At 62.8% G+C, this 115,343-nt stretch carries 98 protein-coding genes, 1 tRNA gene and 2 pseudogenes (1 of these 101 cut by a window edge); 44 read left to right on the forward strand and 57 right to left on the reverse strand.

The window, feature by feature from the left end; translation table 11 throughout:
- Positions 1-46: 46 nt before the first annotated feature.
- The 6 genes from C3F42_RS07205 (at position 47) to C3F42_RS07230 (ending at position 6,875) form a co-directional block, all read left to right on the forward strand.
- Positions 47-940 carry a 2-hydroxy-3-oxopropionate reductase gene (locus tag C3F42_RS07205; RefSeq protein ID WP_023631172.1) on the forward strand — a complete coding sequence of 298 codons (894 nt, stop codon included), beginning with the start codon at positions 47-49 and terminating at the stop codon, positions 938-940.
- Positions 941-1,125: 185 nt separating this feature from the next.
- Positions 1,126-2,406: a glycerate kinase gene (locus C3F42_RS07210; protein ID WP_104444222.1), complete on the forward strand. Its 1,281-nt coding sequence runs from the start codon at positions 1,126-1,128 to the stop codon at positions 2,404-2,406.
- Positions 2,396-3,811: a pyruvate kinase gene (gene pyk, locus C3F42_RS07215; protein ID WP_104444223.1), complete on the forward strand. Its 1,416-nt coding sequence runs from the start codon at positions 2,396-2,398 to the stop codon at positions 3,809-3,811. Before C3F42_RS07210 ends, pyk begins: the two co-directional genes overlap by 11 nt.
- A 198-nt stretch (positions 3,812-4,009) precedes the next feature.
- Complete coding sequence (locus tag C3F42_RS07220) at positions 4,010-4,885, forward strand: urea transporter (protein ID WP_104444224.1); 876 nt, start codon at positions 4,010-4,012, stop codon at positions 4,883-4,885.
- 45 nt (positions 4,886-4,930) lie between these two features.
- Complete coding sequence (locus tag C3F42_RS07225) at positions 4,931-5,752, forward strand: ion transporter (protein WP_104444225.1); 822 nt, start codon at positions 4,931-4,933, stop codon at positions 5,750-5,752.
- Between the two features lie 124 nt (positions 5,753-5,876).
- Entirely contained in the window at positions 5,877-6,875 is a 999-nt protein-coding gene (locus tag C3F42_RS07230; protein WP_104444226.1) for a sulfate ABC transporter substrate-binding protein, read from the forward strand.
- Between the two features lie 50 nt (positions 6,876-6,925).
- On the opposite strand, the gene C3F42_RS07235 is transcribed toward C3F42_RS07230, so the two are convergent.
- Positions 6,926-7,855 (reverse strand): class I SAM-dependent methyltransferase, encoded by a 930-nt coding sequence (locus tag C3F42_RS07235; protein WP_094010757.1) that lies wholly within the window; start codon positions 7,853-7,855, stop codon positions 6,926-6,928.
- A 161-nt stretch (positions 7,856-8,016) separates the two neighbouring features.
- Here C3F42_RS07235 and C3F42_RS07240 point away from each other — a divergent pair, with 161 nt between their 5' ends.
- The 4 genes from C3F42_RS07240 to C3F42_RS07255 all read left to right on the forward strand — a co-directional run bounded on the left by C3F42_RS07240 (position 8,017) and on the right by C3F42_RS07255 (position 14,330).
- The gene (locus C3F42_RS07240) at positions 8,017-8,670 is read left to right on the forward strand and encodes a DsbA family protein (protein WP_052062185.1); all 654 of its coding nucleotides are present in this window, start codon (positions 8,017-8,019) and stop codon (positions 8,668-8,670) included.
- Entirely contained in the window at positions 8,667-9,770 is a 1,104-nt protein-coding gene (locus C3F42_RS07245; protein ID WP_052062184.1) for an efflux RND transporter periplasmic adaptor subunit, read from the forward strand. The genes C3F42_RS07240 and C3F42_RS07245 overlap by 4 nt, the downstream gene beginning before the upstream one ends.
- A 36-nt stretch (positions 9,771-9,806) precedes the next feature.
- A complete protein-coding gene (locus tag C3F42_RS07250; RefSeq protein ID WP_104444227.1) occupies positions 9,807-12,884 on the forward strand; it encodes a MexW/MexI family multidrug efflux RND transporter permease subunit in 3,078 nt (1,025 codons plus the stop codon).
- 78 nt (positions 12,885-12,962) lie between these two features.
- Positions 12,963-14,330, forward strand: a complete 1,368-nt coding sequence (locus tag C3F42_RS07255; protein WP_104444228.1) for a TolC family outer membrane protein — start codon at positions 12,963-12,965, stop codon at positions 14,328-14,330.
- A gap of 122 nt (positions 14,331-14,452) precedes the next feature.
- On the opposite strand, the gene C3F42_RS07260 is transcribed toward C3F42_RS07255, so the two are convergent.
- Entirely contained in the window at positions 14,453-15,349 is an 897-nt protein-coding gene (locus tag C3F42_RS07260; protein WP_158659540.1) for a LysR family transcriptional regulator, read from the reverse strand.
- 579 nt (positions 15,350-15,928) lie between these two features.
- Here C3F42_RS07260 and C3F42_RS07265 point away from each other — a divergent pair.
- The 8 genes from C3F42_RS07265 to C3F42_RS07300 all read left to right on the forward strand — a co-directional run bounded on the left by C3F42_RS07265 (position 15,929) and on the right by C3F42_RS07300 (position 24,316).
- Positions 15,929-17,116: a hydroxymethylglutaryl-CoA synthase gene (locus C3F42_RS07265; RefSeq protein ID WP_038705691.1), complete on the forward strand. Its 1,188-nt coding sequence runs from the start codon at positions 15,929-15,931 to the stop codon at positions 17,114-17,116.
- Between the two features lie 5 nt (positions 17,117-17,121).
- Positions 17,122-17,904, forward strand: coding sequence for an enoyl-CoA hydratase-related protein (locus C3F42_RS07270; RefSeq protein WP_081941215.1), 783 nt, complete (start codon positions 17,122-17,124; stop codon positions 17,902-17,904).
- A gap of 80 nt (positions 17,905-17,984) precedes the next feature.
- The gene (asnB, locus tag C3F42_RS07275; RefSeq protein ID WP_094010623.1) at positions 17,985-19,928 is read left to right on the forward strand and encodes an asparagine synthase (glutamine-hydrolyzing); all 1,944 of its coding nucleotides are present in this window, start codon (positions 17,985-17,987) and stop codon (positions 19,926-19,928) included.
- Entirely contained in the window at positions 19,925-21,049 is a 1,125-nt protein-coding gene (locus C3F42_RS07280) for an NAD(P)/FAD-dependent oxidoreductase (protein ID WP_038705689.1), read from the forward strand. The genes asnB and C3F42_RS07280 overlap by 4 nt, the downstream gene beginning before the upstream one ends.
- Before the next feature lie 10 nt (positions 21,050-21,059).
- The gene (locus C3F42_RS07285; RefSeq protein ID WP_104444229.1) at positions 21,060-22,136 is read left to right on the forward strand and encodes an acyl-CoA dehydrogenase family protein; all 1,077 of its coding nucleotides are present in this window, start codon (positions 21,060-21,062) and stop codon (positions 22,134-22,136) included.
- An 11-nt stretch (positions 22,137-22,147) separates the two neighbouring features.
- Positions 22,148-22,585 (forward strand): PaaI family thioesterase, encoded by a 438-nt coding sequence (locus C3F42_RS07290; RefSeq protein WP_104444230.1) that lies wholly within the window; start codon positions 22,148-22,150, stop codon positions 22,583-22,585.
- 221 nt (positions 22,586-22,806) lie between these two features.
- Complete coding sequence (locus C3F42_RS07295; protein WP_051555769.1) at positions 22,807-23,454, forward strand: FMN-dependent NADH-azoreductase; 648 nt, start codon at positions 22,807-22,809, stop codon at positions 23,452-23,454.
- A gap of 1 nt (position 23,455) precedes the next feature.
- Positions 23,456-24,316 (forward strand): glutathione S-transferase C-terminal domain-containing protein, encoded by an 861-nt coding sequence (locus C3F42_RS07300; protein ID WP_094010625.1) that lies wholly within the window; start codon positions 23,456-23,458, stop codon positions 24,314-24,316.
- A 9-nt stretch (positions 24,317-24,325) separates the two neighbouring features.
- Here C3F42_RS07300 and C3F42_RS07305 read toward each other — a convergent pair whose 3' ends face one another.
- Positions 24,326-25,231: a DMT family transporter gene (locus C3F42_RS07305; protein ID WP_094010626.1), complete on the reverse strand. Its 906-nt coding sequence runs from the start codon at positions 25,229-25,231 to the stop codon at positions 24,326-24,328.
- Between the two features lie 133 nt (positions 25,232-25,364).
- On the opposite strand from C3F42_RS07305, the gene C3F42_RS07310 reads away from it, so the two are divergent.
- Positions 25,365-25,802, forward strand: a complete 438-nt coding sequence (locus C3F42_RS07310) for an Lrp/AsnC family transcriptional regulator (RefSeq protein WP_094010627.1) — start codon at positions 25,365-25,367, stop codon at positions 25,800-25,802.
- A gap of 21 nt (positions 25,803-25,823) precedes the next feature.
- Here C3F42_RS07310 and C3F42_RS07315 read toward each other — a convergent pair whose 3' ends face one another.
- The 7 genes from C3F42_RS07315 to C3F42_RS07345 all read right to left on the reverse strand — a co-directional run bounded on the left by C3F42_RS07315 (position 25,824) and on the right by C3F42_RS07345 (position 34,302).
- Positions 25,824-26,969: a cupin-like domain-containing protein gene (locus tag C3F42_RS07315; RefSeq protein ID WP_104444231.1), complete on the reverse strand. Its 1,146-nt coding sequence runs from the start codon at positions 26,967-26,969 to the stop codon at positions 25,824-25,826.
- Between the two features lie 27 nt (positions 26,970-26,996).
- Complete coding sequence (locus C3F42_RS07320) at positions 26,997-27,311, reverse strand: SbmA/BacA-like family transporter (RefSeq protein ID WP_104444232.1); 315 nt, start codon at positions 27,309-27,311, stop codon at positions 26,997-26,999.
- Complete coding sequence (locus C3F42_RS07325; protein WP_158659541.1) at positions 27,290-28,108, reverse strand: SbmA/BacA-like family transporter; 819 nt, start codon at positions 28,106-28,108, stop codon at positions 27,290-27,292. The genes C3F42_RS07320 and C3F42_RS07325 overlap by 22 nt, the downstream gene beginning before the upstream one ends.
- A 204-nt stretch (positions 28,109-28,312) precedes the next feature.
- Complete coding sequence (locus C3F42_RS29315) at positions 28,313-28,483, reverse strand: hypothetical protein (protein ID WP_158659542.1); 171 nt, start codon at positions 28,481-28,483, stop codon at positions 28,313-28,315.
- Positions 28,484-29,475: 992 nt separating this feature from the next.
- Positions 29,476-30,888: a TolC family protein gene (locus C3F42_RS07335; protein ID WP_094010631.1), complete on the reverse strand. Its 1,413-nt coding sequence runs from the start codon at positions 30,886-30,888 to the stop codon at positions 29,476-29,478.
- Positions 30,885-33,038, reverse strand: a complete 2,154-nt coding sequence (locus tag C3F42_RS07340; protein ID WP_094010632.1) for a peptidase domain-containing ABC transporter — start codon at positions 33,036-33,038, stop codon at positions 30,885-30,887. The genes C3F42_RS07335 and C3F42_RS07340 overlap by 4 nt, the downstream gene beginning before the upstream one ends.
- 10 nt (positions 33,039-33,048) lie before the next feature.
- Positions 33,049-34,302, reverse strand: coding sequence for an HlyD family secretion protein (locus C3F42_RS07345; protein ID WP_177182891.1), 1,254 nt, complete (start codon positions 34,300-34,302; stop codon positions 33,049-33,051).
- A gap of 243 nt (positions 34,303-34,545) precedes the next feature.
- Here C3F42_RS07345 and C3F42_RS07350 point away from each other — a divergent pair, with 243 nt between their 5' ends.
- The 5 genes and pseudogenes from C3F42_RS07350 (at position 34,546) to C3F42_RS07370 (ending at position 39,841) form a co-directional block, all read left to right on the forward strand.
- On the forward strand, positions 34,546-34,749 hold the full coding sequence (locus C3F42_RS07350; protein WP_094010633.1) for a response regulator transcription factor: 204 nt from the start codon (positions 34,546-34,548) through the stop codon (positions 34,747-34,749).
- Positions 34,750-34,905: 156 nt separating this feature from the next.
- Positions 34,906-36,627, forward strand: coding sequence for a hypothetical protein (locus C3F42_RS07355; RefSeq protein ID WP_094010634.1), 1,722 nt, complete (start codon positions 34,906-34,908; stop codon positions 36,625-36,627).
- Between the two features lie 4 nt (positions 36,628-36,631).
- On the forward strand, positions 36,632-37,093 hold the full coding sequence (locus C3F42_RS07360) for a toxin-activating lysine-acyltransferase (RefSeq protein ID WP_094010635.1): 462 nt from the start codon (positions 36,632-36,634) through the stop codon (positions 37,091-37,093).
- 467 nt (positions 37,094-37,560) lie between these two features.
- Positions 37,561-39,095, forward strand: a pseudogene (locus C3F42_RS07365) (NCS1 family nucleobase:cation symporter-1).
- 17 nt (positions 39,096-39,112) lie between these two features.
- The gene (locus C3F42_RS07370) at positions 39,113-39,841 is read left to right on the forward strand and encodes an aspartate/glutamate racemase family protein (protein ID WP_104444234.1); all 729 of its coding nucleotides are present in this window, start codon (positions 39,113-39,115) and stop codon (positions 39,839-39,841) included.
- Positions 39,842-39,942: 101 nt separating this feature from the next.
- Here the strand turns inward: C3F42_RS07370 and C3F42_RS07375 are convergent, their stop codons facing one another.
- The 8 genes from C3F42_RS07375 to C3F42_RS07410 form a co-directional block, all read right to left on the reverse strand.
- A complete protein-coding gene (locus C3F42_RS07375; protein ID WP_094010637.1) occupies positions 39,943-41,133 on the reverse strand; it encodes a D-amino acid dehydrogenase in 1,191 nt (396 codons plus the stop codon).
- 45 nt (positions 41,134-41,178) lie between these two features.
- Entirely contained in the window at positions 41,179-41,841 is a 663-nt protein-coding gene (locus tag C3F42_RS07380; RefSeq protein ID WP_023629101.1) for a hypothetical protein, read from the reverse strand.
- 190 nt (positions 41,842-42,031) lie between these two features.
- Positions 42,032-42,370: an FKBP-type peptidyl-prolyl cis-trans isomerase gene (locus C3F42_RS07385; RefSeq protein ID WP_023629100.1), complete on the reverse strand. Its 339-nt coding sequence runs from the start codon at positions 42,368-42,370 to the stop codon at positions 42,032-42,034.
- Positions 42,371-42,444: 74 nt separating this feature from the next.
- Positions 42,445-42,858: a GFA family protein gene (locus tag C3F42_RS07390; RefSeq protein ID WP_094010639.1), complete on the reverse strand. Its 414-nt coding sequence runs from the start codon at positions 42,856-42,858 to the stop codon at positions 42,445-42,447.
- 106 nt (positions 42,859-42,964) lie between these two features.
- The gene (locus C3F42_RS07395; RefSeq protein ID WP_023629098.1) at positions 42,965-43,525 is read right to left on the reverse strand and encodes a DUF1285 domain-containing protein; all 561 of its coding nucleotides are present in this window, start codon (positions 43,523-43,525) and stop codon (positions 42,965-42,967) included.
- A gap of 11 nt (positions 43,526-43,536) precedes the next feature.
- On the reverse strand, positions 43,537-44,142 hold the full coding sequence (locus C3F42_RS07400; RefSeq protein ID WP_104444235.1) for a DUF4823 domain-containing protein: 606 nt from the start codon (positions 44,140-44,142) through the stop codon (positions 43,537-43,539).
- Positions 44,143-44,208: 66 nt separating this feature from the next.
- Positions 44,209-45,177: a GTP 3',8-cyclase MoaA gene (locus C3F42_RS07405; RefSeq protein WP_104444236.1), complete on the reverse strand. Its 969-nt coding sequence runs from the start codon at positions 45,175-45,177 to the stop codon at positions 44,209-44,211.
- 129 nt (positions 45,178-45,306) lie between these two features.
- A complete protein-coding gene (locus C3F42_RS07410) occupies positions 45,307-45,942 on the reverse strand; it encodes a TetR/AcrR family transcriptional regulator (RefSeq protein WP_023630645.1) in 636 nt (211 codons plus the stop codon).
- Positions 45,943-46,102: 160 nt separating this feature from the next.
- On the opposite strand from C3F42_RS07410, the pseudogene C3F42_RS07415 reads away from it, so the two are divergent.
- Positions 46,103-46,431 (forward strand): annotated as a pseudogene (locus C3F42_RS07415) (aminotransferase class V-fold PLP-dependent enzyme); the annotation flags it as partial.
- A 338-nt stretch (positions 46,432-46,769) separates the two neighbouring features.
- Here C3F42_RS07415 and C3F42_RS07420 read toward each other — a convergent pair.
- The 12 genes from C3F42_RS07420 to C3F42_RS07475 all read right to left on the reverse strand — a co-directional run bounded on the left by C3F42_RS07420 (position 46,770) and on the right by C3F42_RS07475 (position 56,686).
- On the reverse strand, positions 46,770-47,552 hold the full coding sequence (locus tag C3F42_RS07420) for a TatD family hydrolase (RefSeq protein WP_094010642.1): 783 nt from the start codon (positions 47,550-47,552) through the stop codon (positions 46,770-46,772).
- Positions 47,553-47,585: 33 nt separating this feature from the next.
- A complete protein-coding gene (locus C3F42_RS07425; protein ID WP_104444237.1) occupies positions 47,586-48,572 on the reverse strand; it encodes a DNA polymerase III subunit delta' in 987 nt (328 codons plus the stop codon).
- Entirely contained in the window at positions 48,565-49,197 is a 633-nt protein-coding gene (gene tmk / locus C3F42_RS07430) for a dTMP kinase (protein ID WP_094010644.1), read from the reverse strand. Before tmk ends, C3F42_RS07425 begins: the two co-directional genes overlap by 8 nt.
- Positions 49,194-50,369, reverse strand: a complete 1,176-nt coding sequence (gene mltG / locus C3F42_RS07435) for an endolytic transglycosylase MltG (RefSeq protein ID WP_104444238.1) — start codon at positions 50,367-50,369, stop codon at positions 49,194-49,196. Before mltG ends, tmk begins: the two co-directional genes overlap by 4 nt.
- A 3-nt stretch (positions 50,370-50,372) precedes the next feature.
- Positions 50,373-51,188, reverse strand: a complete 816-nt coding sequence (gene pabC / locus C3F42_RS07440) for an aminodeoxychorismate lyase (protein WP_094010646.1) — start codon at positions 51,186-51,188, stop codon at positions 50,373-50,375.
- The gene (fabF, locus tag C3F42_RS07445; protein WP_094010647.1) at positions 51,188-52,432 is read right to left on the reverse strand and encodes a beta-ketoacyl-ACP synthase II; all 1,245 of its coding nucleotides are present in this window, start codon (positions 52,430-52,432) and stop codon (positions 51,188-51,190) included. Before fabF ends, pabC begins: the two co-directional genes overlap by 1 nt.
- A gap of 154 nt (positions 52,433-52,586) precedes the next feature.
- Positions 52,587-52,823: an acyl carrier protein gene (gene acpP, locus C3F42_RS07450; RefSeq protein ID WP_023630495.1), complete on the reverse strand. Its 237-nt coding sequence runs from the start codon at positions 52,821-52,823 to the stop codon at positions 52,587-52,589.
- Between the two features lie 203 nt (positions 52,824-53,026).
- On the reverse strand, positions 53,027-53,767 hold the full coding sequence (gene fabG / locus C3F42_RS07455) for a 3-oxoacyl-ACP reductase FabG (RefSeq protein ID WP_023630496.1): 741 nt from the start codon (positions 53,765-53,767) through the stop codon (positions 53,027-53,029).
- 16 nt (positions 53,768-53,783) lie between these two features.
- Complete coding sequence (fabD, locus tag C3F42_RS07460; RefSeq protein WP_023630497.1) at positions 53,784-54,722, reverse strand: ACP S-malonyltransferase; 939 nt, start codon at positions 54,720-54,722, stop codon at positions 53,784-53,786.
- Between the two features lie 226 nt (positions 54,723-54,948).
- Positions 54,949-55,959, reverse strand: a complete 1,011-nt coding sequence (plsX, locus tag C3F42_RS07465; protein WP_094010648.1) for a phosphate acyltransferase PlsX — start codon at positions 55,957-55,959, stop codon at positions 54,949-54,951.
- Between the two features lie 3 nt (positions 55,960-55,962).
- Positions 55,963-56,145, reverse strand: a complete 183-nt coding sequence (gene rpmF / locus C3F42_RS07470; protein ID WP_008096416.1) for a 50S ribosomal protein L32 — start codon at positions 56,143-56,145, stop codon at positions 55,963-55,965.
- 13 nt (positions 56,146-56,158) lie between these two features.
- Complete coding sequence (locus C3F42_RS07475; protein ID WP_023630499.1) at positions 56,159-56,686, reverse strand: YceD family protein; 528 nt, start codon at positions 56,684-56,686, stop codon at positions 56,159-56,161.
- A 96-nt stretch (positions 56,687-56,782) separates the two neighbouring features.
- Between C3F42_RS07475 and C3F42_RS07480 the strand changes: the two genes are divergently transcribed.
- The gene (locus C3F42_RS07480) at positions 56,783-57,361 is read left to right on the forward strand and encodes a nucleoside triphosphate pyrophosphatase (protein WP_104444239.1); all 579 of its coding nucleotides are present in this window, start codon (positions 56,783-56,785) and stop codon (positions 57,359-57,361) included.
- Positions 57,362-57,455: 94 nt separating this feature from the next.
- On the opposite strand, the gene C3F42_RS07485 is transcribed toward C3F42_RS07480, so the two are convergent.
- Genes C3F42_RS07485 through rluC form a run of 3 tightly spaced genes read right to left on the reverse strand, consistent with a single transcriptional unit; the run spans position 57,456 to position 60,082 of the window.
- On the reverse strand, positions 57,456-58,442 hold the full coding sequence (locus C3F42_RS07485; protein WP_104444240.1) for a S49 family peptidase: 987 nt from the start codon (positions 58,440-58,442) through the stop codon (positions 57,456-57,458).
- Between the two features lie 2 nt (positions 58,443-58,444).
- Positions 58,445-59,125 (reverse strand): HAD family hydrolase, encoded by a 681-nt coding sequence (locus C3F42_RS07490; protein WP_094010651.1) that lies wholly within the window; start codon positions 59,123-59,125, stop codon positions 58,445-58,447.
- A gap of 3 nt (positions 59,126-59,128) precedes the next feature.
- Positions 59,129-60,082 carry a 23S rRNA pseudouridine(955/2504/2580) synthase RluC gene (gene rluC, locus C3F42_RS07495; protein WP_094010652.1) on the reverse strand — a complete coding sequence of 318 codons (954 nt, stop codon included), beginning with the start codon at positions 60,080-60,082 and terminating at the stop codon, positions 59,129-59,131.
- Positions 60,083-60,875: 793 nt separating this feature from the next.
- On the opposite strand from rluC, the gene rne reads away from it, so the two are divergent.
- Positions 60,876-64,037, forward strand: coding sequence for a ribonuclease E (gene rne, locus C3F42_RS07505; RefSeq protein ID WP_104444241.1), 3,162 nt, complete (start codon positions 60,876-60,878; stop codon positions 64,035-64,037).
- Between the two features lie 107 nt (positions 64,038-64,144).
- On the opposite strand, the gene murB is transcribed toward rne, so the two are convergent.
- The 8 genes from murB to C3F42_RS07545 form a co-directional block, all read right to left on the reverse strand.
- Complete coding sequence (gene murB, locus C3F42_RS07510; RefSeq protein WP_104444242.1) at positions 64,145-65,164, reverse strand: UDP-N-acetylmuramate dehydrogenase; 1,020 nt, start codon at positions 65,162-65,164, stop codon at positions 64,145-64,147.
- Positions 65,161-65,625 (reverse strand): low molecular weight protein-tyrosine-phosphatase, encoded by a 465-nt coding sequence (locus C3F42_RS07515; RefSeq protein WP_038705674.1) that lies wholly within the window; start codon positions 65,623-65,625, stop codon positions 65,161-65,163. The genes murB and C3F42_RS07515 overlap by 4 nt, the downstream gene beginning before the upstream one ends.
- Complete coding sequence (gene kdsB / locus C3F42_RS07520) at positions 65,625-66,389, reverse strand: 3-deoxy-manno-octulosonate cytidylyltransferase (protein WP_104444243.1); 765 nt, start codon at positions 66,387-66,389, stop codon at positions 65,625-65,627. The genes C3F42_RS07515 and kdsB overlap by 1 nt, the downstream gene beginning before the upstream one ends.
- Positions 66,386-66,571, reverse strand: a complete 186-nt coding sequence (locus C3F42_RS07525; RefSeq protein ID WP_003247142.1) for a Trm112 family protein — start codon at positions 66,569-66,571, stop codon at positions 66,386-66,388. The genes kdsB and C3F42_RS07525 overlap by 4 nt, the downstream gene beginning before the upstream one ends.
- 33 nt (positions 66,572-66,604) lie before the next feature.
- Positions 66,605-67,615: a tetraacyldisaccharide 4'-kinase gene (lpxK, locus tag C3F42_RS07530; protein WP_038705672.1), complete on the reverse strand. Its 1,011-nt coding sequence runs from the start codon at positions 67,613-67,615 to the stop codon at positions 66,605-66,607.
- Positions 67,615-68,049, reverse strand: a complete 435-nt coding sequence (locus C3F42_RS07535; protein ID WP_023632003.1) for a biopolymer transporter ExbD — start codon at positions 68,047-68,049, stop codon at positions 67,615-67,617. The genes lpxK and C3F42_RS07535 overlap by 1 nt, the downstream gene beginning before the upstream one ends.
- Entirely contained in the window at positions 68,046-68,681 is a 636-nt protein-coding gene (locus C3F42_RS07540; protein WP_031315993.1) for a MotA/TolQ/ExbB proton channel family protein, read from the reverse strand. Before C3F42_RS07540 ends, C3F42_RS07535 begins: the two co-directional genes overlap by 4 nt.
- Before the next feature lie 123 nt (positions 68,682-68,804).
- Positions 68,805-71,015: a DNA internalization-related competence protein ComEC/Rec2 gene (locus tag C3F42_RS07545; RefSeq protein ID WP_104444244.1), complete on the reverse strand. Its 2,211-nt coding sequence runs from the start codon at positions 71,013-71,015 to the stop codon at positions 68,805-68,807.
- 144 nt (positions 71,016-71,159) lie between these two features.
- Here C3F42_RS07545 and C3F42_RS07550 point away from each other — a divergent pair, with 144 nt between their 5' ends.
- Entirely contained in the window at positions 71,160-71,807 is a 648-nt protein-coding gene (locus tag C3F42_RS07550) for a DUF2062 domain-containing protein (protein WP_158659543.1), read from the forward strand.
- On the opposite strand, the gene C3F42_RS07555 is transcribed toward C3F42_RS07550, so the two are convergent.
- The 3 genes from C3F42_RS07555 to C3F42_RS07565 form a co-directional block, all read right to left on the reverse strand.
- Positions 71,691-72,470 carry an ABC transporter permease gene (locus C3F42_RS07555; protein WP_023631459.1) on the reverse strand — a complete coding sequence of 260 codons (780 nt, stop codon included), beginning with the start codon at positions 72,468-72,470 and terminating at the stop codon, positions 71,691-71,693. The two genes, C3F42_RS07550 and C3F42_RS07555, sit on opposite strands and share 117 nt — an antisense overlap.
- Complete coding sequence (locus tag C3F42_RS07560) at positions 72,467-73,399, reverse strand: ABC transporter ATP-binding protein (RefSeq protein WP_104444245.1); 933 nt, start codon at positions 73,397-73,399, stop codon at positions 72,467-72,469. The genes C3F42_RS07555 and C3F42_RS07560 overlap by 4 nt, the downstream gene beginning before the upstream one ends.
- Positions 73,400-73,532: 133 nt before the next feature.
- Positions 73,533-74,156, reverse strand: coding sequence for a glutathione S-transferase (locus tag C3F42_RS07565; RefSeq protein WP_104444246.1), 624 nt, complete (start codon positions 74,154-74,156; stop codon positions 73,533-73,535).
- Positions 74,157-74,556: 400 nt separating this feature from the next.
- On the opposite strand from C3F42_RS07565, the gene C3F42_RS07570 reads away from it, so the two are divergent.
- The 4 genes from C3F42_RS07570 to C3F42_RS07585 all read left to right on the forward strand — a co-directional run bounded on the left by C3F42_RS07570 (position 74,557) and on the right by C3F42_RS07585 (position 78,214).
- Entirely contained in the window at positions 74,557-74,796 is a 240-nt protein-coding gene (locus C3F42_RS07570; protein WP_023631456.1) for a hypothetical protein, read from the forward strand.
- The gene (locus C3F42_RS07575; protein WP_023631455.1) at positions 74,793-75,032 is read left to right on the forward strand and encodes a DUF3077 domain-containing protein; all 240 of its coding nucleotides are present in this window, start codon (positions 74,793-74,795) and stop codon (positions 75,030-75,032) included. The genes C3F42_RS07570 and C3F42_RS07575 overlap by 4 nt, the downstream gene beginning before the upstream one ends.
- A 205-nt stretch (positions 75,033-75,237) precedes the next feature.
- Entirely contained in the window at positions 75,238-77,685 is a 2,448-nt protein-coding gene (locus tag C3F42_RS07580; protein ID WP_104444247.1) for an acyl-CoA dehydrogenase, read from the forward strand.
- A gap of 118 nt (positions 77,686-77,803) precedes the next feature.
- Positions 77,804-78,214 (forward strand): PA2817 family protein, encoded by a 411-nt coding sequence (locus C3F42_RS07585; RefSeq protein WP_104444248.1) that lies wholly within the window; start codon positions 77,804-77,806, stop codon positions 78,212-78,214.
- Between the two features lie 172 nt (positions 78,215-78,386).
- Here C3F42_RS07585 and C3F42_RS29320 read toward each other — a convergent pair whose 3' ends face one another.
- The 5 genes from C3F42_RS29320 to C3F42_RS07605 all read right to left on the reverse strand — a co-directional run bounded on the left by C3F42_RS29320 (position 78,387) and on the right by C3F42_RS07605 (position 90,938).
- A complete protein-coding gene (locus C3F42_RS29320; RefSeq protein ID WP_158659544.1) occupies positions 78,387-78,908 on the reverse strand; it encodes a hypothetical protein in 522 nt (173 codons plus the stop codon).
- 84 nt (positions 78,909-78,992) lie between these two features.
- Entirely contained in the window at positions 78,993-83,129 is a 4,137-nt protein-coding gene (locus tag C3F42_RS07590) for an RHS repeat protein (protein ID WP_104444249.1), read from the reverse strand.
- Positions 83,130-83,237: 108 nt separating this feature from the next.
- Positions 83,238-86,975, reverse strand: coding sequence for a hypothetical protein (locus C3F42_RS07595; RefSeq protein ID WP_104444250.1), 3,738 nt, complete (start codon positions 86,973-86,975; stop codon positions 83,238-83,240).
- A gap of 55 nt (positions 86,976-87,030) precedes the next feature.
- The gene (locus C3F42_RS07600) at positions 87,031-89,415 is read right to left on the reverse strand and encodes a hypothetical protein (protein WP_104444251.1); all 2,385 of its coding nucleotides are present in this window, start codon (positions 89,413-89,415) and stop codon (positions 87,031-87,033) included.
- 8 nt (positions 89,416-89,423) lie between these two features.
- Positions 89,424-90,938: a hypothetical protein gene (locus tag C3F42_RS07605; RefSeq protein WP_158659545.1), complete on the reverse strand. Its 1,515-nt coding sequence runs from the start codon at positions 90,936-90,938 to the stop codon at positions 89,424-89,426.
- Positions 90,939-91,128: 190 nt separating this feature from the next.
- On the opposite strand from C3F42_RS07605, the gene C3F42_RS07610 reads away from it, so the two are divergent.
- Positions 91,129-95,997, forward strand: coding sequence for an RHS repeat-associated core domain-containing protein (locus C3F42_RS07610; RefSeq protein ID WP_158659546.1), 4,869 nt, complete (start codon positions 91,129-91,131; stop codon positions 95,995-95,997).
- A 74-nt stretch (positions 95,998-96,071) separates the two neighbouring features.
- Here C3F42_RS07610 and C3F42_RS07615 read toward each other — a convergent pair.
- From C3F42_RS07615 to C3F42_RS07635, 5 genes are all read right to left on the reverse strand, one after another.
- Positions 96,072-96,147, reverse strand: a tRNA-Gly gene (locus C3F42_RS07615).
- A 320-nt stretch (positions 96,148-96,467) separates the two neighbouring features.
- The gene (locus tag C3F42_RS07620) at positions 96,468-98,585 is read right to left on the reverse strand and encodes an AAA family ATPase (protein WP_104444254.1); all 2,118 of its coding nucleotides are present in this window, start codon (positions 98,583-98,585) and stop codon (positions 96,468-96,470) included.
- Between the two features lie 48 nt (positions 98,586-98,633).
- The gene (gene istB / locus C3F42_RS07625) at positions 98,634-99,374 is read right to left on the reverse strand and encodes an IS21-like element helper ATPase IstB (protein WP_064491510.1); all 741 of its coding nucleotides are present in this window, start codon (positions 99,372-99,374) and stop codon (positions 98,634-98,636) included.
- Entirely contained in the window at positions 99,371-100,891 is a 1,521-nt protein-coding gene (istA, locus tag C3F42_RS07630) for an IS21 family transposase (protein ID WP_081273177.1), read from the reverse strand. The genes istB and istA overlap by 4 nt, the downstream gene beginning before the upstream one ends.
- A gap of 126 nt (positions 100,892-101,017) precedes the next feature.
- Positions 101,018-101,602 (reverse strand): TetR/AcrR family transcriptional regulator, encoded by a 585-nt coding sequence (locus tag C3F42_RS07635; protein WP_256586279.1) that lies wholly within the window; start codon positions 101,600-101,602, stop codon positions 101,018-101,020.
- Positions 101,603-101,931: 329 nt separating this feature from the next.
- Between C3F42_RS07635 and C3F42_RS07640 the strand changes: the two genes are divergently transcribed.
- The 11 genes from C3F42_RS07640 to C3F42_RS07690 all read left to right on the forward strand — a co-directional run bounded on the left by C3F42_RS07640 (position 101,932) and on the right by C3F42_RS07690 (position 112,504).
- A complete protein-coding gene (locus tag C3F42_RS07640; protein WP_070414861.1) occupies positions 101,932-102,717 on the forward strand; it encodes a PFL_4669 family integrating conjugative element protein in 786 nt (261 codons plus the stop codon).
- Positions 102,714-103,259 (forward strand): DUF3158 family protein, encoded by a 546-nt coding sequence (locus C3F42_RS07645; protein WP_070414851.1) that lies wholly within the window; start codon positions 102,714-102,716, stop codon positions 103,257-103,259. The genes C3F42_RS07640 and C3F42_RS07645 overlap by 4 nt, the downstream gene beginning before the upstream one ends.
- Before the next feature lie 70 nt (positions 103,260-103,329).
- Positions 103,330-103,728 carry a single-stranded DNA-binding protein gene (locus C3F42_RS07650; RefSeq protein WP_070414852.1) on the forward strand — a complete coding sequence of 133 codons (399 nt, stop codon included), beginning with the start codon at positions 103,330-103,332 and terminating at the stop codon, positions 103,726-103,728.
- 251 nt (positions 103,729-103,979) lie between these two features.
- On the forward strand, positions 103,980-104,759 hold the full coding sequence (locus C3F42_RS07655; RefSeq protein ID WP_070414853.1) for a hypothetical protein: 780 nt from the start codon (positions 103,980-103,982) through the stop codon (positions 104,757-104,759).
- A gap of 160 nt (positions 104,760-104,919) precedes the next feature.
- A complete protein-coding gene (locus C3F42_RS07660) occupies positions 104,920-106,932 on the forward strand; it encodes a DNA topoisomerase III (protein WP_070414854.1) in 2,013 nt (670 codons plus the stop codon).
- Between the two features lie 856 nt (positions 106,933-107,788).
- Positions 107,789-109,351 (forward strand): ATP-binding protein, encoded by a 1,563-nt coding sequence (locus tag C3F42_RS07665; RefSeq protein WP_103272844.1) that lies wholly within the window; start codon positions 107,789-107,791, stop codon positions 109,349-109,351.
- A 359-nt stretch (positions 109,352-109,710) separates the two neighbouring features.
- Complete coding sequence (locus C3F42_RS07670) at positions 109,711-109,923, forward strand: hypothetical protein (RefSeq protein WP_066267468.1); 213 nt, start codon at positions 109,711-109,713, stop codon at positions 109,921-109,923.
- Between the two features lie 22 nt (positions 109,924-109,945).
- Entirely contained in the window at positions 109,946-110,338 is a 393-nt protein-coding gene (locus C3F42_RS07675) for a hypothetical protein (protein ID WP_070414199.1), read from the forward strand.
- Positions 110,339-110,433: 95 nt separating this feature from the next.
- Positions 110,434-110,895 carry a hypothetical protein gene (locus C3F42_RS07680; RefSeq protein WP_070414198.1) on the forward strand — a complete coding sequence of 154 codons (462 nt, stop codon included), beginning with the start codon at positions 110,434-110,436 and terminating at the stop codon, positions 110,893-110,895.
- Between the two features lie 100 nt (positions 110,896-110,995).
- Positions 110,996-111,655 (forward strand): hypothetical protein, encoded by a 660-nt coding sequence (locus C3F42_RS07685; RefSeq protein WP_070414197.1) that lies wholly within the window; start codon positions 110,996-110,998, stop codon positions 111,653-111,655.
- Positions 111,656-111,781: 126 nt separating this feature from the next.
- Positions 111,782-112,504 (forward strand): ABC transporter substrate-binding protein, encoded by a 723-nt coding sequence (locus tag C3F42_RS07690; protein ID WP_070414196.1) that lies wholly within the window; start codon positions 111,782-111,784, stop codon positions 112,502-112,504.
- Positions 112,505-112,603: 99 nt separating this feature from the next.
- Here the strand turns inward: C3F42_RS07690 and C3F42_RS07695 are convergent, their stop codons facing one another.
- The 3 genes from C3F42_RS07695 to C3F42_RS07705 all read right to left on the reverse strand — a co-directional run.
- Positions 112,604-113,356 carry an OST-HTH/LOTUS domain-containing protein gene (locus C3F42_RS07695; protein ID WP_070414204.1) on the reverse strand — a complete coding sequence of 251 codons (753 nt, stop codon included), beginning with the start codon at positions 113,354-113,356 and terminating at the stop codon, positions 112,604-112,606.
- A 104-nt stretch (positions 113,357-113,460) separates the two neighbouring features.
- Positions 113,461-114,774, reverse strand: a complete 1,314-nt coding sequence (locus C3F42_RS07700; RefSeq protein ID WP_104444255.1) for a diguanylate cyclase domain-containing protein — start codon at positions 114,772-114,774, stop codon at positions 113,461-113,463.
- A gap of 114 nt (positions 114,775-114,888) precedes the next feature.
- Positions 114,889-115,343, reverse strand: partial view of an IS30 family transposase gene (locus C3F42_RS07705; protein ID WP_057391188.1) — the 3' portion only. It continues 574 nt past the right edge of the window; the window shows 455 of its 1,029 coding nt (coding positions 575-1,029); its start codon lies beyond the right edge, outside the window; it ends in the stop codon at positions 114,889-114,891.

Here is a 115,343-nt window from a genome sequence, read left to right on the forward strand (position 1 = left end):
CCGCCTGCTCCATCGAGATTCAACAATTACAACGAGGTAATCTCTCATGGCTAAAATCGGTTTCATCGGCACCGGCATCATGGGCAACCCCATGGCCCAGAACCTGCAAAAAGCAGGTCACAGCATCTTCGTCTCGACCCACCACGACGCAGCTCCGGCCAACCTGATCGCCGCTGGCGGCGTGGCCCTGGCCAACCCGAAGGAAGTGGCCCAGGAAGCTGAGTTCATCATCGTCATGGTGCCCGACACCCCACAGGTCGAAAGCGTGCTGTTCGGTGAAAACGGCGTCGCCGAAGGCGTGGGCCCGAACAAGGTGGTGATCGACATGAGCTCGATCTCGCCTACCGCCACCAAAGCCTTCGCCGAGAAGATCAAGGCCACCGGCGCCGCCTACCTGGACGCCCCGGTGTCCGGCGGCGAAGTCGGTGCCAAGGCCGCGACCCTGAGCATCATGGTCGGCGGTTGCCCGAAAGCCTTCGAGCGCGCCCTGCCGCTGTTCGAAGCCATGGGCAAGAACATCACCCGCGTCGGTGGTAACGGCGACGGCCAGACCGCCAAGGTGGCCAACCAGATCATCGTCGCCCTGAACATCCAGGCCGTTGCCGAAGCCCTGCTGTTCGCCGCCAAGAACGGCGCCGACCCGGCCAAGGTGCGTGAAGCACTGATGGGCGGCTTCGCTTCCTCGAAGATCCTCGAAGTGCATGCCGAGCGCATGATCAAGGGCACCTTCGACCCAGGCTTCCGCATCAACCTGCACCAGAAGGACCTGAACCTGGCCCTGCAAGGCGCCAAGGAGCTGGGCATCAACCTGCCCAACACCTCCAATGCCCAGCAAGTGTTCAACACCTGCCAGGCCCTGGGCGGCGGCAACTGGGACCACTCGGCGCTGATCAAGGGCCTGGAGCACATGGCCAACTTCTCGATCCGCGACGACAAGTGATTTGAATCCGGGGGCTGCTGCGCAGCCCTTTTGCCGGCTTGCCGGCGATGAATCCAACACCGTTCTCCTGCAACCACAGGTCGAAAGGTGACCCCGAGCAACACCCGCCCCTGGTTCGGCCTGCACGGAGGCAGTTCCAGGGGCGTTTTCGATTTTGCAGAACAACAAGAATCTGGGAGCCTGCCATGTCGGTCGATCCACAAAAATTCCTGCGCGAGCTGTTCGACACAGCCATCGCTGCCGCCCACCCCCGTCAGGTCCTCGAACCCCACCTGCCCGCCGACCGTAGCGGCCGGGTCATCGTCATCGGCGCCGGCAAGGCCGCCGCCGCCATGGCCGAAGTGGTCGAAAAGAGCTGGCAGGGCGAGGTCTCGGGCCTGGTCGTGACCCGCTACGGCCACGGCGCCAGCTGCCAGAAGATCGAGGTGGTCGAAGCCGCCCACCCGGTCCCCGATGCCGCCGGCCTGGCCGTGGCCAAGCGCGTGCTCGCGCTGGTCAGCAACCTCAGCGAAGACGACCGCGTCATCTTCCTGCTCTCCGGCGGCGGTTCCGCCCTGCTGGCCCTGCCCGCCGAAGGTCTGACCCTGGCCGACAAGCAGCAGATCAACAAGGCACTGCTGAAGTCCGGCGCCACCATCGGCGAGATGAACTGCGTGCGCAAGCACCTCTCGGCGATCAAGGGCGGGCGCCTGGCCAAGGCCTGCTGGCCGGCCACCGTCTATACCTACGCGATTTCCGATGTACCCGGCGACCTGGCCACGGTCATCGCCTCCGGCCCCACCGTGGCCGACCCCAGCACCTCGGCCGACGCCCTGGCGATCCTCAAGCGCTACAACATCGAAGCGCCCAAGGCCGTCATCGACTGGCTCAACAATCCGGCATCGGAAACCGTCAAGGCCGACGACCCCGCCCTTTCGCGCAGCCACTTCCAGCTGATCGCCCGGCCCCAGCAATCGCTCGAGGCCGCCGCGGTGAAAGCCCGCCAGGCCGGCTTCAGCCCGCTGATCCTCGGTGACCTGGAAGGCGAGTCGCGCGAGGTGGCCAAGGTGCATGCCGGCATCGCCCGCCAGGTCGTCCTGCACGGCCAGCCGCTGAAGGCGCCCTGCGTGATCCTGTCCGGCGGCGAGACCACCGTCACCGTGCGCGGCAATGGCCGTGGCGGGCGCAACGCCGAGTTCCTGCTCAGCCTTACCGAAAGCCTCAAGGGCCTGCCGGGGGTGTACGCATTGGCCGGCGATACCGACGGCATCGACGGCTCCGAGGACAACGCCGGCGCCTTCATGACCCCGGACAGCCACGCCCTCGCCGAGGCCCTGGGCCTGTCGGCCAGCGATGAGCTGGACAACAACAACGGCTACGGCTACTTCGCCGCGCTCGACGCGCTGATCGTCACCGAGCCGACCCGCACCAACGTCAATGACTTCCGCGCCATCCTGATCCTCGAGACCGACCCTCATGACGCCTGATAAAAAAGTAAAAATCCTCGCCACCCTCGGGCCTGCGATCAAGGGCATCGATGACATCCGCCAGTTGGTCGAGGCCGGGGTGAACATCTTCCGCCTCAACTTCAGCCACGGCGAACACGCCGACCACGCCCTGCGCTACCAGTGGATCCGCGAAGTCGAGCAGCAGCTCAACTACCCGCTGGGCATCCTCATGGACCTGCAGGGTCCGAAGCTGCGCGTCGGTCGCTTCGCCGACGGCAAGGTGCAACTGCAACGCGGCCAGGCCCTGCGCCTGGACCTGGACAAGACCCCGGGCGACAACCGCCGCGTGAACCTGCCACACCCGGAGATCATCGCCGCGCTGGAGCCCGGCATGGACCTGCTGCTCGATGACGGCAAGCTGCGCCTGCGGGTGACCGCCAAGCACAGCGACGCCATCGACACCGAAGTGCTGGCCGGCGGCGAGCTGTCCGACCGCAAGGGCGTCAACGTGCCGCAAGCGGTGCTCGAGCTCTCCCCGCTCACCGAAAAGGACCGCCGCGACCTCACCTTCGGCCTCGAGCTGGGCGTGGACTGGGTGGCCCTGTCGTTCGTGCAGCGCCCGCAGGACATCCTCGAAGCACGCGAGCTGATCGGCGACCGCGCCTACCTGATGGCCAAGATCGAGAAGCCCTCGGCGGTCGAGCAACTGCAGGCCATCGCCGAGCTGTCCGACGCGATCATGGTCGCCCGTGGCGACCTGGGCGTGGAAGTGCCGGCCGAGAGCGTGCCGCAGATCCAGAAGGGCATCATCAATACCTGCCGCCAGCTGGGTAAACCTGTGGTGGTAGCCACGCAGATGCTCGAATCCATGCGTTTCTCCCCGGCACCGACCCGCGCCGAGGTCACTGATGTGGCCAACGCCGTGGCCGAAGGCGCCGACGCGGTGATGCTGTCGGCCGAGACCGCCTCGGGCGACTACCCGCTGGAGGCCGTGCAGATGATGAGCAAGATCATCCGCCAGGTGGAGAACGGCCCGGACTACCAGGCCCAGCTCGACGTTGGCCGGCCCAAGGCCGAAGCCACCGTGTCGGACGCCATCAGCTGCGCGATCCGCCGTATCAGCGGCATCCTGCCGGTGGCGGTGCTGGTCAACTACAGCGAGTCGGGGAACTCCACCCTGCGCGCCGCTCGCGAGCGGCCACGGGCGCCGATCCTCAACCTGACGCCGAACCTGAACACCGCCCGCCGCCTGAGCGTGGCCTGGGGCGTGCACTCGGTGGTCAACGACCGCCTGCGCCAGGTCGACGAGGTTGTCTCGACGGCGCTGGAAATCGCCCAGGCCCAAGGCATGGCCAGTCGTGGCGACACGCTGCTGATCACTGCCGGTGTGCCTTTCGGCAAGCCGGGTTCGACTAATACGCTGCGGATCGAGACCCTAGCCTGAGATCGCCGGGGGCGCTGTGCGCCCCTTTTCGCCGGCAAGCCGGCTCCCACAGGAATCATGCATGCCTTTGTGGGAGCCGGCTTGTCGTGGCGACGAACCGCGGCGAAAGGAGGGCAAAGCCCTCCCGACACACCGAACCTGCGGAAAACCGAGGCCCGAAGAGGTCCACCGCTCCCCCACTCACCTTACCGACTGCCCATGTACACCAAGAATTTCGTCAACCCGTGCCCCGACTGGGCCACGGCCTTGCTCAACGGCTTCAGCCAGGTGCTGCTGCTGCGCAACCCCCTGTGCGGCCTGTGCTGTCTGCTGGCCATCCTGCTGACCGCGCCGAACCTGGTCGGCGGCGCCCTGCTCGGCGCCCTGGCCGGCCTGCTCACCGCCCAACGCCGCGGCTACGACCGCGCCGACCGCCAGGCCGGGCTGTACTGCTACAACGGCGTGCTGATCGGCATCCTGATCAGCGCCGTATTGCCCTGGTCGGCGATCCTGCCGCCACTGATCATCGCCGCCGGCGGCCTGTCGAGCATGCTCACCCACCAATGGCGCAAGCGCGGCGGCGAGCTGCTGGTCGCCTATACCGCGCCCTTCGTGCTGCTGGGCTGGGCCGCGTTGCTGCTGACCGAGCCGTCGGCCAACGGCTATGTCGAAGCGGATCCTGTGTATGCCCTGCTGCGCGGCGTGGGGCAGATCTTTTTGCTCGACAAGCCCGTGGCCGGCCTGCTGATCGTCATCGGCATGTACTTCGCCAACCCCTATGCCGCCACCTGGGCGCTGATCGGCTCGGCCATCGGCGGTGGTGTCGCGCTGCTGGCTGGAGAAACGCAGGCCGCGTGGCTGGGGTTGCATGGCTTCAACGCAGCCCTCGCGGCCCTGGCCTTCAGTCGCCAGGGCGAGAAACCCTGGGTGACCTTGCTCGCCATCGCCTGCGCCCTGCTGCTGCAACCGCTGTTCAACCTGCTGCCGATCGCCGGGTTGACCGCGCCGTTCGTGACCGCGTGCTGGCTGATGCACCTGGGCAACCACCTGGTGCAGCTCAACCAGCGCCGCAACGCGCCTCGCTTGCACAGCTGATACCCAGCCCCTAGGCTCTGCCCATCCACACAATGGAACGAGCCCATGGACAACCCTTCGAGCCTGCGCGAGCGGCTCTACGTCATCGTCTTCCAGACCGACACCACGGCTGGCAGACGCTTCGACAAGATCCTCCTGCTGATCATCCTCGCCAGCCTGGTCACGGTGATCCTCGACAGCATCGACGACGTTCACCAGAACTACGCCGGGTTGCTGGCCGGCATAGAGTGGGGTTTCACGGCGATCTTCCTCGCCGAGTACATCACCCGCCTGTACTGTTCGCCCAAGCCACTGCGCTATGCATTCAGCTTCTACGGGCTGGTCGACCTGCTGGCGATCGTGCCGGGGATCATCGCCCTGTACTACAGCGACGCCCAGTACCTGCTGATCATCCGCGTGGTGCGCATGCTGCGGATCTTCCGCGTGCTCAAGCTCAGCCCGTACTTGAAGCAGGCCCATTACCTGTTGGCGGCGCTGCAGGGCAGCAAGCAGAAGATCATCGTGTTCCTGGTCAGCGTGTCGACCCTGGTGACCGTGTTCGGCACGTTGATGTACGTGATCGAAGGGCCGGAGCATGGCTTCACCAGCATCCCCAAGGGCATCTACTGGGCCATCGTCACCCTCACCACCGTGGGCTTCGGCGATATCGTGCCGACCACGCCGCTGGGGCAGGTACTGTCGTCGCTGGTGATGATCACCGGTTACTCGATCATCGCCGTGCCCACCGGCATCTTCACCGCCGAGCTGGCCAACGCCATGCGCGGCGAACAGTTGCAGCATGACTGCCCGACCTGCGCCAAGCACCACCACGAGCATGGCGCGGCGTTCTGTTCGCGCTGTGGCAATGCGTTGTTTCCCAAGCAATAGGCAGCGTCCCCAATGCAGGGCAAGCATAAGCAAAGAGCCATTTGGTCTTTAGCCACCCTAGCGCCAAACGCTATAGTCGCTGGCATATCGCCAACCCTTTGAATCAGAACAAGGAATGCCCCCAGTGAAAAAACTCTTCAGCGCCTCGCTGCTCGCCGCGGGCCTGGCCCTGGGCAACCTCGCCCAGGCCGGCCCTACCCTGCTCAACGTGTCCTACGACGTGATGCGCGACTTCTACAAGGACTACAACCCGGCGTTCCAGAAGCACTGGGAGAAGGAACACAACGAGAAGGTCAACCTGCAGATGTCCTTCGGCGGCTCGAGCAAGCAGGCGCGCGCGGTGATCGATGGCCTGCCGGCCGACGTGATCACCATGAACATGGCTACCGATATCAATGCCCTGGCCGACAACGGCAAGCTGGTGCCGGACAACTGGGTAACGCGCCTGCCGAACAACAGCGCGCCGTTCACCTCGGCCACCGTGTTCATCGTGCGCAAGGGCAACCCCAAGGCGCTGAAGGACTGGCCCGACCTGCTCAAGGACGGCGTGCAGGTGATCGTGCCCAACCCGAAAACCTCGGGTAACGGCCGCTACACCTACCTCTCGGCCTGGGGCTACGTGCTCAAGCAGGGCGGTGACGAAAGCAAGGCTCGCGACTTCGTCGGCAAGCTGTTCAAGCAGGCGCCGGTGCTCGATACCGGTGGCCGCGCCGCCACCACCACCTTCATGACCAACCAGATCGGCGACGTGCTGGTGACCTTCGAGAACGAGGCCGAGATGATTGCCCGCGAGTTCGGCCGCGACCAGTTCGAAGTGGTCTACCCGAGCGTGTCGGCCGAGGCCGAGCCGCCAGTGAGCGTGGTCGACAAGGTGGTGGCCAAGAAAGGTACCCAGGCCGTGGCCGAGGAATACCTGAAGTACCTGTGGTCGCCGGAGGCCCAGGAGATCGCCGCGAACAACTACCTGCGTCCACGTGACGCCACCGTGCTGGCCAAGTACACCGACCGTTTCCCGAAAGTCGACTTCCTGTCCGTTGAAAAAACCTTCGGCGACTGGCGCACCGTGCAGAAGACCCACTTCAATGACGGTGGTGTGTTCGACCAGATCTATACCAACAAGTAACCACACCCCCTGTAGGAGCGGGCTTGTCCCCTCCTACAGGAGCCCTGCTTTCAGGCCTGCTGACGAAACACCAGCGCCTTCAGCCCCCCCTCCGGATCCGCATCCGGAAACTCCGGCGGATTCTCCAGCCGCTCGACAAACACCAGCCCCGGCGCCTGCTCGGCCATCCCCTCGATGAGAAACTGCGGCCCGATCCCCGGATCGTTGACGCAGGCCAGTACCGTGCCGCCTTCAGTCAACAACTCCGGCAAACGCCGAAGGATCTTGGCGTAGTCCTGGGTCAGCACGAAGCTACCGCGCTGGAAGGTTGGCGGATCGATGATGATCAGGTCGTACGGCCCGTACTTGCGCACCTTGCCCCACGACTTGAACAGCTCATGCCCCAGGTACGCCACCCGCGAGGCGTCATGGCCATTGAGCCGGTGGTTGTCGCGGCCCCGGGACAGCGCCGACTTGGCCATGTCCAGGTTGACCACCTGCTCGGCGCCGCCGGCAATCGCCGCCACCGAGAAGCCGCAGGTGTAGGCGAACAGGTTGAGCACGCGCTTACCGCCCGCCTGCTCGCGCACCCAGCGCCGGCCGTAGCGCATGTCGAGGAACAGGCCGTTGTTCTGTCGCACGCCCAGGTCGAGCAGGTATTTCAGGCCATCCTCGACCACCTCGCGCTGCTGGCACGGTGCGCCCCACAGCCACTGGCCGGGGCTGTCAGGCAGGTAGCGGTGCTGCAGCAGGATGGCCTGGCCGCTCCACTGCGGGCGCTCGGCCAGTGCCATCAGCATCGCTTCAAGCTCGGCCAGCTGGCCCTCGGGCGGTTCGCGGAACAGCGCCACCAGCAACACGCCGTCGAGCCAGTCGACGGTGATCTGTTCAAGCCCCAGCCAGCAGCGGCCACGGCCATGGAACAGGCGGCGAGTCTCCTGGGGGGCGGGGTCGAGGGCGGCGAGCAGGTGCTGCTCGAGGGTGGCGATGGCTGGGCTCATGTCGGCTACGGTCAGGCAAAAGCGCCATTCTACCCGCTCGCGGCTGGGCTGGGCGGCCATCAATGAAGGGGATGAGAGGGTTTGCGGCACTTTTGTCGCTTTTTTCTTGCCGGGGCGCTGTGGATAGTGCGGCCATCCCTCCCTGAAACCGGATCACTGCCATGTCACCCCTGAAAGTCGAATTCTTCCACGATGTCGTCTGCGGCTGGTGCTTCGTCCTCGCCCCGCGCCTGAAGCAGCTGCAGGACGAACTGAACCTGGACGTGCAGCACCGCAGCTTCATCCTGCAGACCAGCCGCGAAGCTATGGTCGAGCGCTTCGGCTCGATGCCCAAGGCCAAGGAGACCATCCTCAGCCACTGGCTGTCGTGCTCGCGCGCCGAGGACGTCAAGCGCATCAACATCGAAGCCATGCGCCAGCAGGATTTCGAGTACCCCACCGGCCTGCTCGCAGGCCTCGCCTGCCAGACCGCCAAGGCACTGGGTGGCAACGAAGGCCACGAGCGCATGTTCGACCGCCTGCAGGAAGCCCACCTGGTGCAGGCCCGCAACATCGGTGACCGCGCCACCGTGCTGGCGGTGGCCGCCGAAGCCGATTTCGACCCGCTGGCCTTCGCCACGGCATTCGACCAGCAGGCCCCGCAGATGCTCGAGGAAGAGCTGGCCCAGGGCCGGCGACTGGGCATCAGTTCGGTGCCCAGCCTGGTGATCGACGGTCGCTACCTGGTCCCCGGCGCGCTGAGCCTTGAGCAACTGCGCCAGACCTTCATCCAGGTCCGTGCCAACCAGAAGCAGGCACAAGGAGCCACCCAATGAAAAGCCGTTACTGGATCGCCGCCGGCACTTCCCTGTCGCTGCTGGCCATGGCCCTGCTGCCCGCTCCGGCGGTAGTGGCCAACGACGCCCCCGCCGCCCAGGCCAACGCCACCCCGGTGGCAATCGCCCGCGTGCAGTCGGGCCCGATGCCGCAGGTGCTCAGCGCCGTCGGCACCCTGGAGGCGGTACACCAGGTCAATGTCTCGCCCGAGGTCGGCGGGCGCATCACCGCGCTGGAGTTCACCGCCGGCAAGGCCGTGGCCGCAGGCCAGGTGCTGGTCAAGCTCAACGACGCGCCCGAACGCGGCGAGCTGGCCAAGCTGCAGGCCCAGGCCAAGAACGCCAAGCTGGCCCTGGAGCGCACGCGCAAGGTGCTGCCGCTGGCCTCCACCCAGGCCCAGCTGGACCAGGCCCAGGCCAACTACGACCAACTGCTCGGCGAGATCGCCCAGGTCCAGGCGCAGATCGCGCAGAAGACCATCCGCGCCCCGTTCGCCGGTGTGCTGGGCATCCGCAAGGTCAACCTCGGCCAGTACGTCAGCCCCGGCGACAGCCTGGTGACCCTCACCGAGCTGTCGCGCCTGCACGTCAACTTCCCACTGCCCGAGCAGTCCGCCGCCGCCCTGCAGGCCGGCCAGGCCATCACCCTCAAGGTCGACGCCTGGCCGCAGCAGCGCTTTGTCGCCGCGGTCACCACCCTGGAGCCGCAGATCGACCCGGGCGCCCGCTCGATGCTGGTGCAGGCAACCCTCGACAACCCCGACCAGCAACTCAAGCCGGGCATGTTCGCCAACGTCAGCATCGAGCTGCCGAGCCACGCCGATGTGCTCAGCGTGCCAGAGACGGCGATCAGCTACAGCGCCTACGGCAACTCGCTGTACGTGCTGCGTGAGAAGGACGGCGCCCTGCGCGTGGAGCAGGTATTCGTCAAGCTCGGCGCGCGCCGCGACGACCGCGTGGTGGTGCTCGATGCGCTGACCCCGGGCGACCGCGTGGTGGTGTCCGGGCAGATCCGCCTGAGCAACGGCATGCCGGTGCGGGTCACCGACGACACCCTGGCCGCCAGCACCACGCGCAAGCCGGACCTGGCCCAGCAGTAATGGGTTTGCGTGCCACTGAAAAGGACCTGTAGCACCATGAAATTCACCGACCTGTTCATCCGCCGCCCGGTACTGACCCTGGTGGTCTGCGCGATGATCGTCATGCTTGGCCTGTTGGCGCTGCTGAACCTGCCGATCCGCCAGTACCCGCAGCTGGAAAGCGCGACCATCACCATCACCACCGAGTACCCCGGCGCCCGCTCGCAGCTGATGCAGGGCTTCGTCACCCAGCCCATTTCGCAGGCCGTGGCCTCGGTCGACGGCGTCGACTACCTGAGCTCGACCTCGACCCAGGGCAAGAGCGTCATCACCGTGCGCCTGAAGCTCAACGCCGACTCCAACAAGGCCCTCACCGAAATCATGGCCGCCGTCAACCAGGTCAAGTACCGCCTGCCCGAAGGCGCCTACGACTCGGTGGTGGCCAAGTCTTCCGGCGAAGGCACGGCGGTGATCTACGTCGGCTTCTCGAGCAAGGACATCGGCCTGCCGGCGATCACCGACTATATCTCCCGCGTGGTTCAGCCGCGCCTGGCGGCCATCGACGGCGTGGCCGAGGCGCAGATCCTCGGCGGCCAGAAACTGGCCATGCGCCTGTGGCTGGACCCGGCGCGCATGGCCGCGCGCAACCTGTCGGCCAGCGACGTGGCCGAGGCCATCCGCCAGAACAACTTCCAGGCCGCCCCCGGGCAGACCAAGGGCCAGTACGTCTCGGCCAACATCAACATCAACACCGACCTGACCAGCGTCGACCAGTTCCGCCAGATGGTGGTGCGTCGCGACGGCGACACGCTGATCCGCCTGAGCGACATCGGCACCGCCGAGCTCGGCGCCACCTCCTATGACACCAGCGGCATCATGGACGGCGAGCCGGCGGTGTTCATCGGCCTGCACGCCACCCCCGCCGGCAACCCGCTGACCATCGTCGGTTCAGTGCAGGAAATGATGCCGCAGATCCGCGAGACCATGCCGCCGGGCATGACCGCCAATATCGTGTTCGAAGTGGCGCGCTTCATCCAGGCGTCCATCGATGAAGTGGTCAAGACCCTGGTCGAGGCGGTGGTGATCGTCGCCGTGGTGATCTTCCTGTTCCTCGGCTCGCTGCGCAGCGTGCTGATCCCGCTGGTGACCATCCCGCTGTCGCTGATCGGCGCGGCGGCGATCATGAGCCTGTTCGGGTTCAGCATCAACCTGCTGACCCTGCTGTCGATGGTCCTGGCCATCGGCCTGGTGGTGGACGACGCCATCGTCGTGGTGGAGAACGTCCACCGGCATATCGAGGAAGGCAAGTCGCCTTTGCAGGCGGCCTTGGTCGGCGCCCGCGAGATCGCCGGCCCCGTGATCGCCATGACCCTGACCCTGGCCGCGGTGTACGCCCCCATCGGCCTGATGGGCGGGCTGACCGGCGCGCTGTTCAAGGAGTTCGCCTTCACCCTCGCCGGTGCCGTGGTGGTGTCCGGCGTGGTGGCGCTGACCCTGTCGCCGGTGATGAGCGCCTTCCTGCTCAACCGCCAGGCCAGCGAAGGCCCGATGGCCCGTGGCGCCGAGCGTTTCTTCCACTGGCTGGGCAACGGCTATGGCCGTTTGCTTGACGTGTCCCTGCACCACCGCTGGGTCACCCTGGCCATCGCCGTGGCGGTGTTCGTCAGCCTGCCAATCCTCTACCTCGGCGCCCAGCGCGAACTGGCGCCGGTCGAGGACCAGGCCCAGGTGCTGGCGGTGGCCAAGGCCCCGCAGTACGCCAACATCGATTACACCCAGATGTACGCGCACCGCATGGACCGCCTGTTCGCCACCTTCCCGGAAACCGACATCACCTGGGTGGTCAACGGCAACGACGGCCCGCGCACCGCGTTCGGCGGCGCCAACCTGAGCACCTGGGAAAAGCGCCAGCGCAGCGCCGACCAGCTGCAAGCCGAGATCCAGAAAGCCGTGGGCGAGATCGAGGGCGTGGCCATCTTCGCCTTCCAGCTGCCGCCGCTGCCCGGCTCCACCGGCGGCCTGCCGGTGCAGATGGTGATCCAGAGCTCCCAGGATCACCGCGTGGTGTTCGACGCCATGGACAAGATCAAGCAGGCGGCCATGGTCAGCGGCCTGTTCGCCGTGGTCGACTCCGACCTGGACTTCAACAGCCCGCTGGTCAACATCAACATCGACCGTAGCAAGGCCAACGACCTGGGCATCAGCATGCAGGCCATCGGCGACGCCCTGGCGGTGCTGGTGGGCGAGAACTACGTCAACCGCTTCGCCCTCGACGGCCGCTCCTACGACGTGATCCCGCAGGTGGCACGGGCCCAGCGCCTGTCGGCGGAAATGCTGGTCGGCCAGTACGTCAAGGCCGCCAACGGCGCCCAGGTGCCGCTGTCGACCCTGGTCAGCTTCGACATGTCGATCGAGCCCAACAAGCTGACCCAGTTCAACCAGCTCAACTCGGCCACCCTGCAGGCGGTGCCGGCGCCGGGCGTGAGCATTGGCGACGCGGTGCAGTTCCTTGCCGCCCAGGCCAATGCCCTGCCCACCGGCTTCAGCCATGACTGGCTGTCCGATGCCCGCCAGTTCGTCCAGGAAGGAAGTGCCCTGGTGGTGACGTTCATCTTCGCCATCCTGGTCATCTACCTGGTGCTGGCCGCGCAGTTCGAAAGCCTGCGCGACCCGCTGGTGATCCTGGTCAGCGTGCCGATGTCGGTGTGCGGCGCGCTGATCCCGCTGTACCTGGGCTACGCCACAGTGAACATCTACACGCAGATCGGCCTGGTGACCCTGGTCGGCCTGATCAGCAAGCACGGCATCCTCATGGTCGAGTTCGCCAACGAGCTGCAGCAGGCCGACCAGCTCGACCGCCGCACGGCCATCGAGCGCGCCGCGCAGATCCGCCTGCGGCCGATCCTGATGACCACCGCGGCCATGGTGGTGGGCCTGGTGCCATTGCTGCTGGCCAGCGGCGCCGGCGCCCACAGCCGCTTCAGCCTGGGCCTGGTGATCGTCATCGGCATGCTGGTCGGCACCCTGTTCACCCTGTTCATCCTGCCCACCGTGTACTCGCTGCTGGCCAAGGACCACCGTGCCAGCGAAGACCCACGCCTGCAGGAATTGGCCGCCTACACCCAGCCGGCCTGACCCCTTAGCCCGCCCTCCCCTGTGGCAGCCATGACCGGCTGCCCCTGGGAGCGGCCGGCCCGAATAAAGAGAAACGACATGCTACGTAAGACCCTTCTGCCCCTGCTGCTGCTGGCGCCCCTGGCCCAGGCCGTTGCCGCCGAGCGTGCGACGCTGATGTCGGTGTACGCCCAGGTGGTCGAGCACAACAGCGACATGGCCGCCGCCCGCGAGAACTACCTGGCCCGCCGCGAGGCCGTGCCCCTGGCCCGCGCCCGCCTGCTGCCGCAGGTGGCCCTGGATGCCGAGGCCGGCGACGTCCGCAGCGACCGCCGCCAGGTCGAGCAGCGCAGCGGCAGCCTGTACCGCCTGAGCCTCGACCAGCCGTTGTTCGACCTCAGCCGCTGGTTCGACTACAAGGCCGCGCAGTCCGAGAACGAACAGGCCGAACTGGACTTCTCGGCATTCCAGCAGCAGTTGATCCTCGACACCGCCAGCAGCTACTTCGACACCCTGCTGGCCGAGGACAACCTGGCCACCGCCAAGGCCGAGCTGCGCGCCTTCGACCGCCAGCTGCAGCAGACCCGGCTGAGCTACGACGCCGGCCTGTCCGACCAGAACGACATGCTCTCGGCCCAGGCCAGCTTCGACCGCGCCAGCGCCAACCTGATCGACAGCCAACGCCGCAGCGAGGACGCCTACCAGGCACTGATGCGCTTGGCTGGCCAGGCGCAGCCGGCATTGGCCGGGATCCGCCACAGCCTGCCGGTGCAGGCGCCGGTGCCCGAGCGCGCCGAGGCCTGGGTCGAACAGGCCATGGCGCAGAACCTGCGCCTGCGCGCCAGTCAGGCCGCCGTCAGCCAGGCCGGCCAGACCCTGCGCAGCAGCAAGGCCGATCACCTGCCGACGTTCAACCTGGCCGTGGGCTACGCCGAGGGCGACAGCGACCTGATGGATTCCAGCGCGCACTTCGGCCAGCGCTCCGGCAACCAGCGCGACAGCTCGGTGATGGTGCAGATGAAGCTGCCGCTGTTCAGCGGCGGCGGCACCAGCGCGCGGGTGCGCCAGGCCACCCATGAGCTGGCGCGCACCGAGCACGGCCGCACCAGCCTCGAACGCGAGGTGCTGGAAGGGTCGCGCAACGCCTTCCGCGCGGTGGTCAGCGATGTCGAGCAGGTGCGCGCGCGGCGCCAGAGCATCATCTCCAGCCAGGGCTCGTTGCGGGCCACCGAGGCGGGGTATGAGGTGGGCAGCCGCAACATCGTCGATATCCTCGATGCCCAGCGCGACCTGTACAACGCGGTGCGCGACTACAACGTCTCGCGCTATGCGTACATCGTCGACAGCCTGCGGCTCAAGCAGCAGGCTGGCAGCCTGAGCCCGGAGGACCTGCGCGAATTGGCGGGGTATCTGAAGCTGGATTACGAGCCGGAGCGGGATTTCCTGCCGAGTGATTTGCGCGGGTGAGTTTTTGAGTATGACGGGAGTGTTGTTGCGCCCTTGAGATCGAGCGCCGCGCAGGCGGCGCTCGGTCTCAAGGGCGCTGCACCACTACCGGCGAACACCTCGAATAGCGTGCGCGCAAGCCATCACCCCGGCCGATACTCCCGGCACCGCTCCCGCAGTATCTGCGCCAGCAAGCGCACCTCGGGACTGTGCCGGTACTCCTCGGGATACCCCATGTACATCGGCACCTCCCGCTCCCGCTGATGCTGCAGGTTGACCCGCACCAACCGCCCTTGCGCCAACCCCTGCTGCACCCGGTGCTCCGGCAGCCAGGCAAAGCCCATCCCCCGCTCGACGAAGCTCTCGGCCGCCGCCAGGCTGCTCACCGTCCAGCGCTGCGAGGTCCCCAGCCAGCCGCTGTTCTGCGAATTGCGCGTGCCGGAATCGCGGATCACCACCTGCCGGTGGTTCTTCATGTCGTCCAGGCTCAACTCCCCCTGCGCCGCGCTCAGCGGGTGGCTGGCTCCCACCACGCAGATCAACGAGACATTCAGCAAGAACTCCTGCAGATACCCCGAGGGCAGGCTGCTGGCGATGCCCAGCTCGACCTTGCCGTCTTCGAGCAGCTCGCGGGCCCCGGACAACGCCGTCTCGTACAGGCGGATACGGTGATCCTTGTACTCCAGGGCAAACTCCTGCAATGCCTGCTGCAGCAATTCGATGGGGAACAGCACATCCACCGCCAGCGCCTGTTCGGTGAACAACCCCGGCTGGTACTGGTTGGCCAGGTGCTCGAGCTTCTGCGCCGCGCCCAGCAGGTGCTTGGCCTGGGGCAGCAGCGCCTTGCCCAGCGAGGTGAGCACGGCCTTGCGCCCTTCGATGATGAACAGCTCCTGGCCCAGGAGCATTTCCATGCGGTTGACCGAATGGCTGATCGCCGACTGAGACTTGTACATGTGCTCGCCGGCCTGCTGGAAACCGCCGCACTCGACCGTGCAGACGAACGCGCGCCACTGATCGAGACTGATCTTGGAAAACACCATCACCTCCTTGTGTGCCCGAAAACCGGGCGACGAATCCGTTGTCCTGCGGCGTTGTACCACAGCTGCCGCCAACACATGAAGACCGTGCCGTGATGCACGCACTTTTTGTCACTATTCGCCCAGGCCGCTTCGTGCGACAACAACGTCCCGCACAGTGCCTGGCACTAATGGATGAATAATGGACAAGGAGCGTCCCCCATGCAGATATGCACAAGCGATACGGCATAAAACAATAGCCGGAACAACACGGCAAAATAAAAGGCGATAACGCCATAAAATTTTCATATTAAGATAATTGAAAATTTTAATTGCCATATTGTTCGACAATCCCTTCCCAAGCCTTTTATGAAAGCCGCGTGACAGCACGGGGCCTGCGCCTGCGCGCAAAAAAATGCATAACTTAATAGCCAAGAAAACCATGAACAGGCGTCATCAATCCCATCGGAATTATTCGCTTTTTTTGGCAAAAGCTTCAGCCGCAATAATTAAATGGCCAGCAGGGACTGGCACCGGAACAACAAGACCGGTTGTGTATTTTGGGATTTTTTCAACAGTGAAAAATAATTGGGCATACACATGAAAATCGGCATTGATGATATTGGGCTGTCTGTACCGCAACACTTTTTCGCACTGGAAGAACTTGCCGAACGGCACGGTATCGACCCGCAGAAATACCTGGTCGGCATCGGCCAGGAGTTCATGGCCGTACCGGCCCCGGACGAAGACATCGTGACCCTGGCGGCCAACGCCGCCCTGCCGCTGCTCGATGACGCCAGCCGCGCCTCGATCGCCACGGTGATCCTCGCCACCGAGAGCGGCATCGACCAGTCCAAGGCCGCCGGCCTGTTCGTCCACAGCCTGCTCGGCCTGCGCGCCGACTGCCGCGTGGTGGAGTTCAAGCAGGCCTGCTACGGCGCCACCGCCGGCTTGCAGATGGCCCGTGCGCTGGTCGCCCAGCGTCCGCACGAAAAGGTGCTGGTGATCGCCACCGACATCGCCCGCTACGAGCAGAACTCCGAGGGCGAATGCACCCAGGGCGCCGGCGCCGTGGCCATGATCGTGGCCGAGAACCCGCGCCTGCTGGAGCTGCACCCGCACCAGGGCCGCTACAGCCTGGACGTCTCGGACTTCTGGCGGCCGAACCTGCGCAGCACCGCGCTGGTCGACGGCAAGCTGTCGATCGAGGTCTACCTGGAGTCGCTGCGCAACGCCTGGCAGAGCTACCGCGCCGACGGCGGCCTGGGCCTGGAAGACATGAGCTTCCTGTGCTTCCACCAGCCGTTCACCAAGATGGCGAAGAAAGCCTTCTCGGTGTTCGAGGCTATCGAACCCGAAGCAGCCAAGGCCCTGGGCGAGAAGGCCTACTCCACCAGCCAGCTGTACGGCAAGGCCATCGGCAACTGCTACACCGCCTCGCTGTACATCGCCCTGCTGTCGCTGCTGGACAACAGCGACGAGGACCTGACCGGCCGCAACATCGGCCTGTTCAGCTACGGTTCGGGCAGCGTCGGCGAGTTCTTCAGCGCCACCGTGGTGCCGGGCTACCAGGCCCATTCGCGGCGCAAGGCGCATGCGCGCATGCTGGCCAGCCGCACCCGCCTGGGCCATGAGCAGTACAGCACCTGGTTCTACGGCGACAACCACCCGGCCGTGGCCGACTACAGCACGCCGTACGTCACCGGCGGCGCCTTCCGCTACGGCGGTTGCGAGGGCTATCGCCGTCAGTACGAGAGCACCGCCCTGTCCCTGAAGATGGCGAGCTGACGACCATGAGCGACGTGCTGCTGAGCTGGCCGCAACCTGCGGTCGCCTGCCTGACCCTGAACCGTCCGCATGCCGGCAACGCCCTCGACGAGGCCCTGCTCGGGGCCTTGCACGAGCAGTTGCAGGCCCTCGCCGAGCACCCCGGGCTGCGCGCCCTGGTGCTCGACGGCGCCGGCGAGCACCTGTGCACCGGGGCGGACCTGGAGTGGATGCGCCGCAGCCGTGAGTTCGACCATGCGCGCAACCTGGAGGACGCCAGCCTGCTGGCCAACGTCCTGCAGCGCCTGGACGACTTCCCGGTGCCGGTGCTGATGCTGGCCCGCGGCGCGGTGTTCGGCGGGGCCTTGGGCCTCTTGTGCTGCGCCGACCACGTGCTGGCCGCCGAGGATGCGCGCTTCTGCTTCAGCGAGGCGCGCCTGGGCCTGGCCCCGGCCTTGATCAGCCCCTACGTGGTGCGCGCCATGGGCGTGCGCCAGGCACGGCGCTACATGCTCTCGGCCGAGGTGTTCGGCGCCGAGGACGCGCTGCGCCTGCAGCTGGTCCACCGCCTGGTGCCCGCCGCCGAGCTGGAGCAGGCCCGCGACCGCTGGCTGGCCACCCTGCTGCAGACCGGCCCCCAGGCCAGTCGCGAGATCAAGCAGATGCTGGCGCGCCTGGCAGGCCGCGACCACCTGCTCGACGAGCAGGGTTGCAACCTGCAGCTGATCGCCCGCCTGCGCACCTCCAGCGAGGGCCAGCACGGTCTTGCCGCCTTTTTCGAACGCAGCCGCCCCGACTGGGCGCAATGAACCCTGGGTGCGCGGACCACGAAGCCCGCGCCGTTCCGGCGTCGCCGACGACGCCCGACCTATGAGAAAAGGATTTTGCCATGTGTGGTTTCATCGGTGTCTACCAGTCCAAACGCAACAGCATCAGCGACCAGTCGATCCTCGACGCCCTGGCCGCCATCAACCACCGCGGCCCGGACGAGCACAGCCTGTGGCGTGACCCGGGCGAGCGCGCCGTGCTCGGCCATACCCGCCTGAGCATCATCGGCCTGGACAACGGCATGCAGCCGATCGTCGCCGACGAAGGCGACCTGGCGGTGATCGTCAACGGCGAGTTCTACGACCACGAGCGCATCCGCGCCGAGCTGCAGGCCGAAGGCGCGATCTTCAAGACCGCCTCGGACAGCGAGATCGCCCTGCACCTGTACCGCCGCTCCGGCATGGCCGGGCTCAAGGAGCTGCGCGGCGAGTTCGCCATGGTCCTGTTCGACCGTCGTCGCCGCCTGATGCTGGCGGTGCGCGACCGCCTGGGCATCAAGCCGCTGTTCTACACCCAGCACGAAGGCAACTGGTACTTCGCCTCCGAGATCAAGGCCCTGCTGGCCGCCGGCGTCAACCCGACCTGGGACGAGAACGCCTATGCCAGCCGCGCCTTCTACCTGCGCGACCACACCTTGTTCGAAGGCGTGCGCAGCGTGCAGCCGGGCTGCTGGGTGATGGTCGACCACGGCGGCCTGCACAGCGGCCGCTACTGGGACATGGAATTCGCCCGCCGCGACACCCCGGCGCCGAGCGACGAGGCCGGCATGATCGAATCCGTGCGCGCCGCCATCGAAGAAGCCGTGCGCCTGCGCCTGCGCGCCGACGTGCCGATGGGCGTGTACCTGAGCGGCGGCATCGACTCCTCGGCGATGCTGGGCATGGCTACCGCCCTCAAGGGCGAGCCGCTGGATGCCTTCAACCTGTCGTTCACCGATATGGACGACTACGACGAGAACCGTTTCGCGCGCATGGCCGCCGAGCACAACGGCGCGCGCTTCCACACCATCGAGATCACCCAGGACGACCTGGCCGACAACTTCGAGCAGGCGGTGTGGCACAACGAGACGCCGTTCTTCAACGCCCACGGCGTGGCCAAGTACATCCTCAGCAAGGAAGTGCGCAAGGCCGGCCTGAAGGTGGTGCTGACCGGCGAAGGCGCCGACGAAGTGTTCGCCGGCTACCCGCACTTCCGCCGCGACATGCTGCTGTACAACAACGAACAACAAGACCCGAAAGTCATCGACCTGCTGCGCCAGCGCATCCAGGCCAACGAGCAGGGCTACACCAACGCGCACATGCCCCACGACATCCACTGGATGGTCGACCAGCTCAAGCACGGCGTGTCGTGGCTGGACAACCAGGCCGGCTGGTTCAAGGCCCTGGAGAGCCTGTACCGCGGCGACTTCCGCGACCACTTCACCGGCGTCGACCCGTACCGCCAGTTCTTCGACCGTCTCGACCACGGCAAGCTCGCCGACCGCGACCCGGTGCACAACTCCATGTACCTGTGGGCCAAGTCGTACCTGCCGAACTTCGTCCTCACCACCCTGGGCGACCGCATGGAGATGGCCAACAGCATCGAAGGCCGCGTGCCGCTGCTCGACCACCACGTGGTCGAACTGGCCTGCCAACTGCCGGTGTGGATGAAGGTGCGCGGCGCCACCGAGAAGTACGTGTTCCGCGAAGCCATGCGCCCTTACCTGCCCAAGGCCCTGTACGAGCGCAAGAAGCACTACTTCCGCGCGCCGCCGGCCACCCTGCAGCAGCAAGGCCGACTGTGGCAACTGGTGCAGGACACCCTGCACAGCCGTGACCTGGACGCGCTGCCGTTCTTCGATGCGGCCAAGGTACGCAGCCTGCTCAAGCAACTGCCGACCCTCAGCGCCCAGGAACAAGGCCTGCTCGACCCGATGCTGATGGAGCTGACCAGCCTGTGCCTGCTGCAGCGCCGCTACCGCATGAGCGGCCAGAGCTGGAACACCTTGAGCGAGGTGGCCGCATGAAGATCGCGATCATCGGCGCCGGCCTCAATGGCTTGGCCTGCGCCCTGATTCTCAAGCGCTTCGGCCTCGAGGCCACGGTGTACGAGCGGGCCCATGGCCCGCGCGACTCGGGCACCGGCATCTACGTCTGGCCCCAGGGCGTGCAGGTGCTGCGCTTCCTGTTCAACGACACCGGTTTCATCGGCCGCGGCAAGGCCATCGAGTTCCTCGACACCCATGGCCGCGACGGTCGCCTGATCCACAGCCAGCCGGTACGCCCGGACGGCCTGGGGATCCCGGCGCCGGCGGTGATGTTCCCGCGCCCCGAGCTGTTCGGCCTGCTGCGCGAACGCCTGGCGCCGGGGCAGATCCGCTACCAGATGGGTTGCGAGAAGGTGGAGAAGGTCGGCGAACAGGCGCGGGTCACCTTCAGCAACGGCGAGCAGGAAGACTTCGACCTGGTGATCGGCAGCGACGGCGTCGGCTCCACCGTGCGCCAGTGCCTGGAGCCAGGGCTGACGCCCTATGACACGGGCCTGGTGGCCAGCCGCGGCATGGTCGAGTTCGACTCGCCGCTGCTGCTGCCCGACCGTTGCCAGATCTTCGCCTCGGAGTTCTCGCGGGTGGTCACCTACCCGCTGGCGGCCGACCGTCCGTACCGCTACTGGTTTGCCGCCTACCAGCACCGCAACCAGCCGCTGCTCGACCGCGACGGCCTGGTGCGGCTGTTCGCCGACCTGCCGCCGGATGTGGTGCGGATGATGGAAGCCACCGAGCACGAGCAGATCCTCACCCACAAGATGATGGCGCTGACCGGAGCCGGCTGCTGGCAGAACGGCCGCGTGGTGATGCTCGGCGACAGCATCCACGCCATGCTGCCGACCCTCGGCTACGGCCTGACCCTGGGCCTGGAGAACGCCTTCATGCTCGCCCAGGCCCTGGTCGGCTGCTGCGACGAGCGCCTCGACAGCGCCCTGCAGCGCTACGAGATCCGCGCCGCCGAGCGTTCGCGGGTGATGCTGGAAGTGATGCGCGACATGACCGACCTGTACTACTTCGAGGAAGACAGCGCCATGACCTCGTCGCGGATCCGGCCAATCGTCGAACGCTTCCACGACCTGGCCCTGACCACGGTGTTCTGAGGAGGCCGCCATGACCGACGCATACCGCCAGCGCTTGCAGGCCTTCGTCAGCGAGCGCATCACGCCGAACGTGGCGGCCTGGGAGCAGCTCGGCGCCTACCCCGCCACGCTCAACCGCGAGGCCGGCGCCGCCGGCCTGCTCGGCCTGGGCCATGACCACCGCCAGTTGCCGGACGACCCGCGGGCCGTGGCGGTGCTGATCGAGGAGCTGACCCGCAGCGGCGCCCAGGGCATCACCATGGGCCTGGGCTCGCACTTCGTCAGCCTCAAGGCAGTGCAGGCCACCGGCCACCCGATCGTCCACGACCTGGTGCCGGCGGTGCTCGACGGCCGCCAGAGCATCGCCCTGGCGATCACCGAGCGCCAGGCCGGCTCCGACCTGCGCGCCCTGGAGTGCCGGGCCACGCGCCAGGCCGATGGCTACCGGCTGAACGGGCACAAGGCGTTCATCTGCAACGCCACCCGTGCCGACTGGCTGCTGATGGTCGGCCACTGCGAGGACGGCCTGGCGCTGTTCCTGGTCGAAGGCTCCGCCGCCGGCATCCGCCACACCCCGCGCCAGGCCTTGGGCTGGCGCTGCCTGCCGCTGGCCGACCTGGAGCTTGTCGACGTGCCAGCGCTGCGCCTGACCGGCAAGGGCGGCGTCGGCCGCCTGCTGCAGGCCAGCCTGCAGCAGGAGCGGCTGAACCTGGCGGTGATGGCCATCACCAGCGCCGACATGGCCCTGCAGGCCGCCATCGACTGGTGCAAGAGCCGCAAGGTCGGCGGCAAGGCACTGTTCGACAAGTCGGTGATCCGCCAGCGCCTGGCCGAGCACTACGCACAGCTGACGGTCAGCCGCCAGTTCGTCGACACCTGCGTGGCCCGCCAGGCCGAAGGCACCCTGGACGCGCACCAGGTCGCCATCGCCAAGAACAGCGCCGTGCAGACCCTGGAAACCCTGGCCCGCGACGCCGTGCAACTGCATGGCGCCCACGGCTGCGTCGAGCCCTCGCTGGTCGAACGCATCCACCGCGACGCCCGCCTGCTGGCCATCGGCGGCGGCACCCACGAAATCATGCTGGAAATCATTGCCCGGCACCTGTGAAGGATCACACCATGAGCACCATCAGCGACCACGCCGCCGCGCACTCGCGCGCGCTGCTCGAACACGCCTACCAGCGCTACTGCGGGCTGGAGATGCTGGAACAGTCCCCCGGCCAGTGCACCTGCCGGCTGACCGTCAACGCCGACATCGACAACCTGAGCCAGACCCTGCACGGCGGGGTGATCTACTCGATGCTCGACGTCACCAGCATGCTCGCCACCCTGCCCTTGCTGGGGCCCGACGAGTACGCCCTGACCAACAGTTTCAACACCCTGCTGCTGTCGGCCACGCCGCGCGACACCGAGGTGCTGTTCCACGCCAAGGTGATCCGCGACGGCCGCAACCTGATGTTCACCCAGGCCGAGGCCTGGCGGATCAATGCCGACGGCAGCCAGACCCGCATCGCCAGCGCGCAGCTGAGCAAGTTCAGGCTCAAGCGGGAGTGGTGAAGGCGTAATCGCACATCACCTTCATTCGCGGGGCAAGCCCGCTCTCACACCCTCTGTGAGAGCGGGCTTGCCCCGCGCTCGTTTCCATGCGCTCTTTTCAACGCAAAGCCCCTCCCGATACATGACAACCTTAAGGGTAAAACCCTGATTATCTGCGCTTTTCACTCCCGCCCGATTGCTCAAGACTGCATGCCACACACATCACAGAAAGGATTCGCGCAATGAATCACAAGGTCCTGGTCATCCGCTCCTCGATCAAGTCCGACGGCGGCTTCTCCGGCCAACTGGTGGACAACTTCCTCAAGCAGCTCAAAGAGGTCAACCCCGAAGCTTCGGTGGCGGTGCGCGACCTGCACGCCCAGCCCATCCCGCACCTCAATGCGGTGACCATGGACGCCCTGTTCGGCGGTGACGCCAGCAGCATCGAGGCGGCCGCGGCGCTGAAGCTGTCCAACGAGCTGATCGAAGAAATCCAGGAAGCCGACCGCGTGGTGATCGGCCTGCCGCGCTACAACTTCGGCGCACCGTCGATCCTGCACACCTGGGTCGACTACATCGTGCGTGGCGGCGTCACCTTCACCTATGTCGACGGCGCCCCGGTCGGGCTGCTCGACGACAAGCCGGTGCACGTGCTCAACGCCAGTGGCGGCATCTACAGCCAGGGCACCGACACCCTGGCCGGCTGGCTGTCGCAGACCCTGGGCTTCGTCGGCCTGAACAGCGTCGAGTTCATCTACGCCGAAGGCCTGGGCATGGGCGAAGAGAGCCTGGCCGCGGGCCTGGCCGCCGCCAACCTGAAGATCCAGCACAGCATCGCCGCCCTCGGCGAGCGCCCATGCCCAAGCCTGGCCACCGCAGTAGGGAGATAAGATGACCCGCAGCCAAGACAACCCGTCGGTCCAGGAGCTGTTCCTCAGCGAACTGGTGGCCGAGCCCAACCGCTACCACCTGTACATCTCCCACGCCTGCCCGTTCTCGCACCGGGTGCACCTGGTGCAGAGCCTGCTGGGCCTGGAAGACGCGCTGGACGTAACCTCGGTGGCGGCCCGCCGCCACGACCAGGGCTGGGAGTTCGACGAGCACGACCAGGACCCGCTGCACAAGGACGTCACCCTGCTGTCGAGCCTGTACGAGCGTTCGCGCCCCGGCTTTGCCGGCAACCAGTCAGTGCCGGTGCTCTGGGACCGCCAGCAGAACCGCATCGTGCACAACGATTCGGCCGAGCTGGCGCTGCAGATGGCCACCCGCCTGCTGCCCCTGGCCAAGACCCCGATCGACCTGGTGCCCGACCGCTCCAGCTGCGACATCGTCGAGCTCAACCAGTGGCTGCACACCAACATCAACCGCATGGTCTACCACATGGGCTTCGCCCCGGACCAGGCGAACTACGACGAGGCCTACAAGCAGTTCTTCGCGGCCATGGACACCCTCGAGCACCGGCTGCGCAAGCAGCCGTACCTAGTGGGCGGCAAGCTGAGCCTGTCGGACCTGTTCCTGCTGCCCACGCTGATCCGCTACGAGGCGGTGTACTACGTGCACTTCAAGGCCAACCACAAGACCCTGGCCGAGTACCCCGCGCTGTACCAGTACCTGGTGCGCCTGACGCAGATCCCGGCGATCTACCGCACCATCGACATGGCGCATATCAAGCTGCATTACTACTACTCGCACAACCACATCAATCCGACCCGGATCGTGCCGCAGGGGCCGGCGTTGAGCTGGTTGAACTGATCCACCGCCTCACTCCGGCCTGGCCACGCCACGCGCGCTGGCAGGCCGGAACCACCACCCCTGCTGCATGCCGGCAGCAGCGAGCAGAATCAGCCCCACCCCCAGCCACTGCAACGGCGCCAGGCGATGGTCGAAGGCCACCCAATCGACCAGGATCGCGGCGATCGGGTAGATGAACGACAACGCTCCGGTCAACGCCGTGGGCAGGCGCTGGATAGCGCTGTACAGCAACACATACATCAACCCCGTGTGCACGATGCCCAGCGTGACCAGGCTGCCGAGCGCCGGCAGTTCACCCGGCAGCCCACCCAGCTTCACCCAGGGCGCCAGCAGCAAGACGCCGGTACTCACCTGGATCAGGGCGATCAGGTGCGGCGGCGTGCCGGTCAGACGCTTGATGATCAGCGCCGCCACGGCATACAGAAACGCCGCACCCAGCGCCAAGGCGATGCCCTGCAGGTACTCGCCACCACTGGCCTGCCCCGCGCCATGAGCGCTGACGATGGCCAGCATGCCGAGGAACGCCACGCTCAGCCAGGTGAGTTTGGCCAAGGTGATCTTCTCGCCCAGGAACAGCGCCGCCAGCCCCACCAGCATGAACGGCTGGACGTTGTACACCGCGGTGCCGATGGCGATCGATGCCCGCGAATAAGAGGCGAACAGCAGTACCCAGTTACCGACGATCGCCACCCCGCTGACCACCGCCAGCAGGAAAGTCGCACGGGTCAGCACGCCCGGTTTGAGGAGGCCCATGGCCGCGCAGATAAGCAGCAAGGTGCCGGCACCGAACACGCAACGCCAGAACACCACCTCCAGCACCGGCTGCCCGGACACCAGCACGAACCAGCCGATGGTCCCGGAAATCAGCATGGCGGCGATCATTTCCAACGAACCACGGCGCAACGAATTGTCCATCTCACACCTCCAGTCGACGATGGGCACAGTATGCGGAGGGTTGAGGCTGACCTTCCAGCGGATAACCAAGGCAGATCAGTAACTGCACCTTTACTATCAAGGCAAATTTGGAAAATCACCTAACGAGGTAGCCATGACCGATGACATTGACCAGTTGCTGATCAACGCCCTGATGGAGGACTCGCGCCGCTCGCTCAAGGCACTGGCGCAGATCAGCGGCCTGTCGGCGCCCAGCGTCAGCGAGCGCCTGCGCCGCCTGGAGGAGCGCGGCGTGCTGCGCGGCTACACGGTAGAGGTGGACCCGCGCTGTTTCGGCTATCAGTTGCAGGCCATCGTGCGCATCCGCCCGCTGCCGGGGCAGTTGCAGGAGGTGGAACGGCAGATCGTCGCCATCCCCGAGTTCACCGAGTGCGACAAGGTGACCGGCGAGGACTGCTTCATCGCCCGCCTGCATGTGCGCTCGATGGAACAGTTGGACACGCTGCTCGACCGCCTGAATGTGCTGGCCGAGACCAATACCGCGATCATCAAGAAGACGCCGGTGAAGCGGCGGTTGCCGCCGATGGACTGAGAAGGTCCGGCAGTGCAGACGTCAGCCGACGCATGCTTCAGCCGGAACACGCACCGAACGTGTCCAGAAGTTGATCGACAGCGACGTACTCAACGAAGTGACTTGATGAAACCAGCCTTCAGGCAAGAACAGCAGGTCGCCAGGCCTCAGTCGAACGGGCAGGAATTCCACATTCCGGGCTGTCGGGAAATCCTCCCAGTTCGGCTTGTCCGGATTGAAATCACATCCTTCCAGGCCGCCATCCGGTGAAGTCGCCCAACTGCCCAAGGCCTCGCGATGATGCGGTGCGGCCAGCAGCATCGATTTCTCACCCCACACCTGGGCAAACAGATTGTCGCTGTCATCTCGGTGAAGTGGCGTCAGCGTGCCCTTCGGGCCCAGCCAGAACCTTGGCGCTATATACTGTGCCCGCTCGAACAACTCGGGAAACCGGATCAGTTGAAGCCATTGCTGCGGTACCTGATTGTTTCCCATGTACACAGCGGGTTCGTCACCGGTCGGCCCACTCGCCTCTTCCATCCCGGCGACGAAATCCACCACCCTGGTGGCCTTGAACTCACGCTCGGAAGAGAACGCATGGTCGGCGTAGTGCCCGTGCCGACTGATGCCCTGTACGTCGGCAAAATGCTCCAGGGCTTGCCCCATCGACATCTTCGCCAATGGCCAATCGTCGAGTGCCGAGCTAAGCACCAAGGGTTTGCCGGCTGCCCGGTAACGGGTTGTGAACTCGTGTACCGAAAGCTGTCGCGCGGTACGCCGCTCGATCCCGCCACGCATGTCCAGACGAGCCGATAATTGCTCGCTGAAGCGAGGGCGAGCCGGGTAGCGGCGGTCCATTTCCACCCGTTCCCCATCGCCGCCATGCAATGCTCGACTGACCAGGCGCGGAAGCAATGTCGCCAGCCCGAGGCGGCCGTCGATTTTCAGCTGCCCTTGGGCAAAGAGCGCTTCGATATCGGACTGCCCCTGCATGATTGCGAGAAACACTGACGTGTCCATGGCGATGGTCACATCTGCCTGTGAATGCATGCCCGCATGAACCTGGGTGCAAGCCGGCGCACGCACCCAGAAGTGTTGCTGCCCGGAAAACACGAACTGGAAGGTACCGGCAACCCCCACTTCATTGGCTCGCGCAAACAATGACGACAGCGCGGATTGCACTAACATGTCGACCTCCGATCAAGTCGCTTCAGGCTACTTTGCGAAGACAGTTCCGTGCCCACGCGTCACACCCTCCATTTCGGAGCGTTCGGCCAGTGCGCCATCGAACGAGATCAACCTGTCCGTCGTGGCTTTCCAGTCGGCCAGACGGTGATAGGCATTGATGAACCAGCTGAGATTCTCGCAAAGGTTGCCGAACGCCGAGTTGATCTGCATGACGTCACCAAACTGGATGGCACCGGAAAAGAAGCGCGGAACCGCCAGCAGGCTACTGAACACCAGCGAGAGCTGGCTGTAACTCTCGGTGAACAACGAAAGACGCATCTTCACGCGGATAGTGCGGCGCATGTTGGCCAGGCTGACATCGAGCTTTTCACTGATGCGGTCTTTTTCGCCATTGCGGCCTGACTGATCCCCCGCTCGCAGGAGTGGTCCCGGAAACGGATGAGGAAATATCGCAGATCCGCCTCGGAACGCTGTTGATTATTGCTCAAGGAGACCAGTTTGAAGCCGATTTTCTGGCTGATGAAGGTGCCCAGCAGCGCGTAGAAAATGGCAGCCCAGAACATGTAGGCGGGGATATTCAAGCCCCACAGTTGCGCACCGCCTGAAATACCGATCAACACCACGCTGAACGAGACCACGCTGGCCAGGGTGTAGAACAGGCCACAGGCCAGGTCGATGGTCTCGAACGTGAACTTATTGATGTCTTCGGCAATGCGCTGATCGGGATTGTCAACCTGCCGCTCGATCTGATCGGGACGATTCGATTCGACGACCCAGGCAGACAAGTAGTGATTGGTCAGCCAGCGACGCCATCTCAGCGCGAAGACGTCGACCCAATAGGTAATCAGCACCGAACGAAACACCGAGAACAGCACAATGGCAATGAACACCAGCACCAGTCGATAGAAGGAGTAGGCATCGAGTTCTTGAATGGCATTATAGAAGTGCTTGTACCATTCATTGATCGCCAGTGCGGTGGCCACCGCCAGAAGGGACAGCCCCCCCAATGCCAGCAGTGAGCACCAGGCGAAAAGCTTTTCTTCACTCTTCCAGTACAACGACACCAAACAAAAAGTTTTACGAAAAAATGACGACTTTTCGGAGGCGCCATTACCCCCACTGGAGAATTTCGAGTTCATTGACATCACGGAATATAAATTAATTATTAGCGGAGCCTGTATTGCCCCCAATAAAAACTCTGAACGGACTGTCTGACCGTCGCGCACAGGGTCATCACACTAAAAGTACATCTAACAAAATCCACCACGCTTTGCGATCACACCGATGACACCGGCAACCGCCAACTTCCCCTTGACGACGTATTCCACGATACGCCACAACCCTCAGGCGCGTTTAACTTTACCCTTTTCCCCGGCCAACACACGAAGCGTCAGCGTTATCGCCAATGCCATCAACGTGTACTTCATGTAAATATTAATCATCCAATAGTCGGCCGCTGTCCCCACCGCTATTCCGATCGATATCGTCACGACCATGACGACGAGAGAGTTCATGGGCACATTCCAGATCACCTATTTCTGATGCCACGTATTTACGTCGGCAGAATGGCTTAAAGCCACTACTGATGCTAAGTCTATCGCCAGCGTACCGCTCCCGACACCCTACAGGTGTAGGGATGGCGCGGGGCCGTTTGCCGCCCCAAATCGAAAGGAAGCTCAAACACCCAGCATTTCGCAGCTATTTCAGTCTCTCCCGACCCTGCGGGCGGGCAACCGTTCAAGATTGACCGGACTGCCTGCACTGATGGTGGGCCATTGAAAGCATTTCGCAGTCACCCTGTTTTTGCACACCTGCAAGGCACTTTAGCCTTACAGGTGAGCCGCATCACCCTCTAAAAAAATTTAGACAATGACGGGTGAACAAAATAATAAATCAACAGGTAGATTACCGGCACTGATATCAGCCCCAGCACGCCCTCAGTATTCCAGCCAAGCTTGATTTTCAGGAGACCGGCCATTTTTTTGAAAAGCACCGCCAACAGCAAGGCCAACACCAAGTCCAAAACATATATCACCCTTACCTCCGATCTGCGGGTATTGATTTAACTTGTCATCATGAAGAAAGAGGCGACCTCATTTCGAGGCCACCTCTGTCACAACAAACGCTTAAGCGCCAGTCGACGCGCTACCCCAAAGTCTTGACCCATTACCCGCAATCACTCCGCCACCAAAGCCCAGTGCCGTCCCCGTGGCAATACCGCCAATACCTACAGGTCCGGTGGCAGCTCCCACCAGCGCGCCAACCCCTGCCGCTATCGCCAGGTCAGCTGCATTGATACTTCCACCACCGGTTTGGTTACCCAGATAGGTAGCAACTCCAGCCACTGCCCCGCCTACAGCCCCAACCGGACCAAAAGCGCCAGCCACCATCTCGAGCTCTTCTGCTGTGATATCTCGCATTGTTACAACTCCCTATGATTTCATGGAAAAACGTTTGGCATTTACCCTTTGGTACACGCGCGAATCCACTTGTCGTACAGCAGCGATCAAAGCGCCCAGAACCCCAGGCGCCCCAAGCTCGCCGCCAGACGCAATCGCGCACGGTGCCAACCATTCAATGCAGCAATATGCTCCTGCTCCGCCATTGCATAGGCGGAAGAAGCATTGAGCAGCTCGATCATGCTGCCCACTCCAGAGCGATAACGGCCCTGGACCACGCTCAGGGCGAGCATTGCCTGCTCGACCCACTCGGCGGTTCTGTCCAGCGCCTGGGTCTCGATACCCAGGGCCTGGTAACTGGCCCACAGCTCCAGCGCCACTCGCTGCCGTGCATCGGCCAGTTCTGCTTCCTGGGCCTGCACCCTGGCCCGGGCACCCCGAACCTGATAGGTGCGCCCGAACCCTTCGAACAGCGGGATGCTGACCTGAAGACCAACGCTGTTGTCACGGATATGACTATCGCCGTTGTAATCCATGGCTTGATGGGTCTTCACATCCGACAGCGAGGCAATCAACGACAGCGATGGGCGGCCGGCAGCCTCGCGTTCGGCAACGGCTGCCTTTGCCGCCTCCAGTTTCGCCTTGGCGGCGATCAACGCAGGGTGGTCGTTGCCCGCCTGCTCGAGCAGTGCATCCAGGCCTTTGACGAAAGCGGTATCCGGCCGCCGTGTCAGCGTTTGCGCCAGCATCAGCCGCGCCTGCGGAGCCAGCCCCATGCGCAAGGCGATCTGGCCTTTGGCATCGCGCACCGCCCCCTGGCCGCGGACCAGATTCAGGCTGGCCTGCGAGTAAGCGGTCTGCGCCTGGAGGCGGTCGCTCAGCGCGGCGGCGCCGGCGTCGAACTTGGCGCTGGCATCCTTGAGGTTTTCCGCGGCCAGCGCAGCAACCTGCTCGGCGGCCCGCTGCCTGTCCTGAGCGGCCAAGGTGTCGTAGTACAGGCTGGCTGCCTGCACAAAAGCCTCCTGCAAACGCTCATCCTGATTGGCATTGGCCGCCACCAGCAACTGCCGCGCATTGCGCAGGTCGGCTTCACGCCGGCCGGAATCGAACAGCACCCAGCTCAGGCCCAGACGATGGTCGAGCCGACGTTGGCGCCCCTGAACCGAGGCGTCCACCGCTTCATAATGGCTGTCGTTGCGCCCACGGCTGTAGGTGGCTGTGGCATCCAGCCTGGGCAGGTACGCCGCCTGCGCAACCCCGACCTGCGCCGCCTGAGCCTTGGCCTGCGCCCAGGCCTGCCGGGCCTGGGGGTCGTGGCACAACACCCGCTCGACCATGACCTCCAGGCTGAGCACCTCCGGTAGCGCCCCATCCACGCAGGCCGCACCCAGGCCTGAGCCTTGGAGCACGGCGGCAGGCGCCACGGCGTCGGCGGTCGAGAACACGTCCAGTGCAGCGGCACAGGGCGCCCATATGCACACAAGCACCAGCAGGCAACGATTGAAAACTCCTGCACTCATGGCGTGACAGCTTCGTCCAGGTCCGACGACACGCTCGCCACCCGCTGATCAAGCACCACCCGCCCCGCCTCGAGACGCACTACCCGATCTGCGGAGGCGATCGTCTCGGCACGGTGGGCAACAATGATTCGCGTCACATCGAGTGCACGCACCGCCGCATTGACACACTGCTCGCTGGCCACATCGAGATGACTGGTGGCCTCGTCGAGAATGAGAATGTCCGGCCGCCGGTACAGTGCCCTGGCCAGCAGCACACGTTGTTTCTGCCCGCCCGACAGCACCGTGCCCATGTCGCCCACCAGTGTGTTGTAGCCCATCGGCATGGCCGCGATATCGGCATCGATGGCGGCCATGCGCGCGCATTCCATGGCCCATTCCAGGTCGGGGCTGGTTTCGAAGAACGTGATGTTGTCCGCGAGCGAGCCGGCGAACAGGCAGTCGTCCTGCATCACCGTGCCGATCCGCCCGCGCCAGGACTCCAGATCCAGCTGGCGCAGTTCATGCCCTGCCATGCGTATCTGCCCGCTGGTAGGCGGCAATACCCCCAGCAGCACGTTCACCAGGGTACTTTTGCCACATCCGGAGGCCCCGGTGATGGCCACGGACTCTCCGGGAGCAATGCGCAGGTCGATGCCATCGAGCACCAGCGGCTCATGCTCGGAGTAGCGGTAGCTGAGGTTGTGGACTTCGATGCTCATCCGCCCGGCTGGCCAGTTCACCGGCTGGGACGCATCGCGCTGCTCCTCGGGCGGTTGCAGGACGATGTCAGCCAGACGCTCGCCCTGCAAACACAGCATATGCAAGTCGAACAGGTGGTCTACCAGGCTCGCCACACGGCTGACGAACTGGCTCTTGTACGCCACGAACGCCATCAACACGCCAACGGTGAAGTGGTTGTCCATCACCAGCGCAGCGCCAAAGCCAATGGTGCAGAGGTTTTCCAGGCCGAAGATCAACGCATTGAGCTGGGTATAGAGCAACTGCAGTTTCTGCGTGCGCAACCCCGCGTTGATCTGCGCGACCAGCAGCCCCAGCCAGGTGGAACGCCTTTCGCCTTGCCGCTGGAACAGCTTGAGCGTGCGTATGCCGCGCAGGGTTTCCAGAAAGTGGCTCTGCTGGCGGGCCGCATGCACGATCTGCTCCTCGCTGGCACGGCGCAGCGGGCCATACCACGCCCAGCGCACGCCGATATAGGCCACCATGGCCAGTACCGCGATCATCGCCAGCAGCGGGCTGTAGAGGAACATCAGGGCCAGGGTCGCGATGGTCATCAGGCCATCGAGAATCGCCGAGAAGAACGCGGCGGTCAGCGTATGCTGGATTTGATCGACAGCCCCGAAGCGAGACACCACATCACCCAGGTGGCGTTTCTCGAAGTACTGGATCGGCAGGCGCAACAGGTGGCTGAAGACGTTCGCCCGCCATTGCACGCTCAGCAAGGTGCTCATGTGCATCATCACCCAGGCCCGCGTGGCGCTGACCAATTGCTGCATCAGCAGCAACAGGCCGAAGCCGATCATCAGCGTGCTCAGCAAGTCGCGGTCCTGGGTGACCAGCACATTGTCGAGGGTCCATTGCAACAGGAACGGGCTGACCAGCGAAAACACCTCCAGCGCCAGCGCCAACAGCAACACCTGGACCAGGCCGCGGTACAGCCCGCTGACGCGGCCGAGCATTCTCGTCAGGCCGAGCCGAGGCTTGGCAGCCTGCGCTTCGAAGCCCGGCTCGGGCCAGACCTCCAACGCAACGCCGGTGAAACATTCGCTGGCCTGGGCCAGGCTCAGTTGCCGCACCCCCTGCGCGGGATCATGCAGGGTCAGGCGCTGCCCGTTGACAGCCTTGAGCACCACGAAATGGTTGAAGTTCCAGTGCAGCACACAGGGCAGCTTGAGCTTGTTCAGCTCGCTGAGCTCCAGCCTTACCGCTCGGGTGCCCAGGTCGAGGCGCTGCGCAGTCTGCATCAGCTGCCTAAGGGTGATGCCTTTGAGCGAAACACTGAACTGCCGGCGCAGCTCCATCAGCGTCGTATGGTGGCCGTGCAGGCCAGCGATCATGGCCAGGCAGGCGAGCCCGCACTCGGTGGCCTCGGTCTGCAGGATCAACGGCAGGCGGCGCCCCAGCGTCGGGGTGATGGCGTCGATGTAGTTCATGCATGCATTCCTAGAGCTTGCCGGTCAGACTGTAGAGCGGTTCGAGTACCCACTCGTAGAGTCGCCGGGTCTCCTGCAGGACATCCGCCTCGACCAGCATGCCGGCCTGCAAGGGCCGGGATTCACCGTAAGCGAGCACCGACTGCTGCTCGATCCCCACGCGGATGCGATAGATCTGTTCGCCGTTGCCACCCAGGCCCGGCACGGTCCCGACCACATTGGCAAGCTCGGCGGCCGAAAGCGTCGTTCTGGACACGGAAATCACCTGGCCATGGTGCTGGCCGAACTTTTGGTAGGGGTAGGCCTGGTAACGCAGCAACACGGCATCACCCGCCCGGATAAAGCCTATGGCCTTGCTGGGGGCATACAACTCGGCTTGCAGGTTGGCATCCGCCGGCACCAGGCTCATCAACGATCGCGAACTGTCCACGACCTGCCCCGGCTCGGCCAGGATGGAAGTGGCCACGCCTTCCTGCGGCGCCGTGATGACCAGTGAGCGCTTGGCTTCGCTCTCGATCAGCGCCTGCTGCACCGACGACAGGGAGCGGCCGATGCTGGCCAGCTGATTGCCGTGTAACGCGGCCAGCCCGGCCCGTTCGTGCTGGCGCTCGACCAACTGCTGCTTGAGCACCGTGGACTCGCGCACCAACCCCTGCAGGCTCCGGCGCTGACCAAGAAGCTCGGCCTGCCGCTGCTGCAACTGGTCCATGGAGATGTAGCCCTTGTCCATGAGGCCCTGGTAACGCTCCACCGCATTGCTGGCCAGTTGCACAAGCCGCTGCTGGCTGGCGATTTGCTGGGCCAGCGTGTCCAGCTCCTGAGTCAGGCTTTGCAATTTGCTGTCCAGGCTCAGCCGCGCTTCGACTTGCAGTTGCTGCTGCTTGCGCAGCTCTTCCTCCAAGGAATGACGCTGGCGCTGGAGCTGATCGCTGACCTCTGCCTGGACAGGCCCCGAGTCGACCGAGCGCTCACTGGAAATCAGCAACAACCGAGCCCCTTGCTCTACCAGCTGACCCTCTTCGACGAAACGCTCCAGCACGACACCGTACTGCGGTGCGTGTATTTTCAACTGCCCGGATGACGGCACCAGTTGACCCGGGACTGTGCTGCGCCGGGTATAGCTGCCGTAGAAGAAAAAACTCACGACCATCGCCGCGAGCAACAACGCCACGAGTGTCATCACCGTGAACGAAACGGGCCGGACCAGCACGATGTCACCCAGCCAGTTGGTCTGTCGCGCGGCCAGCGCTTCGTGTCGAAACAAGGGGGCCTTACCTGTCACGCAGTCATCCTTTTTTGGCCGGGCGTCATGCTCCCGGCTCAACCCCACAGGGCCAATCGCGTCAAGAGGTCGCCCTCGGTGGCCGATAAGAAATGGGCCTGCGCACTAAATTTTTGACCTGACCGTTCGTCCCACCCCACCATGAGCAGGACAGCACATACAGCCACTCGATTTTTACCATCCGCCGCCTGACAGTCGGCAACTGCAACACTAAGGGAACATGCGTTGAACATCACGGAACGAGAACATGACGTCATTCATTGCTTATCAAAAGGATTGACCAACAAGGAAATCGGGCAACAATTGGGTATCAGCCAGCACACCGTCAGAGACCATTTGTCTTCGGTATTCAAGAAATTGAATATCAGCAGCCGTATTGAACTGGCGATTCTCATCAATGCGTCTAAAGTTCCTGCGCACAATGCTTGATTATCCACACTCTTGAAGTTCAGGCCATCCTACACCTGTAGGGTGGCACTTTGGCATGATCGTGAGGTATAAACAGTCACTGCCCCGCCAGTTCGATACGCTGACTGGCCACTTCGGCAGCCACCTGCCCACCACTGTCGAAACTACGCTTTCCCGATGAACGCCCCAGACAATAAAGCGGCTCAACTCAATGAGCTGCACGAAGTATTCGTCCCTTTCGACGCCGTACTTATCGAAGGCTGTGAAGTTGTTTATCTCAACGAGTCGCTGTGCCAACAACAGACTTCGGATGACGTACTCGCTTCTTACAGTTACTTGATCAAGCCCGAGGCCGTGCCGCGGTGCGACAGCGCACCGCGCAAGACCTTCATGGCTGAACGCTATGGCGGCGACGGTATTCTCAGCAACGGCGGTGGCGCGCGCTGCGGGTTCGATGGCACCTGGCAACTCAAGGGGCTGGGGGCCAATGCCCTGGTCGGTCATGATGTCGACGCGGGCCACGGGGATGGCAACCTGTCGCTGACCACCGCGCTCTATGAATCGATCTGGGCAGAGATCATCGAGTCGGTGCTGCCTTTCGGGGCGACGCGCACCGTGGCCATCCTCGACACCGGCCTGACCTATGACACGTGGAAAGGGGCGTTGAAACGCGGCCTTCTCGTGCGTCAGCCGGTTGTGCGCCCCGCGCATTTCATCAGGTCCGTTTATTTCAGACAGAAGCGCCTGGATGGTTTGGGCGAGGATGCGCTGCGGGTAAAACAGGCCATTCACCGACTTGTCGAATTCCTCCCCGCGGCACCAGGCTCGACCGCCCAGATGCCCGCACTCGAACGACGCCTGCAAAGTGGCCTTGTTGAACTGGCCGACCGCTATGCCGAGCAATTCGCGGCTGCGCGGGCAAAGCACATCATCCATTTCAATGTCAGCGCATCCAATGTTTCACTTACAGGCGGCTGGCTGGACCTCAGCGGTATTTGCCTTTTCACTGACGACGCTATACACGACCGCTCCAGCATCGACCGCTTCAATACCGAATACCTGCCCGCCGTGCAAAGCCTGCAAAGCCTGTGTTACTACCTGGGCAAATATGCGGTCGTGACAGGCGACGTTTCGCTATGCCTTTGGCAAACCACTGCGGAGCACTTTACCCAACGCTACAACCACTACCTGCACCTGTATCAGGTGGCTCAGGCCGGGTTCCCGCTCTGGTTGTTGCGCGCGGTGGAAAATGCCCCGGAGTTCACCGCCTTTGCCACGGCACTGCACCGTGCTCTGGAACTTGACCAGTTCACGGTCACCTGCATAGCCGACGCAGTAGGTTGGGACGGATATGAACGCTGGAGTGGAGCGCTCTTTCACGCCCTATTGACCAGCCTGGACCAGGACACTGCAGCAGCCGGCCCAGCCTGGCTGGCGAGCAATACCACCCTGGACGCTCAACTGCGCTCAAGTTACGGTCAGCTGTTTGACAGGGTTGCACAGGCGGCTGGCGATCACGGCATCGACCGCCGGCACTTGCACCTCGCCCTGCTGATCAATGCCACGCGGCTGAACCGCAGCCACCGCGTGCTGCATGAGCTGCAAAGCCAGATCGATGCCCTCGACGAGAAACCGGACGGTGACCGAAGAGCGGCCCTGCATGCCTTGCAAGACCACGCGCTGCTGGCGGCTCGCTTCAACCTCGGCCATGAACAGCCGGACGCCCTGCCGTTCTGGTCAACTACCACGCTGACCATCAGCTTCAACCCTGAAACCGGCCGCTTCACCTTAACCGGGCGCGCTACACAAGCGCTGACCCTGGAGGCGCTGCTGGCCGAGGCCGATGGCGATGAAGAAATCAGACAAGCATTGAACTTCTACCCTGGCCTCGCGAGGTGAAAAGATGACCAGACATTACAACCTGCAGACCAACTGCCGGGATACCAAGCTCAATGACAAGGCGGCGATGTTGGGCCATGCGGCCATGGTCATGGCCTGCTGCCGACGCTCTTCAAGCTTCCAGATACGCACGTTGTACTACTGGCTCGCACCCGCTATCGAGCACGCACAGATCATCATGCTCTTCGATTCGTCATCTACCCCCCGAGGTTTTCTCATCTGGGCGCACCTGGCGCCCGATACCGAACAACGCTTTGTGCAGGACCCGAATTTCCTGTTGCACCCCAGCGAGTGGAATGAGGGGGGACGGGCCTGGGTGATCGATTTCTGCTTCCCTGGCGGCGCTGTCAAGGAAGCGCTTGCCATGTTCCGGAAGCATTTGCGCGAAGCCGGCGTCAGCCAGATTTCCTGGGCACGCAGACGCGCTGACTATTCGATCCGGCGCGTTGGAAGCTGCAGGACATGAATGTCCTGGCCGGAAAAAGGATCCACTCGCATAAATAGTTGTACACACAAACGTCACCATTGGTGCCATTTTTGTGTGCACTTTCACAAGGTAACGCCCCAATAAGTTACACATCAATCGTTGTAAAATTTGACCAAATGATCAACTAATTCAACATCATAAAATTTAAACCTGTTCATTTGGTCAGTTTATAATCGACTACTTTCATTAACTTACCTACCAACTAGATCATTTCGAAATAAAAGCTACACCGCACTCCGATTCCCTCTGGCATGGAACTGGCTTTTGTGTGTTCGTGTTTTGTATACAAATTCCAACAAAACATAAATACACAAGAACCCGCAGCGTCGCCCCGTCGGCGACCGTTGCGCCCAGAACCCAGTGATGCCAACGCCTGCACCGACGAGATGGCGAGCCCGTGCGCCAGCGCCCGCTCATCGCAGTCACGCGCATCAGGAGCCGCCGGAATGAGTAGCAGCCTCCCCCTTGCCCCTGAACTTTCCGTTGCCAGCACCCAACCCTCGACCACCAGCCTCGAAGGCCACCCGGCCGACCTCGAACTGAGCCCACGCCTGCACAACCGCGACCTCGCCCCGACCAAACTTGAGGGCCGCCGCTGGGGCGGCTACAGCATCTTCGCGCTGTGGACCAACGATGTGCACAACATCGCCAACTACTCTTTCGCCATGGGGCTGTTCGCCCTGGGCCTGGGCGGCTGGCAGATCCTGCTGTCGCTGGCGATCGGCGCGGCGCTGGTGTACTTCTTCATGAACCTGTCCGGCTACATGGGGCAGAAGACCGGCGTGCCGTTCCCGGTAATCAGCCGTATCGCCTTTGGTATCCACGGCGCGCAGATCCCGGCGCTGATCCGCGCGGTGATCGCCATCGCCTGGTTCGGCATCCAGACCTACCTGGCCTCGGTGGTGCTGCGTGTGCTGCTGACGGCGGTGTGGCCGCAGGTTGCGGCCTTCGATCACGACAGCATCCTCGGCCTGTCGAGCCTGGGCTGGGTGTGCTTCGTGGCGATCTGGCTGGTGCAGCTGGTGATCCTCGCCTACGGCATGGAAATGGTGCGCCGCTACGAGGCGTTCGCCGGACCGGTGATCCTGCTCACCGTGGCCAGCCTTGCCGTGTTCATGTACTTCAAGGCCGATGCGCGCATCGCCTGGTCGGTGGCCGAGCCCCTGAGCGGCTACGAGATGTGGCGCAACATCTTTGCCGGCGGCGCGCTGTGGCTGGCGATCTACGGCACCCTGGTGCTCAACTTCTGCGACTTCGCCCGCAGCTCGCCATGCCGCAAGACCATCCGCGTCGGCAACTTCTGGGGCCTGCCGGTAAACATCCTGGTGTTCGCGGCGATCACCGTGGTGCTGTGCGGCGCACAGTTCCAGATCAACGGCCAGATCATCGACAGCCCGACGCAGATCGTCGCCAGCATCCCAACACCGCGTTCCTGGTGCTCGGTTGCCTGGCCTTCCTGATCGTCACCGTGGCGGTGAACATCATGGCCAACTTCGTTGCCCCGGCCTTCGTGCTCAGCAACCTGGCGCCGCGACACCTGAACTTCCGCCGCGCCGGGCTGATCAGCGCCACCCTGGCGGTGCTGATCCTGCCCTGGAACCTGTACAACAGCCCGCTGGTGATCGTGTACTTCCTCTCCGGCCTCGGCGCTCTGCTCGGCCCGCTGTACGGGGTGATCATGGCCGACTACTGGCTGCTGCGTAAGGGCCGTATCAACGTGCCCGAGCTGTACAGCGAGAATCCCGCCGGCGCCTACCACTACACCCGCGGCATCAACCTGCGCGCCGTGGCCGCGTTTATCCCGGCCGCGCTGCTGGCGATCATCCTGGCCCTGGTACCCAACTTCCACGGTATCGCGCCGTTCTCCTGGCTGATCGGTGCCGGTATCGCCGCCGCCGTCTACCTGCTGATTGCGCCACGCCACCGCCAATACCTCGATGTCAGCGGCGAATGCATCGCCGTCGACCACAGCAGCCACTGAATTCAGGGAGATCCGTCATGCGTATTCTGATCGCCAACGTCAACACCACCGCCGCCATCACCGAAGCCATTGCCGAACAGGCGCGCAGCGTGGCCGCGCCCGGCACCAAGATCGTCGGCCTGACCCCGTGGTTTGGCGCCGAGTCGGTGGAAGGCAATTTCGAAAGCTATCTGGCCGCCATCGCGGTGATGGACCGGGTGCTGGCCTACGACCAGCCCTTCGATGCCGTGATCCAGGCCGGCTATGGCGAGCATGGCCGCGAAGGCCTGCAGGAGCTGCTGGATGTGCCGGTGGTGGACATCACCGATGCCGCCGCCAGCACGGCCATGTACCTGGGCCACGCCTATTCGGTGGTGACCACGCTGGACCGCACCGTGCCGTTGATCGAGGACCGCCTGAAACTGTCCGGGCTGTACGAACGATGCGCCTCGGTGCGCGCCAGCGGCCTCGCGGTGCTGGAGCTGGAAGCCGATCCACGGCGTGCGGTGGAAGCCATCGTCGAGCAGGCCGAACGCGCCGTGCGCGAGGACAAGGCCGAGGTGATCTGCCTGGGATGCGGCGGCATGGCCGGGCTCGACGAGCAGATTCGCCAGCGCACCGGGGTGCCGGTGGTGGACGGCGTGAGCGCGGCGGTGACCATTGCCGAGTCACTGGTGAGGTTGGGGTTGAGCACCTCCAAGGTGCGTACCTATGCCACGCCGAGGGCGAAGAAGGTGGTGGGCTGGCCGATGCGCTTCGGGCGCTGAAAGACTCGGCGCCTGCTTAGGCCCTATCGCCGGCAAGCCGGCTCCCACAAGACACTGCAGCCCTTGTGGGAGCCGGCTTGCCGGCGATAGGGTCAGCTTCGTCAGCGCAACAGCCTCGCCAGCCGCTCGCCACTGCCAGACGCCAAGGTGAACCCCAGCGCGCCATGCCCCAGGTTCAGCCACAGGTTGCGATACCGCGTGGCCTCGATGATCGGCACCCCGGTCGGCGTCGCCGGCCGCATCCCCGCCCACTCCACCGCCTGCCCATAATCAGCGGCCCGCGGCAGGGTCTCGCGCGCCAGCCGGCGCATGCTCGCGAGCCTGCCGGCGTCCACCGCCTCGTCATAACCGACGATGTCCACCATCGCCGCCACCCGCAGTTGATCGTCCAATCGGGCATAGACAATCTTGCGTTCGTAGTCGGTGATGCTCACCTCGGGCGCGCGGTGCGTGGCACCGACCGGCGCGGTCAGGCTGTAGCCCTTCAGTGGGTAGACCGGCAGTTGCAAGCCGGGCAAGGCCAATCCGGCGCTACGGTGCCCGGCGCTGAGCACCAGGCGCTGCACCTCCAGCTGCTCACCGCCCAACTCCAGCGCGGCCACGCGATCATCGCGCGCTATCAGCCGGGTCACCGGCCGCCCCAACAGCAACCGGCACTGCCCTGAGGCCTGCAGGCGCTCGGCCAGGCGCAGGCAGAAGCGGTGACAGTCGGCGACCTCCTCGTCTGCCGTGAACACGCCGCCCACGAAAGGGGCTTCGCCAAGCGCCGGGTCGAGCCCGCGCAGATCGGCGGCATTGAGGACCCGTTGCGTGTCGGGGTCCAGCAGGTGTTGGCGACCGTGCTCGAATGCGCGCTGGGTTCGAAACGCGACCAGCTTGCCATTGCGTCGCCAGGCGAAGCCATCGAGGCCGTCCTCTTCACGCCAGCGGGCGAGTACGGCCTGGCTTTGCAAGGCCAGATCCAGCAACTGGGCGGCATTGCGCCGATTGACCCGGGTACGGCAGGCCATGACGAAGGCCGCCAGCCAGCGCCACTGCGCGGTATCCAAACGTAGCCGAAGACGTAGCGGCGAATCGCCGCGCAACAGCCAGCCCAGCGCTTGCCATGGCACCCCGGCATCAGCCAGCGGCGCCACGTAGCGATATGACAACTGCCCACCATTGGCGAAGCTAGTCGCGCTGGCCAGAGTATCGCGGGCTTCGACCAGGTCGACCTGCCAGCCTTCGCGCACCAGTGCATAGGCCGTGGCCAGCCCGACCACGCCGCCACCGATCACCGTTACCCGCTCCATCGGCACATCCCTGCCCAGCCCAGAAAGCCAGACAGTAACAGCAGGTCAGGTCGGGCAGCCAGGCTCGCCGTTATCCAGGCCCTGACGCACGTTACGGCTGAGCAGGGTCGCCTTGCCATCGCGCCAGGTCAGCGTCAGCACGTACAGGGAGTCGAAATCGTCGCGATGCCAGTCCTCGGTGAGCACCCGGTCTTCGCCCAGGGCCTTGCCGGCCACGGTGTTGATCAGCTCGGGCAGATACCCCCGGGACCAGGCCGTGTAGACCGTCGCATTGCGATACTTGTCACTGAGCAGTTCGTCGGCCAGCGCGGCTGTATCATTGGCGCCGTAGTCGATATTGACCGGTAAACCGAGGCGGATGGCGGCGGGGCTGATGGTCATCAGCGGTCGGATGTAGCTGTAGCGCTCGTCCTGGCTGCCCTCCTCGACACCTCGTGAAGGGTTGGCGGCGAAGACGTAGTCGGCATCGCCGAAACGCTCGGGCAACAGGGTGGCCAGGTCCAGGGCGCGGTTCAGACCCTGGCAGTTCAACTGCCCGAGGCCCTCGCCGGGTTTCTCGGCGTGGCGCAGGAATACCAGGGTCTGGGTCCCGTCGACCGGCTGCGCCCGGCTCTCGACCACATCCAGGGCCAGCGGCACGGCGGCGGCAACAAGCGTCAGGCTCAACAACAGGTGGCGGCGACGGCGAAGGAAGGCTGGCAGCTTCATAACAGGGCGGACTCTATGCGGCACTGGATATCGGGTTGCCCCGCCACATGTCCCTGTCGTGATCGCCATCCTTGGCAGCGAGTGAGGCTCAGAGTGCCTACAGCCCGTTTGGTTCCTCCCTGACTGCACATACCTTCCCTGGACAATCAGTACCTTAGCGCATCGGTATTGCTGAATTATTGCGCGCGGTTCAGTCGTCGCGGGTCAGCACTTCCAGCAATTCGATCTCGAAGGTAAGGTCCGAATTCGGCGGAATCGCACCGACCGAGCGTTCGCCATAACCCAGGTGCGCCGGTACCTGCAGCTTGCGCTTGCCACCCACGCGCATGCCCATCAGGCCCTGGTCCCAGCCCTTGATCACCCGCCCGGTACCGATGACGCACTGGAACGGCTTGCCACGCGCCCATGAGGAATCGAACTCGCTGCCGTCGGCCAGGGTGCCGCGGTACTGGGTGGTGATCAGCGCACCCTTGACCACGGCCTTGCCGTCGCCTTCCTGTAGATCGATGACTTGCAGTTCACTGCTCATGGCAGGTTCCTCGAAACGATTTTTCGTGGCCGCCGTTTTCTCAGGAATGCGCAGGTTTGGCAAGACGAGCCGTGTCAGGTGGGGGCGAACTGATCGAAGACCTGTTGACCGGTGAGGTTGCTGGTCTCGTTCTTGAAGCAATACCAGGCGGGCTGTTCGTCGACGAATATCTGCTCGGTAAAGCGCCAGTCACCCTCGCCATCAAGCAGGCCGACCGGTACGACGTACATGTCGCTCTCTTTAAGGCGGTAGAACAAATGCGTGCCGCAATGGCCGCAGAAGCCGCGCTGGGCCCAGGGAGAAGAGTCATAGGCGATGGGGGTCGGGCCTTCGATGGCTGGGGGCTCGGTGCATTGCACTGCCAGCAGCGGGCCGCCGGTCCATTTGCGGCACATGCTGCAATGGCAAGCGCTGACATGGTTATCCTCGAGTTTGACACTCAGTCGGGTTTTGCCGCAAAGGCAACTGCCTTGCTTTTCCAGTGACATGGCCCAGGCTCCTTGCTGTTGTTCTCGGGGACTTGGAGTATAGGGTCCGGCCGGTCAAGAGCAAGAACGCGTATCGGTGGGGCTGGGCGGCCCCGACAAGCCATCGTCAGGCAGCACGCCCAATCGGATAGAACGTGCCCCGGCTCCAAACCCCAAGCCACTCCTCCCCGTCGATCTCGCGCGGCACCGCCAGTTCGACCAGCTGGTAGAACACGTTGCGATGGACCAGCGCCTCGAGATTGCCGCGCATCAGCACATAGGGCGAAGGCTCTTGGGTGACCGGATCGAGCTCGACCCGCAGCGGATGCTCCGGCCCGGCCTCGACCTGGTCCTCGACGTTGCTGGTGAAGCGCAAGACCTGCTGCTCGCCACTGCCCTGCACGTCGAGCAACACAGCCACAAACGGCGCATCATCCACCGTGATACCGACCTTCTCCACCGGCGTGACCAGGAAGTAGTCGTCGCCATCGCGGCGAATGATGCTGGAGAACAGCCGCACCATCGGCTTGCGGCCGATCGGTGTGCCCAGGTAGTACCAGGTACCGTCACGCGCGATACGCATGTCGATGTCGCCGCAGAAATCCGGGTTCCACAGGTGCACCGGGGGTAGCCCCTTGTGCGCGGGGATCTGCGCCAGCAGATCGCTGGCCTTGCCGGAATCGCTCATGACTCGCTCGCTCAGTTGCTCATGCCCAGGAGGCTACGAGCGTACTCGCGCATTGGCGCGGCAAGCAAATCCTGTGGCGTATTATCGTGGAACGTCAACAAACCGCCGCGACTCTTGATCCTGGCCGTGTCGATCAGATAACGGGTGCTGGTCTCGATCAGCATCATCTGTACCACGCCACGGTCCCAGCCCAGGCGGTCGACGGCCTGCTCGTCATACCATTCGTCACCGTTGCCGATACGGTCGTCGGTGCGGGCGAAACGGGTGTACAGCACGTAATCGGCGCCGACCGAACGGGCTGCGGCGATCGCGTCTTCAAGCCCCAGGGGGCCTTGGGCACGGCGCACCAGCGGGAAGTACTCGACGAAACTCTTGAAGGCCTCCTCGGCCACTGCGTTCTGCCGTGGTACCGGCCCCTTGCCCGGTGGCACGAAGGCGCCCTGGCCGATGAAGATGAACGAATCGGGCTGCAAGCGGATCGACAGGGTACGGGTGGTGTCGCTGTGATCCAGCAGGCCCGCATCACTCATGTGGTAACGGACGCCCTCGCCCATATCGCTGACATTCATGCAGCCGCCCAACGCCATCAGCGCCAGCAGCAAGACCAGGCTACGCATCTTTCCTCCAGAAACCGGTGACGAAAAACCGGCGAATAGCCGCAGGATGCAGCTTTTGCGCCAGAGTCAGCCGCCGATCACTTTCATCACCATCACATCGCCGGAAAATGCCACCTCCTGCTTGTCTGCCAGGGCCTTCACCAGTAGCCGCTGCAATGCAGGAAGCGCTTGATGACGGGGCTTGTCGAGCAGGTCACCGACAAAATGACGGTTACTCGACGACAGGCAACCATGCAGCCAGCCGGTGGACGACAGGCGCAGGCGCGAACAACTGCGGCAGAATGGCACGCTCTCGTTGGCGATCACCCCGAAATGACCTTTGCCGGGAATGCTATAGCGCAAGGCCGTGGCATCCAACGGGCGTGGCGCCTGTTCATAGGCATGGGACTGCCCGATCAGCGCCAGCAGTTGTTCCAGGCCTACGAATTGCTGCAAGAAGGCGTTGCCATCACGCGCCAGGTGGCCCATGCGCATCAGCTCGATGAAACGCAGCTCGTAGCCGCGCGCGAGGCAGTAGTCGAGCAGCGGCAGCACCTGGTCGAGATTCTGCCCACGCATGGGCACCATGTTGACCTTGATCGCCATCCCCGCGTCACTGGCCTGGGCCATGCCCGCCAGCACGCTGGCCAGGTCGCCGCCGCGGGCGATGCGGCGAAAGGCCGTGGCATCGAGGGTGTCGAGCGAGACGTTGAGCCGGCGGATACCTGCGTCGCGCAGCAGCGGGAGCTTGCGGGCGAGCAACTGGCCGTTGGTGGTCAGGCTGATGTCTTCGAGCCCCAACCCGGCCACCGCGCCGAGGAAGGCCTCCAGGCGCGGGCTCACCAGCGGCTCGCCACCAGTAATGCGCAGCCGCTCCACCCCGGCCGCCTCGACCAGGTACGCCACGCCGCGGGCCAGGGCATCCGCCGTAAGCTCGTCCTGCGCCGCCACCAGGCGCTTGCCGTCAGGCACGCAGTAGGTGCAGGCATAGTTGCAGGCAGCAGTCAGGCTGACGCGCAGGTTGCGAAAGCGCCTGCCTTGACGATCGACGATCATGGATGACTCCGGCATGGATGAATCGGGCCGGCAAAACCCGACTCAAAAATCAGGTTTTTGCAAGCCTTCCTGTCGAAGCCATGAAGCGAGGATGCCTGGCGAAGGTCGACAGGCATCGGGGGAACACCTTTAGTTCGCGCCTTCCGGATCGCGCTTGCGCTTGTTGCCCATGCGCACGCCGATGTCCATGAGGAACTGGAAGAAGCCCTCCTGGTCCTCGAGCACGTTGCTCCAGAACGGCGAGTGATACAGCGCCACGGCGCCATGGACCAGGGCCCAGGCCGCGCAATAATGGAAGTAAGGCGGCACGTCCTCGAGCTTGCCCTCGCTGATGCGCCCCTTGATCAATTGCGTGAGGCGGTCGAAGTTGGAGGCACGGATGCTGTGCAACTGCTCGACCATTTCCGGCACCTGGTTGCCCTTGACCACCTTTTCTTCCAGGCGGTCGAACAGCCGGTAACGCTGCGGGTCACGCATGCGGAACTCGAAGTAGGCGCGCGACAGGGCTTCCTTGTCGCGGTCGACGTCAGCCGAGTGCAGCAGCGCGTTCAGGTCGCGCTCATAGTCGAGCATCAGGCGCAGGTAGATCTCCGCCTTGGACTTGAAGTGCTTGTAGATCGTGCCTTTGCCGATGCCCACGGCGTCGGCGATCATCTCGACGGTGACGCTGTCTTCACCTTGTTCGAGAAACAGCTTGAGCGCCGTGTCGAGGATCTCTTGTTCGCGACGGCGAAACTCACGGACCTTGCGAGGTTCTTTCTGCATAAGAAGGACTGGGATGACAATCGAAGCGGATTATTATGCCTAACTGGCGGCAAAATGCACGGATCTTCCAACCATGTCTGTGTTTCTTGATGAGTTCGAGTAGGCGCCGGGCCTGTGTTACCTGAACTACGCGGCAATCGGCCCCTGGCCACGGCGGGCCGCCTGCCGCCAGCGCGGCGTTCTACTGTGCATACACGCGGTCCAGCAGGCGGGCACCCTGCCCTTCAATGTAGCGCGTTATCAGTGCGACTTCGCCATGGCCGACGGCCACAAGTGGATGCTCGGCCCAGAGGGGGCTGGGCGTGTTCCTTTGCCGTGGCGAACTGCGCAGGCAGTTGAAACTGCACGCCTACGGCTGGCATATGCTGGACCACCTCGGCAACTTCGAGCGCCGCGAGTGGCTACCGGCACGCAGCGCGCGACGCTTGGCATGCGACATGCCCGAACATGCTCGGCGCCTGCACGCTGGAGGCGAGCCTGTCGCTGCTGGTCCTAGCGTGCGGTTTTCCCCACATTTCTATACCAGCCAGCGCCTGATCGACGAAGTACTGCGCCAGGTTCGCCAATTGTCAATGCATTGATCGCGCAAGGGGCTGCGAACGTATTCCAAATCTGTTTAAAAAACGATCAACAGCCGCTGGCAGCGCGCCAATCCTGGCCAATACTTGAAGTGTTGGCGCGGCACATCCCCCCCAAGTGGCGCGCCGATAAAGGTGCCCAGGGACCGTGTACCTTTGTTTTACTCCTAATGGTCTTAACCCGGATTCCCCCCCCAGAACCCGGGTTTTTTTTATCCGGGCCTCAAGCTTTTTTGGGGGGTGAAATCTTCAGGCCACCCGCGCCAGTGGGAACAAGCGCTTGAAGTTCTCGGTGGTCTGCTCGGCCAACTGCTCATAGCTCACCCCACGCAACGACGCCACGTACTCGGCCACTTCCCGCACGTACTGCGGCAGGTTCGGCTTGCCGCGATGCGGAATCGGCGCCAGGTACGGCGAGTCGGTCTCCACCAGCAGGCGATCCACCGGCACCTGCCGGGCCACCTCGCGCAGGGCATCGGCATTGCGGAACGTGACAATGCCGGACAACGAGATGTAGTAACCCAGGTCCAGCGCGGCCTTGGCCATCGGCCAGTCCTCGGTGAAGCAATGCAGCACGCCGGCCTGGGGCAGGCCGGCCTCGCGCAGCAGCGCCAGGGTGTCCTCGCGGGCCGCACGGGTGTGCACGATGACCGGCTTGCCGGTCTGCCGGGAGGCTTCCAGGTGCAGGCGGAACGAAGCCTGCTGCAACTCGGCGGCTTCCGGCTCATAGTGGTAGTCCAGGCCCGTTTCGCCAATGGCCACCACATGCGGATGGGCCAGTTCACGCAACAGCCACTCCAGGGCCGGGGTCTCACCGGGCGCCAGGTCGAGCGGGTGCACGCCCACCGAGCAGTCGACATCGGCGTAACGCTCGCTCAACGCCTTGACCGCACCGGCATTCTCGGCACTGACGCCGATGCACAGGAAATGCCCTACCCCACGCTCGCGGGCCGCCTGCAGGGCGGTGTCGAGGGAACCCTGGTGGGCACTGAGATCGAGACGGTCGAGGTGGCAATGGGAATCTACGAGCATGGGAACACGACACACATTAGGAAACGGTGGAAATCAACGCATGCCTGGCAGCTGCACCCAGTGGGCGAGCAACGCTTCGAGCAGCAGTACACGATTGAGGTTGGCCTTGCCCAGCACCTTCTGGCGCTGCTCGAGAATCCACGCCTGGACCTCGAGCACCTTGGCCTGCAGGCTCTTCTGCGCCAGGTACTGCAACACCTTGCGCATGTCAGGCAAACCTAAACCCTCTTCGTCCTGGGTCAACTGATAACGCAGGATCAAGTGCGACCAGTCGCAGAACCAGTCGAACAGCAGCAACAGGGGCACCGTGTTCCAGGCTTCGGCCAGCTGGGTAGGCGACTGCTGCTGCTTGAGCAACTTCTTCACCCCTTCGGTAACCAGCGCCCGCTGCTCAAGCACGCCCTGGGCCTGCAAGCTGACCGCCATCAGTGGCGAACCCGCGGCCAGGGTCAGCAACTCTTCGCGCTCCTGCTCATCGCTGCCTTCGAGCGCCCCAGCCAGCCAGGCACGACTCTGCGCCAGGCTTGGCTGCGGGCAGGCGACCTGCTGGCAGCGACTCTTGATGGTCGGCAGCAGGCGGCTGGGCTGATGGCTGACCAGCAACAGCACGGTATCGCCGGAGGGCTCCTCCAGGCTTTTGAGCAAGGCGTTGGAGGCATTGATGTTCATCGCCTCCACCGGCTCGATCAGCACCACCTTGCGCCCACCCTGCTGGGCGGTCTGCACCACGAACGACACCAGTTCGCGGACCTGGTCGATCTTGATCGGCTTGTCGGCCTCCTCCGGCTCCAGCACGAAGTTGTCCGGGTGGCTGCCGGCCTTGAGCAACAGGCACGACTTGCACTGGCCGCAGGCTTCCAGGCCCTGTGGCTGCTGGCACAACAGCCGCGCCATCAGGCGCTCGGCCAGGGCCCGCTTGCCGATGCCCTGGGGGCCGTGCAGCAGGTAGGCGTGGGCGTGCTGGGCACGCCCGGCCAGTTGCTGCCAGAGAGCCTGCTGCCAAGGGTAGGCCTCAGCCACGGCAACGCTCCAGGATGCCCGGCACCAGGGCGTCGATGGCCTGTTGCACCGCGCTCAAGGGCTGCGCGGCGTCCAGCAGGCGATAGCGCTGTGGCTGCTGGCCTGCGCGCTGCAGGTAGGCCTGGCGCACCGCCTCGAAGAAGGCCTGGCCCTCCTGCTCGAAGCGATCCAGCCGGCCACGGGCTGCCGCGCGGGCCAGGCCGACCTCCACGGGCAGGTCGAAGACCAGGGTGAGATCCGGGCGCAGCTCGCCCTGCACAAAACTCTCCAGGATGGCGATACGCTCTACCGAAAGACCGCGGCCGCCGCCCTGGTAGGCGTAGGTGGCGTCGGTGAACCGATCGCACAGCACCACGGCACCACGGGTCAGCGCCGGGCGGATCACTTCGGCCAGGTGCTGGGCGCGAGCGGCGAACATCAGCAGCAGCTCGGTGTCGACCGCCATGCGCTCCTCGCTCGGCGCCAGCAGCAGTTCACGGATGCGCTCGGCCAACGGCGTGCCGCCGGGCTCGCGGGTCATGACCACATCGGCGCCCTGCTCGCGCAGGCGCGCTGCCAGATACTCACGATTGGTGCTCTTGCCCGCGCCTTCGGGGCCTTCCAGGGTGATAAACAAACCGCTCACGAGCGTTCCTTAGGGTCTTCTGGCACCGACGTATCAGCCGGCGCGGATTCATCGGTGGGGGCCGGCGCGTCGCTTTCAGGTGCGGGCGCAGGGGCCGCTTCAGGAGTCGTCTGCGGTTCGGGCGTTGTCGGTTCGGCCTGCGGCGCAGGGCTCGAACGATAATCCGCCCGCCGCTTGATCTGGAACTCACGCACCGCGCTGTTGTGATCGTCCAGGTCATCGGAGAACACATGGCTGCCGTCGCCACGGGCGACGAAGTACAAGCTCGAGCCATCACTTGGGTTCAGCGCGGCATGGATTGCCTCGCGCCCGACCATGGCGATCGGCGTCGGCGGCAGGCCGGTCATGGTGTAGGTGTTGTAGGGCGTCGGCTCACGCAGGTCGGCGCGGGTGATCTTGCCGTTGTAGCGCTCGCCCATGCCGTAGATCACGGTAGGGTCGGTCTGCAGCATCATGCCCAGGCGCATGCGCCGCACGAACACCCCGGCGATCTGCCCGCGTTCCTGGGGAATGCCGGTTTCCTTCTCCACCAGCGAGGCCATGATCAGCGCCTGGTACGGGTCGCGATACGGCAGGTCGGTGCTGCGCTCGGCCCATTCCTTGGCCAGCACTTCGTCCAGGCGCATGTAGGCCTGCTGCAACAGCTCGACATCGCTCATGCCGCGCACGAAGCGATAGGTATCAGGGAAGAAACGGCCCTCGGGGAACACGCCGGTATGACCAAGCTTGTCCATCACCTCGGTATCGGACAGGCCTTCGAGGGTGTGCTTGAGCTTTTCATGTTTCGCCACCGCGGCACGCACCTGACGGAAGGTCCAGCCCTCGACCAGGGTGAGGTTGTACTGCACCACATCGCCACGCTTCCAGGCGTCGAACAACTGCCCCACGGTCATGCCCGGGGTCAGGCGATATTCACCTGTATGCAATGCCGTGCCGGCCATGTTGAAACGCCAGTACAGGCGCAGCCACAGAGGGTCATCAAGCAGGCCTTCGCCCTGCATCCGATAGAACATGCGGTTTGGCGTCGTGCCATTGGGCACATCGAGCATGCGCTCCTGGGCCACTTGCAGCGGCTGCTCCAGGACCGAGTTGACTTTCCAGGCGGCCCAGCCCAGTGCCAGGCCGGCGAGGATCAAGCTCATTTCCAGCAGCAGCAGGAATTTGCGTCTCACGAATCAGGTATCCAGTAACGTACGGGCAACGGCCTGCAGTTTACGGGTGAGCGGCCCTGCCGGCCAGTTCAGCGCGGCGAATTCACGCACGGGCCAGATGCCGTAGACACTGTTGCAGACGAATACCTCGTCGGCTTGCTCCAGCGCCGCCATCGGCAAGTCCCGCACCTGCGTAGGGATACCCAGCAGCGCAGCCTGTTCCAGCAATGCCGCGCGCATCACCCCGGCCACGCCGCAACGGCTCAGGTCGGCGGTGAACAATGCACCGTCACGCACCAGGAACAGGTTGCTGTACACCCCTTCGATCAACCGCCCATGGCCGTCACGCATCAAACCTTCGGCAAACGCGCTGTCCTGCCATTCGGCACGGGCCAGCACCTGCTCGAGGCGGTTGAGGTGTTTGAGCCCGGCCAGCAGCGGTTGTTCCGCAAGGCGCGTCTCACAGGGGAACAGCCGCACGCCGACCTCGGCATGCTGCGCCGGGTAGGCTGGCAAGGGGCCGCCTTGCAGGATACGCCGTGCCTGCGCGCCGGCCAGCGGGGCATAGCCGCGCTGGCTGTCGCCACGGGTCAGGATCAGCTTGGCGACGCCTTCGCCCAGTTGCCGGGCGAATTGCAACAGTTCATTGCGAACCAGCGTCAGGTCGGCTTCGATCGCCAGGCGCTGGCATCCCAGCGCCAGGCGGTCGAGATGCTGCGCGAGCAGGCTGGGCCTGCCGCCGCGCACGGCGATGGTCTCGAACAGGCCATCGCCGTAGGCCAGGCCACGGTTCTGCAGATTGACCGCAGCCGCGTCCTGGCCATCGATCCAGCTGAGCATCAGCCGGCGAACCGGCGGAACACCAGCGAACCGTTGGTCCCGCCAAAGCCGAAGGAGTTGGACAGCACCACGTCGATCGGCATGCTACGCGCCTGGTGCGGCACGAAGTCCAGGTCGCAGCCTTCGTCCGGCTCATCCAGGTTGATGGTCGGCGGCGCCGTCTGGCTGTTGATCGCCAGGACGCTGAAGATCGCCTCCACCGCACCAGCGGCGCCGAGCAGGTGGCCAGTCATCGATTTGGTCGAACTGACTGCCAGCTTGTAGGCATGCTCGCCGAACACCCGCTTGATCGCAGCCACTTCAGCCACGTCGCCAGCCGGCGTCGAGGTGCCGTGGGCGTTGATATAGCTGACCTCTTGCGGCTGGATACCGGCATCGCGCAGGGCGTTGGCCATGCAACGGGCGGCGCCTTCGCCGGAATCGGGTGGCGAGGTCATATGGTAGGCGTCACCGCTCATGCCGAAACCGACCAGCTCGGCGTAGATGGTCGCGCCGCGGGCCTTGGCGTGCTCAAGCTCTTCGAGCACCAGGGCGCCGGCGCCATCGGACAGCACAAAGCCGTCACGGCCCTTGTCCCAGGGACGGCTGGCGCGGGTCGGCTCATCGTTGCGGGTGGACAGTGCCCGGGAGGCACCGAAACCGCCCATGCCCAGGCCGCAGGCGGCCATCTCGGCGCCACCGGCGATCATCACGTCGGCTTCACCGTAGGCGATATTACGCGCGGCCATGCCGATGCAGTGGGTACCGGTGGTGCAGGCGGTGGCAATGGCGTAATTCGGCCCCTGCGCACCCAGGTGAATCGACAGGAAACCCGAGATCATGTTGATGATCGAGCCTGGCACGAAGAACGGTGAGATACGACGCGGCCCCTTCTCGTGCAAGATCTTGCTGGTTTCTTCGATGTTGGTCAGACCACCGATACCCGAGCCCATGGCCACGCCGATGCGTTCACGGTTGGCATCGGTGACTTCCAGCCCGGCATTGCGCACCGCCTGGAAACCGGCCGCCAGGCCGTACTGAATAAACAGGTCCAGCTTGCGGGCTTCTTTCTGATCAAGATACTGCCCGACCTCGAAGCCCTTCACCGAGCCGCCAAAACGGGTGGAGTAGGCAGACAGATCCGTATGTTCGATCGGACCAATGCCACTGCGGCCAGCCAGAATGCCCTGCCAGGTGCTCGGTACATCGGTACCCAGTGGCGACAGCATACCCATACCAGTGACCACGACGCGTCTACGCGACACAGTACTCTCCTCATTTCCAAATAACAGAGTCTCTTGCCAGTGCACTTGCCATGGCGAATGGAATGGCAGCAAACCCCGGCTCTCGCAAAGAAAAAACCGCACGCCGGCAAAGGCAGTGCGGTTTTTCCCGACAAGAAGCGTCGACTACAGCGTCTTAGGCCTGGTGGGCGTTGACGTAGTCGATGGCAGCTTGAACGGTAGTGATCTTCTCGGCTTCTTCGTCAGGGATTTCGGTCTCGAATTCCTCTTCCAGAGCCATCACCAGCTCAACAGTGTCAAGCGAATCGGCACCCAGGTCCTCAACGAAGGAAGATTCGTTCTTGACTTCATCTTCCTTGACGCCCAGTTGCTCGGCGACGATTTTCTTGACGCGTTCTTCGATGGTGCTCATACCTAGTTTTCACTCCTAATGGACATATGTCAGGCAGCTGGCCGGTGACCAAGTTTATAGGAAGACGCCTGCTTTTCAAGCGTAACGCGCCTTCCACCAAGTCACCGGGCCCTCTGCCCGGAATCTGGTTGCAGCTTTATAACGGATTTTAGGCTCGGAGTATGACTCTTTTTTGAAGCAATCCGTCACATTGAGTTGCGGTTTTACATGTACATCCCGCCGTTCACCGGCACGGTGGCACCGGTGACATAGGCTGCGCCGTCGGAAGCCAGGAAGGAAACCACTTTCGCGATTTCCTCGGCCTGGCCCAGGCGGCCCAGCGGAATCTCTTTCTGCAGGGCCTCGCGCTGCGCTTCGGGCAGTTCGCGGGTCATGTCGGTGTCGATGAAGCCCGGGGTCACCGAGTTGACGGTGATACCACGTGAGCCCACTTCGCGGGCCAGGGCACGGCTGAAGCCTTCCAGGCCTGCCTTGGCGGCGGCGTAGTTGGCCTGGCCGGCGTTGCCCATGGCACCCACCACCGAACCGATGCTGATGATACGGCCCCAACGGGCCTTGGTCATGCCGCGCAGCACGCCCTTGGACAGACGGTAGAGGCTGTTGAGGTTGGTGTCGATCACATCGAACCACTCATCGTCCTTCATGCGCAGCATCAGGTTGTCGCGGGTGATGCCGGCGTTGTTGACCAGGATGGCCGGCGCGCCGAACTGCTCGCCGATGGCGCCCAGCACCGCATCCACGGACTCGGCACTGGTGACGTTCAGCTCAAGGCCGGTACCGTTGATGCCGTGCTCTTTCAGGGTGGCGGCAATGCGCTCGGCACCGGAAGCGGTGGTGGCGGTACCGATCACGGTAGCGCCCTGGCGGCCCAGCTCGAGGGCGATGGCCTGGCCGATACCACGGCTGGCGCCGGTGACCAGTGCAACTTTACCTTGCAGGCTCATGCAAGCTTCTCCGAATTCAGGCCAGCGCCGCACGGGTGGCGGCGACGGCGTCTGGGGTGTTGAGGTTGTAGGTGGTCACGCCGTCGGCGCAACGCTTGTTCAGGCCAGCCAGGACCTTGCCCGGGCCGCATTCGACGAGGTTGACCGCACCGCGCTCGGCCAGCGCCTGCACGCACTCGACCCAGCGTACCGGCTGGTACAGTTGCGCCAGCAGGTCTTGCTTGAGGGCATCGAGGTCGGCGGCGATGGCCGCGGTGACGTTCTGCACCACCGGGATCTGCGGCGCTTTCCATTCGATGGCGTTGACCGACTCGGCGAAGCGCTCGGCGGCCGGCTTCATCAGGGCGCAGTGCGATGGCACGCTGACCGCCAATGGCAGGGCACGCTTGGCGCCCTTGGCCTTGCACAGCTCGATGGCACGATCGACCGCAGCCTTGTTGCCGGCGATGACCACCTGGCCCGGCGAGTTGAAGTTCACCGCGCTGACCACTTCGTCTTCGGCGGCTTCGGCGCAAATCTCGACCACGACGGCGTCGTCCAGGCCAAGGATGGCGGCCATGGCACCATGGCCGGCAGGCACAGCCTCCTGCATCAGCTGGCCACGGCGCTCGACCAGGCGTACGGCATCTTTGAGCGACAGGCTGCCAGCGGCGACCAGGGCGCTGTATTCACCCAGACTGTGCCCGGCGACGAAGGCCGGCTGCGCGCCACCCTCTTCCAGCCACAGGCGCCATAAGGCGATGGAGGCGGTGAGAATGGCCGGCTGGGTCTTGTCGGTCTGGTTGAGTTGCTCTTCCGGGCCTTCCTGGACCAGTTTCCACAGGTCGTAGCCCAGGGCCTCGGACGCTTCCTTGAAGGTCTCGACGATTACCGGTTTTTCGGCGCCCAGCTCTGCGAGCATGCCCAGCGACTGGGAACCTTGACCAGGAAAGACGAATGCGAGGGATGCAGACATTGAACAAGCCCTTATGATCTTGTCGTCGGATAGGGTGCGCCAGGCCGCGGGCCAGACGCGCAATCTGAAAGCTTGGATGGAATGGCGGACCAAGCGGTCACATTTAAGCACTTCATCGCGGATATGCCTAAGACCTGTTTTGGCCGCATCGCGGATGAATCCGCTTCTACAAGCGAACCTACCCCCTGCAGGAGCGGATTCATCCGCGATGAAGCCCACGCCGACATCACGGCAACAAGTCTTCGAGACGCCCATGCAGGCGCTGCGGCAGGTTTTCCTGAATCTCGATCAAGGCACGCTGGATCGCGCTTTGGAAGCCCTGCACGCCCGCAGAGCCGTGACTCTTGATGACAATGCCCTGCAATCCCAGGAAACTCGCGCCATTGTGTCGCGCAGGCGCCAGGTCGGCCTGCAGGCGCTTGAGCAGCGGCATGGCCAGGGCACCTGCGGCTCGCGCCAACAGCCCGCCACGGAACAGCGCCTCGATACGGGCACCGATCATGGTCGCCAGGCCTTCGCTGGACTTGAGCAGGATATTGCCGACGAAACCGTCGCACACCACCACGTCCGCCTCGCCACGGTACAGCCCGTCACCCTCGACGAAACCGATGTAGTTCAGCCCCCGGGCGTTCTGCAACAGGCTGGCGGCCAGCTTGACCTGCTGGTTGCCCTTGATGTCCTCGGTACCGATATTGAGCAGCGCCACACGCGGCCGATGCACGCCCAGGGCCTGGGCGGCCACCGAGCCCATCACGGCGAACTGGTAGAGGTTTTCCGCGCTGCAGTCGACGTTGGCACCAAGGTCAAGCAGCTGGCAGTAGCCGGCCTGGGTCGGAATCGCCGCCACCATCGCCGGGCGATCGATACCGGGCAAGGTCTTGAGCACGAAGCGCGACAAAGCCATGAGCGCGCCGGTATTGCCGGCACTTACGCAGGCCTGGGCCTTGCCATCACGCACCAGTTCGAGGGCGATGCGCATCGACGCGTCCGGCTTGCCCCGCAACGCCTGCGATGGCCGCTCGTCCATGCCGATCACTTCGCTGGCCGCAACAATCTGCAGGCGCGCGCGATCCGCAGCCGCAAGGCCGCCGACAAGATCTTCAAGGAGGGAGGGTTGACCGACGAGGGTCAGGTGCAGCGAGGGGGTAGCCGATAGGCAGGCAATGCTAGCCTGGACAATGCTGCGGGGACCGAAGTCCCCGCCCATTGCGTCGATCGCGATGATCTGAGCGGACAAGGATTACTCGTCAGCGCCCTTGTCGATCACTTTGCGACCACGGTATACGCCTTCTGGCGAAACGTGGTGACGCAGGTGTACTTCACCGGTGCTCTTCTCTACGGACAGGGCGTTTTCCGACAGGGCGTCGTGCGAACGGCGCATGTCACGGGCAGAGCGGGATTTTTTGTTCTGCTGAACAGCCATAATTGATTAACTCCTAAACGTTTGGGTCACGCTTTAACTGCGCCAATACACTGAACGGGTTGGACCGCGATACCTCGTCCTTGCTCGGCTCGGGCTCATCGAGTCCCGCCGGCTGCTGGCATTCTTCCGGATGATGAGCAGGCACGATCGGCAGGGCGAGCAACAGCTCTTCCTCGACCAGCGCCTGCAGATCCAAAGGATCTTCGCCCAGTTCCAGCACGTCATAGCCTTTCGGCAACGACTGGGTATTCGCACCCTCCTTCACCACGGCGTACGTACATTCGCTGTGGATCGGCAGGGTGACCAGCTCAAGACAACGCTGGCAAACCATCTTGACTTCGACATCCAGCGCGCTGTGGATAACCACTACGTGCTGTTCATCTCGTTCAAAATCGAACTTCGCCTGCACCGTACCGACATTGTCGGAAAGCGGGTCGCAGAGTCTTTCCAAATCAGCGAGTTGCAGCGAACCTTCGAGGGTTACGCCACGATCAGCCAATTTGCGCGGGTCAACGTGAGGTGGAATCGGGTCATTCAACATAGGCGCAGCATTCTAGGGATACACCCCCTCCCTGTCAAAGGAAATTAGGTGCCATCTCGCATGTTAGAATTCGGGGCAATTGCCCAGGAGTCTACCATGCTTCCCTTGTTACTGGCTTCCAGCTCGCCCTACCGCCGCGAACTGCTCACCCGCCTGCGCCTGCCCTTCACCTGGGCAAGCCCCGACCTTGACGAACGGCGCCTCGATGGCGAGCCCGCCGTCGAGCTGGTCCGCCGCCTGGCCCGACAGAAGGCCGAAGCCCTGGCCGCCAGTCACCCCGACCACCTGATCATCGGCTCTGACCAGGTGGCGGTACTGGGCGAGCAGATCCTCGGCAAGCCCCACACCTTCGAACGCGCCTGCGAGCAGTTGTTGGAGGCCAGCGGACAGCAAGTCACCTTCCTCACCGGGCTGGCACTGCTGAACAGCGCCACCGGCCACTGCCAGGTCGATTGCGTGCCGTTTACCGTGACGATGCGCGAGCAGGATCGCGAGCGCGTGGAGCGCTACGTGACGGCCGAGCAGCCACTGGACTGCGCCGGCAGCTTCAAGGCGGAGGGCTTGGGGGTCAGCCTGTTCCAGAGCACCCATGGCTGCGACGCCACGAGCCTGATCGGGCTGCCGCTGATTCGGCTGGTGGACATGCTGCACAAGGAAGGCGTGCTGGTGCCTTGAAAATGCAATCGCGGGGCAAGCCCGCTCCCACGTGGCCAATGTGCGACCTGTGGGAGCGGGCTTGCCCCGCGATGAATGCCACGCCGACTTCAGATCAACGCAGCGAAGGACCCTGGAAGCCCATGTACAGCGCCAGGCGCTCCGCCACACTGGCACCGATGCGCTTGGAGAAACGATCGAACGGCGACTCCTGCACGGTGAAGTCCACCAGCTCCTTCTCGCCCACGATTTCGCGGGCGACATAGCTGGCACTGCCCAGCCCGTCCACCAGACCCAGTTCCTTGGCCTGCTCGCCCGACCAGATCAGCCCGCTGAACAACTCAGGGTGATCCTTGTCTTTCAGGCGCTCGCCACGCCCCTGCTTGACCATGGCGATGAACTGGCGGTGCGTGGTATCCAGCACGCCCTGCCAGAACGCGGTCTCTTCCGGCTTCTGTGGCGAGAACGGATCAAGGAAGGCCTTGTGTTCGCCCGCCGTGTAGGTGCGCCGCTCCACGCCCAGCTTGTCCATGGTGCCGACAAAGCCGTAGCCCGCCGCGGTGACGCCAATGGAGCCGACCAGGCTGGCCTTGTCGGCATAGATCTCGTCGGCCGCGCTGGCAATGTAGTAGGCGCCGGAGGCACCCAGGTCGGCAATCACCGCGTACAGCTTGATGGCCGGATATTCGGCGCGCAGACGACGGATCTCGTCGTACACATAGCCCGCCTGCACCGGGCTGCCGCCCGGGCTGTTGACGCGCATGACCACAGCCTTGGTTTTGGGATCCTTGAAGGCTTCGCGCAGGCTCTTGACGATATTGTCGGCGCTGGCAGGTTCCTGATCGGCGATCACCCCGCGCACCTCGACCAGCGCAGTATGACTGCCGCTGCGCGAGGCGGCCTTGTCCACATCCATCAATGGCGTGAACAGGAACAGGATGCCGAACAGGTAAATAAAGGTCAGCAGCTTGAAGAAAATCCCCCAGCGCCGCGCCCGACGCTGCTCCTGGACACCCGCCAGCAAGGTCTTCTCCAGTAACTTCCAGCTCTTGCGCTCCTCGCCGGCCTCATCAGCCTCGGGCGCCTTCCACTCGTCAGTCATGCTCACCTACCTTGGAAATTGATCTGCGCAGGCCTGTCCAGCCATTCGCGCAACTGGGAAAAATGCTCGATGCACACTTGCGGGCCAAATTCGGCCAAGGCCTGCAGCGACATGGCGCCATAGCCCACGGCGACCGAATGCATGCCAGCGTTGCTGGCCATCTGCAGGTCGAACGCCGAATCTCCGACCATCAGCGCCCGCCCGGGTTCGACCTGGCAATGAGCGAGAATCTCCTCGAGCATCAGCGGATGCGGCTTGCCGCGGGTTTCGTCGGCCGCCCGGGTAATGTCGAAGTAGCGTTCCCAGCCATTGGCCTTGAGCACCCGATCCAGACCGCGCCGCGCCTTGCCGGTGGCCACCGCCAGACGATACCCCTCGGCACGGAACGCCGCCAGCGACTCGACCACACCGTCGAACAGTGGCGACGGCTGTTGATCCAGCGCCATGTAGACATCGGCGTAATGCTGGCGGAATGTCTCCACCTGCGGCGGCTCAAGATGCGGATACAGAGTGGCGATCGCCTCCCCCAGCGCCAGGCCAATGATGCCCTTGATCGCCTCGTCGCTGCTGGCAGCCTCCCCGGCACGCCCGGCGGCCACGTTCATGGCCTCGACAATGCGCCCGATGGAATCGGCCAGCGTGCCATCCCAGTCGAAGATCAGCAGGTCATAACTTTTATTCATGGCTCAGGACGCCAACCGCTCGATGGTCTTGGCCCACATCTCGTCCACCGGCGCCTCGAGCTTGAGCTCGCCGCCGTCGGGCAGCGGCACGGTCAACTGGTAGGCGTGCAGGAACAGGCGCTTGCCACCCAGGTCGCGAATCTCGCGGCTGAAGTCTTCATCGCCGTACTTGCTGTCGCCGGCGATCATGTGCCCGGCATGCAGGGTGTGCACGCGGATCTGGTGGGTGCGCCCGGTAATCGGCCGCGCTTCGACAATCGTGGCGAATTCGCCGAAACGGCGCAGCACGCGGAACAGCGTCAGCGCGTCCTTGCCCTCGTCATTGACCTCGACCATGCGTTCGCCGGAGCGCAGGTTGCTCTTCTGCAGCGGCGCATTGACCTGCTTCTTCGAGGTCGGCCAATGGCCGCGCACCAGCGCCATGTAGCGCTTGTCCACGCCATCGCCGCGCAGCGCGGCATGCAGGTGGCGCAGCATGCTGCGCTTCTTGGCGATCATCAACAGGCCCGAGGTGTCGCGGTCCAGGCGGTGCACCAGCTCCAGCTCCTTGGCGTCGGGGCGCAACTGGCGCAGCGCCTCGATCACCCCGAAGCTCAGGCCGCTGCCGCCATGCACGGCAATACCGGCCGGCTTGTTCATCACGATAAGCGCCTTGTCTTCATAGACAATCGCGGCCTCCAGGCGCTGCAACAGCCCCTGGGCGACCGGCGCGGGCTCATCGCGCTCGGGCAGGCGCACCGGCGGCACCCGCACGATGTCGCCAGCCTGCAGCTTGTACTCAGGCTTGATACGACCCTTGTTGACCCGCACCTCGCCCTTGCGCAGGATGCGGTAGACCAGCGTCTTGGGCACGCCCTTGAGCGCGGTGATGAGGAAATTGTCGATGCGTTGGCCGGCAAGCTCCGGCGCGACTTCGATCAGCTGAACGCCGGAAGTCGGAGGGGTATTGGTCGTCATGGCGGGATCATAACAATTTTTTATGGAATTGAAGCACTTAATCATAACTGCTATAGTCGCGAACGCCGCCAAAAGCGGCAGGCCAGCGGCATCAGGCTCTACGCCGGCCCTGACCATCGCAATTCCGAGGACGCGAGGCCGTCCTACGGAGCGTTTGCCAGTTTAACTAAATGCCTGGAATCGCCACCAGCGCTGTGTAGAGAAGACCGAAAAAAACGACAAGTGCGGTGTTTCACCTGCTTACCCGCTTCTTTTCGCCGTACCTCTGCCCGCCACCGTCGTTTCCGCGCATTCGGGCGAATGCTTCGGAAATACCTGCCTTGGATATGTCATGGCGCCAGCCCGGAACCGGGCTGGCGAAAAATGCAACCCGTTGCGGATTCAGCGCGCGGCAGCACCGAATTTTCAGGGATACGTGCAGGGTGGAGATGCACAGCCTTCGGACCGTGTGGCACCGAACCCGACCCAGCGCCCCACTCAACGGGCGATGAGCGGGCAAGGTCCTGAACAGACGCCCTCGTGGCATCCACGGACGACCGGTTGATTCCTCCTCCTGACTGAGTGCACCAGGCCCGCTCGATTGATTCGGATAACCTTCGAAAAGCTCGACAGGTCTTTTGGCACCGCAAAACAGGACGCGTCGTCGCGACAACGGCAGGCTGGGCAACCGGCTGGTGCCGAACGTCGTCAGACACGGGGGTGGTTCGCCACCCTTTGCGCACCTTGGCACCGATCATGAAAAGTCGTGTGTGCCGAACGCCGTTTCCGGCAGCCCGGAAACCGACGGTACAACATGAAAAGAATGCTGATTAACGCAACTCAACCCGAAGAGTTGCGTGTAGCCCTGGTGGACGGCCAACGCCTCTACGACCTGGACATCGAGTCCGGTGCCCGTGAGCAGAAAAAGGCCAACATCTACAAAGGCAAGATCACCCGGATCGAGCCCAGCCTTGAAGCCGCCTTCGTCGACTTCGGCTCCGAACGTCACGGCTTCCTGCCGCTGAAGGAAATCTCCCGCGAATACTTCAAGAAAGCCCCTGAAGGCCGGGTCAACATCAAGGAAGTCCTGAGCGAAGGCCAGGAAGTCATCGTCCAGGTCGAGAAGGAAGAGCGCGGCAACAAAGGCGCCGCCCTGACCACCTTCATCAGCCTGGCCGGCCGCTACCTGGTGCTGATGCCCAACAACCCGCGCGCCGGCGGCATCTCCCGCCGCATCGAAGGCGAAGAGCGCAACGAGCTGCGTGAAGCACTGAACGGCCTGACCGTTCCGGGCGACATGGGCCTGATCGTGCGTACCGCGGGCCTTGGCCGCAGCAGCGAAGAAATGCAGTGGGACCTCGACTACCTGCTGCAGCTGTGGACCGCCATCAAGGAAGCCTCGCTGGACCGTACCGCGCCCTTCCTGATCTACCAGGAAAGCAACGTCATCATCCGCGCCATCCGCGACTACCTGCGCCAGGACATCGGCGAAGTGCTGATCGACAGCATCGACGCCCAGGAAGAAGCCCTGACCTTCATCCGCCAGGTGATGCCGCAGTACGCCAGCAAGGTCAAGCTGTACGAAGACAGCGTGCCGCTGTTCAACCGCTTCCAGATCGAAAGCCAGATCGAGACCGCCTTCCAGCGCGTCGTCGACCTGCCGTCCGGCGGCTCGATCGTGATCGACCCAACCGAAGCCCTGGTTTCCATCGACATCAACTCGGCGCGCGCCACCAAGGGCAGCGACATCGAGGAAACCGCCCTGCAGACCAACCTGGAAGCGGCCGAAGAGATCGCCCGCCAGCTGCGCCTGCGTGACATCGGCGGCCTGATCGTCATCGACTTCATCGACATGACCCCGGCGAAGAACCAGCGCGCCGTCGAAGAACGCGTGCGCGAATGCCTCGAGGCCGACCGCGCCCGTGTGCAGGTCGGCCGCATCTCGCGCTTCGGCCTGCTGGAAATGTCCCGCCAGCGCCTGCGCCCATCGCTGGGCGAGAGCAGCGGCATCGTCTGCCCGCGCTGCTCGGGTACCGGCATCATCCGTGACGTCGAGTCGCTGTCGCTGGCAATCCTGCGCCTGATCGAGGAAGAAGCCCTGAAGGACCGCACCGCCGAGGTGCGCGCCCAGGTACCGATCCCGGTGGCCGCCTTCCTGCTCAACGAGAAACGCAACTCGATCACCAAGATCGAGCTGCGCACTCGCGCGCGCATCATCATCCTGCCGAACGACCACCTGGAAACCCCGCATTTCGAAGTCCAGCGCCTGCGCGACGACAACCCGGACGTGCTGAACAACCAGTCCAGCTACGAAATCGCCTCGGCCGAGACCGAAGAAGCGCCGCTGCCGACCGCCACCCGCACCCTGGTACGCCAGGAAGCCGCGGTGAAGACCGCACCGGCCCGCGCCAACGCACCGGTACCGGCCGCTGTCGAAGAGCAGCCAGCCGCACCCGTGGCACCGGCGCCTAGCGTACCGGAGCCAAGCCTGTTCAAGGGCCTGGTCAAGTCGCTGGTCAGCCTGTTCGCCGGCAAGGAAGAGCCTGCCGCCGCACCGGCCGTCACCACCGAAAAACCGGCCACCGAGCGTTCGCCACGCAACGAGGAGCGCCGCAACGGTCGCCAGCAGAGCCGCAACCGCAATGGCCGCCGCGAGGAAGACCGCAAGCCGCGTGAAGAACGCAGCGAGCGCGCCCCGCGTGAAGAGCGCCAGCCACGCGAAGAGCGTGCACCGCGTGAAGAACGCGCCCCACGCGAAGAGCGTCAGCGCCAGCCGCGCGAAGACCGCCGTGGCAACCGTGAAGAGCGCGTGCGCGAACTGCGTGAGCCCCTGGATGCCGCACCGGCCCCGGCCGCCCGCGAAGAACGCGCCCCGCGTGAAGAGCGTGCGCCACGTGAGGAACGTGTAGCCCGTGAAGAGCGTGCACCACGTGAAGAACGTGCCCCTCGCGAAGAGCGCGCACCACGTGAAGAACGTGCACCGCGTGAAGAACGCGCCCCTCGTGAAGAGCGTGCGCCACGTGAAGAACGCGCTCCGCGCGAAGAGCGCCAGCTGCGCCCTGAGGCGCAGGCCGTCGAACAGGCCGCCGAGCTCGCCGAAGAGCAACTGCCGAACGACGAGCTGCTGCAGGACGAGCAGGAAGGCACCGATGGCGAGCGTCCGCGCCGCCGCTCCCGTGGCCAGCGTCGTCGCAGCAACCGTCGTGAACGCCAGCGCAACGCCAATGGCGAGCTGATCGAAGGCGACGAAGACGCCGGCGAAGAGCAGCAGCCACAACAGCACCAGGCCACCGAGCTGGGCGCTGAACTGGCCGCCGGCACTGCCGTCATCGCCGCCGTTGCCACCAGCAACATCAGCGCCGATGCCGAAGCCCAAGCCAACCAGCAGGCCGAGCGCGCCAGCGCCGCTGTCGCCGAAACCCAGGTGGAAATCACCGAGGTCGTGGCCGAGCAGGTCGCCATCGCCCCGGTGGTCGAGCAACCGGTCAGCGAGCCAGTGGTCGCCGTCGAGCCGAGCATCGAACCGGTGGTCGAAGTAGCGCCGCAGCCAGTGGTCGAAGAAGCCCCTGCCGAGCAGCCTGCCGTCGTCGCCGAGGCGCTGCAAGCCCCTGCCGTGGAAGCCGGTGAAATCGAGCAGCCGCAGGTAGTCGAAGCCACCGTGGTCGAAGCCCCGGTAGCCGAGCAGCCTGTAGCGGTCGTCGAGCCAGTGGTCGAGGCCCAGCCGGAAGTGACTGAAGCACCTGCCGCCGAGCCTGCGCCGGTCGTTGCCGAGCAGGCGCCCGAGGAAGCACCGGCCCCGGTCGAAGCGCCTTCGGCGATGCTGGCCAACGGCCGCGCCCCGAACGACCCACGTGAAGTGCGTCGCCGCAAGCGCGAAGCCGAAGCTGCAGCCGCCGCTGCCGCCCAGGCCGCTGCCGAAGCCGCCCCTGCGCAAGCGCTGGAAACCGCCGACGAGCACAAGCCTCATCACGGTTGATAGCCTCGGCTGAATGAAAAAGCCCCGCCAGTGCGAACAGGCGGGGCTTTTTCTTTGCCGGGATGGTAGCGGCTCTATTGGTGATCCGGGCTTGCCCCGCGATAGAGTCAGTACAGGTTCGGCTCCATCTCCAGCTCGACCCCAAAGCGCTCAAGGATATCCGCCTGGATCCGCCGAGCCAGCCCATGCAACTGCGCCCCGCTCGCCTGGCCGTAGTTCACCAGCACCAGCGACTGCAAACGGTGCACACCGGCATCGCCATCGCGATACCCCTTCCACCCCGCCTGCTCGATCAACCAGCCGGCCGCCAGCTTCACCTGGCCGTCGGCCTGCGGATACGCCACCACGCCAGGATACTCGGCACGAATGCGCTCGGCCAACGCAGTAGGCACCACAGGATTCTTGAAGAAGCTCCCGGCGTTACCCAGTTCAGCCGGATCTGGCAGCTTTTCCCGACGGATACTGCAGATCGCATCGCTGATCGCCTGCGCGGTCGGCTGCTCGACACCCTGCTCCGCCAGGCGCTGACGCACCGGGCCGTAGTCCAGGTGCGCCTGCAACGACCGGCTCAGCGCAAAGCGCACGCGCAGGATCAGCCAGCGGCCCGGATTGCGCTTGAACAGGCTGTCGCGATAGCCGAAACCGCACGCCTCCAGCGAGAAGTCACGCAGCTCGCCGGTCTCGCGGTCCAGCGCGGTCAAGCCGGCGAACACGTCCTTGATCTCCACGCCATAGGCGCCGACGTTCTGCATCGGCGCAGCGCCGACGGTGCCGGGGATCAGGCTGAGGTTCTCCAGCCCGCACAGCCCCTGGTCGAGGCTCCACTGCACGAACGGATGCCAGGGCTCGCCGGCCTCGGCCTCGACCACCACACGCTCGCCGTCGTCGCTGAGCAGGCGCCGCCCACGGCTGGCCATATGCAGCACCAGGGCGTCGACATCGCGGGACAGCAGCAGGTTGCTGCCACCACCAATGACCAGCACCGGCACCTGCCGCGCAGCGGCCTGGGCCAGTGCCTGACGGGCCTCGTCGTCGTCATGGGCCTGGGTGAAATAACGGGCACTGACGTCGATGCCGAAAGTGTTGTAGGGCTTGAGCGATACCCGCTCCTGCCAGTTCGCCGTCATAACCGCCCCTTGATTTCCACGACCAACTCACGGCACGCCGCCTCGATCAGATCCAGGACCTGCTCGAAACCTTCGGCACCGCCGTAGTAAGGGTCAGGCACTTCGTCCAGGGCCGCGCCATAACGGCGCAGGAACAGGTCGAGCTCGCCCGTGGCGTTGTGCGGGCGCAGGGCCTGCAGGTTGCCGAGGTTGCTCTTGTCCATGGCCAGGACCAGGTCGTACTCGGCGAAATGCGCCGCCTTGACCTGCTGGGCGCGCTGGCGCGACAGGTCGTAGCCGCGGGCCAGCGCGGCCTTGCAGGTACGGCTGTCGGGCGCCTTGCCGACATGCCAGTCGCCGGTACCGGCGGAGGCGACGTGCACCACGTCACCGAGGCCGGCGGCCTCGAGCTGATGGCGCAGCACGCCTTCGGCAGTCGGCGAGCGGCAGATATTGCCGAGGCAGACGAACAGAACGCGCATCAGGCCTCCAGCAAGCGCCGTACGCGCTCCAGGTCTTCAGGGGTATCCACGCCCACGGCCGGAGCCTCGATGGCATCGGCAACGTGGATGCGCACGCCGTGCCACAGGGCACGCAGCTGCTCCAGCGACTCGGTCTGCTCCAGCCAGCATGGGCCCCAGGCGACGAAGTCCTGAAGGAAGCCCACGCGGTAGGCGTACATGCCGATATGGCGGCGGTAAGGAACGCCTTCGGGCATGCGCTCACGGTCCTTGGCAAACGCGTCGCGGGCCCATGGCAACGGGGCGCGGCTGAAGGTCAGGGCCAGGCCGTTCTTGTCTCTGACCACCTTCACCGCGTTAGGGTTGAAGATGGTTTGCGGCGCGTGGATCGGCTCGGCCAAAGTGGCGATGCCGGCCTCGGGGTGCGCGGCGAGGTTGGCCGCCACCTGGTCGATGATCACCGGCGGAATCAGCGGCTCGTCACCCTGCACGTTGACCACGATGGCATCGGCGGCCAGGCCCAGCTGGGCAGCCACTTCGGCCAGGCGGTCGGTGCCCGACTCGTGGTCGGCGCGGGTCAGCAGCACTTCGGCGCCGAACGCCTGGCAGGCCTCGACGATGCTGGCATCGTCGGTGGCAATGACCACGCGGCTGGCGCCGCTCTTGCGCGCCTGCTCCCACACATGCTGGACCATCGGCTTGCCGGCGATCGCCAGCAGCGGCTTGCCCGGCAGGCGCGTAGAGCGCAGCCTGGCGGGGATCACCACGGTGAAGTCCAGGCTCATTTGTCCAGGCGCTCGTCGTCGGTCAGGGTGCGCGCCTCGCTTTCCAGCATCACCGGGATGCCATCGCGAATCGGATAGGCCAGGCCCGCGCCCTTGCTGATCAGCTCGGTCTTGTCGGCGCTGAGCTTGAGCGGGCCCTTGGTGATCGGGCAGGCCAGGATATCGAGCAGTTTGGTGTCCATGGGAGCTTCCTTGAAACGGAAATTGAAAAAGGCTCAGGGCCGGGGGCGGCCAGGCAGCAGGCGATCGAGCTCGGCGTCGAACCAGGCGACGAACGCCTGCGAGGGTACGGCATCGACCGCCAGGTACCACCAGTCGTCGGCAGCGAACGGCCGGCATTTCACCGCATCCTTCTCGGTCATCACCAACGGCAGCGGCGGGCTGAACGACAGCACTTCGCGGCTGTACGGCGCATGGTCGGCAAAGGGGTGCGGCACCGGCTGCCAGTTTAGCCCCAGCAGGGTGTTGAAGAAACGTTGCGGGTTGCCAATGCCGGCCACGGCGTGCAGCGCCTGGCCAGCGGGAAACAGGTCGAGCTCGCGGCGCTCGCCGCTGCGCAGGTTGATCAGTGCCGACGGCTGCAGGCGGAAGGCAAAGCCGTCGTCGCGGTCAGCCTCGGCGCCATTGAACAACACCGCGTCGGCCTCGGCCAGGCGCTCGGCGGGCTCGCGCAACGGGCCGGCCGGCAGGCAGCGACGGTTGCCCAGGCCACGGACGGCGTCGATTAGGACCAGCTCCAGGTCGCGGGCCAGGCGGTAATGCTGCATGCCGTCGTCACACAGGATCAGGTCCGGCGCATCGCTGGCCAGCAGTGCCTGCACGGCACGGGAGCGGTCGGGGTCGATCAGTAGCGGCACGCCGGTGCGCTGGACGATCAGCAAAGGCTCGTCGCCGGCCTGATCGGCGAGCTGGTCGGCGGCGACACGCCAGGGATACTGCGGCGGCTTGGCGCCGTAGCCACGGCTGACCACGCCGACCTTCAGCCCCTGCCGGCGGCAGTGCTCGATCAGCCAGAGGATCATCGGTGTCTTGCCGGTACCGCCCACGGTGATATTGCCCACCACGATCACGGGCACCGGGGCGCGGTAGCTGGGGCTGATGCCGCTGAGAAAGCGCGCACGCTTGCGCGTCACCACGCGACGATACAGCGCCTCCAGCGGGCGCAGCAGGGCCAGCGCCGGGTGCCCGGCATACCAGGCGGCGAGCAGACGGTCGGCGAAGGCCATCAGGGATTGCCCTGCGCGGCCTCGACGGTGGTCATGCGCAACTTGCTGAAGCCGAGCTTGCCGGCCGCATCCATTGCGGTGATCACTGCCTGGTGCGGGGTCTTGCCATCGGCGCTGATCGCCAGCGGCAGGGTGATGTCACCGCCGGACTCCTTCTCGATGGCTTCGGTCAGGGTGGCCAGGTCGCTCTTGGGCAGCAGGTGGTTGTTCACCGAATACACGCCGTCGGCACTGATGGTGACTTCGATCAGCTTGCCATCATCGGGCTGCGCGGGCGCGGCACTGCTTGCTTCAGGGAGCTCGACACGCAGCTGGGTCTCGCGGGTGAAGGTGGTGGTGACCACGAAGAACAGCAGCAGCACGAACACCACGTCGATCAACGACGCCAGGTTGATGTCGACGTTCTCGCGCTGGCGATTGCGCCGGAACTTCACGCCTTGCCTCCGGCCACTTCCACTTCGCGGTCGCCCTGCAGCACCTCGACCAGCTTGATCGCCTCCTGCTCCATGCCCACCACCAGTTCATCGATGCGGCGCAGCAGGAAGCGGTGGAAGAACACCGCCGGGATACCGACCATCAGGCCGGCCGCGGTGGTGACCAGGGCCTTGGAAATACCGCCGGCCAGTACCGCGGCGTTGGCGGTCATCTGCGAGCCCATGAAGGCGCTGAAGATGTCGATCATGCCCAGCACGGTGCCCAGCAGGCCCAGCAGCGGGGCCATGGCGGCGATGGTGCCGAGGGTGCCGATGTAGCGCTCCAGCTCGTGGATGACCCGCGAGGCTGCCTCTTCGATGCACTCCTTCATGATCTCGCGACCATGGCGCGAGTTGGCCAGGCCCGCGGCGAGGATCTCGCCCAGCGGCGAATCGGCGCGCAGGGCCTTGAGCTTGTCACTGGTGAGCTGCTTGTCCTTGATCCACATCCACACCTGGCCCAGCAAGTGCGGTGGGCTGACACGGCTGGCGCGCAAGGTCCATAGACGCTCGACGACGATCGCCATGGCAACGATGGAGCTCAGGATGATCGGCAGCATCATCCAGCCACCGGACTTGACCAATTCCCACACAGTAAGCATCCCCTCGGAAAAAGGCCGCCACTCTACCATAGGACCGCCTGGGGCTCATCTGCCGGAGGTCAGGGAATCGCCCACCGCATGGCAACGTGGGAGCGGGCTTGCCCCGCGATAGCGTCATTCGCCTTCGCGCCAGAACCTGCGCTGCGCACGCCCCTCCACCACCGCACCCTGGCGCCCCAGGCGCAACTCCAGCGCGCCCGCCAGCGCCGTGTCATGCACCTGCACCCCATGGCGCCGATAGCGCTCGATCACCTGCGCATGCGGATGCCCGAAACCGTTGTTCCTCCCCCGCGAAATCATCACCCCGCGCGGCGCCAGCGCCTTGATGAACGGTTCGGTGGACGACGTGCGGCTGCCATGGTGCGGCGCCTGCAGCCAGTCGATACGCGGATCCTCGCTGGCCGCCAGCCAAGCCCGCTCCGCCGCGGCCTCCATGTCGCCGGCCAGCAGCAGGCGCTCGCCATTGGCCACCACCCGCAGCACGCAGGAACGGTCGTTGCTGGACGTGCCTTGCGGCCAATGCCACAGCTCGAAATCGACCCCATCCCAGCGCCAGCGCTCACCACTTTCGCACAGCGCGGCAGGCGCAAGCCCGGCAACCTCCCCGGCCAGCACCCGCGTCACCGGCAGCCCCCGGCGCACCGCCGCCGCCCCGCCGGCATGATCGGCGTGACCGTGGCTGACCAGCATCAGGTCGAGGTGCCTGACCCCCAACCTGCGCAAGGTCGGCAGCACCACGCTCTCGCCCAGGTCGCTGTCCCCGTGCGCAGGCCCGGCGTCGTACAACAGCGCGTGATGACGGGTACGCAGCAGCACCGCCAGGCCCTGGCCGACATCCAGCTGCCACACCTGCACCTGCCCAAGGGGCACCTGCTCACGCGGCGCCCACAAGGCCAGCAGCATCACCGCGCCCGGCAAGCGCAACGGCACGCCCCGAGGCAGCAGCAACAACAGCGCGCCCAGCGCGACCAACAGCCAGGCCCACAGCGGCAACGGTTCGGGCAGCCATGCAGGCAACTGCCCCGCAAGCTGCGCCAGCAGGCGAAACAGCCCCTCCAGCGAAAGCCCCGCCAGCCACAGCAGCCCCTCCCCCACCCCAGCCACTGGCAACGTCGCCGTACCAAGCAAGGCCAGGGGCAACACCGCGAAACTGATCCAGGGCACCGCCAGCAGGTTGGCCAGCGGCGCCGTCAGGCTGACCGGCAGCCCCAGCGCCAGCAGCACCGGCAACAGGCCCACGGCGATTACCCACTGGGCGCGGCTCCAGGCCTGCCAGGGCCGCCAGGCGCCGAGCCGGGCAGAGAAGCACAGCACCAGCACGCCAACCGCGGCAAATGACAGCCAGAAACCCGGCAGCAGACTGGCCAATGGATTGATCAGCAACACCCCCGACAACGCCAACAGCAGCGGCAAGGCTGCCCCCAGGTGCCTGAAGCGCAGGCGCCAGAGCAACACCACCGCCAGCATCAGGCAGGCCCGTTGCACCGGCACGCCGAAGCCGGCCAGCCAGCCGTAGCCCAATGCCGCGGCCATGCCCAGGCCACAAGCCCAGGGCAGCCACGGCCAGCGCGATGGCCAGGCGCCCAACCGCGCCAGGCCCGCGACCAGGCCGTACACCAGCCCGGCCAACAGCCCGATATGCTGGCCAGAGATCACCAGCAGGTGCACCGTGCCGGTGGCCTGCAGGGTCTGCCAATCCTCGCGCGCGAGCCCGGCGCCGTCGCCCAGCACCAGGGCCGTCAGCGCCGCCTCGCGCCCATGGGCATCCAAGTTCATCAACCGCTGGCGCACGGCATCGCGCCAATGCACCGCAGCCTGCCCGACCTGCTCGCCGGCCTTGACCGAGCCAGTGGCGCCGATACCCCGGGCCAACAACAATGCTTCGCGGTCCGGGCCATGGGGGTTGAGCAGCCCATGGGGCTGGCGCAGGTTCACCGCCAGGCGCCAACGCTCACCGGCGCGCAATTCAGGCCCGGCAAACCAGCTAAGTTGCAGGCGCCTGGGCAATTGCGCCCGGCGCGACTCAGCATGCTCCAGCTCGAAACGCACGCCGCGCTCCGTGCGAGTCGGCAGCCCCACCACCCGCCCCTCCAACCACAGTGTGCGGCCATCCAGCGCCGGGGCCAGTCGATCATCCAGCGCCTGCTGCGCCGACCAGCAGGCCCAACAGCCACCCAGCACGAACCAGCCCAGCGGCCAGATCCGCGTGCGCAGACAGGCCAAGGCCAGCAACAGCAACGGAATCAGCCACCCGACCGGCGGCAAAACGGGCAAAAAGCGCAGGCTCAACAGCCCGAGCACCAGGGCCAGCATCCCTGCGCGCATGAGATAGAGCTCCAGAAGCGATCACGACCCCTGAGGCTTAGCCGATTGGCGGGGAAAACCTGCTAATCAATTGTCACAAACTCTGAACGAGGCTGCGTTTCAATCAGGGCATACTGACGCCCTTCAACCCTGCCGGGAGCCCACATGCCGCGCCGTCTGTTCAAACGCTACATGCCGGACCCGACCAGCATCCGCGAACATAAATCCTTACGCTTCTTCGGCAAGCTGCTGCACGACCCCAACCTCTGGCACCTGAATCGCCATTCGGTGGCGCGGGCCATGGGCGTCGGCCTGTTCGCCGCGCTCATTCCCATCCCCATGCAAATGCTGCTGGCCGCCGCGCTGGCCATTCCCGTGCGCGGCAACCTGCCGATCGCGGTGAGCCTGGTGTGGCTGACCAACCCGCTGACCATGCCGCCGGTGTTCTTCGTCACCTACATGACCGGTGCCTGGCTGCTGCAGGTGCCGCCACGCACGCTGCCCGAGTCGATCACCGTCGACTGGGTCACCGAGCAGCTGGCGACGATCTGGCAACCGTTCCTGCTCGGCTCGGTGGTGTGCGGGGTGGTGCTGGGCGTGCTCGCCTACTTCACCACCATGGGCTACTGGCGCTGGTGGGTGGGCCGGCAGTGGCGCCGGCGCCAGTGTCGCTGCGCTGCCAACCCCAACCAGGGCTCAGGCGCGCATGCCGCGGCCGCTGACCAACAGGCGCACGCACAGCACGTAGAGCACCGCGGTGGCCACCAGCATGAAGCTGATCGCCGTGCCAATACTGATATCCGACACCCCTAGGATGCCGTAGCGGAACGAGTTGACCATGTGCAGCACCGGGTTTGCCAGCGATACGGTCTGCCAGAACGGCGGCAGCAGGTTGATCGAGTAGAACACCCCGCCCAGGTAGGTCAGCGGTGTCAGCACGAAGGTCGGGATGATCGAGATATCGTCGAAGTTGCGGGCGAACACCGCGTTGACGAAGCCCAGCAGCGAGAAGATGGTCGCGGTCAGCAACACCACGATGACGGTCACCCCCAGGTGATGCACCTGCAAATGGGTAAAGAACAGCGACAGGAAGGTCACGATCACCCCCACCGCCAAGCCGCGCAACACGCCACCCAACACATAGCCGACCAGGATGGTGTGCGGCGACACCGGCGACACCATCAGCTCCTCGATGGAGCGCTGGAACTTGCTGCCGAAGAAGCTCGATACCACGTTGCCGTAAGAGTTGGTGATCACCGACATCATGATCAGCCCAGGCACGATGTACTCCATGTAGGTGAAGCCACCCATGTCGCCGATCTGCCGGCCGATCAGGTTACCGAAGATCACGAAGTACAGGACCATGGTGATCGCCGGCGGCAGCAGGGTCTGCGGCCAGATACGCAGGAAGCGCCGCACTTCGCGGTAGACGATGGTGTTCAGGGCGACCCAGTTGGTGCGCAGTTCCACACTCATACGGCCACCTTCGACAGGTTCTTTTCCACCAGGGACACGAACAGCTCCTCGAGTCGGTTGGTCTTGTTGCGCAGGCTCTGCACCTCGATGTTCTGCAGCGCCAGCTGGCCGAACAGCGCGGTGATGCCAATGTCCTTGTCCACCTGAACCTCCAGCGTGTGCGGGGTGATCAGCCGGCACGGGTAGCCCTGCAGCTCGGGCGCGGCGGGCAGGTCGTGGCGCAGGTCAAGGACGAAGGTCTCGACATGCAGCTTGCCCAGCAGCTGGCGCATGCTGGTGTTCTCGACGATGGTGCCGTGGTCGATGATGCCGATGTTGCGGCACAGCTGCTCGGCCTCTTCGAGGTAGTGGGTGGTGAGGATGATGGTGATGCCTTTCTGGTTGAGCTCGGTGAGGAAGCTCCACATCGAACGGCGCAGCTCGATGTCCACCCCCGCAGTCGGTTCGTCGAGGATCAGCAGGCGTGGCTCGTGGATCAGCGCCCGGGCGATCATCAGCCGGCGCTTCATGCCGCCGGACAGCGAGCGCGAAGGCACGTCGCGCTTGTCCCACAGGCCCAGTTGCGTGAGGTACTGCTCGGCCCGCTCCTTGGCCACCTTGGGCGGGATGCCGTAGTAGCCGGCCTGGGTAACGACGATATCGAAGGTCTTCTCGAACTGGTTGAAATTGAACTCCTGGGGCACCACGCCCAGGCAGCGCTTGAGCGCCGCGGGAGAGCGGTCCAGGTCGTTGCCGAACACGTTGACCGTGCCGCTGGTCTTGTTCACCAGGGTCGAGAGAATGCCGATGGTGGTGGACTTGCCGGCGCCGTTGGGGCCGAGCAAGGCGAAGAAGTCGCCTTCGGCTACATCCAGGTCGATGCCCTTGAGGGCCTGGAAGCCGTTGCCGTAGGTCTTGGTCAGCTGTCGAATGGACAGGGCGGAACTCATGGCGGGTCAGGTACCGATGAAAAAGGTTCGGGACACGCCAGGCAAAGACACTGGCGCAGTGAGTGCGGCCATGGTGCAAGGCCCGGCCGCACAAGTACAGTCACATGTATCGATAGTGATTATCGAAGTGGCGTCACGTCAGGGCGGTCATCACCGCCGCCTGGTAGGCCGGGCGTTGCTTGAGGCGCTCGTACCAGGCTTCGAGGTGATACATGGCCGGGCGTTCAATCGGCATTTCGAACCAGGCGTAGATGAAGCTGCCCAGGGGGATGTCGCCCATGCCGATCTGCTCGCCGGAAAGGTACGGCTGCTTGGCCAGGGTCTCGTCGGCGATGGCCAGCAACTGGGCGCACTGCTTGTGCGCGGCGTTGATCGCCACCCAGTCGCGCTGGTCCTCGGGGGTGCGCAGCAGGCCCCAGAACAGCGGGCGGAACGGGCCGGCGAAGGACGAGGTGGTCCAGTCCATCCACTTGTCCGCCAGGGCGCGCCGGCGCGGGTCGTCCAGGTACCAGCCCTGCTCTGCACCGTACTCGGCGCACAGGTAGCGCACGATGGTGTTGGACTCCCACAGCACCAGATCGCCGTCTTCGAGCATGGGCACCAGGCCGTTGGGGTTCAGGGCCCGGTAGTGCGGTTCGTTGACCACGCCGAAGGCGCCGCCGGCATCGATGGACTCAAAGTCCAGGCCCAGCTCGTGGGCGATCCACAACGCCTTGCGCACATTGCTCGAATTCTTGCGGCCCCAGATCTTCAGCATGGCAACGTCCTTATGAATGCGGGAGGTGGGACAGTCTACTCCAAGCGGTGAGCGGTGCCAGCGGCCCCCGCGTTCTGTCAGATATTTCCGAATCTGAAACAAAATGCTTCAGCCAGCAAAGCTTGGGAACTATCCTACGCGCTTGCCGGAAGCCGCCGCGTTGTCGGGGAAATACCCCAGGGATAACTTCACCGGGTCGCCACATTTGGTGACCGGGCGTGAGAAACCCGACTACATATGACAACCAGCGGCTTCGTCATGGTGGCCGTGTGCGGGCAGACTTCCGTCTGACCGGGTTTGTCCTATGTCCCGGTTTTCTCACCTCGTACACGGCCGCCACCCTGACCTCGTGAGAAAGGACCTGAATGGCGGTTTCATTGACCGCATAGGACTCTCTACCATGAAAAAAATCGTCCCAGACCCACCCCGCCTCGCCCCCTTCATCAGCATCCGCCCCACCCTCACCCGCGAAGAAGCCATGTCCGCCGCCGTCGAAGTGGCCACCGCCATTTCCGACGTCCTCGATATCTACTTCAAGACCAAGCCCGGCGAAACCCAGGACCGCCTGTTCACCGCCAGCGACTACCTCGGCCAGCTCGCCTGCGCCCTGCTCGAGCACAAGCCACAGGTGCAGCCATGAGCCGCGGCCATACCGCAGGCCGCACCACCTGCCTGGACCTGTTCAAGATCGAGCCGGGGGTTACCTTCGAGGATGCCTTCAGCGAGCTGTCGGTGCTGCTCGGCTGCATTCGCCACCTGACCTGCGAAGCGGAAATGGAGGGCGACCTGCTGGCCGGCAGCTCGGCGCGCATCCTCAGCGCCATGGCCAAGGCGCTGATCGACGACATGGAACTGGGGTTGAATCGCGCCAGATAATCTGATGACCGCATCGCGGGGCAGGCCCGCGCCCACGCCCACATTGCATATCTGGCGTGAGAGCGGGCTTGCCCCGCGATGACTGCATGACATTCCCCACCGAACTCCCAGCGCCCCGCCCTGTCATTTCCTAGGCAGGCCATCCACCCCGGCGCGTCTAAGCTCTTTGGGTTGGCCTAACGCTCGCTTCCAAGGAGGAAGAATCATGTTGCTGTTGTGGTTGCTGGTCCTGGTGCTTGGCGCCGCGTATCTCTTGCACCGGCGCCTGGCGCCCCTGCAGATCCTCGCGGCCATCGCCGCCTATACCCTGCTGATGGGCATCTTCAGCACCGCGCCAGGCTGGCTGCTGGCGCTGATCTGGGTGGTGATCGCCGTCAAGGCGGCCTTCTTCGCCCTGCCGGAGCTGCGCCGTAAACTGTTCACCGCACCGATGTTCAGCTGGTTCCAGCGCGTCCTGCCGCCAATGTCCCCCACCGAGCGCGAAGCCATCGATGCCGGCACCGTGTGGTGGGACGGCCACCTGTTCAGCGGCCGCCCCGACTGGGACACCCTGCTCGACTACCCCGCGCCCAAGCTCAGCGAGGAAGAACAGGCCTTCATCGACGGCCCCACCGAGCAACTGTGCGCCATGGTCAGCGACTGGCAGATCGGCCAGGACCTCGACCTGCCGCCGCAGGCCTGGGACTTCATCAAGCAGCACGGCTTCTTCGCCCTGATCATCCCCAAGGAATACGGCGGCAAGGGCTTCTCGGCCTACGCCCACTCGCAGGTGGCGATGAAACTGGCCACCCGCAGCGGCGACCTGGCCTCCACGGTGATGGTGCCCAACTCCCTGGGCCCGGCCGAGCTGCTGCTGCACTACGGCACCGAGGCGCAACGCAATCACTACCTGCCGCGCCTGGCCCGCGGCGACGACATCCCCTGCTTCGCCCTCACAGGCCCCCTGGCCGGCTCCGACGCCGGCGCCATGCCCGATACCGGCGTCATCTGCAAAGGCCAGTGGCAAGGCGAGGAAGTCATCGGCCTGCGCCTGAACTGGGAGAAGCGCTACATCACCCTCGGCCCGGTAGCCACCCTGCTGGGCCTGGCTTTCAAGGCCTACGACCCCGAGCACCTGCTGGGTGAGCAGGCCGAGCTGGGCATCAGCCTGGCGCTGATCCCCACCGACCTGCCGGGCGTGGAGATTGGCCAGCGCCACCTGCCCCTGGGCGCGGCGTTCATGAACGGGCCCAACAGCGGCAAGGATGTGTTCGTGCCGCTGGACTGCCTGATCGGCGGCCAGGAAATGCTCGGCAAGGGCTGGATGATGCTGATGAACTGCCTGTCGGTGGGCCGCTCCATCTCCCTGCCCGCGGTCGGCACCGGCGCGGCCAAGTACACCAGCCTGGTCACCGGCCAGTACGCCCGCGTGCGCGAACAGTTCAACGTGCCACTGGCCGCCTTCGAGGGCATCCAGGAGTCGCTGGCGCGCATCGGCGGCAACGCCTGGCTGATGGACAGCGCCCGCCTGCTCACCGCCCAGGCCGTGGACCTGGGCGAAAAACCCTCGGTGCTGTCGGCGATCCTCAAGTACCACCTCACCGAGCGCGGTCGCGAATGCATCCAGCACGCCATGGACGTGCACGGCGGCAAGGGCATCATCATGGGCCCGAACAACTACCTGGGGCGTAACTGGCAAGGCGCGCCGATCTTCATCACCGTCGAGGGCGCCAACATTCTCTCGCGCAACCTGATGATCTTTGGCCAGGGCGCCATCCGCTGCCACCCGTTCGTGCTCAGGGAAATGGCCCTGGCCGGGCGCGAGGACCATGACCAGGCGCTCAAAGAGTTCGACGACCTGCTGATGCAGCACATCCTGTTCGCCGCCGGCAACGCCGCCAGCACCCTGGTGCTGGGTCTGGGCCTGGGGCATTTCGAGAAGGTCCCGGGCGACGCCCTGAGCCAGGGCTATTTCCGCGCCCTCAACCGCCAGGCGGCGGCCTTCGCTTTGCTGGCCGACCTGTCGATGATGCTGCTGGGCGGTGCGCTCAAGCGCCGCGAGCGCCTGAGCGCCCGACTGGGCGATGTACTCAGCTACCTCTACCTGTCCAGCGCCGCGCTCAAGCGCTACCACGACCTGGGCTCGCCCGAGCACCTGCGCCCGTTGTTGCGCTGGGCAATGGAGGAAAACCTGGGCCAGGCGGAAAAGGCGCTCGCCGCGCTGCTCGACAACTTCCCCAACCGCTTCATCGGCTGCGCCCTGCGCGTGCTGGTGTTCCCATTTGGCCGCAGGCATAGCGGTCCGAGCGATGAGCTGGATGCCGAGGTGGCCGCCTTGATCGGCCGGCGCAAAGGCGACCCGGCGCTCGAAGCAGTGCTGGAGGGCTGCTTCAGGCCTCAGGCCGAAGGCGACCCGGTGGCCGCGCTACAGACGGCCTGTGACCTGCTGGACGATGCGGCCCCCTTGCACAAGGCGCTGCATCAGGCGGTCAAGGAAGGCAAGGTGCAGGCGGCAGCCGGGCAATCGGTGATCGACGCCGCCATCGAAGCGGGTGTGCTGCAAGCGGAGGAAGGCCAGCGCCTGCATCAAGCCGAGCAGGCACGCCGGGTGGTGATTGATGTGGATGCGTTCGACAAGGCGCAACTGGAGCCTGTGACAGGCAAGATTCGCTGATAGGACGACGGGTCGCTGTGCGGCCCTTTCGCCGGCTTGCCGGCGAAAAGGCCGGGTGCCTCCCTCGCCCAACCGGCGTATACTCCGCCCCCCGTTTCAACCACCGAGGAGCGCCGCCATGGCCAACCCCCACCTGGAATACCACCTGCAACTGCTCCACCACCTGCGTACCATCCTGGCCGCGCTGGGTGAAGCCGAACAGGTCCCGGAGGAAAGCCACGCCCTGTTCCTCGAGCGCTTCGACGAACTGCTCACCCTGCTGCCGCAGGACCCGCTGCAAAGCCAGTACCTGGGCCAGGACCTAATCTGCCAGGTAATCCAGCGCTATCCGCAGATCGCCCATCTGGTACCTCGCGACCTGCTGTGGTTCTTTGCCGGCGACTGCCTGCATTTCATGCCGGATGAAGAGCTGGAGCTTTATCAGCAGTTGGAAGAACAACACTACGAAGCAGAGCAGAAGGGTGAAGCATTTGATTGGGCCATGGAAAAGCAGGCCAGGATCGAAGCCATTACCCGGAATCAAGCCTAGGGTATGTAAAAAGAGCTGCCTGCGCGACGAAACCACGTTGAAAACAGGCTGATGCGCCAGCCCGGTCGGAATGCTCATTCCTACTACGTATAGTCGAGCATAACTCCGACCGTTCCTCGTCTGTTTTCGCTTTGCTTGATCGCCCCGTGACGACTTCTCGGACAAACCCTAGTTATTGGCCAAGCTCAGGCTCGTCAGGACAGTTATCCGCATCATTACAATACTTGATTTCTACACGTGAAAGCTTTCCTTCAATTTTCTTATCATCATAGACCCGAAGCATCTTGAATGACTTATGTGGAATAAAACCTTCTTTCAGGCCTGAAAGTCTTGTCAGCGCATATTTATCCACAGAGGAATCGCGCTTGAGAGTCTTTATCGTGTAAACAAAACAACCCGGCTCATTAGGCCATCCACCACATCCTTTATTTTCTTTACAGTATTGCTCTCCGCAAAATTTTATCTCCACGCCTGCCTTAACCCCCGAGAGAGTAAAAGTGTAAACATTATCATCGCCGCATGCCGTTTTATCCATATGATAGAATTTATAGCCTCTAACAATGGAAATCTGACACTCAGTTCTCTGATTACCATTAGTCATGGTAAGAACCCCAAGCTGGTCTTCCGCGCTTGCCATCTGACGCCCCAAAAAAACTGTCAGAATGGCTAAGACCATGGTATATATCATCTTCATATTCAGCCCCATCTAAATTCGCTTATTACTTGAAGTGCTGGGCGGTAAATTTTACCGCCCCTGCCAACCGCCTGTGCGTACACATCAAGCGTTCGGATCGCGCTCATGGGTCATTTCAGCAATAATCTGCTCCCCGCCTTTGACAAACGAGACATCGCCATCCGTACCCGTCTGGCTTACCAGCTCATTGCCTCGGTAGAAGCGTTGCTGCCTGACGTCGCCTTGCTCGGTGCCGATGAGAATATCCAGCGCGTCATAGTGATACCGAACCTCGACATCCTGTCCCTGGACACTGAGCAAACGGTTCAGGTGGTCATATTTCAACGTACGCTGCTCTTCGTCGTTGATCAGGTTGCCATTGCGGTCATAGGCAAGTTTTATCTCGACCGGGTATTTCCCTGCCCCCGTTGTGTGCGTGTTGGTTATCCGGCTCAATTGAACCGGGTCATCATTTTCAAAGTGGTAGGTCGCCGTGTTGCTGCCACCATCGAACGTCGTGATCACTTCCCGAATATTGTCCAGGCCATCGAACTTGAAACTCTGCCCAGTCATCGCGTTGCCATAGGGATCCAGCGGCCGCTGGTCGCCCGTGCAACGGTATTCGATCAAGCGTTGGCGCAAGTCATACTCATAGGTCTCCATGCGTATTTCCTGGCCCCGGCCATCGCTGCCTTCGGTCAGGGCGCGGCTGCGCATGGCATCGGCATCATCGTAGGTCTGCACCAGGGTCTGGGCGAAGCCCTCGGCGGTAAAAGTACGGTGCGTCTCACGGTCAAATTCGTCGAACGTCAATTGGGTGTCGAGGGTCTGCCCGGTCTTCGTGTCGCGGGTCTTGTGCAGGTACATGCGACCTAGCTCGTCATAGTGGAAACTGGTTTCCAGCAATACTTCGCCCTTCTCCCCCTCTTTCTGGCCTGGTGCGTACATCGTCGTCGACATCAGTCGGCCGTGGGCGTCATAGCCGTTGACTTGCACCTGCCCGAGCACATCGGTGTACTCGAGCAGGCGCCCGCGGTGGCTGTAGACATAGGCCATGGTGTGGGTGACCGGCGATGCCCCTTCATGGCGAGCAAAGGTCTCCCGCTTGAGCTGGCCGGTCTGATAGTACTCGCGCTGGAGCGTCTGCAGTGGGTTGCCGCCTTGCGCAGGCACCTCCCAGCCGTTCAGGCGGGCATTGATCTTGTCGTAGTCATACACCACGTCACTCTGCTGAACCTGAGTGCCCAACCCACGGGTCATTGGCTTCTCGCTCAATCTCAGCTCGTAGGTGTAGTCGATCTGTCCTTCCGGGGTGATCACTTTTTCAGGCTGGCGCTCACCCGGCTTGTAGCTGAGGGTTCTCACTCGACCGCCAATGTCTTCATGCGCCAGGCGCCCCAGCCCGTCGATCGATCGGATCCCCAGCACACGAGGTGCCTGCTTGCGCTGCCCATCGCCAACCTCCGTCACATCGATAGCCACTTGCAGGTCTTCACGGCTGTGCAAGGCATACTGGCGCTGGACAACCGAGGTAGTCAGCGCATCGGGGTCATCGCTGTAGCTGATCGCCTTGGGCCGTGTCTCATGGGTGGCCCGATCAAACGCATCATAGGCAAACGCGGTGACCCGGGCCGTTGCATTCTCACCCGTGGTTTGTTGCGCAACCCTTGCCAGCCCGTCGTACAGGGTGGTCTGTAGGCTGACTGGTTTCTCGTCGAGGCCACGCCGTTGAACCCATACGGGTGCATCGGCCTTGTTCATGCGGGTCTCGGACACGCCGGTCTTCTTCGCCCCAGACCCTGTCCACTCACGCCAACTTTTGGTCACACGCCCATCGTGAACTTGCGCACCTGGGCCGACCGGGTCGTTCTGCTCGACAACACGGACCCCGTCCGGGCCGACCGTCACGGCCTGCTGTCCCCAACCGTCATACTCGTAGGCCGTCCTGAGGGTGAGGTCCGCTTGACCTGGCCGCCAGTCATGTTCGGTTTCGTACAGCAACTGACCCAGCGGGTCATAGCTAGCGCTAGACAACTGCCGAAGGTCGTCAGGTTTGGCGCCGTCATTGTTATCCCAATCTTCACGCCACTCCGCGACCACCCGCCCTAGACCATCGACATGCGTGCGCGTCGTCACCCCGTTGACGTCGATACGTGCCTGCCAAGCCTCCTCGTCCACAGGATTTTCCCACGACCCATTGTTGGGACAGAGTGCGTAGCTGTAGATCCGCCGGGCTTCGTAACCGTCCTTGTCCTCCGGCGCGACGATCTCGGCCACGACCTGGCCCAGTTCGTTGTGCTCGGTGCGAATCCGCACGTCGTTATCATCAACGGCCAGCACCTGCTCACCGGTGAACTGCGAATGCTCCGACGTGACGGTCTTGCGCCGCGAGTCCTCGGGCCTGCCGTCCTCGTGATCATGGCCGGTCACGGTCTGGGTGGTGACCAGCACCGGCTCGGCGCGGAAGGTGCCCAGCGCCTGCGGCACGTATTCAAACGTGGTGGTAGTGGCCAGGCCGTTGAGGGTGACCTTCTGCTCCTTCACCCGGCCATGCAGCTTGCCGTCGGCGGGTGCGTCGAAGTACTGGTACTCGGTGGCCTGCAGCAAGGTGCCAGCGTTGCTGGTGCCTTCATAGAGGTTTTCATCCGCCATCCGATGCCACCTGCGTACCTGGTTCCCGGCCGCGCTGAGCGGCTCGCCCTGCTGGTAACGGTGATGCTGGTACAGCGGCTTGGCGCTGCCATGGCGGGCCTGCGGATCCGGGTGGGTGGTGGTGCTCTTGAGGTGGCGACGGAAGCCTTCGGCGTCTGGCGGGCAGTCGTTGCCCTCGCCCTCGGCGCTGTACCAGTCGTAGACGGTGCGCACGCCGGTGGCCTCGGTTTGTTCCTTGAGGTTGCCGTCGGCGTGGTAGTCGCGCCTGGTGGTCGTCTGCTCGCGTGTGCTCCCCGGGTTTCTGGCCCACTTGTCGAGGGTATCCAGGGGCAATTGGCAATACGCCACTTGCTGCTCGAAATAGCCGTTGCTGATCTTGTAGGTGGTGGTGGCGTCGTGGGTGTAGGTGACGGTCCGGCCCTCTTCCTGCTGCACCTGCTGGGTACGTTCGAGCAACAGCAGGTGGAAGCGGTTGAAGCGGCGCTCGATGGTGCGCGTGATCGGCCCGCTGACCCGTTTCTCGATCGAGCCATACAGGTAGTCGCCGGTATAGCGGTACAGGTAGTCCAGGCCGGTGTCCGGGTTGCGCAGGTTCAGGCCGGCCCCGAGGAAGTTATGGCCCGCCGCATAGCCGCTGCCGGCATCGCTGGAGAGCACGTAGTCATAGCTGACCTCGGTCTTGGGCTGGCCGGAGCGGGGGTCGATCTCGTGCCTCAGGACCCGCGGCAGGGTCGCCGAACTGTTGGGGATGACATGGCCCTTGTCGGGGGCGCTGTAGCTGACGGTTTCACGGGCGCCGAGGGGCGTGCGCACCTTGTCGATGCAGTGGTAGCCGTCGATCTGCGTGTAATGCAGGCGCCAGTAGGGGTAGACCTTTTTCTCGGCATCATTGGCCGTGGGCAGGCGCACCGAGGTCACTAGCTGGTTCTGGTCCAGCTCCAGCTGGTACTCGACGCGACTGCTGTCGCTGGCGTTGGGGTTGAGCACCAGGCGGATAACCTCTTTGACCTCTGGCCGCTCCGGCACGTTGAACGACTCGCGCTCGAGCGAGAAGATCTCGCGGCTCTGGTCACGGATCGACGCCAGCCGCGGCTTGCCGCCGACCAGCGTGTAGGCAAGGGTGATCCCGTGGCCCTTTTCCGAATACACCTTGGTCGGCATGGCCAGGGTGGTGCCGCGCTGCAGTTCGAGGATCTCCACCAACCCCGAGCGGTGGGCAAGGCGGAAAGAGTCGGCGCCAAACGTCTCCAGGTGGAAGCTGTCGACCTTCTTCTCGGACATGCCCATCCCGGGCTGCCCGTCCACGGGGCCGGTCACGGCAAAGCTTTCGCCGCTGTGCACGGAGACAATCCGGCTGGCGGTGTCGTACTGCGACAACTGCAGGTTCCAGCCGCGGCCATAGCCCGAGTCGTTCACGTTGAGCGGGTTGAAGAACAGGGTCAGCGGCAGGCTGGGGCCTTGCAGGTCATTGGCCTGGGTTTCACGCAGGTTGATGGAGAACGTGTACTGGCCGGTACGTGGATCGACCCCGCCTTGCAGGTAGCTCATGAAGTTGAAAGCCTTGGAATGAAGCGCGGTATCTGCAGACATGCTGAAATGCTCCTCGTAAAGAAAATATGCTGCTCACTTTATTCACATGATCTATATACAGCGCCGCCTGAGCGAAATACTCAACCAGCGAAACGCCCTCGACAATGGCTACCACTCATCCCCCGGCTTGGCCTCCTTGACAATCAGAAAGTCTCGATAACGACTCTCATGGTCAGTGTCATAAGAAACCCACAAGTCGACAGTATTGCCTTGACTATCCTGAAGGCGATACAACAGGCTTTTCTTGAAAGGCTCCACATATTTTTTATCGGCTTCACTGTAGTAATACTCATCAACCCGGAAGTTACCAATAATCAAACCCGGAGCGGCAAAATCCCCAGCCTCTATATCTTCCCCCAAATAGGCAGGATCAGGCATAGAAGATTTAGGCTTGGGTAGCAGTTCACTAAGCCCATCAACATGAAATTTCATGGTTTTCGGCCTGGGGGTCCCGTTCTCCGCCGACCAAAACGCCCAACCGGTATAACTCGCCGTAGCGACCTGATCGTGGTCATCCTCCCACAGAACTATGGAATCGCGATCAACAGGGTCCGCGGGGGCCGGTTCGGCGGCCGGATCTTCAGATCTTGCATTCGCAAGGGCAACTGCGCCGGTCATTACCTTGACCTTGAAAAACTTCCTTTCTTGCTTCGACGTTAACTTCCAATAATCCACGGAATCCAACACCAGATCGAAATCTTCGTCCTCGTTTCCCCGGCGATCCGGTCGTATCCGCGTACGCGAAAGTAAAAAATCGTCCGTACGGACCGTATGCTCTATGACCTTCACTTTAATTTCCGGATTCCCAACCACGCTTGCTTGGTTGCTGTAGTGCCAGGCACCATGGCGATCCTGCAACCCGGCATAACAGTCAATATGACCAGACACTGCGGCCCTACTGAGCAAGTAATATTGTTTCTTGGCGAGTATCACAGGGGGCCCCTGTACACCGGCAGATTGCGTCGAACCTGCCAGATCATAGGCATTCCTGTCTCGGTTGAATGCCCACAGCGCCTGCTGCTTCGGAAGGGGGCCACGTTGTTCTGGCAGTTGCAGATGCGTGGCCTTTGAAAACAGGCGCACGCTATCCACTTCCCCGATCTGGAGCTCTATTCCTTCCGCTGCCATCTCTATCCCAACTTCGACCTGCATATGCCCATTGCCATAAATGTGAGCATCGCCGTTAAAATTGCTGGCTTTCAGGTCGAATGACTTGAGCGAATCCCACACTGGCATGTCGGGGACGTTGATGATGGTCGCGACTGCAGTCCCCACCTTGCTGCCCAATAACCAAAGATCGGCGATCACGCGATCCGAACCGGTATCGGTCTTGCCCGCGGTGTAGCCACCTTCAGCATCGATCTGGCCGCGCATTTGCTGATCGCCCGAGACCCGTTCAACCCTCCAGCTCACCTTTTTGCCTTTGAACGCCGAGAGCTTGAACTTCACTTTGTGCCCTGGCCCGACGGCCAGTGGCCCTTTTGGCAAAAGATCAAACGTCGGGGTTCCCTCTTGATGTATGGACAACCGTCGCGCACCGGCCCGTTGCCTATGACGCTTGCGCATCGCTTGGGCGGCGCTCAGGCCTGGGAAACGATCGAGGGGCAGAGGCCGTACCAGATGCCCTTGATAAAGATGGTTTTTATATTCGAATGTCCCGATAATCAGCACGAACGCATCGGCAGCATCCGGGTCTGGCCTGTAGTGGTCATCCACAACTTCACCCGGCCCCTCTACCGTCCAGACAACATTTTCCAACGGCTCTTCACTTTCACCGAGCCAAGCCTCAAGCTTCAGGCCCTTGTCGGTCACCTCTGCGCCAGGCCAGATTTCCAGCTCCGGGTCACCATGCTGGGAAAGGACCAAGCCCAGACGCACGTCCTGGGTCACCGTGTTGGTCGTCACGACTCTGTCGATCACATAAGTGCGTCCTTCCTGCTTGGGTCCCGGCGTGTACACGGCCACCGAGGTATCACCGTCAATGGCGAACGTGCCTTTGACCCCCTCCTCGCCCTCGACATCCCATTGATACTCGGCCGCCCCCTGCTCCATGGAAGAAGCCACGAACCGGACCTGCTCTCCCACGTCTTCATGGCCACGTACCAGGTGCTTGAACAATGGCCCCATCATCACCCGAACGGTGCTGACACTCACCAACGCCGAGCTGCTCATGCGCGTCACAGGGTCCTCGGCTACCACCTTGATGCGCCAGTTGCCAGCAATCGCTGGGGGGGTGTACACACCCGATGTTTCCTCCATACCTTCGATGCTTGGGGTTCCCGGCAACGCCTCGACGCGCCATTTCACCCCAGGGCGCGGCGGCTGCAGCGTGAACGTGAAGGGTTGCCCAGCCTTCAACTGGGCCTCCTGCTGCTCGATGCGGAACTGGCCTTCTGCTTTGTCGAAAGCCCCCACCACCACAAGGTTGTTGGGCGTGGCGCCGACCTGCCAACGCAGGTCGTCGGTGTCGAACAAGCGCAGGAAGGGCAGCAACTGCTCGGCAACATTGATCAACGGGCGGGCGTTGACCGCTTGAAGGTAGGCAGCCCGGACAATGTGCTCAAGGGCACTGGCCATCTCGTCCTGCAGCGCCGTGGGCAACTCCTCTGGCAAGTGCTCGATCAGCGCCGGCTCTGTCGCCGCCGCCAACCACCAGCCCTCCAGCAGTTCACCGGCCGTACCGGCCCCCTTGAGCTGCAAGCTGTAGTTCAGCTGCGGCTGCACCACCACCGAGTGGGTGGTCCACGCCTCTGAACCCGCAAGCTGGTAACGAAATTCAATACGGCAGCGCGGTCGCCAGGTCTGGATCGCCCGATCCGGCTCGAATGCCACTTGCAATTGCGCGTCAGTCGTCGCGTCAAGGGTGAACGCTTCATAAGCGATGGTCAGATACCCGCCATCGTGCAGACCTCCCGGTATTGGCATCTCACCCTGATCAACAGTGATCCTGGGCAGCGGCTGGGTTGACGACTCGCCATAGTCATACCGCCCGCCCTGCAGGCTCGCCATAATGCTCTGGCCAAAGGCTACCCGGTGCAGCAGGTGGCGCGACAGCAAGGCGGTGCAGCCTTGCCCGCCCGCACCGTCCGAGCCCAGCAGATAGGGAAAGGTGTCCCCCCCGCGCGGGAAATCCACTGGCCCGCCGTGCGCGAAGTTGACGAACAGCAGCACGTTGCTGGGGGGCGTTTCGCCTGCCGCCACATGTGTATTGCCGTCGATCTGTGTGCGCAGTTCCATCCTCGCGACTTGGCGCAACGGGTTGTCGTCGCTGGCTTGCACCTGGGCAAGCCGCAACTGGGCCCTTGGTGTCTCCAGGTCAAGCAGCATCTCCTTGAACAGCTCTGCCGCTGCCTTCTTGATAACCTCTCCCGTACCCACAGCCAGTTCGTGCTCAACGCCATCTTTCAGACTGGCCCCCAACTTGCCCTCACGGTACGTGATCGGCAGCTCCAGCCCAGCGTCGATCCCGCTGTAGGGTGGGTGCTCACTGAGCGTCAGAACCGAACCCAGCCCCTCTGTGCGAATCTGTGCGCCACCTTCCAACACTGCGGACACTTTTACATTGGGGTTGCCGTAATTGGTGGCGGCAACTTGCACGGCAAGGTTGGAAAGACGATAGCCGGCCAGCTCATATTTCTGCCGGCTGTCTTGGATGAGGATTTCCCCCCCCAGCCCCTCAACCCCTTGGTCAACGGCGAGCCGTTGCAGGCCATTGTGCTGCAACGCCGCATTGACCAGCTCCAGGGGCAAGCCAATGATCATGTCCCAACCGTAAAGCCTGCGGTTGTTGTCACTTGATTCGTCCGCCATCCAGGACAGCAGCGGTGCTGGTATTTCGAAGTTCATCTTGTGTGCTCCTAGGGGAGGCGCGAAACGTTAGAAAAAGGCCCTGACAAAACGTCTAACCCTTTCTATCCAGTATCGAGACTGATGGCTGTTGATTACCCGCTGGCAACTTGTACTCGCGCAGAGGCAAGGGCAGGATGACCAGCCCTCTGGCGGTACGGAATGGACTAAACGCCTTGAACTCGATCAACGCAAAGCGGTGTGCCGCTCCGGACACTGGCGTATAGATGGCCTCACCGTGCTGCGACCCTGGGACAGGCTCGATGCCTTCGGGACCGACCAGGACCGTCCAGGTGACTTCATCATCTTCGGGATGAATCGTAACTTTTGGCCGCAGGCGTGCACTGCTGCCCGCGACCACATCGCTCACATCGATTTCGGCAGGCCCGGCGATCATGGGAGTGATCAGATAAATCCTGAACGTGTCCGTGTCCGGTGCCCCTGGGTCCGTCACCACGACCTCGTCGAGCACGTAGGATTTGCCGCGCTCGGCTGCTGGCGGCGTGTAGCCCACGTCACGACCTGTCGTGGCATCCAGCTCGCCTTTCGCCTCGCCTTCCAGGGACCATTGCAGGACAGCGGGGTCCTCCAGCGTCGAGCTGGCCACCAACTGCTCCTTGCGGCCGGGGACGCAGATCTTCACCAGCGGTGATATGAGCAGGTTGGTTTTGGTGACCGTCGCCAAGGCGTAGCTGTAGGCCCCTGACTCGGTCGTGGCCTTTATCCGCTCACGCCAGAGATTGCCTGGGAACTTATCTGCGGCGGGTGCCTGGTAAAGGCCGCTTAACTCATCGATGGTCCCCAGGGCGTTGCCACCGTTCAACGCTTCGACACTCCAGCGCTTGATGGGGCTGGGGCCAGTGGCTTGCATCCGCCGGGACTGATCACTGCCGACGATCAACCACTGCGGCGTCAGGGTGGGCGCATCCTTGTGCACGGCAATCTGTGCAAAGCGGGCAACGTCACACGGGCCATAGGTATCACTGCCGACGATCAGTTCATCGAAGCCCAGCGCAAGCAAGCGGTCGAGAAGCGCATCGGCTTTCTGGTCGATGGCGACCATCTCATCAAGCTTCGATACCGCACGGCTTGCGAAGATATCGACCTGCTCCAGGCACAGCACAACCGAACGGGCCGCGCTCTGTTTTGCGGTGTTTTCATCGTCTTGGTAATGCAGGCGGTAGAAGTACTCGTAGAGGGACTCCTCCCAGCGGTCCAGATCCACATGTGAGAGCGTCCCCAGTTGGCGCACGACCTTGACTGGCGGCCCGTCATCGACCGTGTAGTCAGTGGTGTAACTCATCTTCAGCACTTCAGTCTTCCTAGACTTTGGCGAAACGGGCGCGCCGCCACGCATTGCCGCCAGCTTGTCGATCACCACCTCAATCTCGATCTCGTCCCAGGTCAAACTGCCCTTGTTCTCGTGCAGTTCCAGGGTGAAATTGAAAGCGTCCGCTTGCCTTCTACTGGAATCGTTGTTGATCGCCAATCTGAGGTGAAATTTCAGGCTGTTTTCAATGAGTTTGGTGGTGCGCGGTTCCTGAGCCTCGATATTCTTGAGCTTGATCCGCCCCAAACGCTCACTGTCATACTCGACCACAGGGGTCTGCTTAAAGGATTCGAGCCACTTGGGATACAGTGCCAACAACATCGTGCGCCGGATACCCAGCACTAACGTCGCCGTGGAATTTGGACGGTCGATGGGATGCAAGTATTTAAAGTCGTGGCTGGTCGACGGCGGTGTGCCTTTGAAATCTTCCTTCATGCTGATGAATATCAGCAGTGAGCCGTCGCTGTCGGTATCACGCTGGGTACGCAACGCGAACGCGTGTGGGCGCATATGAGCGGGCGCTTCACCGGGTTTGATTACGCCCAGGGGAAAGATCCGGTGGTCATCAGGCAAGCTCTCGAACAGCGCCTTGAACAGTGCGCCGGTGATGATCCGCAGGTTTTCGTCCTCGTCGATGTCAACCGAAAAATCGCTGCTCTTGCTCAGGTCCAGCAGCAGCTTGCCGTCTTCCCTTATCACACCATCCACTTCGTCGAGCTGCAGCGTCAGGCTGAGAACCGGGCCATGCAGCGGCGTGATGGCATCCAGCGCGGCGACCTTGTAACCATCGGTGATTGATTCGAGCGTCACCTTGGTTCCGTCGATGATCACCATGTTCAAATAGGCGAGCGAATCGTCGAGGTCTTCATTGGCGAATGAGAGCCTGGGCATGTCCAGTTGAAAGTCATGCAAGTAATACCGCAGGTATTCGTCCTCTACCACCGGGGCACTGAATGGCTTGAAATAGCTGTCAGCGGAAAAGCGCCTGATGTATTCCTGCTCGAGCAAGTGATTGACCTTTGCGCCGTGCAGCGCCACCACCACGTCTTCGGGTGATACACGGGTCTTGATCTTTAGCCAGTCGAGCAGGACTTGTATATTGTCTGCCATTTTCAACCTCATTCGCTATCCAGGCGCTCCAGCGTCAAAACATCGAGCTCAATCTCGCCCCTGGCCCCCGTATCCGGATCCTCCGGTTCCTCCGGTATCACCAGAAAATGCGGGTACTTCACAGGCTTCCTAGGAAAATTAAAGTACAACGTAGTTATAAAATTGAATGTTCTACCCGCAAAATAGCTTTTATCCACCGGCATCATCACCAACTTAGCCGTTACTTCCTCCTCTGTAATACGCCGATTAACTATTAGTGCAGAGTTACGGCCATTATCAAGCCTGACCCTTACCCATTGGCCTTCCGCCATCAACGGCCAGCCCGACAACTCCAAATTCACCCCATCATTCGTGGGCTCGGGTAATTTATCAATGCCTTGCGCTTCCACGCATTGCAACCTGGGAAGGTTTACTTTCTCAGAGCTACCCGGCAGGCTGATCTCCAAGTCCGCCGACTTCGAAGACAACGAACCACCTGCGGAAGAGGTATAAGTGAAATACACTTTGGTTTTCAAACCCAATATGGCGTCCAATTTTCCCGGCTCGAACGTGAAGACCTTCTCGCCATTCAATTCCTTGTAGACACTGGTCTCCAACAACTTAGTGTTGTCAGCACCCACGATATACATGGTCGTTGTACCGCCACCGATGTCGGTGTTCGGAGGTAGCGTTACGGCCACCCCGGCACGCGCGTTGAAAAAAGTCAGTTGACCCGGCACCTTAGGGGGATCGGTAAACTCGCGCTTCCGTGCCACACGCAGTGGCAAGGGTAAACTTCTGAGACCTTCGTTCGCACGCCCATACTGCATCTGCAACGCCAGGTCCGACTGGTTGGCATTCTGTTCCAACCAGGCCTTGCCAAGCGTAAACTTTAGCGGCTTCGCTTGAGTGACGAATATAAAGTCTACTACCTCTCCCCTTGAGTCAAACAACACAACAATGTCATTTTTTTTCTGTCCGGCATACGTCGGCGCCATTACCGAAACACCATCAGGATGCTCATCCGGATACAAGACGACGCCTACGTCATGTTCGAAGTAAGGTGTAGCCAAGCGCTCTACGGTGGGACTACCCGAAAGTACCTGGACATTTTGCGTGATGGATGTACGGCATTTTTCTTCTGCAGGGGTCACTGTGAAGTAAAAATTGGCGTAGAACCCTGTCAGATTTTTCGGCTCAAGGAGATCGGCCCGATTCAGCTTGAAAACGACAGGCTTATCTATGTTCTCAGCCGTCAGCGTTTTTTTCATCTCTGGCATACGTCCGATCGGCTGCCCTGCCGTAACGAACGCCTGGAAAATCACCTCGACTACATCATTCTCTTTCATACCGGCGTAGGGCATCACAGCCACCGTGACAGAACCTGAGAAGTCAGCAATATCAATGGTGAGCTTTAAGCCCTCTCGCGGATCATTGCGATGCATCAGGTACTGCATCATCGGTACTTGATCTTCCACGGCAGGACATTCTTCTGCTGCCTGCTCGATTGCCGCTCGGGAAATTTCCGAAACTGACAGTGCCATCAAACACCCCCTCACATTTCCCACTCGTAGAAGCGGGCCTCTTCGTTAGGGCTGTTTTACGCCAGACGGGCACATCGCAAAACTGGCAAAAATGCTAGGTGCCTATACCTCACCGGCACTTTAGCCTGATTACCTGCTGGCCGATTCAATCTTGCCCGGCCTAGCCAATGCCATGTTCGGGAGCACTTTCATGTCTGCAGATACCGCGCTTCATTCCAAGGCTTTCAACTTCATGAGCTACCTGCAAGGCGGGGTCGATCCACGTACCGGCCAGTACACGTTCTCCATCAACCTGCGTGAAACCCAGGCCAATGACCTGCAAGGCCCCAGCCTGCCGCTGACCCTGTTCTTCAACCCGCTCAACGTGAACGACTCGGGCTATGGCCGCGGCTGGAACCTGCAGTTGTCGCAGTACGACACCGCCAGCCGGATTGTCTCCGTGCACAGCGGCGAAAGCTTTGCCGTGACCGGCCCCGTGGACGGGCAGCCCGGGATGGGCATGTCCGAGAAGAAGGTCGACAGCTTCCACCTGGAGACGTTTGGCGCCGACTCTTTCCGCCTTGCCCACCGCTCGGGGTTGGTGGAGATCCTCGAACTGCAGCGCGGCACCACCCTGGCCATGCCGACCAAGGTGTATTCGGAAAAGGGCCACGGGATCACCCTTGCCTACACGCTGGTCGGCGGCAAGCCGCGGCTGGCGTCGATCCGTGACCAGAGCCGCGAGATCTTCTCGCTCGAGCGCGAGTCGTTCAACGTGCCGGAGCGGCCAGAGGTCAAAGAGGTTATCCGCCTGGTGCTCAACCCCAACGCCAGCGACAGCAGTCGCGTCGAGTACCAGCTGGAGCTGGACCAGAACCAGCTAGTGACCTCGGTGCGCCTGCCCACGGCCAATGATGCCGAGAAAAAGGTCTACCCCTACTGGCGCCTGCATTACACGCAGATCGACGGCTACCACTGCATCGACAAGGTGCGCACGCCCCTCGGCGCCCGTGAAACCGTCAGCTACAGCGCCCCCGACAAGGGCCATGTCATCCCCAACAGTTCGGCGACCCTGCCGCGGGTCCTGAGGCACGAGATCGACCCCCGCTCCGGCCAGCCCAAGACCGAGGTCAGCTATGACTACGTGCTCTCCAGCGATGCCGGCAGCGGCTATGCGGCGGGCCATAACTTCCTCGGGGCCGGCCTGAACCTGCGCAACCCGGACACCGGCCTGGACTACCTGTACCGCTATACCGGCGACTACCTGTATGGCTCGATCGAGAAACGGGTCAGCGGGCCGATCACGCGCACCATCGAGCGCCGCTTCAACCGCTTCCACCTGCTGTTGCTCGAACGTACCCAGCAGGTGCAGCAGGAAGAGGGCCGGACCGTCACCTACACCCACGACGCCACCACCACCTACAAGATCAGCAACGGCTATTTCGAGCAGCAAGTGGCGTATTGCCAATTGCCCCTGGATACCCTCGACAAGTGGGCCAGAAACCCGGGGAGCACACGCGAGCAGACGACCACCAGGCGCGACTACCACGCCGACGGCAACCTCAAGGAACAAACCGAGGCCACCGGCGTGCGCACCGTCTACGACTGGTACAGCGCCGAGGGCGAGGGCAACGACTGCCCGCCAGACGCCGAAGGCTTCCGTCGCCACCTCAAGAGCACCACCACCCACCCGGATCCGCAGGCCCGCCATGGCAGCGCCAAGCCGCTGTACCAGCATCACCGTTACCAGCAGGGCGAGCCGCTCAGCGCGGCCGGGAACCAGGTACGCAGGTGGCATCGGATGGCGGATGAAAACCTCTATGAAGGCACCAGCAACGCTGGCACCTTGCTGCAGGCCACCGAGTACCAGTACTTCGACGCACCCGCCGACGGCAAGCTGCATGGCCGGGTGAAGGAGCAGAAGGTCACCCTCAACGGCCTGGCCACCACCACCACGTTTGAATACGTGCCAAAGGCGCTGGGCACCTTCCGCGCCGAGCCGGTGCTGGTCACCACCCAGACCGTGACCGGCCATGATCACGAGGACGGCAAGCCCGAGGACGCACGGCGCAAGACCGTCACGTCGGAGCATTCGCAGGTCACCGGTGAGCTGGTGTTGATCAACGATCACAATGGCGTCAGCGTTCAGATCACCCAGAATGAACTAGGCCAGGTGATTACCGAGATCGTAGCCCCTGGCGAAGGAGCCTATGAAGCCAGGCGCACGTACAGTTACGCGCTCTGTCCGAACAACGGACCCTGGGATTTCCCTACGGACGAACAGGTACACCAATCCATGACCAATGCCCGCGGGGTAAAAACTGTCACCTATACCGACGGTTTGGGCAGACCGGTGAGGGAGGAGCGCGACCATATCGACGAACGGGATGAGAACACACGCAAGATCATGATGGACACGGTAACCCTCGCCTATGATGCCCTCGGCCAGAAAACCAGGGTAACGGCGACTGACTACCGCCCGGTAATCCCTACCGAGACGTCCCCCTGCGCAGCGCCAGAGCCGCTGACCCTGACCTGTGAGTTCAGCTACGATGGCTGGGGCCAGGAGTGCTGCGTGCAAGGCCCCGATCGGGTCAAACACTACACCGACAATGATCCGACCGGCCAGGGCCGCCATGACGGCTACATCCGCACGCAATGGGCGCAAAGCCCTGAAACCACTTTCAAGATCAGTGACAAGCGCGAGATCTGGCTCAACCGCTTCGACAAACCCGACCAGATTCACCGGCTCGAGGCAAATACCTCCATTGCGCGACAGCAATACGAGTACGACGGGCTGGGCAACACCAAGGTGCACGTCGATGAGCGTGAAAACACCACCCGTTACGATTTCGATGCCTGGAATCGCATGACTCGGACAACGCTGCCGGACGGAACCCAGGTCAATCGCAGCTACACCAAGCACTCTTCGCAAGAATTGCCCAGCCAGATCGATCTGGCTCGAGAAGGCGGCAAACTCAAGTGGGGGCAGCAGACCGTGGACAAGCCCCTTGTCCTGGGAACCCGCACCTATGACAGCATCGACCGGCTTAAAGATACGAAGACCGGCGAACGCAAGGAAGAACTGTTCTATCGGAATGGGAAAATGCAACCCGATGACAGAGAAACCGCCGCGCGCCAAACAATCACCTACGGTTACGACCTGCAGCTCACGGAAACGCCCACCCTCAGTACAGCGCCGGATGACACAGCCAGTTTTACCCTCGACAAGACCAGCGCGCTGCTCAAGACCGCCAGTAATAAGCTGGGTAGGCGCGACTATGAATACGACTGGAACAACCGTGCGAAGAAACAAACCTGGCAGAGCAAGGACGGCGCCAGCACCTACACCGTGGAGCAAGGCACCTCGCCACTCGGGCGCCTGACCTGGCAGCAGGTCGAAGGAGGCCACGACAACAAGTTGACCTACAACGATCGTGGGCAACTGAAGACCGTCACCGGCGGCGATCTGTTCACTGAACTGCGCTACGACACCCTCGGACGCCTGACAGAGATTGAGCTGAAAAACAGCAAGACCCAGGAAACCCTGCTCACCACCCTGGAATACAACGTTCACGGCCAGGAGAAAAAACGCACCTTCAAACGCACGGCGCAGCCCGAACGCACCCTGGCCCAGGAATGGTGGCCAGATGCACTGCTCAAGAGCCGTACGCTGCAGGAGGGTGAAATCTGTTTGCTGGAGGAATGCTTCACCTATGACAAACGCGCTCGCCTGACAAACCATGCGTGCAGCGGCCGTGACCTGCCGCGAACGCCTCAAGGGCGCGAGTACACCGGCCAGACGTTCGATTTCGACGATCTGGACAACATCATTCGATGTGTAACGCAGTTCGCAGACGGCACGGAGGAGACTGCAACATTCGACTTCAAGCAAGCCGATCCCTGCCAACTGACGCGTGTCACCTACTCCCCCCCAAGGAACGACACGCCTGCCCAGTTCACCTATGATGCCAACGGCTGCCAGACAATCGATGAGAACGGTCGCGCAGTGACGCACGACTCGCAACTGAGGCTGAGATCGGTGGGTAGCGCCAGGCAGCGCTCGGGCGGCAACTATGGTTACGACGCCCATGGCCATCTGACAACTCGCGCGGATAACGCGAAAGAGGGCGAAACCGCCCTGCACTTCCAAGGCAACCGCCTGCGCCTGGCCATTCAGAATGCGCAGACCCAGATCCACTTGCTGTACGCCGGCGAGATCCCGTTGGGACAGCAGGGTAGCCAGAGCGCAGACACGCCAGTGATGTTCAGCTGCGATGCCAGTGGCAGCGTCATTGCCGACAGCCTGGAGGCCGCCACGCGCCACAACGGGTACAGCGCCTACGGCGAGCGCTTCGATGCATTGGCGGGCCTGCTCGGGTTCAATGGCGAATCGCTCGACCCGGTCAGCGGCTGGTACCTGCTGGGGCGAGGCCATCGCGCCTACGATCCAACCCTGATGCGCTTCCTCAGCCCGGATACGCTCAGCCCGTTCGACAGCGGCGGCATCAATTGCTATGCCTACTGCCAGGGTAACCCGATCACATTCCGCGACCCCACGGGACGCAGCAGGAGCATGGGCGAGGATGGCAGCAGAAGCCTCGGCAAGGACGGGACCAGAACCCTGGAAATGACGCCCGAGGAAATCTGGATGGAGAGCATGAGGGCTAAGGACCAGAAATGGCTCAGCCTGGGCGTTGGCGCACTCTTTACCGCACTTTCGATTGTTGGAGCAGCTTTGTCGGTCCTCACGGCCAATCCCGTGTTCATCGGGATGGCGATCGCGGGTGCCGTCGTTCAGACAGCCTCTTTCGTTGCCGAAACCGTGGCAAATTTTGGTCATGAAGCGGCGTATGGGGTAGCCACGATCATTGGCTACGTATCAATGGGGCTTGCTTTATTGGATAGCGGCGTGAATGGCGTTGCGGCTTGGCATGGAGGCAAGAGCACCGCCAAAGCCCCCATGCCACCGCCCAAAGCCCCTCCTCGAGGGCTTATCCTGGCAGAGGGTTACCAGGGGCCACCCATACCAAGAGTAAAAACACCGGCACCGAAAACACCGAGGGAGGTAAGGGAATAGGCTGGCTGACCTATGTGAATTGTCGAACAACAGGCAAAAAAAAACGCCACTTCAACGAAGTGGCGTTTTCAATTTGGAGCGGGAAACGAGACTCGAACTCGCGACCCCGACCTTGGCAAGGTCGTGCTCTACCAACTGAGCTATTCCCGCAGGGTGAAGCTTTACCGCATGTGGCGTGAAGCGCCTTGAAGACCTTCACCACCTGCACCGTCGGAACGATGCATTTAAACTGGAGCGGGAAACGAGACAAGCACTAGAGCACCAAGTCTTTGATTTCCAACGCTTTTATTCCACTGCATGAATCAGTGAAGCCACGATTCTAGCCTTGTTTTCACACATCGTCAACGAAGTCAGTCCAAAAACTTCCATCAACATCCAGAGACTGCCACCGAGGAGACGCACGACGCACACGAAAACTGCTGCGACACCCGATCACCGAGGTGGCTGATGACGGCTCAAGCCTATGACCGTCAGCCTCTCGACTTGGCCGTTTCACCCAAGCGCTTGTTGACGGCGTCCCGCCAAGCTGAAAGTTTCGCGATGTCCTGATCCAGTTCATCCGGATCCGGGATAGGAAGTCTTCCTGTAGCCATCGCGGCATCATGCTCGAACTTGGAGCTCTTCGTCATTCCAGCGTCGACTTCCCGATAGTCGTCATCGGTCACCACAACGGACTTCAGCTTCTGGGTCGAGACGCCTTCGCCAAATCGCTGCACTGCTCCGTTGAGAAGAACCTCCTCAATGCATCGCTCCCAAGCAAGCCGAAGCCTCCCGTAGCACAAGGAAGTCAACCGACGATGTTCGTCGTCGTTGCCGTCCTTCTGAGCCCTTCGTACCTCGACAGACATTTGTTTGAGCCGCCCCAGTCGATCCTTGGTGCCAAGAACGTCAAAAGGAAGATCCTGGGAATGAACGCCAAAGCCCTGAGCCGTCCTGCGAATATAGTTTTTGGTCAGGGCTGCACCAAGCTCCTCCGTCTTCTGCTCCAGAATGCACAGGAAATAAATGTCGTGCGTAAACACGATCACCTGCCGAGTCAAGCACTCCTCCGCCAGACGCTCCGCCACTTCCCAGCGACGTCGATGGTCCAGCGAAGACACCGGGTCATCGAACACGATGCCGCCACGGCCCTTGCCGAGCTTAATCTCAGCAAGAAATGAAGCGATAGCAATGGCCCGCTGCTCCCCTTCGCTCAAGATTGCCGCCGGGCTACCGCCCCCAGGCAACTGCAGGACCAACTTGAACTGAGTTTTCCCTCCAGGTGACTCGGGCTTCATGACCACCTGCAAATGATGAACCTTCAGCCGCCTCAATTCTTCATTGAGTGCGTCCGCAAGATCTTGGCTGGCGGTGGTGCGAGAGAGCTCGGTTGACTTCCTCGATATGCCCCTGGCATCTAGGCCATCGATGCAAATCTGCAGCTTCCGACAAATCTCGTGCTTGTCGAGTGCCTCCAGAACTGCCCCCTTAACCTCGCCCAAGCGTACGCGGGCATCGAGTTCCAACTTCTCCGCTACCATGCCAGCGCGAACCTTCTCATCCGCGGTAGCGTCGAGAGCTTTGGCCTGCTGCTGCAAGCCATCAATCACTCCAAGAATTTGCCCCTGAGGGTCATCTGCAAGGGCGCTCACCTCCTCCCACAAAACCTCCGAGGCAGCGGCCTTCAGCGCGGACGCCTTGCGTGCGCCCAAGGTCTCTTGCATCACATTGATGGCGGTGGCAAGTTGCGGATCGACTTCATTCAGCTCTTCGACCAGTGCATCGGTGAACATCAGGTCGACAGATGCCTGCTGCAACGTCCGGTACGCCGTTGTCGCATGATCCCGGGCGTCTTTCGCTGACTTCTCTGCTGCGTGTTTGATGAAAGTGTCAAATCGGACAAGCCGCTGAGCCCCAACTGGACCCAGCACGTTCTGACAAAGCGGACATAGGGAAGCCTCCGAGAGCGCAGGAAATTCATGTTCCGCATGTGAAACCTCTGCAAACGCTCGGGCAGCCTCGAAGAGGATCTTCCATTCTTCGCCACCTGTCCCTGCCAATTGGCCAGGGGTCTGTCGGAACTCAGTCGCGGCCACCTCAGCAGCCGCCTTGGCATCCTTTGACTTCTGAATAAGCGACCGAAGCTGAGTGATCTTCTCATCACTGACAACAGAGGCTGCCGTCACGAGACGATCCTTCAGACCAGTGAAGCGCGTCGCTTTCTGGCGTAAGGTTTGGGCTTTTTGCTTGGGATCGGCTTCGGCTAGAGTCCTGGTGAGCAGAACAAGTCTGTCCTTTTCTGCAGCTGTAAGCACACACAGCACCTCGACCTGCTCCCCTCTGGTTTTCGCTGGGATGCCGAGAAGCAGTGCAGCTACCGCAGTTTTCTCTTTGGTCAGGGCAACGTAAGCGGCATCGCTCGGTGCATTGGCCGCCTTCTCTTGCGTGGCGCGCACCTTGAGCTTGTTGCAGGCACCGACTAATCCTTCGAGGATATCCAGACCATAGGGCGCATAGGCAAAGTCGCCATGGTTGTCGATATAGGCACGAGCACAATGCGTATCGAAAATTGAAATATCCGACAGCGGTTCGGGTGTGTCAATGGCCATTAATTTTGACCCACTTTTGGCCAATAGAATTGACCCACTTGCTCACCGCTAACCGCCGGTTTTCTGCTTCAAACGATAGCTCTCACCTCCCAGCATAAAGATGTGTGAATGGTGGATCACGCGGTCGATGATGGGCACGGCCACGTTGTCGTCATGGAAGAACTCGCCCCAGCTGGTGAAGTCCTTGTTGGTGGTCAGGATGACCGAGCGGTACTCGTACAGGTTGTTGATTAACTGGAACAGGTTGTACCGGGCTTGGCGCGTCATCGGCAGGTAGCCCAGCTCATCGATGATCAGCACGTCGTATTTGCTCAGCTGATTAAGGCGCTTCTTCAGCTCGCCCTTCATTTCCGCCAGCTCCAGATCCTCGACCAACGCCAGAGCCGTGCGGAACAGCACCTTGTAGCCCGCCTGAACCGCCTTGTGGCCAATCCCAATGGCCAAGTGGGTCTTGCCCACACCCGGTGGTCCGATGAACACCAGGTTGTCGCGGTTGTCGATAAAGCTGAAGTCCAGCAAGGTGCTGACCTGGCGCTTGGTGATGGTGGTCTGGTGCCGGTAATCGAAGGCCTCCAGATGCTTCTCCGAGGGGAACTGCGCCTGCTTGAGGTTGCGGCTTACGCGGCTACTGGAGCGGGCGTTAAGCTCATGCTCGACCAGTGACTGGGCGAAGCTCAGGTAGGACAGTTCATTGGCTTCGGCTCTGGCCAGCAGGGTGGCCAGCTCACCCGCGGTCGCGCTGAGGCGCAGGCTTCGGTACTGCGCGATAGTGCTGTCGAGCAGGCTCATTGGGTCACCCCGTGGCCAGTCGACTGGCCAATGCGGGCATAAGCGTTCAGGTCGGCGTGACTAACCTGGCTACCGGCCTCTGGCGCATAGTCATGGTCGCCGATGATCCGGCCCCGCGCCTTGGCTTGCTGCCATGCTTCGAGGTAGCGCTTGAGCCCGGTGGCGGTCAGTTCACTGCGCTCGCACAACTCGCCGAGCAACGCCGTATCAACCGGCGCATGGGCCATGAGCAGGTCGCGTGCAGCAACCAGCTGATCCTTGTAGATACGCGGCGAAGTACGCTTGAGCAGTTGGCACAGGGTTGCCCCAAGGGCATCGGGCAGGATCGAGTCGATGCCGCGCTCCAGGTCGGTAATGCGCTGGGCATGGTCTCGGTAATGGTTGTTGTTCTTGATCATCCGGCCCTTGGCCTTGCACAGGTCATGGGTGGCTATGAGTTCACCGCTCTCCAGGTCATGGATCAGCAACTGGTTGTCCTGTGCGCTGACACCGACACGGGCTTGCTGCCAGGCCATGGGTACCGAGTACTTGTTGGCCTGCCATGAGATCAAGCCGGTCTTGTCGACCTTGCGGGTCTCCCTTGTCGGCGCCACGTGCAGCAGGTTCTGCGGGACGAGATAGGGCTTGAGCTGACTACGCTCCAGTGCCTCGAAATGCGCTCTTGGATGCTGCCCCGTCGTGCCGTGCACGCGTGCGTTGGCGACAGTCTCGAGCCAATCATTCAGGTGCTGTCGGACGGCGGCCTCGTCCTGGAAGTGCTCGCCGTAGAAGCAGTCACGCTTGACGTACTTGACCCCGGCCTCCACCTTGCCCTTGCTCTCCGGGTCATAGCCCTCGCAGGCATGGATGCGGTACCCGACGGTAGTCGCATACTGGTGGAAGCGCTGGTTCAGCGTCAGCTCACGGTACTGCTCGTTGATCACCACCATCTTGGTCTGATCGTAGATGCACTCCTCGGTGACGCCGCCGAAGTAGCGGAAGGCCTCGTCGTGCATCTGGATAAACCGTTCGGTATCCAGCGGCCGGAAGTTCAGACCGACATACATCAGCCGTGAACAGGACAGCACAAACACCACAAAATGAACGACACGCTCCAGGCCGCCAATCATGACGCCTCGCAGCTCACCGGGGTCGACCTGACACTGCACGCCAGGCACTGACTCAACGACCGGCTCGTAATAGCGCAACTGGCCACTGGCAACCTGCTGCTTGAGCGCTTGCACATAGCGGCGAATGCTCCGGTCTGACACCGCCAGCTCGGTGGTGCGCTCCCTCAGGCGACGGGCCAGCTTGACTGCGCTCAGGGCTGGAAACTGACCCAACTGATTAATCAGATAATCGCGGTGCTCGTCGAGCACCTTGGTGCGTGAAGGGTCAGCAATGGTAGCGCTGATCTGCATCTCATCCAGGTGGAGATACTTGCGTACGGTGTTCCGGGAAATCCCCAGCTCACGACTGATGGCACGGACCGACAGGCCTCGGCCCTGGTCATACAACCCCTTGATCTTGTGAATCACAACCCACTCCTTCAATGATCTGTCCCCGGCCTGTGCATAAGGCGGGTGACGCTACATGGTCGGTGGCCAATGCCACTATGGGTGGGTCAAAATTGTTGGCCAGAGGTGGGTCAGTTTAATTGGCCATTAACAACCTGAAGCCAGCTCTTGAAGAGTTCGCAGTAGACGTTGGCGCTCATTAAGCTCAAGTGTTGGAAAACCCATCATCTCCGCGAAGAAGGCGCCATCCAGAGCAAGCAGGACAATTGCAGCCACTTCAGCACTCCGCGCGGAAATGCGCGCTCTCGCATATTGCCGCGTATACCAAGCGCGAATGGGCTCAAGCAATGTCGGGTCTTCTGCCACAGCCGCTAACAGCGCTGCACCCAATTTTTCCATTTCATTGTTGGGCATTGACGCAACCTGACTGGATAGCCAAGGGTCCGGGTCACCGGCAAATTTCCGCTCGCGCTCTTCTTGCGAGGAGTCAAAAGCATGCACCTGGTCGTCGATCAGAGTAAGGAGCAAGTCCCGCTTTGTTTTGAAGTGATAGAGGAATGCCCCTTTGCTTAGACCTGCCCGCGCAACAACCGCGTCGATCGTCAGGCGATTCGCTCCCTCTTGGACGACCACATCACGCGCGGCCTGAAGGATGCGCTCACGTGTTTGTTTAGCTCGAGCTGAATACGGAGCAGCAGCATCACTAGGTTCTGCATTTTTTTTGTCGGCCAAAATCGCACTCCCACAATTAGAATTAGTACCGTCTGGACGGTATGCTATCAGATTGCGATCACGACTGTCCAAACGTTGCTCCTACTCCTTCTTGCCGTTGCAGTAGCAAGGGTTGAGGCTTGCGAGCTTTTTTGCACTGAGCCCCCAACAGCCTAGATAACGAGCTGGGGCACGTTGTTGGATGTCCTTGGAGTTATCCCCTGGGGATAGCTCGGGGTGCGAGGGTGCGCATCGCAAAGCCGGCAAGCACGAGATTCCGTTTGTTGACAGACGGCCTTCTTCGTCAGCGCGAAGCTGTCGCCTTGTTTCCTCAACAGCGAGTCCACACCATGGCAACTAATGAACCCTTGCAGTTGAATCTCGGGTCACTTCGCAGCGCAATGTCATTGACGCTGCACACCCATCACGCCTCTCGCATCTGGCATGGGCGTGCCGCAGGTGAAGGCCGAGCGGCCATCGTTGGCCTCAACGGCTACGTCTCGGTCATGAACAAGATGAAACGCGGCGCCGAGCAGGATGACCCGTACTCCGACTGGTGGATGCTGCGCATCGAAGAGAAGCTCGACCAGACGAAGTCGACCCTGCAGACATTGCGCGAGCAGGTTGATCAGGCCCTGGCTGGTGTGCCGACAGCACTGACACTCGGCGAGAACCTCAATGTGCAGCCCGTCAAGCTTCCACTGTTCGTCAATGCCCAATTGGGCTTCGCCGCGGTCTATCTGCTGGCCGACTACGACGACATCGCCCGCAAATTGATCTTGGCCCATCACACTGCGCTGATTGATCGCAGCACGCTCGAGCGCTGGCTGAATGACGGCGCCCATGCCTTGCGCAGCCTCTTCTCGCTGGCGCAGCAGTTCCGGTACTCAGGCACGACGCGCGATGACTTTGCCGCGAAGAATGCTGCAGCCCGCGCGGCACTGGAAAAGCTAGGGGAGCTGCCGCAGGACGTGCTGGAAGGCACCCGCCGTTCGCGCTTCGCGCCACCGATTTCGCGCCGTGGCCTGCAGCAGCGCGAGACTTCCGAGTCCACGGAGCCCGCCGCAGTCGAGACCACCCGCGCAGCGCCAGTGCCGCCCGTGTCCGGCGCAGATGCAGAGGACGAGCCAGCATGACGGACCCAGACCTGGGGCAATACGCCCACTTCCGTCCACTGGAACAGGCGGAATTTATCAAGCTGGAACAGGCAGCCTATCTAAAAGGCCTTTTAAGACCTTTTAAAGGTAAGGGGGCTCTTGAGGACTGGGCCGGCCATTGCCACGCGCAAAGGGACCAACTTATCGCCCTGGCGCAACGTCGCGTGCTGCGGCAAGCAGCAGGGCACCCGTTCCACCTGCTGCCCGCGGAACTGGCCCAGCAGAAAACTGGCGCTGGGACGACCTTTCTGCGCTGGCGCAGGCCGGACCGATCGGCCATGGGCGTAACGCTGTGGCAGGAGCTCATCGCCAGCGCCACCACCCCAGTCAGCCTGCTCGACGACTTGTATGCCCTGGAACAGCAGCGCATCGTGCTGAACATGCAGATCAGCCTCTTGCACACGCTGGGCCGCCAGGCACAGGAGTGCGCCAGCAAGATGGCCCAGGCCGAACTCGCGTACCTGCGCCGGGTACAGGGCACAAGTACCACCGCACGGTCAGGACATATGCTGCCTCCCTGACCGCCAATCGCGCCCCTCTCGCATTGGCCGTGGGCCAGGCGGGCACTTCACCCACCAAGGAGATTTCGACATGAGTACCCATTTCTACGGCGAAGGCAACATCGGTTCCGCCCCCGACTTCCGCGAATTCGCCAACGGCAACGATGAACCCAACCGCCTGCTGCGGCTGAACGTCTATTTCGACAACCCAGTGCCGAAGAAGGACGGCTCCTTTGAGGACCGCGGTGGATTCTGGGCGCCGGTGGAAATCTGGCACCGCGACGCCGGCCACTGGAAGGACCTGTATCAGAAGGGCATGCGTGTCATGGTCGAGGGACGTACGGTCAAGGACGAATGGGAGGATGCCGATGAGAACGAGCGCACCACGTTCAAGATCGAGGCCCGGCGCGTAGGCATTCTTCCGTTCCGTATCGAGTCGGTACAGCTCAGCGCCAGGCCTGCCAACGAGCAGGACAACGACGCCCCGTGATCACCCCGGAGCAGTTCCGTGAGTCCTGCTCCCGCGCGTCGGATCCCTAGGGGCAATGCCATCCCCTGGGGATCAATCCACCAACGTCCACTGAGGATTTTTTGGTGGTCCAGCAGAAGCTCCTGTGAACGCCGCAGAGCTTTCGGCCTTATAACACTAGCGTTGGATCAATCCCTCGTGGCGATCACGCCGTTAGGTAGGACTCGGCTTCATTGGCATACTGATGGAAGTTCATTCAAGAGATGCCATCCATGATCAGCCATAGAACCCGCTACTCGCTTGCCCAGTTTCTCTCGATCCAAGAAACCTCCGTCTCCATCGCACTGTTCAGCAAGTACGGCGTTGAGCATCTCGCGCTGCATCCAGCCCAGTTGCTGCCTGGCATCATGAGTATCGTCCGTGACCAGGACGATCGAACCTTGCTAAAGGTACTCCAGGAGATTGTTGCAACCCCTGGTAATCTTCGCGCCAAAGTATCCCCGAAAACACTTTTCGAGGAGCGCATGCATGACCTGACCCAATGCCTGCTGATCGACGGCTACATTGCGCAAGACAAGAAGCTGCTGCAGGCGGACCCGTCCATCGCCGACGCGGCACCTGTCGAAGACGATCTGATCACCGCATTGCGTGGATTCGGCACGCCACAACGGGACGCGATCATCGACAAGATCAACGACTCGGCCGAAGCATTCCGGGCCGCGCCGCCCGACTACAACGCAGCGCTGACCAATGCACGCGTCGCCCTCGAAGCGCTCGCGGTGGATGTCGCAGCAGAAGTCGTTCAGCAGCAGCAGATAACCGCCTCCTACAATCCCGCCAAATGGGGTGAGGTCATTGGCTTCTTGCGCAACAGCGGAGAGATCACGCTCGAAGAGGAAAAAGGCTTGGCCGGCGTCTTTGGTTTCCTCAGCCCTGGCGCTCACCGGCCGGTCGGCATTCCCGAAAACCAGATGGCCCGCCTGGGACGCTCCTTTGCCCTCAACATGTGCTGGTTCTTGCTGCAGAATCGGATCGCCCGCCGCAGCAGTTGACCCGCGCCACGGCGACTTCGTCGCCGTGCAGTTAGAGCGCGAATTCACCCATCGAGCCTCAGACACAACGCGATCGCTCGGAATCCACGTTGTTTGCTGCCTGACCCTCAAGCTCCCGACATGCTTGCGCCCATGAACAACATCGTGCGGGTGAGGCAGCATGCGGCTATTTCTCTGCGAGAAGCCATCTCAGGGTAAGGACATCGGGCGCATCCTGGGCGCCACACAGCGTGGCAACGGCTGTCTGAGCGGCCCCGGCGTCACCGTCACCTGGTGCATTGGCCATCTTGTGGAAGCCGCGCCACCCGAGTCTTACGGCGAACAGTACAAGCGCTGGTCTATCGAGCAGTTGCCCATCATTCCCGAGCGTTGGCGCGTCGAAGTCAAACCCAAGACGGGGACGCAGTTCAAGGCAGTCAAGCAACTGCTTGCACAGGCCACCGAGTTGGTCATTGCGACCGACGCGGATCGCGAAGGCGAATTGATCGCCCGCGAAATTATCGAGCTCTGCGGCTACCGCGGGCCCATCCAGCGACTGTGGCTGTCGGCGCTCAATGATGCATCTATCCGGAAGGCGCTTACCTCCCTCAAAACATCGGCAGACACATTGCCGATGTACTTCTCAGCACTGGCACGATCTCGTGCGGACTGGCTGATCGGCATGAATCTCAGCCGACTGTTCACCGTCCTGGGTCGGCAAGCCGGTTACGAGGGTGTGCTTTCCGTGGGGCGCGTGCAGACGCCCACGTTGAAACTGGTCGTGGATCGCGATCGTGAGATCGCGCGCTTCGTCTCCATACCCTATTGGGTTGTCGAGGTAGCTCTCAACGCTGCATCGGCCGCCTTCACGGCCAATTGGCAGGCACCGCCCGTAGACTGTGATCAGAACGGCCGCTGCCTTCAAGAGGCGGTTGCCCGCAAAGCACTGGAGCGCATCCGCTCGGCCGGCTCGGCTCAGGTCAGTTCTGTGGAAACCGAGCGCGTCCGGGAGGCTCCGCCGCTTCCGTTCGACCTAGGCACGCTGCAGGAGGTCTGCTCTCGCCAGTTCGGGCTTGATGTGCAGGAAACGCTGGATATCGCGCAAGCGCTCTACGAGACCCACAAGGCTACCACCTACCCTCGTTCGGATTCAGGCTACCTGCCCGAATCCATGCTGGCCGAAGTACCCGCTGTCCTGAGCGCGCTGGTCGCGACCGACCCGACTCTCGGCGCGATGGTGGCCAAGCTCGATCCTGTCCAGGTCTCCCGCGCCTGGAACGACGGCAAGGTCACTGCCCACCACGGCATCATTCCCACCATGGAGCCAGCCAAGCTGTCGGCCATGTCGGAGAAGGAGCAAGCAGTGTATGGCCTGATTCGCGCCCACTACCTCGCCCAGTTCATGCCTCACCATGAATATGACCGCACCGTCGCACTCTTGTCGTCGGCCGGTGAATCGATGCAGGCCACGGGCAAGCAGGTCGTGGTGCTGGGTTGGCGTCTGGCATTGATCAACTGTGGCCCGGACGCCCCGGACGACGAGCCTTCCCAGCGCGCACAGATCCTGCCGACACTATCAAACGGCATGCAGTGCCGGATCGCACAGGCCGAACTCAAGGCCATGAAAACATTGCCGCCCAAACCCTATACGCAAGGCGAGTTGGTCAAGGCGATGAAGGGCGTGGCCAAGTTGGTCTCCGATCCAAGGCTGAAGCAGAAGCTCAAGGACACCGTGGGCATTGGCACCGAAGCCACCCGCGCCAACATCATCGGAGGGCTGCTCGGGCGCGGATATCTGCTGAAGAAAGGCCGCGCCATCCGCGCATCGGATGCGGCGTTTACCCTGATCGATACCGTGCCCGCCGCTATTGCGGATCCAGGAACCACAGCAATCTGGGAACAGGCGCTGGACATGATCGAGTCGGGGCAACTCAGCCTCGATGCGTTCATAGAAAAGCAGTCGTCCTGGATCGCACAGTTGATCCAGCAGTATCGCGGCACCAGCTTGGCAATCAAGATCCCGCAGGGGCCCGCGTGTCCCGACTGCGGCGCCCCCACGCGCCAACGCACCGGCAAGAGCGGGCCGTTCTGGTCCTGCAGCCGGTATCCGGATTGCAAGGGCACGCTGCCTGTCGAGACCGGCAAAGGCGCACGTGGCAGCACGCGCAAGCGCAGCAAGCCGAAGGCACCCTGAAGTGCCCTGAATCCCACCACCATGTCGGCCCGCAGCCGGCGACATGGCAGTCCGTCCCGCCTCCCAGCGGGACAACCAGCGCGCGACTCCTTCTGCAACGGTGTGCGCGCCTCTGCGGACCGCCTTTGGTCCACGAGGCGAGAAGGCCACTTTTACCCGAATCGCGCGCCTGCGCATTCTCCTGATCGGCATTTCTTCCGTCCGCAGAGAGGGGTCTCCTGGTGCCTCGCAAGCATGGCGCTACGCGAGCCACCAGGAGACCCCTCAAGGTCGATGGTATTCAGCGCCGGAGCCCGCCGGCGAATCAACGGGCGCCCTTTGTGCGCGGATGTGTGCCAGGCAATACCGACCCCAGCCACGATATGGGTCGGATGTGAATGCTGAAACAGCGGACGGTTCTACCGACGACCGAACCCTGTGCAGCCCATGGGTGGTGACCTTGTCTTGAGTCGGAGGCCAGACGGCCTCCGGCACCTCCTCACGCCGTACCAGGGCGTGTAGCGCACCCCGAATAATCACGCACCATCGCGGAACGTCTCGGTTCCCATTTCCTGACGACAGGACCAACCCCGACCAAGATCCTTGGCACTGGGTCGCTGATTCATCAGCAACCGCCAGCAGCCACGGTCGCCCCAGGCTGCGCCACGCCCCCGGCGTGTCGACCATCCCCATCCGCATCGCGTCGTGCCGCGGATGCCCGCCCGCCAGGGCGGAGATGCATCGCAATCCCTCGGGCGCTCCTGCCCATTTCAAGCTCAAGCCGACCACCTCCCTGTGTGCGCGGCGCTTTCGTTCGCCTTCTGGCGACCAACCCACCCAAACGTCCAATGACGCAGAACCCTCCAAGGAGTTTTTCATGAACACCATCCGTCTTCAGACGAACCAGAACCGTCTTATCGCCAACCTTCGCCATGCTTTCAACCAGAGCTCGATGCTCGGGGAACTGCTGCAGAACGCCAGGCGTGCTCAAGCCAGCGCCATCCACTTCACCGTAGATGACAGCAGCCTCACCATCCGTGACAACGGCAGCGGCATAGCCAACCTGCAGACCCTCATCCACATTGCCGAGTCCAGCTGGGACGAACAGACCCAGACGCGCGAGAACGCTTTCGGCATGGGTGTGTTGTCCACGTTGTACTTCGCCGAACGCCTGGCCGTCCGCTCCGGTGGCAAGGCATTCAGTGCCGCGACGGCGGCTATCATCCGCGGCGAGCCGATTGAATTGGTTTCCTGCGATCTTTTTGAAGGCACGGAAATCCGCTTGGATGGCATCCAGCCGACGCAGCCGGGAGAGACCCTTCCTGTTTGGGCTGACCGTCTTCTGCGCGCCCTGTGCGAAGCCTTTCCAGTTCCAGTCTGGCTCAATGGCGACGCAGTGCTTCGCCCCCTGGCGGACCTTGCGCTGCAATGGCGCGAGACACCCATGGGCAAGATCCTGCTCGACCTCTCCGCTTCACGCACGCAGTGGCGGTGCTTCCTTCAAGGCCTTCCGATTGGTCGATCACCGTCGATCTGCAGGCACCACGTTGTACAGCTGCCAACTGCAACGCTCGCCAGGCTTCCCGATCGCCAGCATCTGCTGAACGAAGCGGAAGACCACAAGCGCATCCAAGTCGCGATCGACAGCGCCTTTCGCCAGGCATTGATCGAGACCAAGGAGCGCCTCTCGGCCAGCGACTTCATCGTGAACTACGCGCGCATCTGCATGGACTCATCTAACGCCGATTTGCTCAACGACGTTCCTTTCGTTCCACAAGCCTGGTTCCGATCCTGGGCCCTTGACCCGTCCGGATTCCGCCGTTACTGGGACCGGCACGTGGCCGAGGGCATCGTGGCTCGGGAGGTACTGGAAGAAACTGGTGCTTGGCTGATCGAATCGGATGGCAATGATGCGCCTACGGCTGAGGTGTACCTGGAGGCTCGCAAAGCGTTCTTGCTCGATGAGAGCGGGATCGACGGCGGGCACTGGTTACTGGGGCTTGTAAGGCCCATCACGCCGGAGGAAGTACAGGTCCGCCCAGGCGCCATCCTGCATCATGACGCCAGCCTGTGTCTGGCCGACTACGAGGTCGAGTTGACCTTGGCCGACTGCCTGAACGTCAGCATCGAAGGCGAGCCGGAAGTTGCGGTCGGCGCCATTCGCAAAGGCGTCACGTTGTTCCTCACCGCCGATGCAGGCGGTGCGACGGCGCTGGTCTCCGACTACATCTTCGATGATCGCTATGACGAGGATCGCGAGGACGAAGACGGCCGGACCATCGACACCTTCATCGCCGTAGGCTGTTCGCAGTCTCCGGCCGGGGTTGTGCAGGCCCTGCTGCCCTTCACCTTGCGGTATGCAACGCAACCAAGGTTAGCAGGTGCGGTTGTTCATCTGACCTTCGATGCTGAAGGAAAGCTGGCAGCAGTCACCGCCTGACACTGCTGTCCACCAACCACTGCGCCCCCGGGATTTCCGGGGGCTTTTTGTTGCGAAAAGAGGCACATCGAGCATCGGCATGGCATTAATCCGGTCCAGCCTGGGTTCCCATTTCTCCCTGACGCCAACCGCTGCATGGGCAAAGCTGCCCGCATGTGTCGCTGACGTTGTCAGCACCATGCCAGCAGCAAGGATCCTCCGGCTGCGCAGGGAATCCCCTCCCTGAGATCCACCAGTCCGCCATCGCATCGGTCCGCGGATGAACGCCATTCAGGCGTCGATGCATCTTTCTTCAACCCTCGCGGGAACTGCCATCCCGACAGGGGCACGGCCGTCTCGCTGTCACCTAGGAGTCGTCCATGTCTCACCGCGCCTCTTTCGGCCATCTGGCCTTGGTCTACGTCGGCAAATACCTGTCGCTTGAAGTCATGCAAAGCGCAGCGGGCCACTACATCGGCACCCGCGACAGCGAAGGCCCCGTGTCTCGCGAATCGAACGAGTACTTCCGAAGCGCAGCCAGTGCCCAGCGAGCCCTCGAAAGAGGCGGCTGGACCCAGTTGCCCAACCCCTGATCCCTCAGCAAGGAGATACACCATGAACCAGCTTCTGCCTCCGGAAGTCGTTGAACAGATCATGCGGGAAGAGCAGCATTTCGCATGTGCTCCGGACGCATTCTTTCAAGCTTGGAAGCGCGGTGCCGAAATCGCAGGACCCGAGTGGTTCGGCAACGGTACCCACGAAGGCCTGCAGCACGCCACCAGCAAGTGGGATCTCCGTCCCAACATGCTGACGCTCAACGATGCCCTCGGCGTTCTGAGCAGCGGTCAACGCATGTTCCTGTCCGCGATGGTCAGCTTCTACAACGCCCGTGAGGGTGCTGCGATGCTGCGCCGTTGTGGATTTGAAGGGCTTGCCGATCTCGGCGGCCTGGATCTGGAACGTCGTCAGGTCATCGCCGACCTGGTGCTGAACTACAGCGGCTGGTAAGCCCCACCAGGGCAACCTCCGCATTTTTTCACACCCATGAGGGACATCAGTTCCTTCGGGGCGGTGTCCCTCCTTCTTCTCACAGGAGCCACACCATGTCCCGAACTCCCTCCTTTGCGGTCGTCCTCGAAGGTGGCCTGGTCCAGGCCATCGTCGTTCAAGACTGGCCCCGCCATCTTCCGATGCCACCATTTGTTGTCGTGGACTACGACACCGAAGGTGCCGACGATGACGAAATCACGCGGTTTTCCATCGGTCAGAGTACAGCCGAGGCCATCTGCCGCGGCGATACGCCGACCGTCTTCGAGTCTCTTTCGGATGCGCTGTCTCCCCGCATCGTGCTCACGGCGCTGGGCGAGTCGATCACCGACGAAGCGCCCGAGCCTCTGGCCTTGGCCCGCTCGGTACGCCAGGAAATCGTCGATCTGGACACCCGCCTGAACGACGCCGAACAGGCACCGACGGGCGACGACTACAACCAGCTGTACGTCCTTGCCAACTGCGGCCTCATCGAGGTGCAGAAGGCACTGGGCGACACCACTGACTTCGGCGACTGACTCGCCTTCCACCTTGGCCCGATGCAGCACGCATCAGGCCCTTCCTCGCGGATGCCATGTCCGCGAGGGCTGGCTCCGCTCCAACCTCAAGGAGCCAGTCATGGCAAACAACTACTACGACGCCACCGGCGTTCTCGTTCTCGATCGGGTCACCCCTGTGATAACCGCCTTGTTCGGCGGCTTCAAGCTTGACGCGTCGCACCCCGGCGACGGGCAGGCCTACATCGCCCTCGTTGCCGAGGACAACAACCCGAGCTGGGTAGACCTCTGCGCAGGGCTTTCGGAGCTGGCTACCTCGCTTGGCCTCCCGTTACCCGACGATTCCCAGACAGTCGAACCGCTGCTGGCGAGCCTGTCCCTGCATTTCGGCGCCGACCAGGACGAAGCACTGGCGCATCTCATCGAGCACCATCTATTCGAGGATGCCGCGGACCTTGATGCACTGTTTCTGATCGCGACCCGATTCGATGATGGCCACGGACTTCAGGAAATCCGTTTCGAGGGCTGCTGGCACTGCAGCAAGCCGCGCCTCTTCAACTTCGGAGGCGACGCGCAGTTTTTCAGCCGAGAGTTCGTGGCGTACTGCACTTCCGGACAGGCGCTGCAGCTTGGCGATTCGGTTCGCCAGGCACTACTCAGACAAGACCTGGAAGCGGTCGCCAGCCACTTCACGCGCGAAGTTCAACGCTTGCTTGCAGGCATTCAGGACGAATCGGTACGCGTTCAAACGCAAAAGCGGCTGTCCTCACTGCTGCACTGAAGCCGAAGTTATTCCGCACTGAACATCCACCTCACTCATCGCCTGAGTGCGGTGAATTTCCTCCCCCTCGGGGCCAAGCCCTGGTAGGGGTTGGCTCCACTTCAACCCTCATAGGAGAATGTCACCATGATCCAGCAGATCAATCCCTTTGCTCGCGGCTACTACGGCTTCGAGATTCGACGCGTGGCGGTGATCAGCTATGACGATCGCCATCCGCAAACCTTTGTTCCACTGCATCCCACGCAGCATCACCTGCCTGATGACCAGATGGCCTTGCACGCCTGCATATTCAATGAAGGGTACGCCCTGGTCACGGAGCATCAAGTGATACCCGGAGACTTGGATGTCAGTTGTAGTGGCAGTGGAACCATTCTGGCGGTTTTCTATAGCATCTACGGCAAGGACGTCGAAGGCGCGCTGATTCATCTTGGAGACAGCCAGACCCGGGAGTTTGCGCAGGAAGTCGTGCGCACGCTGACATTCGAGACCGGCTTCTACAGCCGGTGCTGGGAGATCAGCACTGCCCACATCACCGACGAAGCAGGCCGATTCCTCTGCGAGCTCGCCGACATCGCGACACCGACAGCGTTTCTCTTCGTGGCATTTCGTATCCCATACAGCCCGGCCATAGGCATCAAGCTGATCGCCACTCCCTGGACGGATATAAATCTGCAGCAGGTAGAAGGCACCACAGCTACCGACCTTCGTGCGGAACACCGTGCCAAGGGTGTACCAGAGGAACTGATCGACGTGTTGCACCTGGCTGGCCAGGCTGACGTGCGCATGCTGGTCCTCGATGCGGACGCCTCCATTCTGGAGGGCCTGCCGGTGATTGAGGAAGAAGCGTAGGTCCTTGCAAACGCGTCAACCATCAGCCCATTCCGAGCCCCTCCAACGAGGGGCTTTTCTTTTGGCCGGGTTTGAATCGGTCACCCGTCGGGGTCACCGTCAGGCGCCGCGCTCCCTGTAGTACCCCGCGCGCTGGCCATCGACCTCCCGGTAGCGAAGCTCGAACAGGCGTGACTCATGCACCACCTGCCGCCAACTGCTGCAGCCATACTTGGATGGCACTTGGTCCGGATACTTGGCCAGTATCCAGCGACCTGCCTTCGCAGCGGGTGTCCAACCGTCTTCCGCAAGCTCACCAATTGCTTCGCGCAAGCCTCGAACGATCCCTGACGCCGCCCAATCAATGGAGCCATCTGGCGCGATGCCATTGACCACCAACTCATGAAAAGCGCTGGACTGTACGAATTCGGCCGCCAAGCGACGTGCTTGATCCATGTGCTCGGCCCACCCGCGCAGTTGCTCAAAATGCTGATCGATGCGGCTGTAGGCACCGACAAGCGCTTCCTGCGCACTACGACAGCCCTGCACTGACCACAGGTCGTGGTGATCAATGAAGTGATGTACCAGGCCATTGCGCAGCGCCACCAAGTCACGCAGCTCCGCCTGTGTGCGTTGATAATCTTCGGCGCCCATACTCAGTTGAAGGCGCATGCGCACCGTCGCGACCTTACCAACGACAGGATCAGCCAGTTCCTCCTCTAGACCCGAATCGGTCACGACGTAAGAGCCGAACAACTGACCAACCATGGTGCCTAGCGTCTTCGTCGCGGCATCCTCCACTCGGGCCGCGCGGATAGCCTCCAACGCTGTGGCCGGGCCTGAGAGATCGTGATGCGCCACGATGGCTTTCATCAGACGTTCGTACTGCTGAATCCGCAGCAGACATCGCCCCAGCAAGCGCTGTACTTCCCATTGCGCACACGTCATCTTATCGCCGGGGCCTCCGTTGCAAGTAGTCACTTAACCTCTTCCGTGTTTTTGGAAACAGACTTGATCGCAACCGCCTGGATCCGGCCTTTGCCTCCTTTTTTTACTGCATACATCATTTCGTCTGCTCTTCGCAGCAAGTCTTGCGGAGCAGAGTCCCCGGATCCGACAACGATTCCGATACTTGCGTCGATTTGCACATACTTACCAGGCGCAATCTCAATGCTCTCGCGAATCTGCTCAAGGCAGCGCTGCATTACTAGCGTTGCTCCGGCAGTGCCTTCGACAGAGTTCAGCAGGACAGCAAACTCGTCCCCTCCAAGCCGTGCGACTACATCGTTACCGCGGACGGCCTCCGCTAACCGCTTGGCCGTCTGGCACAGTACCGTATCACCGGCATCATGGCCGTAGGCATCATTGATTTTCTTGAACCCATCAAGATCCATGTAGCAAACTGCAATAAGATGGTTGTTGCGACGCGCATTAGACAAAGCGCCCTCAAGGCGTAGGTCGAACAATCTCCGATTTGCAATTCCGGTAAGCGAGTCGCTTAATGCCAAATCCTGGGCATTCTTTTCGCTACGCTTTATTGAGTCAATATCCACCATCATCCACAAACTTTCTTTTTCAGACACTGCTGCGCCGCTTAGATCAATCCAAATAACCTCACCACTCTTTCGTTGCATTTGCAGCTGTACTGAATATCGACCATCATTACGGAGCGCCGCATATCCAGCCATTCCAATACGCTGATGATCTTCATCGCTCAAGTACAGATGCCGTGATGGCCGCCCATCCAGCTGCCCGCTTTCATACCCGAATATTCGCGATGTCGCCATATTCGCCCAGGCTATTTTCCTCTCGCGCACTTTCATCATTCCAACGAGATTATTCTCAAGCATCAGGCTCTGTTGTTGGACAACACTAACAGCCTCAAGCCGGGCTTTTCTTTCTGCTCTCTGCGTACGGAAAAGATAGTAGGAGTATGCTGCGGTGATCCCTAGAACCATAAGTACAAGAAGAGCCTGACGAAAAACCTCAGCCCTCCAGTTTTTAAGAAACTCATCCGTAGCCAAACCCGTAAGAGCGATAAGCGGATAGCCCTCAATTCGAGAGTACGCGGTGATTCGCTCGATATGATCAAGCGCCGTTGGCGTGATATACCAGCCCCTTTCGTCTCCCTTGGCCAATTGATCCAAAAGCTCGTCTGAAACGATTTTTTCACCAAGTCCTTTTTTTGACCACGGATCAGACCTAGAAAATCTAGCAACTAGATTTAGAGCGCTTGTTCGCAAAGCGATCGCACCAGCAGCCCCCATATCCAGTCGGGAGAATCTCGTCATCAGTGCATCCGACTCGACCTCAGCATAAATGAGGCCGTAGAAATCCCCATTTTTGGTCCGGAGCCCTCGAGCCAAAACAATGCACGGCGGTTGCAGGAGCTGAGTGCAACACGGTCATTGAATTGAAGCTGGAGCATCATGCCGCATAGTCATGGCCTTCTGCATCACCTCACCCATAACTTCGATGGGGCACTTGAAGTCGAAGCGCTTACGCGGTCGCATGTTCAGTTGCAGTGCAATAGCGTCGAGTTCTTCTTGGCTGTGTACCGACAAGTCCGTGCCCTTGGGCAGATACTGGCGGATCAGGCCATTTATGTTTTCGTTGCTGCCGCGTTGCCAAGGGCTATGCGGGTCGCAGAAGTAAATTGCCACCCCGGTCTGCTGGGTGATTTCAGCATGCCGCGCCATTTCTCGGCCCTGGTCGTAGGTCATGCTCTTGCGCATCGCCAGCGGCATGCCATTGAGCGCTGCACTGAAGCCTTCCATCGCCGAGGTCGCCGTCGCGTCGTTCATCTTTACCAGCATCAGGTAGCCACTGGTACGTTCCACCAGCGTACCGACGGACGAGG

Source organism: Pseudomonas sp. PONIH3 (genome assembly GCF_002934345.1).
GTDB lineage: Bacteria > Pseudomonadota > Gammaproteobacteria > Pseudomonadales > Pseudomonadaceae > Aquipseudomonas > Aquipseudomonas soli.

Coding starts and splice junctions, on each gene's coding strand:
- C3F42_RS07205 (WP_023631172.1), top strand. CDS start 47: ATGGCTAAAATCGGTTTCATCGGCACCGGCATCATGGGCAACCCCATG.
- C3F42_RS07210 (WP_104444222.1), top strand. CDS start 1,126: ATGTCGGTCGATCCACAAAAATTCCTGCGCGAGCTGTTCGACACAGCC.
- pyk (WP_104444223.1), top strand. CDS start 2,396: ATGACGCCTGATAAAAAAGTAAAAATCCTCGCCACCCTCGGGCCTGCG.
- C3F42_RS07220 (WP_104444224.1), top strand. CDS start 4,010: ATGTACACCAAGAATTTCGTCAACCCGTGCCCCGACTGGGCCACGGCC.
- C3F42_RS07225 (WP_104444225.1), top strand. CDS start 4,931: ATGGACAACCCTTCGAGCCTGCGCGAGCGGCTCTACGTCATCGTCTTC.
- C3F42_RS07235 (WP_094010757.1), bottom strand. CDS start 7,855: ATGAGCCCAGCCATCGCCACCCTCGAGCAGCACCTGCTCGCCGCCCTC.
- C3F42_RS07240 (WP_052062185.1), top strand. CDS start 8,017: ATGTCACCCCTGAAAGTCGAATTCTTCCACGATGTCGTCTGCGGCTGG.
- C3F42_RS07245 (WP_052062184.1), top strand. CDS start 8,667: ATGAAAAGCCGTTACTGGATCGCCGCCGGCACTTCCCTGTCGCTGCTG.
- C3F42_RS07250 (WP_104444227.1), top strand. CDS start 9,807: ATGAAATTCACCGACCTGTTCATCCGCCGCCCGGTACTGACCCTGGTG.
- C3F42_RS07255 (WP_104444228.1), top strand. CDS start 12,963: ATGCTACGTAAGACCCTTCTGCCCCTGCTGCTGCTGGCGCCCCTGGCC.
- C3F42_RS07265 (WP_038705691.1), top strand. CDS start 15,929: ATGAAAATCGGCATTGATGATATTGGGCTGTCTGTACCGCAACACTTT.
- C3F42_RS07270 (WP_081941215.1), top strand. CDS start 17,122: ATGAGCGACGTGCTGCTGAGCTGGCCGCAACCTGCGGTCGCCTGCCTG.
- asnB (WP_094010623.1), top strand. CDS start 17,985: ATGTGTGGTTTCATCGGTGTCTACCAGTCCAAACGCAACAGCATCAGC.
- C3F42_RS07280 (WP_038705689.1), top strand. CDS start 19,925: ATGAAGATCGCGATCATCGGCGCCGGCCTCAATGGCTTGGCCTGCGCC.
- C3F42_RS07285 (WP_104444229.1), top strand. CDS start 21,060: ATGACCGACGCATACCGCCAGCGCTTGCAGGCCTTCGTCAGCGAGCGC.
- C3F42_RS07290 (WP_104444230.1), top strand. CDS start 22,148: ATGAGCACCATCAGCGACCACGCCGCCGCGCACTCGCGCGCGCTGCTC.
- C3F42_RS07295 (WP_051555769.1), top strand. CDS start 22,807: ATGAATCACAAGGTCCTGGTCATCCGCTCCTCGATCAAGTCCGACGGC.
- C3F42_RS07300 (WP_094010625.1), top strand. CDS start 23,456: ATGACCCGCAGCCAAGACAACCCGTCGGTCCAGGAGCTGTTCCTCAGC.
- C3F42_RS07305 (WP_094010626.1), bottom strand. CDS start 25,231: ATGGACAATTCGTTGCGCCGTGGTTCGTTGGAAATGATCGCCGCCATG.
- C3F42_RS07310 (WP_094010627.1), top strand. CDS start 25,365: ATGACCGATGACATTGACCAGTTGCTGATCAACGCCCTGATGGAGGAC.
- C3F42_RS07315 (WP_104444231.1), bottom strand. CDS start 26,969: ATGTTAGTGCAATCCGCGCTGTCGTCATTGTTTGCGCGAGCCAATGAA.
- C3F42_RS07320 (WP_104444232.1), bottom strand. CDS start 27,311: ATGCGCCGCACTATCCGCGTGAAGATGCGTCTTTCGTTGTTCACCGAG.
- C3F42_RS07325 (WP_158659541.1), bottom strand. CDS start 28,108: ATGAACTCGAAATTCTCCAGTGGGGGTAATGGCGCCTCCGAAAAGTCG.
- C3F42_RS29315 (WP_158659542.1), bottom strand. CDS start 28,483: ATGAACTCTCTCGTCGTCATGGTCGTGACGATATCGATCGGAATAGCG.
- C3F42_RS07335 (WP_094010631.1), bottom strand. CDS start 30,888: ATGAGTGCAGGAGTTTTCAATCGTTGCCTGCTGGTGCTTGTGTGCATA.
- C3F42_RS07340 (WP_094010632.1), bottom strand. CDS start 33,038: ATGAACTACATCGACGCCATCACCCCGACGCTGGGGCGCCGCCTGCCG.
- C3F42_RS07355 (WP_094010634.1), top strand. CDS start 34,906: ATGAACGCCCCAGACAATAAAGCGGCTCAACTCAATGAGCTGCACGAA.
- C3F42_RS07360 (WP_094010635.1), top strand. CDS start 36,632: ATGACCAGACATTACAACCTGCAGACCAACTGCCGGGATACCAAGCTC.
- C3F42_RS07370 (WP_104444234.1), top strand. CDS start 39,113: ATGCGTATTCTGATCGCCAACGTCAACACCACCGCCGCCATCACCGAA.
- C3F42_RS07375 (WP_094010637.1), bottom strand. CDS start 41,133: ATGGAGCGGGTAACGGTGATCGGTGGCGGCGTGGTCGGGCTGGCCACG.
- C3F42_RS07380 (WP_023629101.1), bottom strand. CDS start 41,841: ATGAAGCTGCCAGCCTTCCTTCGCCGTCGCCGCCACCTGTTGTTGAGC.
- C3F42_RS07385 (WP_023629100.1), bottom strand. CDS start 42,370: ATGAGCAGTGAACTGCAAGTCATCGATCTACAGGAAGGCGACGGCAAG.
- C3F42_RS07390 (WP_094010639.1), bottom strand. CDS start 42,858: ATGTCACTGGAAAAGCAAGGCAGTTGCCTTTGCGGCAAAACCCGACTG.
- C3F42_RS07395 (WP_023629098.1), bottom strand. CDS start 43,525: ATGAGCGATTCCGGCAAGGCCAGCGATCTGCTGGCGCAGATCCCCGCG.
- C3F42_RS07400 (WP_104444235.1), bottom strand. CDS start 44,142: ATGCGTAGCCTGGTCTTGCTGCTGGCGCTGATGGCGTTGGGCGGCTGC.
- C3F42_RS07405 (WP_104444236.1), bottom strand. CDS start 45,177: ATGATCGTCGATCGTCAAGGCAGGCGCTTTCGCAACCTGCGCGTCAGC.
- C3F42_RS07410 (WP_023630645.1), bottom strand. CDS start 45,942: ATGCAGAAAGAACCTCGCAAGGTCCGTGAGTTTCGCCGTCGCGAACAA.
- C3F42_RS07420 (WP_094010642.1), bottom strand. CDS start 47,552: ATGCTCGTAGATTCCCATTGCCACCTCGACCGTCTCGATCTCAGTGCC.
- pabC (WP_094010646.1), bottom strand. CDS start 51,188: ATGCTCAGCTGGATCGATGGCCAGGACGCGGCTGCGGTCAATCTGCAG.
- acpP (WP_023630495.1), bottom strand. CDS start 52,823: ATGAGCACCATCGAAGAACGCGTCAAGAAAATCGTCGCCGAGCAACTG.
- fabG (WP_023630496.1), bottom strand. CDS start 53,767: ATGAGCCTGCAAGGTAAAGTTGCACTGGTCACCGGCGCCAGCCGTGGT.
- fabD (WP_023630497.1), bottom strand. CDS start 54,722: ATGTCTGCATCCCTCGCATTCGTCTTTCCTGGTCAAGGTTCCCAGTCG.
- rpmF (WP_008096416.1), bottom strand. CDS start 56,145: ATGGCTGTTCAGCAGAACAAAAAATCCCGCTCTGCCCGTGACATGCGC.
- C3F42_RS07475 (WP_023630499.1), bottom strand. CDS start 56,686: ATGTTGAATGACCCGATTCCACCTCACGTTGACCCGCGCAAATTGGCT.
- C3F42_RS07480 (WP_104444239.1), top strand. CDS start 56,783: ATGCTTCCCTTGTTACTGGCTTCCAGCTCGCCCTACCGCCGCGAACTG.
- C3F42_RS07485 (WP_104444240.1), bottom strand. CDS start 58,442: ATGACTGACGAGTGGAAGGCGCCCGAGGCTGATGAGGCCGGCGAGGAG.
- C3F42_RS07490 (WP_094010651.1), bottom strand. CDS start 59,125: ATGAATAAAAGTTATGACCTGCTGATCTTCGACTGGGATGGCACGCTG.
- rluC (WP_094010652.1), bottom strand. CDS start 60,082: ATGACGACCAATACCCCTCCGACTTCCGGCGTTCAGCTGATCGAAGTC.
- rne (WP_104444241.1), top strand. CDS start 60,876: ATGAAAAGAATGCTGATTAACGCAACTCAACCCGAAGAGTTGCGTGTA.
- murB (WP_104444242.1), bottom strand. CDS start 65,164: ATGACGGCGAACTGGCAGGAGCGGGTATCGCTCAAGCCCTACAACACT.
- C3F42_RS07515 (WP_038705674.1), bottom strand. CDS start 65,625: ATGCGCGTTCTGTTCGTCTGCCTCGGCAATATCTGCCGCTCGCCGACT.
- kdsB (WP_104444243.1), bottom strand. CDS start 66,389: ATGAGCCTGGACTTCACCGTGGTGATCCCCGCCAGGCTGCGCTCTACG.
- C3F42_RS07525 (WP_003247142.1), bottom strand. CDS start 66,571: ATGGACACCAAACTGCTCGATATCCTGGCCTGCCCGATCACCAAGGGC.
- lpxK (WP_038705672.1), bottom strand. CDS start 67,615: ATGGCCTTCGCCGACCGTCTGCTCGCCGCCTGGTATGCCGGGCACCCG.
- C3F42_RS07545 (WP_104444244.1), bottom strand. CDS start 71,015: ATGCGCGCAGGGATGCTGGCCCTGGTGCTCGGGCTGTTGAGCCTGCGC.
- C3F42_RS07550 (WP_158659543.1), top strand. CDS start 71,160: ATGCCGCGCCGTCTGTTCAAACGCTACATGCCGGACCCGACCAGCATC.
- C3F42_RS07555 (WP_023631459.1), bottom strand. CDS start 72,470: ATGAGTGTGGAACTGCGCACCAACTGGGTCGCCCTGAACACCATCGTC.
- C3F42_RS07560 (WP_104444245.1), bottom strand. CDS start 73,399: ATGAGTTCCGCCCTGTCCATTCGACAGCTGACCAAGACCTACGGCAAC.
- C3F42_RS07565 (WP_104444246.1), bottom strand. CDS start 74,156: ATGCTGAAGATCTGGGGCCGCAAGAATTCGAGCAATGTGCGCAAGGCG.
- C3F42_RS07570 (WP_023631456.1), top strand. CDS start 74,557: ATGAAAAAAATCGTCCCAGACCCACCCCGCCTCGCCCCCTTCATCAGC.
- C3F42_RS07575 (WP_023631455.1), top strand. CDS start 74,793: ATGAGCCGCGGCCATACCGCAGGCCGCACCACCTGCCTGGACCTGTTC.
- C3F42_RS07580 (WP_104444247.1), top strand. CDS start 75,238: ATGTTGCTGTTGTGGTTGCTGGTCCTGGTGCTTGGCGCCGCGTATCTC.
- C3F42_RS07585 (WP_104444248.1), top strand. CDS start 77,804: ATGGCCAACCCCCACCTGGAATACCACCTGCAACTGCTCCACCACCTG.
- C3F42_RS29320 (WP_158659544.1), bottom strand. CDS start 78,908: ATGAAGATGATATATACCATGGTCTTAGCCATTCTGACAGTTTTTTTG.
- C3F42_RS07590 (WP_104444249.1), bottom strand. CDS start 83,129: ATGTCTGCAGATACCGCGCTTCATTCCAAGGCTTTCAACTTCATGAGC.
- C3F42_RS07595 (WP_104444250.1), bottom strand. CDS start 86,975: ATGAACTTCGAAATACCAGCACCGCTGCTGTCCTGGATGGCGGACGAA.
- C3F42_RS07600 (WP_104444251.1), bottom strand. CDS start 89,415: ATGGCAGACAATATACAAGTCCTGCTCGACTGGCTAAAGATCAAGACC.
- C3F42_RS07605 (WP_158659545.1), bottom strand. CDS start 90,938: ATGGCACTGTCAGTTTCGGAAATTTCCCGAGCGGCAATCGAGCAGGCA.
- C3F42_RS07610 (WP_158659546.1), top strand. CDS start 91,129: ATGTCTGCAGATACCGCGCTTCATTCCAAGGCTTTCAACTTCATGAGC.
- C3F42_RS07620 (WP_104444254.1), bottom strand. CDS start 98,585: ATGGCCATTGACACACCCGAACCGCTGTCGGATATTTCAATTTTCGAT.
- istB (WP_064491510.1), bottom strand. CDS start 99,374: ATGAGCCTGCTCGACAGCACTATCGCGCAGTACCGAAGCCTGCGCCTC.
- C3F42_RS07640 (WP_070414861.1), top strand. CDS start 101,932: ATGGCAACTAATGAACCCTTGCAGTTGAATCTCGGGTCACTTCGCAGC.
- C3F42_RS07645 (WP_070414851.1), top strand. CDS start 102,714: ATGACGGACCCAGACCTGGGGCAATACGCCCACTTCCGTCCACTGGAA.
- C3F42_RS07650 (WP_070414852.1), top strand. CDS start 103,330: ATGAGTACCCATTTCTACGGCGAAGGCAACATCGGTTCCGCCCCCGAC.
- C3F42_RS07655 (WP_070414853.1), top strand. CDS start 103,980: ATGATCAGCCATAGAACCCGCTACTCGCTTGCCCAGTTTCTCTCGATC.
- C3F42_RS07660 (WP_070414854.1), top strand. CDS start 104,920: ATGCGGCTATTTCTCTGCGAGAAGCCATCTCAGGGTAAGGACATCGGG.
- C3F42_RS07665 (WP_103272844.1), top strand. CDS start 107,789: ATGAACACCATCCGTCTTCAGACGAACCAGAACCGTCTTATCGCCAAC.
- C3F42_RS07670 (WP_066267468.1), top strand. CDS start 109,711: ATGTCTCACCGCGCCTCTTTCGGCCATCTGGCCTTGGTCTACGTCGGC.
- C3F42_RS07675 (WP_070414199.1), top strand. CDS start 109,946: ATGAACCAGCTTCTGCCTCCGGAAGTCGTTGAACAGATCATGCGGGAA.
- C3F42_RS07680 (WP_070414198.1), top strand. CDS start 110,434: ATGTCCCGAACTCCCTCCTTTGCGGTCGTCCTCGAAGGTGGCCTGGTC.
- C3F42_RS07685 (WP_070414197.1), top strand. CDS start 110,996: ATGGCAAACAACTACTACGACGCCACCGGCGTTCTCGTTCTCGATCGG.
- C3F42_RS07690 (WP_070414196.1), top strand. CDS start 111,782: ATGATCCAGCAGATCAATCCCTTTGCTCGCGGCTACTACGGCTTCGAG.
- C3F42_RS07695 (WP_070414204.1), bottom strand. CDS start 113,356: ATGAAAGCCATCGTGGCGCATCACGATCTCTCAGGCCCGGCCACAGCG.
- C3F42_RS07700 (WP_104444255.1), bottom strand. CDS start 114,774: ATGACGAGATTCTCCCGACTGGATATGGGGGCTGCTGGTGCGATCGCT.